General features: G+C 67.7%; 83 protein-coding genes and 1 pseudogene (1 of these 84 running past the window's edge). 48 read left to right on the top strand and 36 right to left on the bottom strand.

Translation table 11 applies throughout. The features are described 5' to 3' along the window. Positions 1-209: 209 nt before the first annotated feature. Both GGR89_RS13245 and gluQRS read right to left on the bottom strand, forming a co-directional pair. A complete protein-coding gene (locus GGR89_RS13245; protein WP_125976609.1) occupies positions 210-437 on the bottom strand; it encodes an HIG1 domain-containing protein in 228 nt (75 codons plus the stop codon). Positions 438-446: 9 nt separating this feature from the next. Next, positions 447-1,289: a tRNA glutamyl-Q(34) synthetase GluQRS gene (gene gluQRS, locus GGR89_RS13240; protein ID WP_125976610.1), complete on the bottom strand. Its 843-nt coding sequence runs from the start codon at positions 1,287-1,289 to the stop codon at positions 447-449. A gap of 100 nt (positions 1,290-1,389) precedes the next feature. Between gluQRS and GGR89_RS13235 the strand changes: the two genes are divergently transcribed. The 3 genes from GGR89_RS13235 to GGR89_RS13225 all read left to right on the top strand — a co-directional run bounded on the left by GGR89_RS13235 (position 1,390) and on the right by GGR89_RS13225 (position 5,183). Then, positions 1,390-1,956, top strand: coding sequence for an HNH endonuclease (locus GGR89_RS13235; protein ID WP_125976611.1), 567 nt, complete (start codon positions 1,390-1,392; stop codon positions 1,954-1,956). A gap of 68 nt (positions 1,957-2,024) precedes the next feature. Further along, positions 2,025-4,247 carry a transglycosylase domain-containing protein gene (locus GGR89_RS13230; RefSeq protein WP_241217981.1) on the top strand — a complete coding sequence of 741 codons (2,223 nt, stop codon included), beginning with the start codon at positions 2,025-2,027 and terminating at the stop codon, positions 4,245-4,247. A gap of 66 nt (positions 4,248-4,313) precedes the next feature. Then, on the top strand, positions 4,314-5,183 hold the full coding sequence (locus GGR89_RS13225; protein WP_125976612.1) for a 3-hydroxyacyl-CoA dehydrogenase NAD-binding domain-containing protein: 870 nt from the start codon (positions 4,314-4,316) through the stop codon (positions 5,181-5,183). Positions 5,184-5,238: 55 nt separating this feature from the next. On the opposite strand, the gene GGR89_RS13220 is transcribed toward GGR89_RS13225, so the two are convergent. Together GGR89_RS13220 and ispG are read right to left on the bottom strand one after the other, a co-directional pair. Next, positions 5,239-6,294 carry an alpha/beta fold hydrolase gene (locus GGR89_RS13220; protein WP_125976613.1) on the bottom strand — a complete coding sequence of 352 codons (1,056 nt, stop codon included), beginning with the start codon at positions 6,292-6,294 and terminating at the stop codon, positions 5,239-5,241. Positions 6,295-6,368: 74 nt separating this feature from the next. Further along, positions 6,369-7,493 (bottom strand): flavodoxin-dependent (E)-4-hydroxy-3-methylbut-2-enyl-diphosphate synthase, encoded by a 1,125-nt coding sequence (ispG, locus tag GGR89_RS13215; RefSeq protein WP_125976614.1) that lies wholly within the window; start codon positions 7,491-7,493, stop codon positions 6,369-6,371. 155 nt (positions 7,494-7,648) lie between these two features. On the opposite strand from ispG, the gene GGR89_RS13210 reads away from it, so the two are divergent. The 5 genes from GGR89_RS13210 to GGR89_RS13190 all read left to right on the top strand — a co-directional run bounded on the left by GGR89_RS13210 (position 7,649) and on the right by GGR89_RS13190 (position 13,006). Further along, positions 7,649-8,596: an isoaspartyl peptidase/L-asparaginase family protein gene (locus GGR89_RS13210; RefSeq protein WP_125976615.1), complete on the top strand. Its 948-nt coding sequence runs from the start codon at positions 7,649-7,651 to the stop codon at positions 8,594-8,596. A 94-nt stretch (positions 8,597-8,690) separates the two neighbouring features. Further along, positions 8,691-10,580, top strand: a complete 1,890-nt coding sequence (locus tag GGR89_RS13205; protein WP_125976616.1) for a M61 family metallopeptidase — start codon at positions 8,691-8,693, stop codon at positions 10,578-10,580. Between the two features lie 35 nt (positions 10,581-10,615). Continuing rightward, positions 10,616-11,155 (top strand): inorganic diphosphatase, encoded by a 540-nt coding sequence (ppa, locus tag GGR89_RS13200; RefSeq protein WP_125976617.1) that lies wholly within the window; start codon positions 10,616-10,618, stop codon positions 11,153-11,155. Between the two features lie 140 nt (positions 11,156-11,295). Continuing rightward, complete coding sequence (locus GGR89_RS13195) at positions 11,296-11,820, top strand: DUF1345 domain-containing protein (RefSeq protein ID WP_125976659.1); 525 nt, start codon at positions 11,296-11,298, stop codon at positions 11,818-11,820. Positions 11,821-11,860: 40 nt separating this feature from the next. After that, the gene (locus GGR89_RS13190) at positions 11,861-13,006 is read left to right on the top strand and encodes a CehA/McbA family metallohydrolase (RefSeq protein WP_167712964.1); all 1,146 of its coding nucleotides are present in this window, start codon (positions 11,861-11,863) and stop codon (positions 13,004-13,006) included. Positions 13,007-13,027: 21 nt separating this feature from the next. On the opposite strand, the gene GGR89_RS13185 is transcribed toward GGR89_RS13190, so the two are convergent. Continuing rightward, positions 13,028-13,771 (bottom strand): FadR/GntR family transcriptional regulator, encoded by a 744-nt coding sequence (locus GGR89_RS13185; RefSeq protein ID WP_125976619.1) that lies wholly within the window; start codon positions 13,769-13,771, stop codon positions 13,028-13,030. A gap of 192 nt (positions 13,772-13,963) precedes the next feature. Between GGR89_RS13185 and GGR89_RS13180 the strand changes: the two genes are divergently transcribed. From GGR89_RS13180 to GGR89_RS13170, 3 genes are read left to right on the top strand one after another with little or no spacing between them, the layout of a single operon-like run. After that, positions 13,964-15,556, top strand: coding sequence for a sodium/sugar symporter (locus GGR89_RS13180; protein WP_125976620.1), 1,593 nt, complete (start codon positions 13,964-13,966; stop codon positions 15,554-15,556). Next, positions 15,547-16,425, top strand: coding sequence for a 2-dehydro-3-deoxygalactonokinase (locus GGR89_RS13175; protein WP_125976621.1), 879 nt, complete (start codon positions 15,547-15,549; stop codon positions 16,423-16,425). Before GGR89_RS13180 ends, GGR89_RS13175 begins: the two co-directional genes overlap by 10 nt. Next, positions 16,422-17,045, top strand: a complete 624-nt coding sequence (locus GGR89_RS13170; RefSeq protein WP_125976622.1) for a 2-dehydro-3-deoxy-6-phosphogalactonate aldolase — start codon at positions 16,422-16,424, stop codon at positions 17,043-17,045. Before GGR89_RS13175 ends, GGR89_RS13170 begins: the two co-directional genes overlap by 4 nt. 62 nt (positions 17,046-17,107) lie before the next feature. Here GGR89_RS13170 and GGR89_RS13165 read toward each other — a convergent pair whose 3' ends face one another. From GGR89_RS13165 to GGR89_RS13150, 4 genes are read right to left on the bottom strand one after another with little or no spacing between them, the layout of a single operon-like run. Further along, positions 17,108-18,160, bottom strand: coding sequence for a ribonucleotide-diphosphate reductase subunit beta (locus tag GGR89_RS13165; RefSeq protein ID WP_125976623.1), 1,053 nt, complete (start codon positions 18,158-18,160; stop codon positions 17,108-17,110). Positions 18,161-18,178: 18 nt separating this feature from the next. After that, positions 18,179-18,451: a hypothetical protein gene (locus GGR89_RS13160; RefSeq protein ID WP_125976624.1), complete on the bottom strand. Its 273-nt coding sequence runs from the start codon at positions 18,449-18,451 to the stop codon at positions 18,179-18,181. Next, a complete protein-coding gene (locus tag GGR89_RS13155) occupies positions 18,448-18,672 on the bottom strand; it encodes a hypothetical protein (protein ID WP_125976625.1) in 225 nt (74 codons plus the stop codon). Before GGR89_RS13155 ends, GGR89_RS13160 begins: the two co-directional genes overlap by 4 nt. Next, positions 18,669-19,004: a hypothetical protein gene (locus tag GGR89_RS13150; RefSeq protein ID WP_125976626.1), complete on the bottom strand. Its 336-nt coding sequence runs from the start codon at positions 19,002-19,004 to the stop codon at positions 18,669-18,671. Before GGR89_RS13150 ends, GGR89_RS13155 begins: the two co-directional genes overlap by 4 nt. A 98-nt stretch (positions 19,005-19,102) precedes the next feature. On the opposite strand from GGR89_RS13150, the gene GGR89_RS13145 reads away from it, so the two are divergent. Continuing rightward, positions 19,103-19,366: a DUF2171 domain-containing protein gene (locus GGR89_RS13145; RefSeq protein ID WP_125976627.1), complete on the top strand. Its 264-nt coding sequence runs from the start codon at positions 19,103-19,105 to the stop codon at positions 19,364-19,366. A 126-nt stretch (positions 19,367-19,492) separates the two neighbouring features. Here the strand turns inward: GGR89_RS13145 and GGR89_RS13140 are convergent, their stop codons facing one another. Further along, a complete protein-coding gene (locus tag GGR89_RS13140) occupies positions 19,493-21,382 on the bottom strand; it encodes a ribonucleoside-diphosphate reductase subunit alpha (protein WP_125976628.1) in 1,890 nt (629 codons plus the stop codon). Positions 21,383-21,817: 435 nt separating this feature from the next. Beyond that, on the bottom strand, positions 21,818-22,699 hold the full coding sequence (locus GGR89_RS13135) for an AraC family transcriptional regulator (RefSeq protein ID WP_125976629.1): 882 nt from the start codon (positions 22,697-22,699) through the stop codon (positions 21,818-21,820). Between the two features lie 162 nt (positions 22,700-22,861). Here GGR89_RS13135 and GGR89_RS13130 point away from each other — a divergent pair, with 162 nt between their 5' ends. After that, positions 22,862-24,409, top strand: coding sequence for an amidase (locus GGR89_RS13130; protein ID WP_125976660.1), 1,548 nt, complete (start codon positions 22,862-22,864; stop codon positions 24,407-24,409). Between the two features lie 65 nt (positions 24,410-24,474). Here the strand turns inward: GGR89_RS13130 and gpmA are convergent, their stop codons facing one another. After that, complete coding sequence (gpmA, locus tag GGR89_RS13125; RefSeq protein WP_125976630.1) at positions 24,475-25,161, bottom strand: 2,3-diphosphoglycerate-dependent phosphoglycerate mutase; 687 nt, start codon at positions 25,159-25,161, stop codon at positions 24,475-24,477. A gap of 76 nt (positions 25,162-25,237) precedes the next feature. On the opposite strand from gpmA, the gene GGR89_RS13120 reads away from it, so the two are divergent. Together GGR89_RS13120 and GGR89_RS13115 are read left to right on the top strand one after the other, a co-directional pair. After that, positions 25,238-25,963 carry a dienelactone hydrolase family protein gene (locus GGR89_RS13120; RefSeq protein WP_125976631.1) on the top strand — a complete coding sequence of 242 codons (726 nt, stop codon included), beginning with the start codon at positions 25,238-25,240 and terminating at the stop codon, positions 25,961-25,963. A 1-nt stretch (position 25,964) separates the two neighbouring features. Beyond that, entirely contained in the window at positions 25,965-27,068 is a 1,104-nt protein-coding gene (locus GGR89_RS13115) for an FUSC family protein (RefSeq protein WP_241213122.1), read from the top strand. A 20-nt stretch (positions 27,069-27,088) separates the two neighbouring features. Here the strand turns inward: GGR89_RS13115 and GGR89_RS13110 are convergent, their stop codons facing one another. From GGR89_RS13110 to ligA, 4 genes are all read right to left on the bottom strand, one after another. Beyond that, positions 27,089-27,892, bottom strand: a complete 804-nt coding sequence (locus tag GGR89_RS13110; protein WP_125976632.1) for a LytR/AlgR family response regulator transcription factor — start codon at positions 27,890-27,892, stop codon at positions 27,089-27,091. After that, positions 27,889-29,028 (bottom strand): sensor histidine kinase, encoded by a 1,140-nt coding sequence (locus tag GGR89_RS13105; protein ID WP_183049293.1) that lies wholly within the window; start codon positions 29,026-29,028, stop codon positions 27,889-27,891. Before GGR89_RS13105 ends, GGR89_RS13110 begins: the two co-directional genes overlap by 4 nt. A 92-nt stretch (positions 29,029-29,120) precedes the next feature. Then, a complete protein-coding gene (locus tag GGR89_RS13100; protein ID WP_125976633.1) occupies positions 29,121-32,378 on the bottom strand; it encodes a TonB-dependent receptor in 3,258 nt (1,085 codons plus the stop codon). Positions 32,379-32,524: 146 nt separating this feature from the next. Beyond that, entirely contained in the window at positions 32,525-34,651 is a 2,127-nt protein-coding gene (gene ligA / locus GGR89_RS13095) for an NAD-dependent DNA ligase LigA (protein WP_126000652.1), read from the bottom strand. 64 nt (positions 34,652-34,715) lie between these two features. On the opposite strand from ligA, the pseudogene GGR89_RS13090 reads away from it, so the two are divergent. The 9 genes and pseudogenes from GGR89_RS13090 (at position 34,716) to GGR89_RS22685 (ending at position 42,336) form a co-directional block, all read left to right on the top strand. Then, positions 34,716-35,878, top strand: a pseudogene (locus GGR89_RS13090) (MBL fold metallo-hydrolase). Positions 35,879-35,929: 51 nt separating this feature from the next. Continuing rightward, entirely contained in the window at positions 35,930-36,385 is a 456-nt protein-coding gene (locus tag GGR89_RS13085) for a hypothetical protein (protein WP_125976635.1), read from the top strand. A 63-nt stretch (positions 36,386-36,448) separates the two neighbouring features. Next, positions 36,449-38,644: an excinuclease ABC subunit UvrB gene (gene uvrB, locus GGR89_RS13080; RefSeq protein ID WP_125976636.1), complete on the top strand. Its 2,196-nt coding sequence runs from the start codon at positions 36,449-36,451 to the stop codon at positions 38,642-38,644. 81 nt (positions 38,645-38,725) lie between these two features. Further along, positions 38,726-38,980, top strand: coding sequence for a type II toxin-antitoxin system HicA family toxin (locus GGR89_RS13075; protein WP_125976637.1), 255 nt, complete (start codon positions 38,726-38,728; stop codon positions 38,978-38,980). After that, positions 38,977-39,210, top strand: coding sequence for a type II toxin-antitoxin system HicB family antitoxin (locus GGR89_RS13070; RefSeq protein WP_125976638.1), 234 nt, complete (start codon positions 38,977-38,979; stop codon positions 39,208-39,210). Before GGR89_RS13075 ends, GGR89_RS13070 begins: the two co-directional genes overlap by 4 nt. Further along, positions 39,188-39,502 carry a HigA family addiction module antitoxin gene (locus GGR89_RS13065; RefSeq protein ID WP_125976639.1) on the top strand — a complete coding sequence of 105 codons (315 nt, stop codon included), beginning with the start codon at positions 39,188-39,190 and terminating at the stop codon, positions 39,500-39,502. Before GGR89_RS13070 ends, GGR89_RS13065 begins: the two co-directional genes overlap by 23 nt. Positions 39,503-39,592: 90 nt before the next feature. Next, positions 39,593-40,117, top strand: coding sequence for a hypothetical protein (locus GGR89_RS13060; RefSeq protein WP_125976640.1), 525 nt, complete (start codon positions 39,593-39,595; stop codon positions 40,115-40,117). A 531-nt stretch (positions 40,118-40,648) separates the two neighbouring features. Continuing rightward, positions 40,649-42,085 carry a putative bifunctional diguanylate cyclase/phosphodiesterase gene (locus tag GGR89_RS13055; protein WP_280740980.1) on the top strand — a complete coding sequence of 479 codons (1,437 nt, stop codon included), beginning with the start codon at positions 40,649-40,651 and terminating at the stop codon, positions 42,083-42,085. After that, the gene (locus GGR89_RS22685) at positions 42,007-42,336 is read left to right on the top strand and encodes an EAL domain-containing protein (protein ID WP_342449846.1); all 330 of its coding nucleotides are present in this window, start codon (positions 42,007-42,009) and stop codon (positions 42,334-42,336) included. Before GGR89_RS13055 ends, GGR89_RS22685 begins: the two co-directional genes overlap by 79 nt. Here GGR89_RS22685 and mutS read toward each other — a convergent pair. Then, a complete protein-coding gene (gene mutS / locus GGR89_RS13050; protein WP_125976663.1) occupies positions 42,333-44,912 on the bottom strand; it encodes a DNA mismatch repair protein MutS in 2,580 nt (859 codons plus the stop codon). The genes GGR89_RS22685 and mutS overlap by 4 nt on opposite strands. Before the next feature lie 111 nt (positions 44,913-45,023). On the opposite strand from mutS, the gene GGR89_RS13045 reads away from it, so the two are divergent. Together GGR89_RS13045 and GGR89_RS13040 are read left to right on the top strand one after the other, a co-directional pair. Further along, positions 45,024-46,559, top strand: a complete 1,536-nt coding sequence (locus GGR89_RS13045; RefSeq protein WP_125976641.1) for a hypothetical protein — start codon at positions 45,024-45,026, stop codon at positions 46,557-46,559. Positions 46,560-46,652: 93 nt separating this feature from the next. After that, on the top strand, positions 46,653-48,908 hold the full coding sequence (locus GGR89_RS13040; RefSeq protein ID WP_125976642.1) for an NADP-dependent malic enzyme: 2,256 nt from the start codon (positions 46,653-46,655) through the stop codon (positions 48,906-48,908). Positions 48,909-48,933: 25 nt separating this feature from the next. On the opposite strand, the gene GGR89_RS13035 is transcribed toward GGR89_RS13040, so the two are convergent. Beyond that, positions 48,934-49,722 (bottom strand): SDR family oxidoreductase, encoded by a 789-nt coding sequence (locus tag GGR89_RS13035; RefSeq protein WP_125976643.1) that lies wholly within the window; start codon positions 49,720-49,722, stop codon positions 48,934-48,936. Positions 49,723-49,847: 125 nt separating this feature from the next. Next, a complete protein-coding gene (locus tag GGR89_RS13030) occupies positions 49,848-50,993 on the bottom strand; it encodes an acyl-CoA dehydrogenase family protein (protein WP_125976644.1) in 1,146 nt (381 codons plus the stop codon). Positions 50,994-51,131: 138 nt separating this feature from the next. Between GGR89_RS13030 and GGR89_RS13025 the strand changes: the two genes are divergently transcribed. Continuing rightward, positions 51,132-52,580 carry an MFS transporter gene (locus GGR89_RS13025; RefSeq protein WP_206434307.1) on the top strand — a complete coding sequence of 483 codons (1,449 nt, stop codon included), beginning with the start codon at positions 51,132-51,134 and terminating at the stop codon, positions 52,578-52,580. Between the two features lie 60 nt (positions 52,581-52,640). Here the strand turns inward: GGR89_RS13025 and GGR89_RS13020 are convergent, their stop codons facing one another. Beyond that, on the bottom strand, positions 52,641-52,796 hold the full coding sequence (locus GGR89_RS13020; RefSeq protein WP_019367690.1) for a hypothetical protein: 156 nt from the start codon (positions 52,794-52,796) through the stop codon (positions 52,641-52,643). A 14-nt stretch (positions 52,797-52,810) separates the two neighbouring features. After that, on the bottom strand, positions 52,811-54,100 hold the full coding sequence (aceA, locus tag GGR89_RS13015) for an isocitrate lyase (protein WP_125976645.1): 1,290 nt from the start codon (positions 54,098-54,100) through the stop codon (positions 52,811-52,813). A gap of 439 nt (positions 54,101-54,539) precedes the next feature. Here aceA and GGR89_RS13010 point away from each other — a divergent pair, with 439 nt between their 5' ends. The 4 genes from GGR89_RS13010 to GGR89_RS12995 all read left to right on the top strand — a co-directional run bounded on the left by GGR89_RS13010 (position 54,540) and on the right by GGR89_RS12995 (position 57,921). Next, positions 54,540-55,922, top strand: coding sequence for a helix-turn-helix domain-containing protein (locus GGR89_RS13010; RefSeq protein ID WP_125976646.1), 1,383 nt, complete (start codon positions 54,540-54,542; stop codon positions 55,920-55,922). A 53-nt stretch (positions 55,923-55,975) separates the two neighbouring features. Next, a complete protein-coding gene (locus tag GGR89_RS13005; RefSeq protein ID WP_125976647.1) occupies positions 55,976-56,494 on the top strand; it encodes a hypothetical protein in 519 nt (172 codons plus the stop codon). Between the two features lie 159 nt (positions 56,495-56,653). Beyond that, positions 56,654-57,400 carry a hypothetical protein gene (locus tag GGR89_RS13000; RefSeq protein ID WP_125976648.1) on the top strand — a complete coding sequence of 249 codons (747 nt, stop codon included), beginning with the start codon at positions 56,654-56,656 and terminating at the stop codon, positions 57,398-57,400. Next, complete coding sequence (locus GGR89_RS12995; RefSeq protein ID WP_206431067.1) at positions 57,397-57,921, top strand: hypothetical protein; 525 nt, start codon at positions 57,397-57,399, stop codon at positions 57,919-57,921. Before GGR89_RS13000 ends, GGR89_RS12995 begins: the two co-directional genes overlap by 4 nt. 12 nt (positions 57,922-57,933) lie before the next feature. Here the strand turns inward: GGR89_RS12995 and GGR89_RS12990 are convergent, their stop codons facing one another. From GGR89_RS12990 to GGR89_RS12980, 3 genes are all read right to left on the bottom strand, one after another. Beyond that, positions 57,934-60,033 carry a S9 family peptidase gene (locus GGR89_RS12990; protein WP_125976649.1) on the bottom strand — a complete coding sequence of 700 codons (2,100 nt, stop codon included), beginning with the start codon at positions 60,031-60,033 and terminating at the stop codon, positions 57,934-57,936. A 185-nt stretch (positions 60,034-60,218) separates the two neighbouring features. Beyond that, positions 60,219-60,518: a hypothetical protein gene (locus GGR89_RS12985; RefSeq protein ID WP_125976650.1), complete on the bottom strand. Its 300-nt coding sequence runs from the start codon at positions 60,516-60,518 to the stop codon at positions 60,219-60,221. Between the two features lie 21 nt (positions 60,519-60,539). Then, positions 60,540-63,374, bottom strand: a complete 2,835-nt coding sequence (locus GGR89_RS12980) for a M16 family metallopeptidase (RefSeq protein ID WP_125976651.1) — start codon at positions 63,372-63,374, stop codon at positions 60,540-60,542. Between GGR89_RS12980 and GGR89_RS12975 the strand changes: the two genes are divergently transcribed. The 10 genes from GGR89_RS12975 (at position 63,364) to GGR89_RS12930 (ending at position 69,926) form a co-directional block, all read left to right on the top strand. Then, positions 63,364-63,555: a hypothetical protein gene (locus GGR89_RS12975; RefSeq protein ID WP_126000660.1), complete on the top strand. Its 192-nt coding sequence runs from the start codon at positions 63,364-63,366 to the stop codon at positions 63,553-63,555. The genes GGR89_RS12980 and GGR89_RS12975 overlap by 11 nt on opposite strands. A gap of 225 nt (positions 63,556-63,780) precedes the next feature. Then, a complete protein-coding gene (locus tag GGR89_RS12970; RefSeq protein ID WP_125976652.1) occupies positions 63,781-64,626 on the top strand; it encodes a sulfotransferase family protein in 846 nt (281 codons plus the stop codon). Between the two features lie 115 nt (positions 64,627-64,741). Then, complete coding sequence (locus GGR89_RS12965; protein ID WP_125976653.1) at positions 64,742-65,389, top strand: queuosine precursor transporter; 648 nt, start codon at positions 64,742-64,744, stop codon at positions 65,387-65,389. Positions 65,390-65,409: 20 nt separating this feature from the next. Continuing rightward, positions 65,410-66,309 carry an acetylglutamate kinase gene (gene argB / locus GGR89_RS12960; RefSeq protein ID WP_093297079.1) on the top strand — a complete coding sequence of 300 codons (900 nt, stop codon included), beginning with the start codon at positions 65,410-65,412 and terminating at the stop codon, positions 66,307-66,309. Between the two features lie 75 nt (positions 66,310-66,384). After that, on the top strand, positions 66,385-66,681 hold the full coding sequence (locus tag GGR89_RS12955) for a YggT family protein (protein WP_206431069.1): 297 nt from the start codon (positions 66,385-66,387) through the stop codon (positions 66,679-66,681). A gap of 3 nt (positions 66,682-66,684) precedes the next feature. After that, the gene (locus GGR89_RS12950) at positions 66,685-66,993 is read left to right on the top strand and encodes a DUF167 domain-containing protein (protein ID WP_125976654.1); all 309 of its coding nucleotides are present in this window, start codon (positions 66,685-66,687) and stop codon (positions 66,991-66,993) included. Continuing rightward, positions 66,983-67,858: a bifunctional methylenetetrahydrofolate dehydrogenase/methenyltetrahydrofolate cyclohydrolase FolD gene (gene folD, locus GGR89_RS12945; protein ID WP_125976655.1), complete on the top strand. Its 876-nt coding sequence runs from the start codon at positions 66,983-66,985 to the stop codon at positions 67,856-67,858. The genes GGR89_RS12950 and folD overlap by 11 nt, the downstream gene beginning before the upstream one ends. Further along, positions 67,855-68,478, top strand: coding sequence for a MarC family protein (locus tag GGR89_RS12940; protein ID WP_125976656.1), 624 nt, complete (start codon positions 67,855-67,857; stop codon positions 68,476-68,478). Before folD ends, GGR89_RS12940 begins: the two co-directional genes overlap by 4 nt. Positions 68,479-68,532: 54 nt before the next feature. Beyond that, on the top strand, positions 68,533-69,648 hold the full coding sequence (locus GGR89_RS12935; RefSeq protein ID WP_126000661.1) for an acyltransferase family protein: 1,116 nt from the start codon (positions 68,533-68,535) through the stop codon (positions 69,646-69,648). A 47-nt stretch (positions 69,649-69,695) separates the two neighbouring features. Continuing rightward, the gene (locus GGR89_RS12930) at positions 69,696-69,926 is read left to right on the top strand and encodes a hypothetical protein (protein WP_125977206.1); all 231 of its coding nucleotides are present in this window, start codon (positions 69,696-69,698) and stop codon (positions 69,924-69,926) included. Between the two features lie 57 nt (positions 69,927-69,983). Here GGR89_RS12930 and GGR89_RS12925 read toward each other — a convergent pair whose 3' ends face one another. Further along, positions 69,984-70,646: an EF-hand domain-containing protein gene (locus tag GGR89_RS12925; protein WP_164542702.1), complete on the bottom strand. Its 663-nt coding sequence runs from the start codon at positions 70,644-70,646 to the stop codon at positions 69,984-69,986. A gap of 108 nt (positions 70,647-70,754) precedes the next feature. On the opposite strand from GGR89_RS12925, the gene ubiA reads away from it, so the two are divergent. The 5 genes from ubiA (at position 70,755) to GGR89_RS12900 (ending at position 76,722) form a co-directional block, all read left to right on the top strand. Further along, complete coding sequence (gene ubiA / locus GGR89_RS12920; protein WP_125977204.1) at positions 70,755-71,687, top strand: 4-hydroxybenzoate octaprenyltransferase; 933 nt, start codon at positions 70,755-70,757, stop codon at positions 71,685-71,687. Positions 71,688-71,718: 31 nt separating this feature from the next. Continuing rightward, positions 71,719-73,065: a TldD/PmbA family protein gene (locus GGR89_RS12915; RefSeq protein ID WP_125977203.1), complete on the top strand. Its 1,347-nt coding sequence runs from the start codon at positions 71,719-71,721 to the stop codon at positions 73,063-73,065. Then, entirely contained in the window at positions 73,058-73,831 is a 774-nt protein-coding gene (locus GGR89_RS12910) for a 3'(2'),5'-bisphosphate nucleotidase CysQ (RefSeq protein ID WP_125977202.1), read from the top strand. The genes GGR89_RS12915 and GGR89_RS12910 overlap by 8 nt, the downstream gene beginning before the upstream one ends. Before the next feature lie 216 nt (positions 73,832-74,047). Further along, positions 74,048-76,348: a glycosyltransferase gene (locus tag GGR89_RS12905; RefSeq protein ID WP_125977201.1), complete on the top strand. Its 2,301-nt coding sequence runs from the start codon at positions 74,048-74,050 to the stop codon at positions 76,346-76,348. 53 nt (positions 76,349-76,401) lie between these two features. After that, complete coding sequence (locus GGR89_RS12900; protein WP_125977200.1) at positions 76,402-76,722, top strand: hypothetical protein; 321 nt, start codon at positions 76,402-76,404, stop codon at positions 76,720-76,722. A 25-nt stretch (positions 76,723-76,747) separates the two neighbouring features. Here GGR89_RS12900 and GGR89_RS12895 read toward each other — a convergent pair whose 3' ends face one another. From GGR89_RS12895 to GGR89_RS12885, 3 genes are all read right to left on the bottom strand, one after another. Beyond that, positions 76,748-77,824 (bottom strand): 5-(carboxyamino)imidazole ribonucleotide synthase, encoded by a 1,077-nt coding sequence (locus tag GGR89_RS12895; RefSeq protein ID WP_125977199.1) that lies wholly within the window; start codon positions 77,822-77,824, stop codon positions 76,748-76,750. Then, positions 77,821-78,306 (bottom strand): 5-(carboxyamino)imidazole ribonucleotide mutase, encoded by a 486-nt coding sequence (gene purE / locus GGR89_RS12890; RefSeq protein ID WP_125977198.1) that lies wholly within the window; start codon positions 78,304-78,306, stop codon positions 77,821-77,823. Before purE ends, GGR89_RS12895 begins: the two co-directional genes overlap by 4 nt. Before the next feature lie 62 nt (positions 78,307-78,368). Further along, a complete protein-coding gene (locus GGR89_RS12885; protein WP_125977197.1) occupies positions 78,369-78,824 on the bottom strand; it encodes a DUF2721 domain-containing protein in 456 nt (151 codons plus the stop codon). Positions 78,825-78,909: 85 nt separating this feature from the next. Here GGR89_RS12885 and GGR89_RS12880 point away from each other — a divergent pair, with 85 nt between their 5' ends. Then, positions 78,910-79,944 carry a GNAT family N-acetyltransferase gene (locus GGR89_RS12880; RefSeq protein ID WP_125977196.1) on the top strand — a complete coding sequence of 345 codons (1,035 nt, stop codon included), beginning with the start codon at positions 78,910-78,912 and terminating at the stop codon, positions 79,942-79,944. On the opposite strand, the gene GGR89_RS12875 is transcribed toward GGR89_RS12880, so the two are convergent. The 8 genes from GGR89_RS12875 to GGR89_RS12840 form a co-directional block, all read right to left on the bottom strand. Next, positions 79,920-80,513, bottom strand: a complete 594-nt coding sequence (locus tag GGR89_RS12875; protein ID WP_125977195.1) for an NUDIX domain-containing protein — start codon at positions 80,511-80,513, stop codon at positions 79,920-79,922. The genes GGR89_RS12880 and GGR89_RS12875 overlap by 25 nt on opposite strands. After that, positions 80,500-81,180, bottom strand: a complete 681-nt coding sequence (gene trmB, locus GGR89_RS12870; protein ID WP_125977194.1) for a tRNA (guanine(46)-N(7))-methyltransferase TrmB — start codon at positions 81,178-81,180, stop codon at positions 80,500-80,502. Before trmB ends, GGR89_RS12875 begins: the two co-directional genes overlap by 14 nt. Positions 81,181-81,229: 49 nt before the next feature. Next, the gene (locus GGR89_RS12865) at positions 81,230-81,970 is read right to left on the bottom strand and encodes an EAL domain-containing protein (RefSeq protein ID WP_125977193.1); all 741 of its coding nucleotides are present in this window, start codon (positions 81,968-81,970) and stop codon (positions 81,230-81,232) included. Positions 81,971-82,127: 157 nt separating this feature from the next. After that, positions 82,128-82,889, bottom strand: a complete 762-nt coding sequence (locus tag GGR89_RS12860; RefSeq protein WP_125977192.1) for an EAL domain-containing protein — start codon at positions 82,887-82,889, stop codon at positions 82,128-82,130. Positions 82,890-82,979: 90 nt separating this feature from the next. Further along, positions 82,980-83,735 (bottom strand): EAL domain-containing protein, encoded by a 756-nt coding sequence (locus tag GGR89_RS12855; RefSeq protein WP_125977191.1) that lies wholly within the window; start codon positions 83,733-83,735, stop codon positions 82,980-82,982. 148 nt (positions 83,736-83,883) lie between these two features. Continuing rightward, on the bottom strand, positions 83,884-85,095 hold the full coding sequence (gene metK, locus GGR89_RS12850; RefSeq protein ID WP_116468399.1) for a methionine adenosyltransferase: 1,212 nt from the start codon (positions 85,093-85,095) through the stop codon (positions 83,884-83,886). A 73-nt stretch (positions 85,096-85,168) separates the two neighbouring features. Beyond that, a complete protein-coding gene (lnt, locus tag GGR89_RS12845; protein WP_125977190.1) occupies positions 85,169-86,728 on the bottom strand; it encodes an apolipoprotein N-acyltransferase in 1,560 nt (519 codons plus the stop codon). Between the two features lie 162 nt (positions 86,729-86,890). Further along, the gene (locus tag GGR89_RS12840; RefSeq protein WP_125977189.1) at positions 86,891-87,670 is read right to left on the bottom strand and encodes an alpha/beta fold hydrolase; all 780 of its coding nucleotides are present in this window, start codon (positions 87,668-87,670) and stop codon (positions 86,891-86,893) included. Between the two features lie 125 nt (positions 87,671-87,795). Between GGR89_RS12840 and GGR89_RS12835 the strand changes: the two genes are divergently transcribed. Next, positions 87,796-87,869, top strand: partial view of a LysR family transcriptional regulator gene (locus GGR89_RS12835; RefSeq protein WP_125977188.1) — the 5' portion only. Its footprint extends 910 nt past the window's final position; only the first 74 of its 984 coding nucleotides appear in the window; its start codon is at positions 87,796-87,798; its stop codon lies off the right edge, out of view.

Genomic DNA, 87,869 nt, shown 5'->3' with positions numbered 1-87,869 from the left:
GCGCTGCTCATCGAGGCCGGACAGATGACAGCATCCGACTACGTGCCAACATACCCCGACTTTACTGCTTGCATCCGAAGGGGCGTCCACAGATGTCATCCCGACGAAAGTCGGGATCCATTCGCCACTCCGCCGGGGCAAGAGCCGTAACGGCCAGGGCAATGGATCCCGGCTTCCGCCGGGATGACGACTATTGGTTCGAGAACCCCTCAGCTCTTGGCGGAGGCGATCAGCAGGATCAGCGCAGCGACGCCGATCGCCACCGCCTGGAACAGGATGCGCTTCTGCATCAGCTTGTTCGATCGCAGCGCGCGCTCGCTGGGGCCGTCGCCTTCCAGGTCCTGCGTGGTGGTGCCGGCCATGGTGACCAGCCCCTTGATGAGGAAGAACAGCGTCGCCAGGACCGCTGCGAGGAACAGGATCGCGAGGAACAACATTCGGCGACCTTACGCCTCGATTTGTCCGAAGCCAATCGGTACTTCCCCTTTGCGCAGTCTGTCGGACAGCGCGCGGCCATCCTCGCCCGCCAGCCGCAGCGATTCCAGCGTCGGCGCGCCGTGCCGCTTGGCGAGCCGCTGACCGTCCGGACCCGCGAGCAGCGCATGGTGGCGGTATTCCGGCGTCGGCAGGTCGAGCAGTGCCTGCAGCAGCCGGTGGACATGGGTCGCGGCGAACAGATCGGCCCCGCGCACGACATGGCTGATGCCCTGCGCCGCATCGTCGACCGTGACGGCGAGGTGATAGCTGGCGGGCGCATCCTTGCGGGCGAGGATCACGTCGCCATGGCTTGCCGGATCGGCGTCGACGGTACCGGCCTCCGCGTCGTGCCAGGTGAGCGCCCCCGTCCGCGCGACTGCCTTCGCCATGTCGAGCCGCCAGCTGTGCGGGCGCGTCAGGTCGGGATCGACGAGGCCGCGGCAGGTGCCGGGATAAAGCGGGCCGTCGGGCCCGTGCGGCGCGGAGAGGCTCGCCGCGATGTCGGCGCGGGTGCAGAAACAGGGATAGAGCAGCCCCATCGCCCGCAGCCGGTCGAGCGCGTCCTGGTACAGCCCCAGCCGCTGCGACTGGAAGGTCGGCGGTTCGTCCCGTATCAGCCCCAGCCAGTCGAGATCGGCGAGGATCGCTGCTACATGTTCGGGCCGCGAGCGCGTGCCGTCGATATCCTCGATGCGCAGGGTGAAACGACCGCCCGCGCCCCGCGCGAAGTCGTGCGCCTGGAGGGCGGAATAGGCATGGCCGAGATGGAGTCGACCGGTGGGGCTGGGCGCAAATCGGGTGTGGATATTCATGAATGTGGCTCTTGACCGCGAGTCGCGGCATATGCTGTCATGCGGGCGTCACGCTTCTGCGCAAGAGGCGAGGCACCGAAATCGAGGGTGAGGTTCTTGCATGTACCATCCCGATCTGATCCGCCATCCGGATGGGTGCCCTGCGCTCGTTCTGAACGCCGATTACACGCCGCTCAGCTATTATCCCCTGAGCGTGTGGCCCTGGCAGACGGCAATCAAGGCGATCTTTCTCGAACGCGTCGACGTGGTCTCCTATTACGAACGCGAGGTACGAAGTCCCAGCGCGGTGCTGAAGCTCCCTTCGGTCATCGCGCTCAAACAATATGTGAAGCCTTCGCAATTTCCCGCCTTCACCCGGTTCAATCTGTTCCTCCGCGACAAGTTCGCCTGCCAATATTGCGGATCGCACCGGGATCTCACCTTCGACCACGTCATTCCCCGCGCCCAGGGCGGCCGCACCACCTGGGAAAATGTCGCCACCGCCTGCGCCCCCTGCAACCTTCGCAAGGGTGGCCGCACCCCCCAGCAGGCCGGCATGCCGCTCTACATCCAGCCGATCCGGCCGACGAGCTGGCAGCTCCAGGAACATGGCCGCCGCTTCCCGCCCAACCATCTCCACGACACCTGGCGCGACTGGCTCTACTGGGACATCGAGCTGGAGGCCTGAGCGACCCTCCCTCCGCAAAATCCCAGTGTGTTATTGCGATAACACAGATAGTCGGCTAAGGCGGATGCATGGCGCGCGAGCCCGGCATTCCCGATAGTCGATTCCCGTTGCGGCGCGATGGCGCCGACGACGATGGTGTACAACCGCAGGGCTGGCGCCCGCAGGGGCGGCGCGACAAGCGCGAGCCGATCTGGCGGCCCGGCATAGGGGCGGGGGAGAGCACCGCGCCGCACGAGCCCTATCGCGGGCGCTATGGCGGCGCAGGCGGCGGCTTCGACGGCGGCGACGACCTGCCGCCCGCCGTGCCGGCCAAGCGCGGCATCCGCTGGGGCCGCTGGATCGTCCGCGGCCTCGCCGTGTGCATCCTGCTGTTCATCGCCGCGGTTGCCTGGCTGGCGATCACCGCGCCCTTGTCCAAGTCGCTGCGTCCGCCCGCGCCGCCCTCGATCACGCTGCTGGCCTCTGACGGCACGCCCATCGCCAGGCGCGGGGCGGTGATCGGCAAGCCCGTCGACGTGTCCAAGCTGCCCGATCATGTCGCCCAGGCCTTCATCGCGATCGAGGACCGGCGCTTCTACAACCACTGGGGCGTCGATCCGCGCGGCATCGCGCGCGCGGCGTTCCACAATGTCAGCTCGGGCGGCGGGTCGCAGGGCGGCAGCACGATCACCCAGCAGCTCGCCAAGAATGCGTTCCTCAACTCCCGCCGCACCTTCGGGCGCAAGGCGCAGGAGGTGCTGATCGCCTTCTGGCTCGAGGCCTGGCTGAGCAAGGACGAGATTCTCTCGCGCTACCTCTCGAATGTCTATTTCGGCGACAACGTCTATGGCCTGCGCGCTGCCGCCCAGCATTATTTCTCGACCAGTCCCGAGCATCTGACGCTGAGCCAGGCGACGCTGCTCGCGGGCCTCGTCAAGGCGCCGAGCCGGCTGGCGCCCACCGGCAATCTTGACGGTGCCCGCGAGCGCCAGCGGCTGGTGATCGGCGCGATGCAGGAAGCCGGGTTCATCACCGCGGCCGAGGCGCGGCGCGTGCGTCCGGCGATGCTGCACGTGCAGGACAGCGATGAGAGATTGCCGAACGGCACCTATTTCGCCGACTGGGTGCTTCCCGAAGCGCGCGACCGCGCCGGCGGGGTCGCCACCGAGCAGACGGTGACGACCACGCTCGACACCCGCCTGCAAAATGCTGCCGAGCGCGTGATCAAGGCCTCGGGCCTCGGCAAGGCGCAGGTCGCGCTGGTGGCGATGCGGCCGGACGGGCGCGTCGTCGCGATGGTCGGCGGGCGCAACTATGCCGCCAGCCCGTTCAACCGCGCGACCCAGGCGCGGCGCCAACCCGGGTCGGCGTTCAAGCTGTTCGTGTACCTCGCCGCGCTGCGTTCGGGCATGACGCCGGACACGATGGTCGACGACACGCCGGTGCAGATCGGCGACTGGAAGCCCTCGAACAGCGACGGCCGCTATGCCGGCCGCATCACGCTGCGCCAGGCGATGGCCAAGTCGAGCAATGTCGTGGCCGCGCGGCTGATCCAGAAGCTCGGCGTCGGCCGGGTCACCCAGGCGGCGCGCGACCTTGGCATCTCTACCCCGCTCGGCAACGACGCCTCGATCGCGCTCGGCACCTCGACCGGCTCGCTGCTAGAGCTGACCGCGGCCTATGCGGCGGTGGCCAACGGCAGCTACCCCGTGCGTCCCCGTGGTCTGGACGAAGAAGAATCGGCCGACGACTGGCTGGCGCGCCGGCTGGGCGGGCCGAGCCGCTTCGACGAACGGCTGCTCGAAGACCTGCGCTCGATGCTCGAAACCGTGGTCCAGTCGGGTACCGGGCGCTCGGCGGCGCTGCCGGTACCCGCGTTCGGCAAGACGGGTACGACCCAGGACGGGCGCGACGCGCTGTTCGTCGGCTGGGCAGGCGACCTCGTCGTCGGGGTGTGGATCGGCAATGACGACAACAGCCCGGTGTCGGGCGCCTCTGGCGGCGGGCTGCCGGCGCATATCTGGCGCGACTTCATGGTCCGCGCGCTGGGTCTGACCCTACCGCCGGTGCCCGTCGAGCCCGACAATGTGATCGACGAGAATGGCATCGTTCTCGACGATGTGCTGAACAGCGCCGGCGTGCAGGTCGACGAGGAGGGCGTCCAGCTCGATCTCGGCCGGGTGCGCGAGCTGGTGCCCGAAGGCGAGGTGCGCGACGCGATCCCGCGCAACCTGCGGATCCCCGCGCCCGGCAGCGACGCCGATCGCCGCCGCCGGGATCCCCCGCGTGAGGATCCCGAGGGCGAGGAGTGATCCCGGCGCTGGCCCTTCCCGGCGCGACTGGCTAGGAGGGCCGCAACAAATTTTCAGGAGACGGGCATGAAGACGGTAGGCGTGATCGGTGCGGGCCAGATGGGTGCGGGGATTGCCCAGGTGTCGGCGCAGGCGGGCTATGCCGTGCTGCTGTCCGATGTCGACCAGGCGCGCGCCGAAGCCGGCAAGGCAGGCATCGGCAAGCAGCTCGCGCGCGCGGTGGAGAAGGAAAAGATCACCGCCGCCGATGCCGAAGCCGCGCTGGGCCGGATCACCCCCATCGGCGATCTCGCCGCGATGGCGCTGTGCGACCTGGTGATCGAGGCGGCGACCGAGCGCGAGGGCGTAAAGCGCCAGATCTTCGAGACCGTCGGCAAGGCGCTGGGAGGCGACGCGATCCTCGCCAGCAACACCTCGTCGATCCCGATCACCCGGCTTGCCCAGGCGGCGCCCGATCCGGCGCGCTTCATGGGCGTGCACTTCTTCAATCCCGTGCCGGTGATGGGCCTGATCGAGCTGATCCGCGGCCTCGCCACCAGCGACGCGACCGTCGCGGCGGTGGAGTCGTTCGGCCAGTCGCTCGGCAAGCGGATCGTCCATGCCAATGATGCGCCCGGCTTCATCGTCAACCGCGTGCTGATGCCGATGCTCAACGAGGCGTGTTTCGCGCTCGGCGAGGGTGTGGCGACGATTCCCGATATCGATGCGGCGTGCCAGCTCGGGCTCAACCACCCGATGGGCCCGTTCACGCTGGCCGATTTCATCGGGCTCGACACCTGCCTGGAGATCACCCGCGTGCTGTTCGAAGGCACCGGCGACCCCAAGTTCCGCCCGGCACCCTTGCTGGTGAAGTACGTGGAAGCCGGCTGGTACGGCCGCAAGACCAAGCGCGGCTTCTACGACTATACCGGTGCGGAGCCCGTGCCGACGCGGTGAGCGCGCCCCGGCGCGGGGCGCATGCCGGCAGGCATGTACCCGCGCCCGGACCGCGTCATGCCAGGACGGCGCGATCGGCCGTGGCCGGCGCCCCGGCGCTCGTCCGCGCCGCGACGTCGCGGATCGCCGCCACGACCTGTTCCGGCACCGCATAGTGAAACAGATGCCCCTGCGCCGGTACGATCCGCAGTTCGGCACCCGATACTTCGCGGGCGAAGCGTTCCGCATGCCGATCGACATGGGCGATACGATCGCCTTCGCCCGCCATGACGATGATCGGCACCGGTAGCGCCTCGTACCGGCGGCTGATCGCGACCGCAGCGGGTACCATCAGCGCAGTGTCTGCGGCGGTCGCGCGGACCTGGGACGGGCGCAGCGTCAGCGCGATCGGAAAGGCGGCGAACTTCTCCGAAATCGGTGCGGGCGAGAAGCTGGCCTTGATCGCCACCGGCCCAAGCAGGCGGCCAGCGAGCGGCGACACGGTGGTCGCCATGACGTCGCCGACCAGGGGGAGGGCCGGCGTGGAAAGCGGCCAGACGTCCGGGCGGGCCGTCCCGTAATAATAGCCGGACAGGAGGATGAGGCCGGATACCGTTTCCGGAGCGTCCAGCGCCAGGGCCAGCGCGACCAGCGTACCCCAGCTATGGCCCACCACCACGGCAGGCCCGACGCCGAGCTGCTTGAGCGCCGCCGCGATCACCTGCGCCTGCGCCGCCGGTGTCCAGATCGTCGTGCGCGGGCGATCGCTATAGCCGAAGCCGGGGCGGTCGAACGCGATCACGCGATTCTGCGCCGCGGCGAGGCCCAGCACGCCGCTCGCTTCGTAATCCTGGAGAGTAACGCCGTTGCCGTGGAGGAGCACCACCGCCGGTCCTTCGCCGCGGTCGACATAATGGAGGCGCATCCCGTCGACGTCGACAAACGATCCGGCGGGCGGCGTCTCCGCTTCTGCCCGCTTCCTGCTTGCACGGTTGTACAGCGCGCTGCCAGCCAACGCCGCGATACCCGCGGCTCCAGCGATCCAGCCGAGGTTGCGGCGCGTACCGGCATCCTCCGGCTGTATCGCATCAGAGAGTGCCGAACGCGGTTTCTTGCTGGATTTCTGTGTCATGCCGACTCAACCATTGTGCAGCGCACAAGTTGCTTGTGCGCTGTCGCTTCGTCAGGCCGGAAGGACGGTCCGGTTTACTCCGCCGCCTGCGCCGGCGCCGCGCTGGCGGCTTCGATCTCGGCGGCCTTGGCTTCGACCAGCTTGACGATGTGATCGAGCATGTCGGCATCCTCGACGGTGTGATCGGTCAGGCCCGACAGATACACCATGTGCTTGCCGTTGCCGCCGCCCGTCAGGCCGATATCGGTCTCGCGCGCCTCGCCGGGGCCGTTGACCACGCAGCCGAGCACCGAAAGCGACAGCGGCGTGCGGATGTGCTGGAGCCGTTCCTCCAGCGCCTGCACGGTGCGGATCACGTCGAAGCCCTGGCGCGCGCAGCTCGGGCAGGAGACGACGCGGACGCCCCGGTTGCGGATGCCGAGCGCCTTGAGGATCTCGAAGCCGACGCGCACTTCCTCCTCGGGCTCGGCCGAAAGACTTACCCGGATGGTATCGCCGATGCCGAACCACAGGAGCGAGCCGATGCCGATCGCCGACTTCACCGTCCCGCCGACGAACCCGCCCGCCTCGGTGATGCCGAGGTGCAGCGGGCAGTCGACCGCATCAGCCAGCTGCTGATAGGCGGCGACGGCGAGGAACACGTCGCTCGCCTTCACCGCGACCTTGAACTGGTGAAAGTCGCGGTCTTGGAGCAGCTTGATGTGATCAAGCGCGGATTCGACCAGCGCTTCGGGGCAGGGCTCGCCATATTTCTCGAGCAGATCCTTCTCGAGGCTGCCTGCGTTGACGCCGATGCGAATCGAAGCGCCATTGGCCTTGGCGGCGTTGACCACCTCGTTCACTCGGTCGGCCGAGCCGATATTGCCCGGGTTGATCCGCAGGCAGGCGGCGCCGGCATCTGCGGCTTCCAGCGCGCGCTTGTAGTGGAAATGGATGTCCGCGACGATCGGCACGCGCGCGGCGCGGACGATCTGCTTGAGCGCGGTGGTGCTTTCGACGTCGGGGCAGGAGACGCGGATGATGTCCGCGCCCGCCTCTTCGCAGCGGCGGATCTGGTCGATCGTCGCCTTCACGTCGGAGGTGGCGGTGTTGGTCATGGTCTGCACCGTCACCGGGGCGTCGCCGCCTACGGGCACGTTGCCCACCATGATCTGACGGCTTTGCCGCCGGATGATATCGCGCCAGGGTCGTACGGACATGGGGGCCATATAGGCGCATCAGCGCGGCGGGGCTAGGGCAGATGGCGTCCCTTGGTTTCCTCCCCGGCCAGGGGAAGGATACAGTTCGCTGCGGCTTGGACGCTTCGCCTGATCTGCTAGGGACGGCCCGAATTATGCATCAGGAGCCCGCCGCCATGTCTACCGCCACCCCCAAGCCCCGCTGGACGCTGATGATCCACGGCGGTGCCGGCAGCATGCGGCGCGGCGAGCTGCCGGTGGCGCAGGAGTCGGGCGCCGAAGCAGGCCTCAACGCCGCGCTCGACGCCGGCGCGGCAGTGCTCGAGGCGGGCGGCTCGGCGGTCGACGCGGTGCAGGCGGCGGTGCAGGTGCTGGAGGACGATCCGCACTTCAATGCCGGGCGCGGATCGGTGTTCACCTGGGAAGGCGGCCACACGCTCGACGCCGCGATCATGGACGGCCGCACCCGTGCGGCGGGCGCGGTCGCGGGATCGACCACCACGCGCCACCCCGTCGCGCTCGCCCGGGCGGTGATGGACAAGAGCCGTCACGTCCTGCTCGCCGGCGAGGGTGCGGACCAGTTCGCCCGCGAGCATCAGCTCGAGCAGGTCGACAACGCTTGGTTCGGCACCGAGGAGCGCCGCCAGCAGCTCAAATCGATGAAGGGGGACAGCGCGGGTGGCGGCTTCGACGTCGACATGAAATACGGCACGGTCGGCGCGGTGGCTATGGACACGCACGGCCATGTCGCCGCCGCCACCTCCACCGGCGGGCTCACCGGCAAGCGCTGGGGCCGGGTCGGCGATTCGCCGCTGATCGGCGCGGGCACCTATGCCGATGATCGCGCCTGCGCGGTTTCCGCCACCGGCTCGGGCGAGTTCTTCATCCGCGAGGGCGTCGCGCACGAGATCTGTGCGCGGATGCGGTTCAAGGGCGAGACCGCCAAGCAGGCGGCCGACGTGGTGATGGCCGACGTGAAGGGGATGGGCGGTGTCGGCGGGGTGATCCTGGTCGCACCCGGCGGCGCGCTCGACTGGAGCTTCACCACGCCCGGCATGTATCGCGGCAAGGTATCGGCAGACGGCGAGCGCATGGTCGCGATCTACGAGGACCGGCGCGACTGACCCCCCTTGCCTCGCGGAAATTCGCGAGCAACAATATTGCCCGATCCGCGCCGTTTCGCGTTCGCGAAGATCCATCAAAAGGGGCCGTCACTTCATGGTTCGTGCACTCTCGCTTGCCAGCCTGTTGCTGGCCACCACCGCGCCTGCGCTCGCGCAGAATTCGATGCCGCAGCCGGTGCCGATCGTCGACACCATCCCGGCGGCGCGCGACGTGGCCTATCCGGGCACGCTCAAGATCGATGTGGACGCGACCGATACGGTGCGCGGCATCTTCCGGGTGCGCGAGACGATCCCGGTCGCCAAGGCGGGCCGCCTGACGCTGCTCTTCCCCGAATGGCTGCCCGGCAAGCACGGGCCGCGCGGCGAGATCGAGAAGCTGGCGGGCCTGCAGATCAAGGCGAACGGCAAGCGGATCCCCTGGACGCGCGACACGGTGGACGTGTTCGCCTTCCATGTCGACGTGCCGGCGGGTGCCAAGACCGTCGAGGCCGAGTTCCAGTTCGTCTCCGCGACCGACGGCAACCAGGGCCGCATCGTGATGACGCCCGAGATGATGAGCGTGCAGTTCAACTCGCTCAGCCTCTATCCGGCGGGCTATTTCACCCGCCGCATTCCGATCCAAGCGACGGTGAAATATCCCGAGGGCTGGACCGCCGCCGGCGCGGTGCCCGCCACGGTGACCGGCTCGACCTATGCCTATGAGACCACCAGCTACGAGATCCTGATGGATTCGCCGGTCATCGCCGGTCGCTATTACCGCAAGTTCCCGCTCAGCGAGCGCGTGACGCTCGACGTGGTGGCGGACAGCGCCGACGAGCTGGAGGCCAAGCCCGAGCAGATCGAGGCGCACAAAAGGCTGGTCGAGCAGGCGGTGAAGACCTTCGGCGCCCAGCATTACGACCACTATCACTTCCTCCTGTCGATCAGCGACAAGATGGGCGGCATCGGCCTCGAGCATCACCGCAGCTCGGAAAACGGCGTGCAGCCCGGCTACTTCACCAAATGGGGCGAGCAGGCGGGTGCGCGCAACCTGCTGCCGCACGAATACACCCATAGCTGGGACGGCAAGTATCGCCGCGGCGCCGAACTGTGGACGCCGGACTTCCGCATGCCGATGCGCGACCAGTCGCTGTGGGTGTATGAGGGCCAGACCCAGTTCTGGGGTTATGTGTTCCAGGCGCGCTCGGGCCTCGTCTCCAAGGAAGAGACGCTCGAAGGCTATGCCAACATCATGGCCAGCCTCGACAACCGCGCCGGCCGCCAGTGGCGACCGCTGATCGACACCACCAACGATCCGATCATCACCGCGCGCGCGCCCAAGGGCTGGACCAGCTGGCAGCGCAGCGAGGATTATTACAACGAGGGCCTGCTGGTGTGGATGGAGGTCGATTCGATCCTCCGCGAGCAGAGCAAGGGCACCAAGTCGATCGACGATTTCGCGCGAATCTTCTTCGGCGGCCGCGACGGCGACTATGGCGAGGTGACCTACAGCTTCGACGACGTGGTCAAGACGCTGGAGGGCATCCAGCCCTATGACTGGCGCAAGTTGCTCACCGCGCGGCTGCACGACGTGTCGGAGCGGGCACCGCTCGCCGGGTTCACCCGCAACGGCTACAAGCTCGTCTATACCGAGGTGCCCAACAAGATGAGCCGTCCGGGCACCGCCGACCTCAGCTATTCGCTGGGTCTCGCGGTCGGCAAGAAGGGCATCGCCGGCGTGATGTGGGACGGTCCGGCGTTCAAGGCCGGCATCACCGTCGCCGACGAAATCGTCGCGGTGAACGGCCGCGCCTACGCGGTCGATGCGCTGATCGAGGCGGTCAAGGCGGCCAAGGGCACCAAGGCGCCGATTCGCCTGACGCTAAAACGGGACGATAGTTACCGAGAGGTTGCCATCGACTATCATGATGGGCTGCGCTATCCGCATCTCGTCAAGACGGTCGAAGGAGAGGCTGGCCTCGACAAGCTGCTGCAAGCCCGCTGAGACGGGCAGAGCCGCCAACCACAGGTTAGAGAAATATGCGCATCGATCTCATTCCCATCGGCGATGATCCGCCGAACAATCTGAACGTCATCATCGAGGTTCCCTCGGGCGGCGAGCCCGTGAAGTATGAGTTCGACAAGGCCAGCGGCGCGCTGTTCGTCGATCGTATCCTGCACACGCCGATGCGCTACCCCGCGAACTACGGTTTCGTGCCGCACACGCTGTCGCCCGACGGCGATCCGCTCGACGCGCTCGTCATCGCCCGCTCGCCCTTCGTGCCGGGCTGCGTGGTGCGCGCGCGCCCGATCGCGGTGCTGAAGCTGGAAGACGAAGCCGGCGGCGACGAGAAGCTGGTCTGCGTGCCGGTCGACAGCACCTTCCCCTATTATTCGGACGTTGGCGAGCGTTCGGATCTGCCCTCGATCGTGCTCCAGCAGATCGAGCATTTCTTCACCCATTATAAGGACCTCGAGTCCGAGAAGTGGGTGCGGATCGGTAGCTGGGGTGATGCCGCCGAAGCGCGTCAGATCGTCCTCGAGGCGATCGAGGCCGCCAAGAAGGCCAAGGCAGCCTGAACCAGCCAATGCGGCGGCGCGGGGCCCGGCCCCGGGGGGTCGGCAATGTCCTCGCGCCGCCGCGTTTCCTCGCCTTCGCCGCGACGACGATCGCGGCGGGGCTGCTGCTGGTGCCGCATTTCGGCATCCGGGCAGGCGCGATGCTCGCCTTCGACATCGGCGCGGCGCTGTTCCTCGCGCTGTGTGTGCCCATGCTCAAGCACCAGTCCGATGCGATGCGGCGCTCGGCCTGCAACAATGATGCGAACCGGCTGGTGCTGCTCGGCGTCACCGGCGCCGTCACCATCGTCATTCTGGTGGCGATCGCCAGCGAGCTGATGGAGCGCAAGGCGCCCCAGCCCGCGCAGCTCGCGCTGATCATCGGCACGCTCGCGCTCAGCTGGACGTTCAGCAACGCCGTCTACGCGCTGCACTACGCGCATCTGTTCTACAGCGAGGCGCCGGGCGGGCGCGACAAGGGCGGGCTGGAGTTTCCCAAGACGCCCGAGCCCAATTACTGGGACTTCCTCTATTTCGCCTTTTGCCTGGGCATGACCTTCCAGACCAGCGACGTCTCGGTCGAGACGCGGCAGCTGCGCCGGGTGGTGACGCTGCACTGCCTAGCAGCCTTCGTGTTCAATCTGGGCGTGGTGGCCTTCACGATCAACGTTCTCGGCGGTAGTTGAGGGGCGGGCGTCCGCCCGAAGCCAGCCTGCCGGAGAAACCATGTTCCGTGTTGCCGCCCTCGCGCTCGCCGCGCTGTTCGTGCCTGCCGCAGCGTCTGCCCAGACCAATGACAAGTTCGTCGTCGCCAGCCTGACCGAGGGTGTGTGGATGAAAGGCGACCTCCACGTCCACTCGACGCACAGCAAGGATTCGACCAACCATCCCGAGGCGCGGATCATCGCCGATGCCGAGCGCGCAGGCTTCGATTTCCTGCTGATCAGCGACCACGACAACCATGTCGACGGAGATGTCGCGCATAACACATGGTCCGATCCCGAATTCCGGTCGGACAAGCTGCTGCTTCTCTACGGCGCGGAGTGGACGACCGTGCGAGGCCACGCCGTGATCCTGTCGGCCAAGCCCTATGACCACAAGGCGCTGTTCGACGTCCGCGACGCCCGGGACGTGCAGGTGCAAAAGGTGAAGGACGGGCTGGGCGTCCATCTCTCGGCCAACCACCCGACCAACAAGGATCATTTCGGCTATTCCTATGACCTGGTCGATTCGATCGAGGTGTGGAACACCGTCCGCCGGGCGCCGAACAAGACCAACCTGATGGTGTGGGACGATATGCTGAACTCCGGCCGCAAGATCGGCGCGCGGGGCGGCAGCGATTCGCACCATGGCACCGTGCCCGGCAGCACCACGCCGAAGGCGATCGAGGCGACCGCCAACAATATCGGCACACCGACGACCTGGGTGTTCGCGCCGGCCCGCACGCGCGAGGCGGTGATCGCCGCAATCGGCCGCGGGCGCGCCTCGATCAGCGCCAATCCCTATGCGCCGCGGGTGGAGCTCACCGCGGACGTAAACGGCGACGGCAAGGCCGACATGCTGATGGGCGACAACGCGAAGGCGCCCGCCGGGCCGGTGCGCTTCACCGCGCGGTTGGCGGGCAAGCGCGAGGACGGCGCCTACCACGTCCGCGTGGTCAAGAATGGCGGCGTGTTCGCGACGCTCGGCATCGGCGCGGACGGCAGTGTCAGCTTCACCGACACCCCCGACGCCAAGGCCCGCAGCTATTACCGCGTCGAGGTGGAGGGGCCGCAGACGCCCTATCCGGGCGTGGACAACTTCACCAACGTCGCCGGGCCGATGGTGGCGATCTCCAACCCGATCTTCTTCAACTTCGATCCGGCGTTCTGACGCGGCCGGCGGGGGCGAAGGCTAGACCGCCGCGTCGGCGCCCTCGACCGTTTCGATCAGCTCCACCACGTCGCCGATCAGCGTGCGCATCGCAATGCGGGCGGCGGTATAGTCCTTGGCGGCAATCGCATCGCGCACCGCGGCATGGTCGGCCACGCTCGCGCTGCGGCCCTTGATCCGGTTGGTGAAGCGGATCGAGGTGCGCAGCGCGGTCGCCACCATGTCGCGGAACTGCGCGTAGAAGGGATTGCCCGAGGCGCGCAGCACCGCGACGTGGAAGGCGATGTCGGCGTCGAGCGTATCGTCGAGCCCGCGCTCGGCGGCTTCCATTCGGGCGAGCCCCGCGGAGATCCGCTGCAGATCCTCCTCCGTGGCGAACTGCGCCGCCAGCGCGGCCGCCTCCGGCTCGATCGCGATGCGCAACTGGCTGAACTGGCGGAGCAGGTCGACCGAGAATTGTCGCTCGAGCAGCCAGCGCAGCACGTCGGTGTCGAACAGGTTCCACGACGAGGCCGGCTGCACCACCGTGCCCTGGCGCGGGCGGGCGCTCAGCAGGCCCTTGGCGGTGAGCATCTTCACCGCCTCGCGCGTCACCGATCGGCTGACGCCGTGCTGCTTGGCCAGCTCGGCCTCGGTGGGGAAGGGTTCCGTCTCGTAGCGGCCGGTGACGATCGCACGGCCCAGCGCGTCGAGCATGCCATAGGTGAGGTTGCGGCCCAGCCCCGAACGGACCGCATCGGCAGGGAGGGAAGGAGAGGTGGACATCCTCGCAATTGCTTTCCTGTTCTTGTCCGTGCGAAGCTGCGCACGTCCGCATTGTTGCACCCATGGTACTCCAGCGGCGTTGCTGGACAACCCCGATAAATAAGATAAATGAATGGTCGAACCCTGCATTGGGGCGGGGAGGGGCAAGACGCGCGGGCCATGCCGTTCGCGCCGGCACCGGCAGGAGTGGGCATGAGTCTATCCAACATCGATCTGGTCGTGGTGATCGTCTATGCGATCGGCATCTTCGGCCTCGCGCAATGGGTGAGCCGCGACAAGGCGGGCGCCACCAAGGATTCGAGCGACTATTTCCTCGCCTCGAAGAACCTGCCCTGGTGGGCGATCGGCGCCTCGCTGATCGCGGCGAACATTTCGGCCGAGCAGATCGTCGGCATGTCGGGATCGGGCTACGCCATCGGCCTCGCCATCGCCTCCTATGAGTGGATGGCGGCGCTGACGCTGCTGATCGTCGGCAAGTTCTTCCTGCCGATCTTCCTGCGCAACGAAATCTACACGATGCCGCAGTTCCTCGAGCAGCGCTTCGGGCCGACCATCCGCACCGTGATGGCGGTATTCTGGCTGATCCTCTACGTGTTCGTGAACCTCACCTCGATCATCTGGCTGGGCTCGATCGCGGTCACCCAGGTGGCGGGCGTCAACCAGGACGTGGCGCTGATCGGGCTCGGCGCCTTCGCGTTGCTCTACCAGCTGCGCGGCGGCCTGAAGGCAGTGGCGCTGACCGACATCGTCCAGGTGACGCTGCTGGTGCTGGGCGGTCTCGTCGTCGCGTACCTGACGCTCAGCAAGATCGGCGGCGACGGCGGCGTGCTCGCCGGCTTCCACGAGTTGACCCGCCGCGCGCCCGATCATTTCGACATGATCCTCTCGCCCGACAATCCGCACTACAAGGATCTGCCCGGCATTGCCGTGCTGGTCGGCGGCATGTGGATCGCCAACCTGAGCTATTGGGGCTTCAACCAGTATATCATCCAGCGCGCACTTGCGGCGAAGAGCCTGGCCGAGGCGCAGCGCGGCGTGGTGTTCGCAGGTTTCCTCAAGCTGCTGATGCCCGTCGTCATCGTGCTGCCCGGCATCGCCGCGGTGGTGCTGGCGCCCAACCTCGCCAAGCCGGACCAGGCATACCCCACGATGATGGCACTGCTGCCGACCGGGCTGCTCGGCCTCGTCTTCGCGGCGCTGATCGCGGCGATCATCGCGTCCACCGCGTCCAAGATCAATTCGATCGCGACGATTTTCACGCTCGACATCTACGCCAAGTTCAAGGGCGTGCAGCGCCGTGCGGAAGGCGGTGCCGACAAGGCCGGGCATGAGCGCCAGCTGGTGCTGGTCGGCCGCATCGCGGCGGGCGTCGCGATCGTACTGGCGATGCTCACCGCGCGCCCGTTGCTCGGCAATCTCGACCAGGCCTTCCAGTATATCCAGGAATTCTCGGGCTTCGTGACCCCGGGCATCACCGTCATCTTCCTGCTCGGCCTGTTCTGGCCGCGCGCGACCGAGGCGGGGGCGCTGGTCGGCGCGGTGGCCTCGGTGGTGCTGTCCTGTGTCCTGTGGTGGCTGCTGCCGGACTTCCCGTTCATGAACCGGATGGGCGTGGTGTTCCTCGCCTCGCTCGCGCTGGCGGTGATCGTCTCGCTGGCGGGCACGCCGACGCACAGCAGCCTGATCACGATGCAGGGCGTTTCCTTCCGCACCACCGCCGGCTTCAACATCGCCGCGGCGGTGATCGTCCTCATCCTCATCGGGCTGTACGCGACATGGTGGTAAGCTTCTCGGGTTCTTTCCTCGCGGTCGACTGGGGCACGACCAATCGCCGCGTCTTCGTGATCGAGAACGGCGCGGTCACCCACACCGAGCGCGACGACAAGGGCGTGACCTCGGTCACCGACTTCGCCGCCGAAGCCGCCGGCATCCGCGCGCGCCACGGCGACCTGCCGCTGCTGATGGCGGGCATGGTCGGCGCCAATATCGGCTGGGCGCCGGCGCCCTATGTCGCGGCACCCGCCGGGATCGCCGAACTGGCCGCTGGGCTGCTCTGGGTGGAGGAGCGCAGCGCGATCGTGCCGGGCGTCTCCACGATGGTCACCGGGCGTCCGGACGTGATGCGCGGCGAGGAAGTCCAACTGCTCGGCGCGGTGCGTGCGGGGCTGGCGCCCGCCGATGCGCTGCTCGTCCAGCCGGGAACGCACTGCAAATGGGTCGAGATGGTGGACGGCCGCATCGCCGACTTCACCACCGCGATGACCGGCGAGTTGTTTGCCACGCTGCGCAAGCACGGCCTGCTGGCGGCACAGCTCGGCGGTGAGGTCCATGTCGGCCCCGCCTTTCATGCGGGCGTGGAGGAGGGGCGCAAGCGCGACCTCGCCGCCTCGCTGTTCGGCATCCGCGCCGCCAAGATGCTGGGCGTGCGCGACGATGCCGATGCGGCGGCCTTCGCCAGCGGGCTGCTGATCGGCAGCGACGTCGCCGCGCGGCTGGAGCATGCCGGGCACGACACCGTCCATATTCTGGCCGACCCGATGCTGGGCGGCCTCTATGCCGCCGCGATTGGCGCGCAGGGCCGCGAGGCGGTCATCGCCAGCAGCCATGACGCGTTCGTCGCGGGAATCCTCGCCATTGCGGAGCAGATTGCATGAACCACGTTGCCGAATTCGACGCCGCCTTCGCCCGTTGCCCGCTGATCGCGATCCTGCGGGGCGTGAAGCCCGACGAGGTCGAGGCGATCGGCGACGAACTCGTCGCGGCCGGCTTCACGCTGATCGAAGTGCCGATGAACTCGCCCGATCCGCTGGACAGCGTGTCGCGCCTCGCCAAGCGCTTCGCGGGTCGCGCGGTGATCGGTGCGGGCACGGTGCTGCGGGTCGAGCAGGTGCAGGCGGTGGCCGAGGCCGGCGGCACGATGATCATCTCGCCCAACGCCAATCTCGACGTGATCCGCGCGAGCGCAGCGGCGGGGCTGGTCTCGCTGCCGGGCATCCTGACGCCGAGCGAGGCCTTCGCAGCACTCGACGCGGGCGCGACCGCGCTCAAGCTGTTCCCGGCCGAGGCGGCGAGCCCGACGGTGCTCAAGGCAATGCGCGCGGTGCTGACCGAAGCGCGGATCCTGCCGGTGGGCGGCGTATCGCCGGACACGATGGCGCCGTGGATCGCCGCGGGGGCGCCCGGCTTCGGCCTGGGTTCGGCGCTCTACAAGGTGGGGATGAGCGCCGAACAGGTCGGCGCCAATGCGCGGGCGTTTATCGCGGCGCTGGGGTAACGGCCGCTTCTTCCTTCTAAACTCCCCTCCCGCAAGCGGGAGGGGAGTTTAGAGTGCCGGGCTTACTCCGCCGCGATTCCCGCCTTGGCGAACATGTCGCCTTCGATCGCGTCTTCGTTGGCGATCGTGCTGGTCTTGGCCTGGCGACGCTTGTCGAAGCTGTCCCACACCTCGTTCCACTGGCCGCGCGTCGCCGCCTTCGAATATTCGGTCGCGCGCGTCTCGAAGAAATTGGCGTGTTCGACGCCGTTGAGCAGCGGAGCGAGCCAGGGCAGGGGGTGCTCGTCGATCATATAGATCGGCTTGAGGCCCAGCTGCCCCAGCCGCCAGTCGGCGATGAAGCGGACATATTTCTTGATGTCCTTGGGCGTCATGCCGTTCACCGGGCCCATCTCGAACACCAGGTCGATGAATGCGTCCTCGATGCGGACGGTCTTCTGGCACATGTCCAGAATGTCGTCGCGCACGCTCGGGGTCATGCAGTTCCGTTCCTTGCAGAAGGTGTGGAACAGCTTGATGATGCCCTCGCAGTGCAGGCTCTCGTCGCGGATCGACCAGGTGACGATCTGGCCCATGCCCTTCATCTTGTTGAAGCGCGGGAAGTTCATCAGCATCGCGAAGCTGGCGAACAGCTGCAGCCCCTCGGTGAAGCCGCCGAACATCGCCAGCGTCTTGGCGATATCCTCATCGCTGTCGACGCCGAAGGTGGCGAGATAGTCGTGCTTGTCCTTCATCTCCTTATACTGGAGGAAGGCGCTGTACTCGGTCTCGGGCATGCCGATCGTGTCGAGCAGGTGGCTGTACGCCGCGATGTGCACCGTCTCCATGTTGGAGAAGGCGGTGAGCATCATCTTGATCTCGGTCGGCTTGAACACGCGGCCATATTTCTCGTGGTAGCAATCCTGCACTTCCACATCGGCCTGGGTGAAGAAGCGGAAGATTTGCGTCAGCAGGTTGCGCTCGTGATCGGTCAGCTTCTGCGCCCAGTCGCGGCAATCCTCGCCCAGCGGCACTTCTTCCGGCAGCCAGTGAACCTGCTGCTGGCGCTTCCAATATTCATAGGCCCAGGGATATTCGAAGGGCTTGTAGGTCTTGCGGGCTTCGAGAAGCGACATCGGGGTACTCCGGCAGGATTAGAATCTGATGGTCTGAATGCCGTCAACAGGGCCGAAAAGACCGAAGCAGAGGGCAGCGAAAAGCAATAGGAATATGGGCGCGGCGATCATCTGAAGCAGGCCTATTCGGCGGATCTGCGCGATGCTCAGTTCAGATCCGCCGACGTTATTGCCGAACAGTTTTTTTCCGGCCCAAGGGTTCTCGGATTTCGTCGCAAAGCGCAGGCCATTCAGGAAAGCGCCGACGCATATCAATGTGGTGATCAACAAAAATAGACGTCCGTCGATCATAGCGTGCTCCTCGTGGCACTCGCAAAGGCCAGCGCGAAGCCGGTGAGGAACAGGCCGAGCGCGACCAGCATCATGCCGCCGATCCGCAGCGCGTAGGTCGCCGGCTCGCTGGCTTTGACGCGCAGCAGCCGCCGCGCCACTGAAGGGCGGAGGAGGACGATCAGTCCTGCCGTGCCCGAGGCGATGCCGAGGCCGGCCTGGAGGGCGAGCGTGCGCGTCATTGGTCGATCACCCGTCCGCGGACGGTCTTCATGCCGTCGCGCACGACGATGCGTTCGCGATAGACGACCTTGCGGCCACCCTGCGCGCCGACGCCGAGGAACACCACGCCGATGAAGAAGCCGAAATCATACCAGCCGCCATTGTTCGGCACCGCATAGACCGCGACGTCGGGCAAGATCAGCGACAGCCCCCACGCCACGGGAAAGATGAAGCCGTGCCACAGCCCGAGCAGGAAGCCCGGCGCCTGCGGTGCCACGGCGCTCGGCACCTGGTGCGCGCAGGCGGCGAGCAGGGCGAGGGCGGCAAGGGCAAAGGCGGCGCGGATCTTCATGCAGCTATCCCTGCGTATGGCAGACGCGCCCGAGGCCCGCGTGCATCGTTTCGCGACCGCGTGCGTTCGGTGCGCGAACCCCAAGCAGGAGAAGACCCATGGCAGATCTGAGCGCAATCCAGGAGCATATGGAAGTCATCGGCGCCGACGGCGTCCATGTCGGGACCGTCGACCATGTCGATGGCGACCGCATCAAGCTGACCAAGAAGGACTCGGCGGCCCAGGTCGAAGGTGCCACCGGCAGCCATGAAGGGCACCATCATTATATCCCCGGCGGCCTGGTCGCCGAAGTCGAGGGCGACAAGGTGCGCCTCTCGGCCAACGCCGACGTCGCGGTCGAGCTGTTCGAAGAAGAGGCGTAATGTCGCGGGCGGTGAGGAGGCATATGCCTTCCTCACCGCTTCCTCTCGTGCCTCAGCACGCGCCTTTGCCTCTCCCGAGACGGGAGAGGAGGGCATGAGGGTGGACCGCCGCTGCATCGCCAGGGTTCACTGGCAGGCCAAGCATTCGTCGTAATCGGTCGACTCGCCCAGATCGAACTTGGGCTTCTCGATCGTGTTGTCGGCCTCGACCCCGCCCGCGAAGCCGGCGCGCTGCACCGACTTGGAGCGCAGATAGTAGAGCGACTTGATGCCCAGCTCCCAGGCGCGGAAGTGGAGCATCAGCAGGTCCCACTTTTCCACGTCCGCCGGGATGAACAGGTTGAGCGACTGCGCCTGGTCGATGAACGGCGCGCGATCGCCCGCCAGCTCCAGGATCCAGCGCTGGTCGATCTCGAAGCTGGTCTTGTACGTGTCCTTCTCTTCCTGGGTAAGGAAGTCGAGGTGCTGGACCGAGCCGCCCTGCTCGAGAATCGAGTTCCACACCGCGTCGGAATTCTTCGACTTCTCCTTGAGCAGCTTCTCCAGATACGGATTGCGCACCGAGAAGGAGCCGCTGAGCGTCTTGTGGGTGTAGATATTGGCCGGGATCGGCTCGATGCAGGCGCTGGTGCCGCCGCAGATGATCGAGATCGACGCGGTCGGCGCGATCGCCATCTTGCAGCTGAACCGCTCCATCACGCCCATGTCGGCCGCGTCCGGGCAGGGGCCGCGTTCGACCGCTAGCGCCATCGAGGCTTCGTTCACCTGCGCGCTGACATGCTTGAAGATGCGGAGATTCCAGCTCTTCGCCATCGCGCCTTCGAACGGAATGCCGCGGGCCTGGAGGAAGCTGTGGAAGCCCATCACGCCGAGGCCGACCGAGCGCTCGCGCGCCGCCGAATAGCGGGCGCGGGCCATCTCGTCGGGCGCGCGCTCGATATAGTCGGTTAGCACATTGTCGAGGAAGCGCATCACGTCCTCGATGAAGCGCTTGTCCTTGTTCCACTCGTCCCAGGTCTCGAGATTGAGCGAGGAGAGGCAGCACACCGCGGTGCGATCATTGCCCAGGTGGTCGCGGCCGGTGGGCAGCGTGATCTCCGAGCACAGGTTCGAAGTCGAGACCTTGAGGCCAAGGTCGCGGTGGTGCTTGGGCATGGTCGAGTTCACGTGATCCGAGAACACGATGTACGGCTCGCCGGTGGCGAGGCGGGTTTCGACCAGCTTCTGGAACAGCGCGCGCGCATCGACGGTCGCGCGGACCGAGCCGTCCTTCGGGCTCTTCAGCTGCCATTCGGCGCCGTCGCGCACCGCTTCCATGAACGCGTCGGGGATCAGCACGCCGTGGTGCAGGTTGAGCGCCTTGCGGTTGAAGTCGCCCGAGGGTTTCCGGATCTCGAGGAACTCCTCGATCTCGGGGTGCGAGATGTCGAGATAGCAGGCGGCCGAGCCGCGGCGCAGCGAGCCCTGCGAGATCGCGAGCGTCAGCGAATCCATCACGCGGACGAAGGGGATGATGCCGCTGGTCTTGCCATTGAGGCCCACCGGTTCGCCGATGCCGCGCACGCTGCCCCAATAGGTCCCGATGCCGCCGCCGCGCGAGGCGAGCCAGACATTTTCGTTCCAGGTCTGGACGATGCCGTCGAGGCTGTCCGGCACCGAGTTGAGGTAGCAGCTGATCGGCAGGCCGCGGCCCGTGCCGCCGTTCGACAGCACCGGGGTCGCCGGCATGAACCACAGCTTGGAGATATAGTCGTACAGTCGCTGCGCGTGCGCCTGGTCGTCGGCATAGGCCGAGGCGACGCGAACGAACAGGTCCTGGTAGCTTTCGCCGGGGAGCAGATAGCGGTCCTTCAGCGTTTCCTTGCCGAAATCGGTGAGCAGCGCGTCGCGCGCATGATCGACCTCGACCGGATAGGGCTGCGGCACGATCGCCTTGCTGTCGAGCGCCTTGCTGGCGGTGGCGGCTTCGATGGTGGCGGTCTCGTTCACGCTGGTCTCACTATCTCTGAATTCCATACCTCGGACCCCTGTCTTCTGCATACGCAACAACCGACTCGGGGCACGGTAGCAATCGTAGCACCAGCCGGATTTGCGCGAGAACAAAAAGTGTCCATCGGCCCGGCAGCCGGCACGAGTCTACCCCAGTCGCATATGGCTATGCGAACGTTGGGTTACCAGTGCTTGGGCTTGCCCCTTGGTGCGACCACTACAGATTGTGCCAATCCGAGTCCGGGCACAAGAGCGGAAATCACCGAGGATTGCAACGGCTCGTCGCTGAAATGACTCGGCTCGTGGCAGGGCTAACGGCCGCTTCATGTCGCGACGCGCGGACTTCCCTGGCCTTTCAAAAAGGCAAGGGAACGAACATGGAACTGCAAATAAATTTTGGGGGATGAATCACCGCCGCCACAACCACTGGTGGTCGCGGCGGCGCACGCTGCACCATGGGGGCTATTTGAGCGGCAGATAGAGTTCGGTCACCGCCTCGTGCTCGGGCACATCGGGGAAGAAGGCGACCCGTCTCGCGAAGAGGGGAAAGTCGCCGGGTTCCTCGCCGCTTTCCGGCAGCCATGCGCGGTAGAGGAACAGCGCGGCGGGCTCGAGATCGTCGGCCTGCCCCGCCACCCGCAGCATCGCGCAGCGGCCGGCCGGGATCAGGCCGGGCTCGATGCCATGCACGGGGTCGGCCACGGGATGCGCGGTGCCGGCGCAGAGGTCGAGGCGATAGTCTTCGGTCGGGGTGGTGCGCGGATCGGTGTGGAAGATGGTGTAGGTGGCGCTCGCCGGCGGCCGGTGGCCGCTGGTCTTGCGCCAGGCGATGAAGCGGCGGATCGTGTCGCCGAGACGGGCGGGGTCGCCGCGGTGGGTCAGGAACGCCACCGGGGTGGCGGGGAAGTCGAGCGTCGTCACGTCGGCACCGGTGAATCGGGTCTGCATCGTCTGGCTCCTTGCTTGGGTGAGCGGCGCGAGCGCCGCGTGCCAGGGGTGCCAGTCCGGCGCCGCGCGGAACTGCGACGGCGCCTGGCCGAAGCGCTGGCGGAAGGCCCGGGCGAACGCCTCGGGCGCTTCATAGCCGGCATCGAGCGCGATGCCGATGATCGGCTCCCCCGGCCGATAGGCGAGGCGATAGGATGCCCGTTTCATCCGCACGAGCTGGACGTAGCGATGCACCGACAGCCCGAACAGCGCGCTGAACTGGCGGTGGAAATGATGCTTCGAAAACGCCGCGACGCCCGCCAGCGTCTCCAGGTCGAGATCCTCCCCGGCATGCGCGTCGACATGGTCGAGCACGCGCAGCATCCGGGCATGGTAGCGGGCGAGCGGCGTCTGCATCTTTTCCTCCGTGGCGACGCCTTCCTATGCGGCAGGGGTGCAGCCTGCCCGACCGATCTTGCCCAATTGTCCATCGGGGCAGGATTGCGCTTGGTCCGGCACAGGCTAGGCTGACCGCGAAGCAGACAAAAGGGGGATGCGATGCGGGCTTGGGGTGTGGCGATGCTGGCGCTGGCGGCGACGAACCCGGCGATCGCGCAGGTCCGGGTGGAAGAGGTGCCGGCCACGAAGATCGCCGCCGATCTCGCCTTGGGCAAGGCCAGCAGCGCGGCGGTGACCGCCGCCTATCTCGCGCGCATCGCGGCGATGGACCCGAAGGGCCCGACGCTGCGCGCGGTGATCGCGGTGAGCCCCGATGCGCTCGCCCAGGCCCGCGCCAGCGATGCGCGGCGCAAGGCGGGGAGGGCGCTTGGCCCGCTGGACGGCGTGCCGGTGCTGATCAAGGACAATATCGAGACGCGCGAACTGCCGACCACCGCCGGCAGCCTCGCGCTCAAGGACAATCGCACTGGCCGCGACGCGCCGGTGGTGGCGCAGCTTCGCGCGGCGGGCGCGGTGATCCTCGGCAAGACCAATCTCAGCGAATGGGCTAATATCCGCTCCGACCATTCGATGAGCGGGTGGAGCGCGGTCGGCGGCCTGGTGCGCAACCCCTATGCGCTCGATCGCACCGCCTGCGGCTCGTCGAGCGGATCGGGCGCAGCGGCGGCGGCGAGCCTCGCGGCGCTGGCGGTGGGTACCGAGACCGATGGCTCGGTGGTCTGCCCCTCGGCGATGAACGGGCTGGTCGGCCTCAAGCCGACGCTGGGGCTGGTGAGCCGCACCCATGTCGTGCCGATCAGCCACAGCCAGGACACGCCGGGGCCGATGGGCCGCAGCGTCGCCGATGTCGCGCTGCTCTTCTCGGCGATGGTCGGCGAGGATCCCGCCGATCCGGCGACCAAGGGCGCCAATGCCTATCGCAAGGACTATGCGGCCGGCTTGGCCGCCGATGCGCTGAAGGGGATGCGGATCGGCTATTGGCGGCCAGACATGGCCGACGATCTCGCCGCCCGCTTCGACAAGGCGCTTGATGCGCTGCGCGCGGCGGGGGCGACGCTGGTTGAGGTGAAGCTGCCCAAGCTCGATGGGCTGGGCGAGGCCGAAGGGCTGGTACTCTATACCGAGCTCAAGGCCGATCTCGCCGCCTATCTGGCGACCACCCCGGCAACGGTGAAGGTCCGGACGCTGGCCGACGCGATCGCCTACAACCAGGCGCATTCGGGCGAGGAGATGGCCTTCTTCGGCCAGGAAACCTTCCTCAAGGCCGAGGCGACCAAGGGCCTCGACGATCCCGACTACAAGGCGGCGCGCGCCAAGTCGCAGCGGCTGGCGGGGCCGGAGGGGATCGATGCGATGCTCAAGGCGGCAGGCGCGGAGGTGCTGGTGACGCCTACCTATGGCACGCCGTGGCTGAGCGATCCGGCGCATGGCGACCAGTTCGTGGGCCCCTCCGCGAGCGAGCTGCCGGCGGTGTCCGGCTATCCGCACCTCACGGTGCCGATGGGGCTGGTGAACGGGCTGCCGGCCGGGCTGTCGTTCATCGGGACGGCCTATGCGGACGGGCTGCTGCTGCGCGCGGGTTATGCCTATGAGCAGGCGAGCAAGGCGCGGGTTGCGCCGCAGTACCGGGCGACGATCCCGGCGGATCTCGGGCCGCGCGGGCGGTGAGCTAAGCCCCTCCTGCTTCTATACTCCCCTCCCGCAAGCGGGAGGGGATTTTAAGTGAGGAGCGATCAGCGCTCGCTCAGATAGTAGCGCTCTACTTCCTTCAGCTCGTCGTCGAGCTGGTACACGATCGGCTGGCCGGTCGGGATCTCCAGGCTGACGATATCCTCGTCGGCGATGCCCGACAGATGCTTCACCAGCGCGCGCAGCGAGTTGCCGTGCGCTGCAATCAGCACGCGCTTGCCGGCCTTTAGCTCCGGCGCGATGCGCTGCTCCCAATAGGGCAGCACGCGCGCGATCGTGTCCTTCAGGCTTTCGGTCTGCGGGATCGGGATGCCGGCATAGCGCGGGTCCCTGGTCAGGTCCCAGGGCGAGTTTGCTTCGGGAAGCGGCGGCGGCACGTCGAAGCTGCGGCGCCAGATCTTGACCTGTTCGTCGCCGTGCTTGGCCGCGGTCTCAGCCTTGTCGAGGCCGGTCAGCCCGCCATAATGCCGCTCGTTTAGGCGCCAGTCCTTTTCCTCGGGCAGCCAGAGGCGGTCCATCGCCTCCAGCGCCAGGTGCAGCGTCTTTATCGCGCGGCTCTGGAAGCTGGTGAAGCAGAGGTCGAAGTCGAGGCCCTTATCCTTCATCAGCGTGCCGGCGGCGGTCGCCTCGCGCACGCCCTGTTCGGTCAGGTCGACGTCCCACCAGCCGGTGAAGCGGTTTTCCAGGTTCCAGGCCGACTGGCCGTGGCGGATCAGGACGAGGGTGGGCATGGGTTGGCTCCTTGTAACTGCGCGCCGCCGTCCTTAGCGAATGAGGCGACAGGGACAAGCGCAGGAGACGACGAGCATGGCATTGGTTCGACAGACGCTGGTCTATCAGGGCCCGGGCGGCCCGTTCGAGGGCGTGGCGGCATGGGACGATGCGGTTTCGGGCCCGCGAGCGGGGGTGCTGGTGCTGCCCAACGTGCTCGGCGCCAAGGACGCCGATGTCGAAAAGGCCGAGGATCTCGCGCAGCTGGGCTATGTCGCGCTGGTCGCCGATGTCTATGGCCAGGGCAAGCGCACCGCGATGAGCGATCCCGCCTATGCCCGCTACATGGACGAACTCAACGCCGATCGCGCGCTGCTGCGCGATCGGCTGGCGGCCTCGCTCGACGCGCTGGCCGGGCTGGCGCCGGTCGATCGGGACCGGTTGGCGGCGATCGGCTTCTGCTTCGGCGGCAAATGCGTGCTCGACATGGCGCGCGCGGGGCTGCCGATCCTGGGCGGCGTCTCGTTCCACGGCGTCTATGACCGGCCGAACCTGCCGGAAGCGGCGCCGATCACCGCCAAGCTGCTGATCTGCCATGGCTGGGACGATCCGCTGTGCCCGCCCGACGCCACGGTGGGGCTGGCGGAGGAACTGACCGCGCGCGGCGCCGACTGGCAGCTCCACGCCTATGGCCATGCCGGCCACGCCTTCACCGATCGGAGCCGCGTCCAGAGCAAGAACCCGGCGATCGCGTTCGAGCCCAAGGCCGATCACCGCAGCTGGCAGGCGATGACCACTTTCCTCGCCGAGCTGTTCGGATGAGATGAACCGCCTGCGCGCCGCCTGGACCACCATGTTGGGGCACATCACGCCCCGCACCATCGACGCCGTCGAGTGCGTCGTCTCGGTGCTGCTGGCGATCCTCGTCGCGCATGCGATCGGCGGCGACAACGTCGCCTGGGCGGCGTTCGCCGGATACATGGTGATGCGCGGCCGCGCCGGCGAAACGGTGGTGCGGGGGCTGTTGCGGATCGTCGGCACCGTCACGGGCGGTGCGCTGGCGCTGGTGCTGGCCCCGCTGGTCGCGAGCGACTGGGTGGGCAGCGCCATCGCGATGCTGGCGGTGGGCACGCTGAGCCTCTACCGCGCGCTCACTGCCCGCCGCGCCTATGCCTGGCTGTTCTTCGGCCTCACCTTTGCGATGGTGCTGCTCGACAAGATCGACGCGCCGGACACCGCGCTCGGCCAGTTCGTCGAGACGCGCATCCTTGAGACGGTGGCGGGCACGCTCGCCTGCATGGCCGTCAGCATCGCCTCGGCGCTGACCGTGCGGCGGCGCTGGCCGGCCGCGCCGACTCCGCCGCCGGTGGTGGCGCTGTGGCATCCCGCGGCCTTCTATCACGCCGTGCAGGCAGGCGTCGCGCTGGCGCTGCTGGTCGGCGTGGCGCGCGCCGTCGCATTGCCTGCGCTGGCGCAGAGCGCGGTGGGCGTGATGGCGGTGATGCTGGTGCCGGTGCACGGGCTCGGCGCGGGCGGGCTGGTGCCGGTGAGCGCGCGGCTGGCGCAGCGCTTCCTCGGCTGCCTCGCCGGTGCGGCGTTATCGGCCTTGTGCCTGTTCCTCGCCCAGGGCCATGCGCCGGTGCTGGTCGCGGGCACGGTCGTCGGCGTGGCGATCGGGCGGGGAATCGAGAACGGGCCGCACAGCTATCGCTATGTCGGCACGCAATTCACCTTGGCGGTGCTGGTGATGCTGGTGCCCGACAATTATGCCGATGGCGACGTGCTGCCGGGTATCGAGCGGCTGGTCGCGGTGCTGATCGGCATGGCGATCCTCGAGCCGGTGCTGCTCGCCGGGCATTGGCTGGCACCGCGCTACGCCTCGGCCGAACCCGCCGATCGGGGGCAGGACGAGCCGGGCGGCGTATAAGGGGCCGCCCGGTCGGTGCCTCAGTGGACGAAGCGCGCCACCACGTCGCGGTAGGAGCGCGACACCTTCACCTGCGCGCCCGAGTTGAGCACCAGGAAGCATTCGCCATTGGTGTGCGGCTTCACCTGACGGACCAGGTCGAGATTGACGATGGTCGAGCGGTGGACGCGCTGGAAGCGGCGCGGATCGAGCCGCTTCTCCAGATCCTTCATCGTCTCGCGCAGGATCAGCGTGTTGTCGCCGGTATAGATGCACATGTAATCGCCGGCGGCGTCGATCCGCTCGATCGTGTCGACGTCGACGCGGAAGATCTGGCCGCGATCCTTGATGTTGATCAGCTTCTCGAAGCGGCTGGAGGCCGGCTCGGTGCCGTCACCGGTGGCGATGTCGTCCACCGCATCCGGCGCCACTTCGGCGAGCACTTCCTTCAGCTTTTCCACTTCCTCCACGCCGCGCTTCTCGGTGAGGCGCTGGCGGACGCGGTCGAGCGTGTCGGCGAGCCGCGAGGGCTCCACCGGCTTCATGAGATAGTCCACTGCCTGCGCCTCGAAGGCGCGGATGGCATGGTCTGAATAGGCGGTGACGAAGACGAACAGCGGCGGCTCGACTTCCATCAGCCCCTGGATCACCGAGAACCCGTCGAACCCCGGCATCTGGATGTCGAGAAAAACGAGGTCTGGCTTGTGCGTCTTGATTGATCGGATGGCTTCGCGGCCATTGGAGCATTTGTCGATGATTTCGACATCCTCATGCTCCTGCAGCCGGAGCTCGAGCCCCTGAATCGCCAGGGATTCGTCGTCAACGAGGATGGTACGGATGGTCATGCGGCCTCTCGGTTCGGTTCCTCTAGCTGGAACGGTATTTCGATCTCAACGCTGAAACCTTCCCCAGGTTTCGTTCGCGTCTCGAAACGATGGTCAGGCCCGAAAGCCTGAACCAGCCGTTCCCGAATATTGGCGAGCCCCACGCCGGTAGAGAGCGTCGGCCGTGGACGCGCTTCGATCAATCCCGGACCCGTATCGGACACGGCGATCTGCACCCTATCGCCGGTGAGCCGAGCCGAAACGATGATGTCGGCGCCGTCCTCCTGTGTGCTGACGGCATATTTGATCGCGTTTTCGACCAGCGGCTGGAGCAGCAGCGACGGCAGCCGGCCCTTGGCGACGCGCGGATCGAGATCGAAATGCATCCGCAGCCGTTCGTCGAAGCGCATCTTCTCGATCTCGAGGTAGAGCTTCAGCGTCTCGATCTCCTGCGCCAGCGTGACGTGCGCGGTCGGCTCGTTGGCTAGCGTGTAGCGCAGGAAGGAGGAAAGGCGCGACAGCATGATGTTCGCCTTTTCGGTCTGCTTGAGCAGCACCAGCGTCGAGATCGAATTGAGCGTGTTGAACAGGAAATGCGGGTTGAGCTGGTAGCGCAGCATCGCCAACTGGGCGCTGGAGGCCTGGTTCTCCAGGATCTGCATCTGGTCGATCTGCTGCTCGACGATCAGGTAGAAATTGATCCCGAAATAGAGCGCCGACCAGCCCGCCAGCACCGTGAAGGTGAGGAAGCTGTAGCCGATCACGCGGGCGACGGTGATCCCGGCCTCGGCTGCGGTGAACGAATAGGTGAAGGCCTCCAGCACCGCATAGATCAGCGTCGCGGCCCCCAGCGTGGCGAGGGTTAGCAGCACTGCCGGGATGCGCGGCAGCCGGCGGTAGAAACCGTAGAGCGCGGAGAGCAGCAGCGTCAGGCAATAGCCGACGATCGCCTCGATGATCGCCTTGATCAGCCCCTCGACCGAAAATCCGTTCGAGATCGAAGATACCGAGCGCAGCAGCAGATAGCCGCTCCAGCCGGTCGCCTGGAGAATCCAGAAGGCCCGGCCCTTGTCTTCGAAGAAGGGACGCGAAAACAGATCGGGCTTGGAAAGGCCCAAGGTCCGGGTGTTGGTCTGCGGAAGCGAAGTCTTTGCCACGCTGCGCCTGTACCATCGGGACGGCGAGGGGGCAAAAAAAATGCCGGGCGCTTGGGGAGCGCCCGGCATTTCGAAAGGGTCGGTCGTGCCGCTTAGAAGGTGAAGCGGGCGCCGACGCGGATGGCGTAGAACGAGCCGTTGAAGTTGACGGCAGAGTCGTTCGGCGCCTGGTAGCTGGAATACTGGTACTTGGCGCAGCCATTGGCCGGGTTGGCCGCCGTGCCGATCGCGGTGCCTGCCGGCACCACCGCGCCCGCGGCGGTGACGCAGTTCACCGTCACGACCGAGGCCGCGTACGGGAAGCCGAACTGGCGCAGGCCGCCCCAGTTCTTGTTCAGCAGGTTCGGCAGGTTGTTGATGTCAGCGAACACCGACAGACGCGAACGGCCCACGAAGGTCGGGATTTCCTGCTCGAGGTGGATGTCGATCTGCGTGAAGGCGCGGTTGCGGGCGATGTTCTTCGGCGCGATCTGGCCGCGATAGTTCTTCAGCGCGCTGTTGTTGATCAGTGCTTCCAGCGCATTCTTGGTCGCGTCGCTGTCGTACTGGACGATCGCGTCGGTTCCCGCCTTCGGCACGTACAGCAGGTTGGTGTTGGTGGTGCCGCCGGTGAGGACGGTGCCGAACACGTCGGTGCGGTTCGCCGCCGAGTCGCGCATCGTGTAGCTGTACGGACGTCCCGCGCGGGTTTCGCCGAACAGCTGGATCACGGTGCGATAGTCGCCGAAGAAGGCGTGATCGAAGCCGATGTTATACTTGTACGCCCACTTGATCTGATCGCTGGAGGTGCCGAGGACCGGGAAGTTCGGATCGGCGAAGAACTGGTTGCGATAGTTCGAGTTGATCGTCGACGACGTGGCGTTGCCGACGTCGCGGACGTCCTGCAGCGTGTAGCTGCCGCCGAACGACAGGCCCCAGTCGAACTTCTTGTCGAAGCGGATCACGCCGATGTGCGAGCGGCCCTTGTGCGCGCTGGTGACCAGGATGTCGTAGTTGTTGTCGGAGAAGCCGAGCAGGCCGTTGTAGCGCGGACGGCCGTCCGGCAGCGTGCCGACCACCACCGAGCGCGCATCGACGAACACCGGCGTGTCGAGCGTGTTCGAGTAGTAATAGTCGGCGCCGAAGTTGAAGCCCCACAGGTTCAGGTCACCCGACAGCGTCGCCTTGAGCGAACGCGGCAGGTGGAAGCCCGGAGCGATCGCGCCGGTGTTGGTGCGCGGCAGCGAGGTGCTGCCCGTCACGTTGGACGCGGCGGCGATCAGCGCAGCCGGGGCCTTGCCGGTGACGTTGTTGAGCGCGATGTCGCAGAGCGAGCCCGCGGTGTTGCAGGACGCGTCGCGCTGAATGGTCAGCGAGTTGGTGGTGATGGTGTTCGAGAAGCTGTTCGACAGATAGATGTCGGGCGAACCGCCGCCGAAGATGCCCGCGCCGCCGCGGAAGCTGTAAGGCTTGGCAGCCGGCTTGTACTCGAAGCTCAGGCGCGGCTCGAACTGGTCGAGACCCTTGTAGGTCTTGAGATTGGAGAAGCCGTAGCGCTGGGTGAAGTAGGGATTCAGCGTCGGTACGTCGCGCATGCCGTACATGGTGTAGCGCATACCCGCAGTGACGCGGAGTGCATCCGTCACCTGCCAGTCATCCTGTGCGCCCAGCGTATAGGCGGTGTAGTGGAAATCCGCTGCGGCGCTGCTGCCGCCGCCGATGATGCCCGCATAGGTCACGCTGTTCGCACGACGCGCCTGGAAGTCGGCAATCGAGTCGAAATACCAGCTGCCCAGGCTGTTCTGCACGAAGTTGTTGAACGTGCGGTTCTGGGTGACGTCGATCAGTGCGCGGATTTCGTGGTTGCCGGTCTGGTAGCGGGTCGCGAACGAGCCGGCCCAGGTGTCGTAGAACAGCTCGTTGGTCTGCCGCGAATTGTCCGGGCCGAAATACACGGTCGGAATGCCGCTACCGCAGGCAGTGGCCGACGATGCAGCGGTGGACACCGCGTCGTCGCACACGCCCAGCTGGCCGTTCGGACGGCCGCCGAACGGCTCCTGGCCGCGGCGGGTCCAGCGGTAGATCAGGCGCGCTTCGGTCGAGAAATTGCTGGTCCAGTCGGAGTTCAGCTGGAGGATGCCGGCGCGGAGCAGCTCGCTCAGCGCATAGGCATTGGTGCTGAGGCCGTAGGTCGTGCTCGAGGTGCTGGTGTTGTTCTGGCTGCCCTGCACGTTGTACGAATTGACGTACGAGAAGGACAGCTTCTGGCCCGTCGTGACGTTCCAGTCGATACGGCCGACGATCTTCTCGTCCTTGCGGTCGTTGATCGACAGCGCGGTGCCCGGTTCGATGCTGTAGCTGTTCTTGGCGATCGCGCTGATGTCGTTGATCGCGGTGGTGAGGAGGGCCGGGTTCGGGTACGACGAGACCTGGGTCGAATAGGGCCGCGGATCGGTGTTGCGCTCACCCGAGACCATGAAGAACAGGCGATCCTTGAGGATCGGGCCGCTCAGCGTGGCGCCATAGGTTTCCGACTTGAACTTCGGGCGGTTGAAGACGGTGTTACCGATCTTCGTGCCACTCAGGCCGTCGGTATTCTGCGAGTAGAAGCCGGTGCCGTGGAACTCGTTGGTGCCCGACTTGAGCACGGTGTCGATCGCACCGCCTTGGAAGCCGCTCTGGCGGAAGTCATAGGGGGCGACCGAGACGGAGACCTGGGCGAGCGCGTCGAAGGGCACCGGGCCGCGGATGTTCGGGCTGGCGTCCTGGTTGAGGCCGAAGGTGTCGCCGACGGTCACGCCGTTGATGGTGAAGCGGTTGAAGCGCGGGTTGACGCCGGCGAACGAAATCGCGCCGCCACGGTCACCGTTGTTCGAGATGTCGGCCGCAGCGAACGGGTCGCGGCGCTGGATGTCGCGGATGTCGCGGTTGACCGAGGCGACCTTGCCGATCTGCACCGCGTCGAGGACGGTCGACGGACCGTTCGAGGTGATGCCGGCGCCCTTGATGGTCGAGGCGGTGACGACGATCTCGCTGCCGGTGTCGGCGCTCAGCTCGATCGGCAGCGCATAGGCCTGCTGGACGAGGGTGTAGATGTCGGTGACGGTCTGGTTGCCGGCCGAGCTCGTCACTTCCACCGTGTAGGGGCCACCCGTGCGGAGACCGGCGACGGTGAAGTTGCCCTGCGCGTCGGTCTTCGCCTGCGAACGCGTGCCCGACGGCACGTGGATGGTGACGATGGTCGCATCGGCAACCGGCGCGCCGTTGGCGGTCACCGTGCCGCGAATCGTCGAGGTCGTTTCCTGCGCGTGTGCTGCAACCGGAATGAGCAGCGCGGCAGCGGCCACGCCTGCAAGATAGTGCGTTCGCATCGAGAGTTCCCTTTTTTAGCCTGTGGCTACCAGTCGTGGCGCTTTGCACGCCATCTGTCTGGTTGCCCCCCTGCTTGGCTTTGATTGCGGAATTGTGACAGTCAATATGTGTGCAACGTTCCACTATGGTGCGTTGCAAAAAGGCATCACTCGGAAGCGCTTACGATTGCCAGCCAATCGCTCTCGCTGATCACCCGGATTCCGAGATCCGCAGCCTTTTTGAGCTTCGATCCGGCGCCCGGCCCGGCGATCACCATGTCCGTCTTCGCGGATACCGATCCCGAAACGCGCGCACCCAGCCGCTCGGCCTGCGCCTTGGCCTCGTCGCGGCTCACCGCTTCCAGCGTGCCGGTGAAGACTAGCGTCTTGCCGGTCACCTCCGAGTCGCGCGATTCGACCACGAAGGGCGGCGGCGACACTTCGCGGAGCAGGTCGGCCCAGACTGCCCGGTTGTGCGGCTCATGGAAGAAGTCCGCCAGCGCATGGCCGACGGCGGCACCGACATTCTCGACGCCGATCCGTTCGGCCATCGCCTTGTCGAGTCGCGTGCGGTGCTTCGCCTCGGTTTCGCCAAGCTGGAGCGGCGTGGCCTCGCGCAGCGCGATCAGCTCGTCGGCCAGCGCCTCCAACGCCGGGAGGGTGACATAGCGCTTGAGCAGGTCGCGCGCGGTGATCGCGCCGATGTGGCGGATACCGAGGCCGAACAGCAGCCGCGCCGCGTCGGGCGCGCGCTTCGCCTCGATCGCGGCGAGCAGGCCGTCGACCGACTTTTCCTGCCAGCCTTCGCGGCCGAGCAGTGCGTCGCGATGCTGCGCCAGGCGGAAGATGTCGGCCGGCTCGGCGATCCAGCCCAGGTCGAGCAGCTCGATCAGCGTCTTCTCGCCCAGCCCGTCGATATCGAGTGCGCCGCGACTGACGAAATGCTTCAAGCGCTCCAGCCGCTGCGCCGGGCAGATCAACCCGCCGGTGCAGCGGACATCGACTTCGCCTTCCTCGGCCACCGCTTCGGACTCGCAGATCGGGCAGTGGGTGGGGAAGTGCCACTCGGCGCGCGGCTCGTCGCGGGTGAGGTTCTCGACGATCTGCGGGATCACGTCGCCGGCCCGCTGGAGCACGACGCGGTCGCCCGGGCGGACGCCCAGGCGCGCGATCTCGTCGGCATTGTGCAGCGTCGCGTTGCTGACGACGACGCCGCCCACCGTCACTGGCTCCAGCCGCGCGACCGGTGTGAGCTTGCCGGTGCGGCCGACCTGGATGTCGATCGCCTGGAGCGTGGTCTGCGCGCGCTCGGCGGGGAATTTGTGCGCAAGGCCCCAGCGCGGGGCACGGCCGACATAGCCGAGCCGTTCCTGCCAATCGAGCCGGTCGACCTTGTAGACCACGCCGTCGATGTCGAACGGCAAATCGGCGCGGCGGGTCTCGATCGCGCGATACTGGGCGAGGGCATCCGCCAGCGCGGGCGCGCGGACGAACAGGTCGGAGACCGGGAAGCCCCAGGCGCGGATGCGGTCGATCGCCTCGTACTGCTTGACGGCGAGCGGTTCGCTCAGCTCGCCCCAGCCCCAGGCGAGGAAGCGCAGCGGTCGCGTCGCGGTGACGGCGGCGTCCTTCTGGCGCAGCGAGCCGGCAGCGGCATTGCGCGGGTTGGCGAACTGCCGGGCTTCCTTGCCGGTCTCCTCGGCTTCGAGCAGCAGCCGCGCGTTGAGCGCCGCGAAATCGGCCTTGGCCATATAGACTTCGCCGCGCACCTCGCAGACCGGCGGTGCGCCTTCGATCCGGTGGGGGATGTCGGCGATGGTGCGGACATTGGGGGTCACGTCCTCGCCGATCCGGCCGTCGCCGCGGGTGAGGGCCTGCACCAGCACCCCGTCCTCGTAGCGCAGCGAGCAGGACAGGCCGTCGATCTTGGGCTCGGCGGTGAGTTCGACGGGCGCATCGTCGGCCAGCTTGAGGAAACGGCGCACGCGGCCGAGAAAGTCGGCCACGTCCTCGTCGGCAAAGCCATTGTCCAGACTGAACATCTGCCGCGCATGTGCCACCTTGGCGAGCGGTCCCGAAGGCGTGGCGCCGATCTGGCGCGAGGGCGAATCGGCGCGCACCAGCTCGGGGAAGGCGGCTTCGATCTCGGCGTTGCGGCGGACCAGCGCATCGAAGTCCGCGTCGCTGATCTCGGGCGCGTCGGCATCGTGATAGCGGCGATTATGGTGCGCGATCTCGGCGGCGAGCTTCTCGAGCTCGGCGGCGGCTTCCTCTTGCGTGCGGGGCAGCGTCATGGCGCCCGCGCTAGGGGATCGGGGCGGTTGATCGCAAGGGGCTTTGCGGCCATCACCCGCGGCCATGCGTATTGCGACCATGGCCAAGGCACTTGTCGGACTCTTGCTCTGGATCGTGGTGGCGCTGTGCCTGTTCCTGACATTGGTACCTCCCTTCCTCGATCGCACTTATTATCGGGGCCCGGAGACCGCGCATTTCGACGGGGCGCGCTTTGCCAACCCCGATGGCGACAGCGCGCCGGTCCCAGCGACGGGCTTCGCGTTTCTCGTGCAGCGCTTCCTGAGCATGACCCAACAGCCGCCCTGGCCTGCCAGCGTGCCGGTCACCCCGGGGCTTCCGCCGGCGCGGGTGGACGGGCAGGCGATGAAGGTCACCTGGATCGGCCATGCCAGCGTGCTGATCCAGAGCCAGGGTCTGAACATCCTCACCGATCCGGTGTGGAGCGACGTGGCGGGGCCGCTTGGCATCGGGCCCAAGCGGGTGGCGGCACCGGGCGTGCGGCTGGCGGACCTGCCCAGGATCGACCTGATCGTCGTCAGCCACAATCATTACGATCATCTGGACCTCGCGACGCTGAAGACGATCTGGCAGCGTGATCGCCCGCTGATCGTCACCGGGCTCGGCAACGACAGCGTGATCGGGCAGGCGGGGGTGCCGGCGCGCGGGCTGGACTGGGGGCAGCGGCTGACCTTGCGGCCCGGCATCGATGTCGTGGTGACCCGCAACCATCACTGGAGCAGCCGCTGGTTCGCCGATCGCAACCGCGCGCTCTGGTCGAGTTTCGTGGTGACGCTGCCCGGCGGCAACCTGTTCTTTGCCGGCGATACCGGCTGGGGTGACGGGAAGTGGCCCGCCGAAGCCGCCGCACTCGGTCCGGTGCGCTTCGCCGCGCTTCCGATCGGCGCGTTCCGTTTCAAGCCGGGCCAGATGGCAGCCGACGCCCATATCGGCCCGCGCGACGCGATCCGGGTATGGGACGGACTCGGTCGCCCTTGGGCGCTGCCGATCCACTGGGGCACCTTCCGGCTTTCCTGGGAAGCCTATCGCACCCGCCGGACCTGCTCGCGGCGATGCTCCGCTGTGGCGGGACCGGTGCCGATCGCTTCGTCGATCATGCTATCGGCCGCAGCTTCGACGTGCCTGCGATCAGCATGCCACCACCGGCGCCGAGCGACCAGGGCATCGCGACGTGCCGTGCCGAGGGGCGCTTCGACCGCTTCCGCTGAGGTTGAGACGCTTCGCAACCGTTCCTAAGAAGGAGCGAGGGGCGGGGACGGATGCACGACGATATTGGCGCGGGGCGCCATCTTGAAACGAGCGGCGGGCAGATCGCGAAGGCGCTGGTCGCCGGAAGCGGCCTGGGTGGGCTGCTGATCCTGATGCTGCTGATCGCGGCGGGGCAGCGTGCGCCGCTGGCGCTGCTGGCAGGCTGGGCGATCGGGACTTTGTTCGCCGGACTGGCGCTCGCCGCGGTGGGCGGGCCGATCTGGTTGCTGCTGCATGCGATCGGGCTGCGCCGAGGGCGCTATGCCGCCGGGGTGACGGGATTGCTCGCGCTCGGCCTGTTCGTCGGCGCGCAGAGCGGCGGCGGCCTGTTCAGCCTGGCGCCGATCGACACGCGCAGCTGGCTGCTGGGGCTGGCGTTCAAGCTCGCCCAAGCGATGGCGGTGGCACTGTTCGCGGGCGGCATCGGCCTTGCGATGTGGCGCATCGCGTACCGGCCAACACCCTGATCGCCCAAGTTCTTGGTCGAAAGGCCGCTTTTCAGACGGCGCCCCGCACCCCATATTCCGGCCATGGCGATCCAGATCCGGACCAACCTTGCCGAGCCCGAAACGGGGCAGGCCTTCATCCCCCACCGCCCGCAGCGCCCGGAAAAGGCGGAGGGCGGCAAGAAGTTCAAGCTCGTCTCCGATTACCAGCCCTCGGGCGATCAGCGCTTCGCGATTCCGGAGCTGGTCGAGCAGGCGCTGGCGGGCGAGCGCGACCAGGTGCTGCTCGGCGTCACCGGGTCTGGCAAAACCTATACGATGGCAAAGGTGATCGAGGAACTGCAGCGCCCCGCGCTGATCCTCGCGCCCAACAAGATCCTCGCCGCGCAGCTCTATGGCGAGTTCAAGAGCTTCTTCCCCGAAAACGCGGTCGAATATTTCGTCAGCTATTACGATTACTACCAGCCCGAGGCCTATGTGCCGCGCTCGGACACCTATATCGAGAAGGAGAGCTCGATCAACGAGGCGATCGACCGGATGCGCCACGCCGCGACCCGATCGCTGCTCGAGCGGGACGACGTGATCATCGTCGCCTCGGTCTCGTGCCTCTATGGTATCGGCTCGGTCGAGACCTATTCGGCGATGATCTTCGACCTGAAGAAGGGCCAGGTGGTCGACCAGCGCGAGATCATCCGCAAGCTGGTGGCCCTCCAGTACAAGCGCAACGACGCCGCCTTCGGGCGCGGCGCCTTCCGCGTGCGTGGCGACAACCTCGAGCTGTTCCCCTCGCACTATGAGGATACCGCCTGGCGGATCAGCTTCTTCGGCGACGAGATCGAGGAGATCGTCGAGTTCGATCCGCTGACCGGCAAGAAGGTGGCGAGCCTCGACTATGTCCGCGTCTATGCCAACAGCCACTACGTCACGCCGGGGCCGACGCTGAAGCAGGCGATGGAGGCGATCCGCCACGAGCTGACCGAGCGGCTCAAGGAACTGGAAGCCGAGGGCAAGCTGCTGGAGCTGCAGCGGCTGGAGCAGCGCACCAATTTCGACCTGGAGATGATTGCGGCCACCGGCTCCTGCGCGGGCATCGAGAATTACAGCCGCTTCCTCACCGGCCGCCTGCCCGGCGAACCGCCGCCCACCTTGTTCGAATATCTGCCCGAAAACGCACTGCTCTTCGTCGACGAGAGCCACCAGACGATCGGCCAGATCAACGGCATGTCGCGCGGCGACCACAAGCGCAAATTGACGCTCGCCGAATACGGCTTCCGGCTGCCGAGCGCGATCGACAACCGGCCGCTGCGCTTCAACGAATGGGACGCGATGCGGCCGCAGACCACCTATGTCTCGGCCACCCCCGGCGACTGGGAGATGGAGCGCACCGGCGGCGTGTTCGTCGAGCAGGTGATCCGCCCGACCGGGCTGATCGATCCGCCGGTGGAGATCCGCCCGGTCGAGGAACAGGTGCAGGACCTGATCCAGGAGTGCAAGGCGACCGCGGCCAAGGGCTATCGCACGCTCGTCACCACGCTCACCAAGCGCATGGCCGAGGACCTGACCGAGTACATGCATGAGGCGGGCGTGAAGGTCCGCTACATGCACTCGGACACCGAGACGCTGGAGCGCATCGAACTGATCCGCGACCTGCGCATGGGCGTGTACGACGTGCTGATCGGCATCAACCTGCTGCGCGAGGGGCTCGACATCCCCGAATGCGGGCTGGTCGCGATCCTCGATGCCGACAAGGAAGGCTTTCTGCGTTCCGAGACCTCGCTGATCCAAACGATCGGCCGCGCCGCGCGCAACGTCGAGGGGCGGGTGATCCTTTATGCCGATCGCATGACCGGCAGCATGGAACGCGCGCTCGCCGAAACCGGCCGCCGCCGCGAGAAGCAGATGGCGTACAATCTCGAACACGGGATCACGCCGGAGACGGTCAAGAAGAATATCGGCGACATCATCGCCCATGTCGCCTCGAAGGACGGGGTGACGGTGGAGATCGATGCCGACCGCCCGCACATGGTCGGCCACAATCTGCGCGGCTATATCGAAGAACTCGAAAAGAAGATGCGCGACGCGGCGGCGAACCTGGAGTTCGAGGAAGCCGGCCGCCTGCGCGACGAGATCCGCGCGCTGGAAGCGGAGGAACTTGGACTCCCCGAGGGCGAGCGCAAGGCGCCGGTGATGGGGCGGAGCAACGAAGGCAAGCCGGGTACGCGCAAGACGCGGTTCGGCAAGCAGACCAAGACCAAGTTCGGCGGGCCGCGGCGGGGGTAGGGTAGCGAACGGTTTGGCTCTCGCTTTTCGCGCGTGTTCAGCATTATTGAGTGACTCGCCTATTTGACGAGTGAGCGAGCCATGGTCCGCATTTCTAAGCTTTATGCGCAGTTACTCAGCGATCCGCGTGCCGCGCTCGCATTCCGGGACTTCGAGCGCCTGCTGGAGGCGTTCGGCTTCATTCTGGATCGCACCAAGGGCAGCCATCGCCAATATGTCCACCCGGCGGTGCCGTTCGTTTTGACCGTTCAACCCGATGGCAAGGACGCCAAGCGCTATCAGGTGCGCCAGTTTCTTGCTATGGTGGCTGAGTTCGGGCTGAGTATGGAAGAATGAGCGCGCCGCATTATCACATCAATCTTCTATGGTCGGACGAGGATGGGTGCTGGATCGCCGATGTTCCGGACCTGCGTTATTGCACGACGCATGGCGACACGCCCGAACTTGCGCTTGCCAATGTTCGGGAAGCGATCGACGGGTGGATTGAGGCAGCGCGGGCAAACGGGTTGCCGATACCGGAACCGCGCTATCGACCTGCAATCTATGCGGCCCGCTTTGCCGCCTGACTATGGCCGGCTGGACAATGTCCACCCGGGGGACGTCCTGCGTGAGGCGTTTCTCGTCGGCGCCGACCTCCCACTGGTAGAGCTGGCAGCCGGTACCGGTCTCGATCCGGTGAAGCTGGCTGCGGTTGTCGCGGGGGACGCGCCTGTCGATGCCAACGCCGATCTGCGCCTGACGCGCTATCTCCGCATGTCAGAGGGCTTTTTCCTCGGTCTGCAGATGGACTTCGATCTCGAAGAAGCCAGACGCGCCATGAACGGCGCGCTCGATCGGATCGTCCCTCGCGCCGCCTGACGCCCCACGCATCGCCGCCAGCTTGCGTTCCGTCGTGATCGCTGCAGCCGCAGGTTGAGCCGCCCCCCGCACGCGTCCATAAGCCCGGCCATGCGTTTGCTTTCCCTGTTCGCCGGCGTCGGCCTCATCGCGCTCGCCGGCTGCGTGCCCGCTCCCTCCACGCCGCCACCCGCATCTGCGCCCCGGCCGCTGCCTGTGCCTGCACCCGCGCCGCCGCCGCCCGCTCCGACGCGCGGGGCGGACTGGCGTGACTGGCCGCTCACGCCCGGCGACTGGCGCTATCGGGCCGGCAGCGCTACCTACGGCGTCGCTGGTGGCGCGCCGCTCGCCACCCTGCGCTGCGATCTGGCGGCGCGCCGCGTGACGCTGTCGCGTACCGGCAAAGCGCCGACGACGCTTACGCTGCGCACCACCAGCGCCGTGCGGGCCATCCCCGCCACGCCCGACATCGGCGCATCCGGCATGATCGCCATGACCTTTGCGGCGAACGACGGCTTTCTCGACGCGCTTGGCTTCAGCCGCGGGCGGTTCGTGATCGAGGGGGGCGGCCTGCCGGTGCTGGTGATTCCGGCCTGGCCGGAGATCCTGCGGGTGGTGGAGGATTGCCGCAAATAGGCGATGCGGCACATCGCTTCGGCCCAGACGTCCAGAATCGCACCGATAAAAATCTTTTACAAGACTTGTTCTGCGACTCACGGTCATCCTACATGTCAAGTGTGTCGAGAGGCACAGGCTCTTCAACAAGCGAAAGGAGGTGATCCGATGTCTCATGGTTCAGCAGTGAGGTCGGTTCAGTTCGTTCGGGAGACGCGCCGCTGATCCTGCCGCGTGGATGGAAGCCCTCCATCCATAGTGCCGCCGGGAGGTATCCTCCTCCAGCCAACGGTGGCAGTTGCAGGTAATGCGGTCCGCATGGTCTCCCGGGCTGGAGCTCTCCGGCCGCTGACCATGTCGGGGGTCGCCGGGTACCTTGGAGAAGGGCCCGGCGGCCTCTTTCATTTTGGGCCCACCGCGAAAGGGCGCCCAGCCAGGGCCCTTAGTTATCGGAAAATTACGCTTCCGATATGGATTTACCCCAACTAGGCAGCGCCCGAGTCGACAGGGCAGAGCCGCACGCTCCAGGGATTATTGGCAGCGGAGCGCCCGATGCAGCAGGCAGAGCAGGGAGACGCGGACACGGCGCTCGGCGCCTGTATGCGGATGATGCTGGAGGCGTTGCCCTCGCCGGTGCTGCTGATCGACCAGGACGATCGCATCGTCGAAGTGAACCAGGCATATTGCGATCTGGTCGGCAAAGACCGGGCGCATTGGCTGTCGACGCCGATTGAGGCCTGTCTCTCGCCCAAACTGATCACCCGCTTCGTCGCCGAACATGCCCAGGTCTTCGCCACCGGCAAGGACCTCGAGACCGAAGAGCTGCTCGTCGGCCATGACGGAACGGTACGGAACCTGGTCACCCGCCGCCGCCGGATCATCGTTGGCGACACGCCGCTGGTGCTGACGATCCTTACCGACATCACGCCGTTGCGCGCCGCGGAATCGCGTATTCGTCACCTTGCCTATCACGACACGTTGACCGGCCTGCCCAACCGCGCCGCGCTCAACGAGCAACTGACCGGTGCGCTGGCGACGTGTCCACCGTCGGGGCCTGCGCTGGTGCTGATCGACCTCTACCAGTTCAAGGACATCAACGACGCTTTCGGGGATGGCGTCGGCGATGCCCTGCTCCGAGCTTTCGCCTACCGGCTCGCGGGCGCTGCCCGCGGGTCGGACCGTGTGGCGCGGACCGGTGGCGACAGTTTCGCGGTGCTGCTTGAGGATTGCGGCGACGCCGCCGCTGCCGAGGCGGCATGCAGGCGGGTGCTCGCGCTGATCGACGCGCCGCTCGTCGGGCCTTCGGGGGCCGTCACGCTCGGCGTCTCGGTCGGTTGCGCCTGGGCGGAACCCGGCCTGTCCCCCGCAGAACTGCATCGCCGCGCCGAATTCGCGCTCTACGAGGCGAAGCGCCAGCCGGCCAACGCCTTTCGCCTCTACGATGCCGCGCTGGCGGCCGAAGTGCAGGCGCGCCGGACGTTGGAAGCGGATCTGCGCACTGCGCTTGCTGTGGGTGACCAGCTCGACCTCCATTACCAGCCGGTGATCGATGCCGGCGGCCACCGCGTCGTCGGGGTCGAGGCGCTGGTGCGCTGGCACCATCCGCAGCAAGGCACGATCCCGCCGCTGCGCTTCATTCCCGTTGCCGAGGCGAGCGGGCTGATCGTGCCGCTCGGCGAATGGGTGCTCGATCGCGCGGCTGCGATGATGGTACGCTTCCCGTCGCTTTCGCTGGCAGTGAACCTGTCGCCAATCCAGCTGCGCAGTCCGGACATCGACTCCCGCATCCTCGCCATCCTTGCGCGGCACGGGATGGATCCCCGGCAATTGCAGCTCGAAGTCACCGAAAGCACGATGCTGCCATGGATGCCAGCGTCGAACTGGTTTTGGGCCGGTTGCGCAAGGCGGGCGTGCAACTGGTGCTCGACGATTTCGGCACGGGCTATTCGAGCCTCTCGCACCTCCACAAGCTGGCGGCGGATCGCGTGAAGATCGACCAGAGCTTCGTCCGCGACCTCGCCCGTTCGAAGGATGCGCGGGCGATCATCCAGGCGGTGCTGGGGATCGGCCAGTCGCTCGGCATCGGCGTGACCGCGGAAGGCGTGGAAGACGAATTGCAGCAAGGCTTCCTGCGTTCGTATGGGTGCCACGAATATCAGGGCTATCTGTTCTCGCGACCGCTGCCGGCTGATGCAGCGGCGGCCTTCCTAGAAGCGCACACGGAACGCGCGGCCGCCTAGGCCTCCGCCGCCAACCCCTTCAGCTTGTACAGCACGTCCAGCGCCTCGCGCGGGCTGAGGGAGTCGATGTCGAGCGCGTCGAGTTCGTGGCGCAGCGCGTCTACCTTCTCGTCCTCGGCGTGCGCGACGGCGGCGAACAGCGGCAGATCGTCGAGGCCGGCGGCCAGCCCGCCGGTCTTGGCGCGGCCGGCCTCGAGCTTGTCGAGCACCGCCTTGGCGCGCTTGACAGTGGCGGGCGACATGCCCGCGAGCCGCGCGACGGCGATGCCGTAGCTGCGATCCGCCGGGCCGTCCGCCAGCTCGTGGAGCAGCACCAGTTCGCCCTTCCATTCGCGGGCGCGGACATGGTGAAGAGTGAGCGCGTCGCAGCGCTCGGCCAGCCGGGTCAGCTCGTGATAATGGGTGGCGAACAGGCAGCGGCAGCGATTTTCCTCGTGGATCGCCTCCACCACCGCCCAGGCGATCGCGAGCCCGTCATAAGTCGAGGTGCCGCGGCCCACCTCGTCGAGGATCACGAAGCTGCGCGGGGTCGCCTGTGCCAGGATCGCGGCGGTCTCGACCATCTCGACCATGAAGGTTGAGCGGCCGCGGGCGAGATTGTCCGAGGCGCCGACGCGGCTGAACAGCCGGTCGACCAGTCCCAGCGTTGCGCGGGTGGCGGGGACGTAGCTGCCGGCCTGGGCGAGCACCGCGATCAGTGCGTTCTGGCGCAGGAAGGTCGACTTGCCGCCCATGTTGGGGCCGGTGACCAGCCATAGGCGCGAATCCTCGGAAAGCCTGCAGTCGTTGGCGACGAAGCGGCCGCCGGCGCGCGACACGGCGGCCTCGACCACTGGGTGGCGACCGCCTTCGATCTCGAAGCAGCTATGCTCGACCAAGTCGGGGCGCGCCCAGCCGCCTTCGGCCGCGCGCTCGGCGAGACCGGCTGCCACGTCGATCCGGGCGAGCGCGTCGGCGGTCGCAGCGATCGGCTCGCGGCGGGCGAGCGCCTGGCCGGTCAGGTCCTCGAGATGCGCGGCCTCTGCGGCGAGCGCGTGCGCGCCGGCCTGGGTTACCTTCACCGCCACGTCGTGCAGCTCGGGCGCGTTGAAGCGGACGACGCCGGCCAGCGTCTGGCGATGGGTGAAGCCGCTATCGGGTTTCATCAGCGCGTCGGCCGAGCGCGCGGGGACTTCGATATGATAGCCGAGCACGCCGTTGTGGCGGATTTTGAGCGCGGTGATGCCGGTGCGGCTGCGATACTCGGCCTCCAGCAGGGCGATGGCGCGGCGGCCGCCGGCGCCGGCGTCGCGCAGGTCGTCGAGCGCGGCGTCATAGCCCTCGGCGATATAGCCGCCATGCGCGGCATCGACCGGCGGCTCGGGGACGAGCGCGCGACTGAGCAGGTCGATCAGCGCGCCATGGCCGCGCAGCTGGGGCGCAAGCTCGCGGAGCAGGGCGGGAGCGTCGGCCAGTCGGTCGAGCTTTTCGCCCAGCCGCCAGGCGCCGTCGAGCCCGTCGCGAAGCTGGCCGAGGTCGCGGGGCGAACCGCGGCCGGCGGCAAGGCGGCCGAGCGCACGGCCAATATCGGGCAGCGCACGCAGCGTCGCGCGGATATTCTCGCGCAGGCCGGCATCGTCGTGGAACAGCGTGACCAGATCCAGCCGCGCGTCGATCGCATCACGGTCCATCAGCGGCGCGGCGATATCGGCACCGAGCAGGCGGGCGCCGGCGCCGGTCACCGTGCGGTCGACCGCGTCGAGCAGGCTGCCCTTTCGCGCGCCCGCAGCGCTGACGGTGAGTTCGAGGCTCTCGCGCGTCGCTGCGTCGATCGCCATCGCCGCCTCGGCGCGGCTGACGCGCGGCGGGCGCAGGAAGGGGAGCGAGCCCTTGGCGGTATGCTCGAGATAGGCGACCAGCCCGCCCGCCGCCGCCAGCCCGGCGCGGGAGAACTGCCCGAAGCCATCGAGCGTCGCCACGCCGAACAGCCGCTTCAGCCGCGCCTCGCCGCCAGCGCTGTCGAAGTCGAGTTTGGGGCGGAGTGCCGTCGCCAGTTCGGCAAAGTCGGTCGTGTCGCAGGCGATCGTCTCGGCGGGATCGAGCCGAGCGAGTTCGGCACCCAGCCGCGCGGCATCGGTCTCGATCAGCTCGAACCGGCCGGTGGAGATGTCGGCGCAGGCGATCGCGACCCCGCCGCCCGCTTCGCCCACGGCCACGCACCAGTTGGCGGTGCGGCTGTCGAGCAGCGCCTCCTCGGTCAGCGTGCCTGCCGTCACCACACGGACGATCGCGCGCGAGACCAGCGCCTTTGAGCCCGCGCGCTTCTTGGCTTCCTCGGGGGTCTCGGTCTGGTTGGCGATGGCGACGCGGTGGCCGGCCTTGATCAGCCGGGCGAGATAGGCCTCCATCGCGTGCACCGGCACGCCGCACATCGGGATCTTGTCGCCCTCATGCTCGCCGCGCGAGGTGAGCGCGATGTCGAGCACCGAACTCGCCGTCTTCGCATCCTCGAAGAACAGCTCGAAGAAATCGCCCATCCGGTAGAAGAGCAGGCAATCCCCCGCCTCTTCCTTGAGCGCGAGATACTGGGCCATCATCGGGGTAGGGGCGGCAGAGGACATCGACCCTCGCTACCGGAAGCATGGGGGGCGGCACAAGTCGCGGCCATGGGGTGACGCTGGTGGAAACTGGGGATAAGGCACGGGCCCATGACCTTCTTTTCCGCGCAGACGGGCAAGGCAGCGGTGCTGCGCTGGCACTGGATCCTGCTGCTGTCGATGCTGTCGATCCTCCCCTTCCTGTTCGTGCGCGTGCCGCCGCTGGTCGACGTGCCGGGCCATATCGGGCGGTTTGCGGTGCAGCTGGCGCCGGCGGAGAACATTCTCCATCGCTATTTCGTCTTCGCCTGGCGGCCGACCCTCAACCTCGGCGCCGATCTTATCGTCCAGGCGCTGCATCCGCTGCTGGGGCCGGTGGCGGCGATGTGGCTGGTCTGCGCGGCGGTGCCGGCGCTGACCGTGCTGGGGCTGCTGGCGGTCACCCGGCGAATGAACCCGGGCGGTGCGGCGGCGCTGCCCTTCGCGCTGCTGTTCGTCTACAACGATTCCTTCCTGTGGGGCTTCGTCAACTATGCGCTGAGCGCGGCCTTGTCGCTGTGCGGCTGGGCGCTGTGGATGGCGCTCGAGCGGCGCAAATCCCTCCGGGCGCTGGTCTTCGCGCTGTTCGCCCCGGTGCTGTTCCTGGGGCATGGTGAGGGCGGCGCGTTGCTGCTGCTGTGGGTCGCGGCCTGGGAGGCCGAGCAGATCGGGCGCTGGTGGCAGCCGCGCGGCCTCGCTGCGCTCACCGCCAGGCTCTGGCCCTTCCTGTTCGTAGCGGTGCCGGTGGTTCTCTCCGCCGGCGGGGAGAAGGGCGGCAAGACCGTCTGGGACTTCTCCGGCAAGATCGACGCGCTGTTCAACATGCTGCGCGACCAGAACATGGTGTTCGACCTGGCGAGCCTGGGCGCAGCCTTTGCGGTGCTCGTCTATGGCCGGCTGCGCGGCGCGCGGCTAGCGTGCGGGGGGCGGCTGGCGGTCTGGGCGAGCTTCGCACTGTTCCTGGCGGCGCCCTACCAGCTTTCGGGCACCGCCAATGTCGATGCACGACTGATCGCGCATGCCATGATGCTGGCGCTGGCGTTGCAGGACTGGAGCGGCGTGCCGCGCCGCCCGCGCGCCTGGGTCGCTGCCGCGGGAGTCGCGCTGCTGGTGCTGCGCTTCGGCGTCACCACCGTGAGCTTCATCGGCTATGGCCAGCGCTACCACCGCGAGTTGCAGGCGCTCGACCATGTCGCGCGCGGCAGCCGGGTGCTGAACTTCACCCTCGCCGATTGCGGCGTGCGCGCGTGGCGCAACCCGCGGATCACCCACCTGGCCAATCTCGCCACGCTGGAGCGCGATGCGTGGGTCAACGCGCATTGGGCCGTGAAGTCGGTCCACCTGCTGGAATCGCGCTATGCGCCGCTGGGCTTCGTGACCGATCCCTCACAGCTCGTCTCGCCACCCGATTGCGTCGGCACCACCGGGGCGGGCCGCCAACGCCACGGCATCGCTCAACTCGTGCCGACGCTGCCGCTCGACCAGGTCGACTATCTCTGGCTTATCGACGTGCAGCTTCCGGCGGGCGTTCGTGACCCGCGGCTCGTGCCGATCTGGCGCTCCGGCGACAGCGCGCTGTACGCAATTCATCATATTAAAGCGACGTAGGGGAAAGCACGGAAAACGCCTTCTGCGGTTTGCAATCGCTGCTGTTGGCTGCTTTAGGAGCGCAAACAGTCAACGAAGTTAGGAGCCGAGCGGATGGCCGAAGAGAGCAACGTCCAGTTTTCCGATCGGGAGGCGCTGCGCTATCACGCCGAAGGCCGTCCCGGTAAGATCGAGATCGTCGCCTCCAAGCCGATGGCGACCCAGCGGGATCTGGCGCTCGCCTATTCCCCCGGCGTCGCCGTGCCGGTGCTGGCGATCGCCGAAAATCCTGCCACCGCCTATGATTATACGGCGAAGGGCAATCTTGTTGCCGTGATCTCCAATGGTACCGCTATCCTGGGCCTCGGCAATCTCGGCGCGCTGGCTTCCAAGCCGGTGATGGAAGGCAAGGCAGTGCTGTTCAAGCGCTTCGCCGATGTCGACTCGATCGATCTCGAACTGAAGACCGAGGACGTCGAGCGCTTCATCGACGCGGTCGAGCTGATGGAGCCGAGCTTCGGCGGCATCAACCTGGAGGACATCAAGTCTCCCGAATGCTTCGTGATCGAGCAGACGCTGCGCGAGCGCATGAACATTCCGGTGTTCCATGACGACCAGCACGGCACCGCGATCATCGCCGCCGCCGGCCTGATCAATGCGCTGTACCTGACCGGTCGCGACATCAAGACGACAAAGATCGTCGTCAACGGTGCCGGCGCCGCCGCGATCGCCTGCACCGAGCTGATCAAGGCGATGGGCCTGCCCAACGACAATCTGCTGATGTGCGACCGCACCGGCGTGATCTACCAGGGCCGCGAAGGCGTGAATCAGTGGCAGTCCGCGCACGCCGCCAAGACCGATCGCCGCACGCTTGCCGAGGCGCTGGAAGGCGCCGACGTGTTCCTCGGCCTCTCGGCCGCCAATGCGCTGCCGGCTGAGCTGCTCGCGAAGATGGCACCCAAGCCGATCATCTTCGCGATGGCCAACCCGGACCCCGAGATCACCCCGCCCGAGGCCAAGCGCGTGCGTCCGGACGTGATCATCGCCACCGGCCGTTCGGACTATCCGAACCAGGTCAACAACGTGCTCTGCTTCCCGTTCATCTTCCGCGGCGCGCTCGACGTGCGCGCGACAGGCATCAACGATGCGATGAAGGTCGCCGCCGCTCGCGCGCTGGCCGAACTCGCTCGCCAGCAAGTGCCCGAGGAAGTGGCGAGCGCCTATGGCACCTCGCACAGCTTCGGCCCCGACTATATCATCCCGACGCCGTTCGACCCGCGCCTGATCGAGATCATCCCGTCGGCAGTGGCGCAGGCGGCGATGGATTCGGGCGTGGCGACGCGGCCGATCATCGACATGACGGCCTATCGCCAGCAGCTGCGCGCGCGGATGAACCCGACCACGTCGGTGCTCAGCATGGCCTATGAGGGCGCCCGCGCCCAGCCGAAGCGGGTCATCTTTGCCGAGGGTGAGGAAGAAGTGGTGCTGCGCGCCGCGATCGCCTTCCAGGAAGGCGGCTATGGTACGCCCGTACTCGTCGGCCGAGAATCGGTGCACGAGCAGCTGCGTGCGCTCGGCGCCAACCCGGACCATTTCGAACTGCACAACAGCGTCAATTCGCCGCTGGTGGAGGAAATGGTGGAGACGCTGTACAAGCGCCTCCAGCGCCGCGGCTATCTGCGTCGCGATTGCGAGCGGATGGTCAATCGTGATCGCAACATCTTCGGCTCGCTGCTGCTCCGCCTGGGCCATGCCGATGCGATGATCACCGGCGTCACCCGCACCTATGCCGAGACGATGCGCCAGGTCCGCCGCGTGATCGATCCGGTCGACGGCCGCACGCCCTTCGGCATCCATGTGCTGGTCGGCCAGTCGCACACTGTGTTCATCGCCGACACCACGGTGAGCGAGCGCCCGAGCGCCGAGGAACTGGCCGACATCGCCGAGCGCACCGTCCAGGTCGCCAAGCGGATGGGCCATGAGCCGCGCGTCGCGCTGCTCAGCTACTCGACCTTCGGCAATCCGGAGGGCAAGTGGATCGACAATATCCGCGATGCGGTGAAGGTGCTCGACGCGCGCGGCGTGCAGTTCGAATACGAAGGCGACATGGCGCCGGACGTGGCACTCAACCCCAAGCTGCTCGCCAACTATCCGTTCGCGCGCCTCTCCGGTCCGGCCAACATCCTGATCATGCCGGGCCTGCAATCGGCCAATATCTCGGCCAAGCTGCTGCGCGAACTGGGCGGCGACTCCACCATCGGTCCGATGCTGATCGGCATGGAGAAGTCGGTGCAGATCGCGCCGATGACCTCCACCGCTAGCGAGCTGGTGACGCTGGCGGTGCTGGCAGCGGGCGATATCGCCCGCTGAGCTTCAGGCGGGGAGCATCGGCGGGTCAGCCGTCGATGCTCGCGCCAAGCGCCGCGTTGACGAGCCCGCCGTCCACCGTGACGGTTTCGCCCACCAGATAATCGCCCGCCCGGCTGGCGAGGTAGATCGCAGCGCCCGCCATGTCCTCGGACACGCCGATGCGCTTGGCGGGGATGGCCTGCGCGACGGTGCCGCCATGGTCGCGCGCGGCCTTGTTCATGTCGCTCGGAAAGGCGCCGGGGGCGATCGAGGTGACGTGGATCTGGTCGCGCACCAGCCGTGCCGCCATGCGCCGGGTGAGGTGGATCAGCGCGGCCTTCGAGGCCTGGTAGCTGTAGGTCTCCCACGCGTTCAGGCGTTGGCCGTCGATCGAGGTGATGTTGATCACCTTGGCCGGTCGCTCCGCGCTGCCGGCTGCCTTGAGCAGGTCGTGCAGCGCCTGGGTGAGGAAAAAGGGGGACTTCACGTTGAGGTCCATCACCTTGTCCCAGCCCTTTTCCGGGAAGCTCTCGAACGGCTCGCCCCAGGCGGCGCCGGCATTGTTGACGAGGATGTCGAGGCGCGGCTCGCGTGCGGCTAGATCGGCGGCGAGGGCGCGGCAGCCTTCGACGGTGGAGACGTCATGGGGCAGGGGGATAGCGTTCGGGCCCAGCGCGGCGGCGGTCGCTTCGCAGGCATCGGCCCGCCGCGACGACACATAGACCTTGGCGCCCGAGGCGACGAATCCCTCGGCGATCATCCGCCCGATCCCGCGCGAGCCCCCGGTGACCAGTGCCACCCGGCCATCGAGGCGAAACAGCGAAGCTACGTCCATGCCAAACTCCCTCTCCCCTCCGGGGAGAGGGCCGGGGAGAGGGGCAGTCCCTCCAATCCGGCCCTGTTGCTCGTGTGTCCGACTGCCCCTCTCCCAACCCTCTCCCCGGTGGGGAGAGGGTTTGCTCATCCACCCCGCTTCAGCGTCTCGCGGGCGATGATCAGCTGCTGGATCTGGCTGGTGCCCTCGTAGATCCGGAACAGCCGCACGTCGCGGTACAGCCGCTCGATCCCGTAATCGGCGATATAGCCGGCGCCACCGAAGATCTGCACGGCGCGATCGGCGACGCGGCCGACCATCTCGCTGGCGAAGTACTTGGCCGCCGCGGCCTCCATCGTCGTGTTCGCCCTCGCATCCTTCGACGCCGCCGTCTCCAGCACCAGCGCGCGCGCGGCGAGCGTTTCGGTCTTGGAATCCGCCAGCATCGCCTGGATCAGCTGGTGCTCGGCGATCGGCTTGCCGAACTGCTTGCGCTCGCTGGCATAGGCGACGCAGTCGGCGATCAGCCGCTCTGCGACGCCAACGCACACCGCGGCGATGTGCAGCCGTCCGCGATCGAGCACCTGCATCGCGATCCGGAAGCCTTCGCCCTCCGCGCCAAGCCGATTCTCGACGGGCACCGGCACATCCTCGAAGATCACATCGGCGACGCGCGCGCCCTTCTGGCCCATCTTCTTCTCGGGCTCGCCGATCGACACGCCGGGCAGGTCGCGCGGCACCAGGAAGGCGGAGACACCGCGTCCGCCCGCTTCCTCGCCGGTGCGCGCCATTACGGTGAACAGCTGCGCCTTGTCGGCATTGGTGATGTAGCGCTTGGTGCCGCTCAGCCGGTACACGTCGCCGTCGCGCACCGCGCGGGTCTTCACCGCGCCAGAGTCCGAGCCGACGTCCGGCTCGGTCAGCGCGAAGCTGGTGATGATCTCGCCGCGGGCGATCCTCGGCAGCCAGTGCGCCTTCTGTTCCGGCGTGCCGGCGATCACCAGTCCCTGGCTGCCGATGCCGACATTGGTGCCGAAGGCCGAGCGGAAGGCCGGCGTGGTGCGTCCCAACTCGATCGCCACTCGAGCTTCCTCGGCCATGGTCAGCCCAAGGCCGCCATGTTCCTCGGCGATCGAAAGCCCGAACAGGCCGAGCGCCTTCATCTCCTCGACGATCGCGTCCGGGATCGCATCCGCCGCCTCCACCTCGGCCTCGAGCGGGCGCAGCCGCTCGGCGACGAAGCGGCGGACCGTGTCGATCAGCGCGTCGAACAGCTCGGGTTCGAGGGCCATGGCCATCCTCTCAGTTCTAATTTCCGGCAGGTATAGCATCGTAATGGTGCCCTGCAAGCCATACCCGATCTTCCAAAGTGTTTCGTTTGCGGCAGGTGCGCGGCGTCTGTATCGGGGTGGCTGATGGAGAATGGATTGATGGCCGGTCGCACCGCCGAAACCCCGCCCGTACCGCCGAGCCGGCGCGTGGCGACGCCGACGATGCTTGCCTATGGCTTCGGTGCCGCGGCGTACGGCGTGAAGGACTTCTGCTTCGTCACCTTCCTGCTGCTGTTCTACAATCAGGTGGTGGGGCTGCCTGCCGCGCAGGTCGGCTTCGTGATCATGTGCGCACTGCTGTTCGACGCGTTCGTCGATCCGGCGATCGGCATGCTTTCGGACCGGACGCGGAGCCGCTGGGGCCGCCGCCATCCCTGGATGTATGCCGCCTGGCTGCCGATCGCGGTCGGCTGGCTGTTCCTGTGGAATCCGCCGGCATGGAGCCAGAGCGCGCTGCTCGGCTGGCTGTTCGTCACCGCTGTGGTGGTGCGAACGGCGGTCTCCGCCTTCGAGGTGCCGTCGCAGGCGCTGAGCCCCGAGCTCTCGTCCGATTACGAGGAGCGTACTCGGATCATGGCCTATCGCTTCCTGTTCGGCTGGGGCGGGGGCATGGCGATGCTGATGCTCTCCTATGGCTGGTTCCTCGCCGAACGGGCGGGCCAGCCGCACGGCCAGTTCGACCGCGCCGGTTATCCGGGCTTCGCCATCGGCGGGGCGGCGCTGATGGTGGTGGCGATCCTCGGCTCGGCGCTGGGCACGCACCGCGAGATCAAGAACTTGCCGCCGGTGGAGATCGAACCCCAGCCGCTGCGCCAGAGCATCGCCGAGCTGTTCGCCACGCTGCGCAACCCGGCCTTCCTGGTACTGATGACCGCGGCGCTCAGCTATTTCGTCGCGCAGGGCATCAGCTTCTCGATGTCCAACTATCTCTATGCCCATGTCTGGCGCTTCGGGAACCTCGCCTTCCAGCTGCTCGGCGCGACGCTGTTTCTGGGCGTCGTCTTCGCCTTCCTTCTGGCGCCGAGACTGGCCCGCCGGATGGGCAAGCCCCGGGCGGCGACGATGGCGATGGTGTTCGCCGTTCTGCTGCTCGTGGCACCCTATGTCCTCCGCCTCGTCGGCCTGTTCCCGGCGCCGGGAGACCCGCTGCTGCTGCCGGTGCTGTTCGCCATCTTCACCGTCAATGCGACCTTCGCGGTCTCCTCGACCATGCTCGGTGCCTCGATGCTGGCCGACGTGGTCGAGCATAGCGAAGTCGAGACCGGCCGGCGTTCGGAAGGGGTGTTCTTCGCCGGCTTCTTCTTCGTCCAGAAATGCTCGAGCGGGCTCGGCATCTTCCTCACCGGGCTGATCCTCAGCTTCTCGGGCTTCCCCGACGGCGCCAAGCCGGGGACGGTGCCGGAGGGCGTGATCGACCGGTTCACGCTGATCTTCTGCGCCGTCTACCTGCTGCTCGGCGCCATCGCGGCGTTCTTCTACCGGCGCTTCCCCTTCGGCAAGGCCGAGCATGCCGCCCGGCTGGCGCAGCTCGGCGCGCGGGCCGACTGAGCGCGGAAATGCCCGCCGGCTTGAGCTCCGGCGGGCATCCTTTCCTCCCCAGGAAAGACGTCAGGCCACGCGGCCCAAACGGTGGTAGAGGTTCGAGAACTTCACCGATTCCGGCTTGTCCTTCACCGCCTGCAGATGGGCCCCGACGGCCTCGCGGAGCAGGCGGAAATCCTCGGTGGAAAAGACGGCGCGGCTGCGCTGCGGTTCGTTCGACATGGCAATACTCTCCTTTACGCTGCTTCGCTGGTGAATTGGGCGGCTTCGGTGCTCTCGGCGAGCGCGGTGGTGGAGCTGGCGCCCCCCGCCACGGTCTGGGCGATCGCGTCGAAATAGCCGGTGCCGACCTCGCGCTGGTGGCGCGTCGCGGTATAGCCCTCGGCCTCCGCCGCGAACTCGGCCTGCTGCAGCTCCGAATAGGCCGCCATGCCGCGGTCCCGATAGCCGCGCGCCAGCTCGTACATGCCGTAGTTGAGGCTGTGGAAGCCGGCGAGGGTGACGAACTGGAACTTGTACCCCATCGCGCCGATCTCGCGCTGGAAGCGGGCGATATCGTCCTTGTCGAGATTCTTCTCCCAGTTGAAGCTGGGCGAGCAGTTATAGGCCAGCATCTTGTTCGGATGCTGCTTCTTGATCGCCTCGGCGAAGCGGCGGGCGTCGTCGAGATTGGGCTTCGAGGTTTCCCACCACAGCAGGTCGGCATGGGACGCAAAGGCCAGCCCGCGCTGGATGCAATGGTCGACCCCCGTTCCCTCCTTCAGGCGGAAGAACCCCTCGGGTGTCCGCTCGCCGGTGAGGAACTCGTGGTCGCGTTCGTCCACGTCCGAGGTGATCAGCTTCGCCGATTCCGCATCGGTGCGGGCGCAGATCACCGTGGGGACGCCGCACACATCCGCCGCCAGCCGCGCCGCATCGAGGTTGCGGATGTGGGCCTGGGTGGGGATCAACACCTTGCCGCCCAAGTGGCCGCACTTCTTCTCGCTGGCGAGCTGGTCCTCATAATGCACGCCCGCCGCACCCGCCGCGATATACGCCTTCATGATCTCGAAGCAGTTGAGCGGCCCGCCGAACCCGGCTTCGGCATCGGCGACGATCGGCGCGAACCAGTCGCGCGTCGCGCCGCCTTCCAGATGCTCGATCTGGTCGGCGCGCTGGAGCGTCGCGTTGATCCGCCGCGCCAGCTCCGGCCCGGCATTGGCCGGGTAGAGCGACTGATCGGGGTACATCTGCCCGGCGGTATTGGCATCCGCCGCGACCTGCCAGCCCGACAGATAGATCGCCTTCAATCCGGCGCGGACCATCTGCATCGCCTGGTTGCCGGAGAGTGCGCCCAGCGCATGGACATAGTCCTCGGTGCGCAGCAGTTCCCACAGCTTGAGCGCGCCGCGGCGGGCCAGCGTATGCTCCACCGGCAGCGAGCCGCGCAGCTTGGCGACATCGGCGGCGGTGTAGGGGCGCTGGATGCCGTCGAATCGCCCGGCGGGGGCGGGGACGAGATCCTCGAAACCAAGCGACTGGGGCATTGTGAATTCCTTGACTGACTGGCTGAACCTTGTGTGCATAAGTTGGCAAAGTTTGCGCAGGTGGGGAATTCAACGTCGGGTTCGTGCAGGGTGTGGGTGTGTGGCGGGTTGCGGGGCCTCCTTGTTGTGGTGTAAAGTATTTACATATGGGCTGTGGCCCTTTGATGAGAACGTATCAAGAACTAGGGGTGTAGGAAAGTCGCAGTGAGAAGGCGCCGACCTTCCAGCTGTCATCCCGGCGGAAGCCGGGATCCATTGTCGCTCCGGCGCGGCAGGAGGGGTGACGGACAGGCGAATGGATCCCGGCTTTCGCCGGGATGACGGTGGCGGGGCGGGTGGAGGTTGGACCGGAACCACCGCGCCCGCGGCGCGGCCCCTCCACCATGCTGCGCATGGTCCCCCTCCCCGTACCGGGGAGGAATTTCAGGGAAGGAACACGATGGCCGAACGCAAACTCTTCGCCGGGCACGCCATCCGCCGGCTGCGCTTCCAGCTCGCCGTCACCCAGGCGGCGATGGCGGAGGCGCTGGAGATTTCGCCCAGCTATCTCAACCTGGTCGAGCGCAACCAGCGGCCGATCTCCGCCGCGCTGATGCTCAAGCTGGCCGAGACCTATGACTTCGATCCCCGCCGCCTCGCCGCGGCCGAGCCCGGCGGCGGGGCCGAGGCGCTGCGGCGGCGGCTGGCCGACCCGCTGTTCGCCGACCTTGCCATCGATCGCCACCAGCTCGAGGAATGGCTGGCCGGCGCGCCCGACGGGGCCGAGGCCTTTGCCCGCGCCTATGACCGGATGGGCGGCGGCAGCGCCATGCTCGCCCCCGGCGCCGCGCAGGATCCCGGCCCCCAGGTCCGCCGCGCGATCGAGCGCTGGCGCAACCATTTCGCCGATCTCGACGCCGCCGGCGAGGCGCTGGCCGACGAACTGCGCATGGCCGGCGATCCCTATGGCGCGATGGCCGAGCGGCTGCGGGTGAAACACCAGCTCGCCGTGCGCATCCTGCCCGCCGAGGTGATGGTCGATACGCTCAAGCGGCTCGACCTCCATGCGCGGCAGTTGCAGCTTTCCGAGGCGCTCGATCCCAGCGCGCGCGCCTTTGCGCTGGCCGAGCAGCTGGCGGTGGAGGCGCGCGACGAGATCGAGGCGCTGGTCCGCGGCGCCGAACTCGACCGGGTGGCCGCACGGCTGTTCCGCCGGCACCTCACCGCCTATTTCGCCGCCGCGGTGATGATGCCCTATGCCCGCTTCCTGCGCGCGTGCGAGGCCAGCGGCTATGACCTGGAGCTGCTCCAGCGGCGCTTCGGCGCGAGCGCGTCCCAGGTCGCGCACCGGCTGACGACGCTGCAGCGGGTGGGTGCGCGGGGGCTGAGCTTCTTCCTGATGCGGTTCGATCGCGCGGGGCAGGTCTCCAAGCGCTATGCCGGCGCCAGCGGATCGGCGCTGGTCGAGGCGGCGGTGCCGTGCCCCTTGTGGAACGCCTATGACGCCTTTGCGCGGACCGACGAGACGGCGGTGCAGCTGGTCGAGCTGGAGGACGGCGCGCGCGCCTTCACCATCGCGCGCTGCGTGCATCCGCATGGGGGTGCGCCCGGCGGCGTGCGCCCGCGCTTCGTGATCGCGCTGGGCCTGCCGGCGGCGGAGGCGGGGACGCTGGCGGCGGCGCGCGGCGTGGACCTGGCGGGGCGGGCGGCGCCGATCGGGCTGGGGTGCCGGGCGTGTACGCGGCTGGCATGTCCGCAGCGCTCGGCGGCGCCTGCGGGCCGGGCGGTGGCGGGGAGCGAGCGGGAGCGCGGGGTTACGGCGTTTGGGTTTGCGGGGGATTGAGGGCTTGAGGTGCCCGATTGCGCGGATATTCTGCGTACACGGGGGAGACGCGCATGGGGAAGATCGCTAGCTTCGTGCTTGTCGTGGTTTGCGGCCTGATCGTGCCCGGCGGCTTTCATGTCGGACCGCTCGACCGGCTGCCGCCGGAAGCGTATCTCGATCCGGTCGATCAGGAGATTGCCAGAACCGGTGTGGGGAAGCCCGGCCGGCCGTTTCCGTGCGCACGCGAGGTGAAGTTTGGCGACACCGCCGTGGTCGAGAGTGGACCGACCGATAGGTGCGTTCGCATGGAGCAATCCCGTTTATGGCGCGGGCTGTGGCGCAACGAATTTGAAGGGCAGCGCTTCTGCCCAAAGCCTGTCGCTGACTGTTCGGATGCGGCGCCTGGCGAGCGGATTTGGTTCACGCAAGGCGCGTTCATGGGTGAGGAGGGGGCCGTGTACGAGGTGACCTTCGTCGGACGGCGTACCCAGTATCGTGGCACCTATGGTCATCTTGGCATGTCCGATCATGAGGTGATCGTCGACCGCCCCCTGTCGATCCGGTTGGTGGAGGCGCCGCCGAGCCCGTAGCGCCCCTGGAGGCGGGCATGTGAGGCTGGGCCAGTTGACCCCAACGTGGGTTTGGGAGGCTCTACTCAGAACACCGTAACCACTTTCGCTGTAGAGAATTGGTGATTACGTTGCAGGCGTCGCGATGGGCGGCGGTTCGGCAGCAGAAGGGAGGCGGCCGTGGAACCGGTAGAATATGTCTTCCGCATTGATGCGTTCACGCCGGAAACCATGCCCATGGCCCGGCTTGCAGAATATCTGAGCGCACTTGCGAAGCTGCTCGGGCATGCCGAGCATACGCACTTCGTTCGCCTCGACGCGGGCAGCGCCAAGCTGGTGCATCAGGTCGATGCTGTCGATGCGCCGAAAGTTGAAACGCGTTTGAACGGCGTGCGCGTCGGCAACGCGCCCAAGGATGCACTTCAGGCGCAGAAGGCCCTGGAAGAATTGCTGGTGAACGACAACGCCGTGGCGACCCTCACGCGATCCGTCGACGGCGAAATCGTAGTGCCTTTCGTCGGGCGTGATCGGCCGAAGCAGATCACCTTGCCGGCCTTTCGGGAAAGCACGACCTTGCAGGGGCAGATCGTGCGGATCGGCGGCAAGGACGAAACCGCCCACGCGGCTTTGCAGGATGGTGAAACCTATCACGCCCACATTCACATGAAGCGGGCCTTGGCACGGCAGTTGGCGCCTTACCTCTATGGTCCTCCCGTCCGACTATATGGCAACGGCAAGTTCGAGCGGCAGGCAAACGGCGTGTGGGCCATGCTCGACTTCCGTGTGGATCGTTTCGAGGTGCTGGACGATCGGCCGCTCGGCGAAGCCCTTGCGGCGATCCGGAGTGTTGCCGGTAACGGGTTGATGGAGCCCGATGCGTATGGCGAGGTTACTCGCTTGCGACACGAAGGGCATGACGACCAGTGATCGTGGTGGTGGACAGCTCGGCGTTGACGTTGCTCGTCAATCCCGATGCCCGTCCCCCTGACGATCCCGCTACCGGCGCACCGCTGACCCATGCGCGCGAGCGGATCGAGCATCTGATCGACAGTCTGGCCGACAACAGCACGATTATCGTGCCCACGCCCGTTCTCGCCGAAGTGCTGGTGCGCGCCGGGCCTGCGCTCCAGGCAGTCGTCGAGCAGATGGAGCGCTTCCCCCGCTTTCAGATCCGGCCGTTCGACAAGCTTGCCGCCGTCGAGACCGCGATGATGACGATCGACGCTGTTCGGGCCGGCGACAAGAAGGGCGGCTCGGCGGAGCCTTGGCAGAAAGTGAAGATCGACCGGCAGATCATCGCCATCGCCCGCACGAACAATGCGGAGCGCATCTACTCCGACGACCAGGGGCTCGCGACTTTTGCGCGGGCCCAAGGCATCGAGGTGGTGAGCAGCTGGGAGCTCCCGCTGCCGGTGATCCAGACCGAGCTTTTCGACCGCGAGGCGTGAAGCGGTGGAGGGTTACCCCTCCACCCCCAACTGCCAAAGCACGAACGCCATCTCGTCGGCATATTCGCGCAAACTCTCCCAGCGCCCGGACTTGCCGCCATGGCCGGCGCCCATATTGGTCTTGAGCAGCAGGATGTTGTCGTCGGTCTTGGTCGCGCGCAGGCGGGCGGCCCATTTGGCGGGCTCCCAATAGGTCACGCGCGGGTCGTTGAGGCCGCCCGAGATCAGCATCGGCGGATAGGCCTGTGCCTTCACATTGTCGTACGGGCTGTAGCTGCGGATCAGCTCGAACGCCGCCTTGTCCTCGATCGGGTTGCCCCATTCGGGCCACTCGCCGGGGGTGAGCGGCAGGCTCTCGTCGAGCATGGTGTTGAGCACGTCGACGAACGGCACGTCGGCGATCACCGCGCCCCACAGCGCGGGATCGGAATTGACCACCGCGCCCATCAGCTCGCCGCCCGCCGATCGGCCGGCGATGGCGATCCGGCCCGGCGCGGTATAGCCGAGCGCGATCAGCCCCTTCGCCACGTCGACGAAATCGTGGAAGGTATTGGTGCGCTTCTCCAGCTTGCCTTCGTGATACCAGTGCTGGCCGAGATCGTCGCCGCCGCGGATATGGGCGATGGCGAAGGCCATGCCGCGATCGAGAAACGACATGCGGCTGGTCGAGAAGCCCGGCGGGATGGCGTGGCCATAGGCGCCGTACGCATAGAGATAGAGCTTGCCGGTGCCGTCGCGCGGGAAGTCCTGCGGGTAGACGATCGAGACGGGGACGGCGGTGCCGTCGCGCGCGGTGATGGTCAGGCGCTCGGTGCGATATTTGCTGCCGTCATAGCCGCTGGGGATTTCCTGGACCTTCAGCGTCTCCAGCGCGCCGGTGGCGACGTCGTAATCCTGGACGGTGCCGGGGGTGACCATCGATTCATAGCCGAGGCGCAGCTTGGTGACGGCGTACTCCGGGTTGTCGCCCAGGCCCGCGACATAGCTCGCCTCGGGGAACTGCAGGCGCGTCGGGGGCACGCTCGCGTCGTAGCGGTGCAGCTCGATCTGATCGAGCCCGTCCTCGCGGCCCTCGACCACGAAGAAATCGGCGAAGCAGGCCACCCCGGTCATGTAGAAATGGCGCGAAGGGGCGATGCGCTCGGTCCATTCGGACGGAGCCGCGATCGGCGCGGTGACGAGGCGCCAGTTGGTGTCGGTGTCGTTGGTGTGGATGAACAGCGTGTCGCCGTGGGTGTCGACGTCGTATTCACGGCCGGTCTTGCGCGGGGCGACGAGGATCGCCTGCCCCAGCGGATCGTGCGCGGGGAGGAGGCGGATCTCGCTGGTCTCATGGTCGCTGGTGGTGAGCAGGATCCACTTGCGGTCGCTGCTCGTCTCGACGCCGACCGAGAAGCCGAGTTCCTCCTCGTGATAGACCACCACGTCCTCCGCCGGATCGGTGCCGAGGCGGTGGAGCTTGATCGTGCGGGTGCGCCAATGCTCGTCGGTGAGGCCGTAGAGCAGCGCGTCGCCGCCGGACGTGAAGACGAGATTGCCGATCGACCCTTCGATCGCGACATCGCCCCAGCGGCCGGCGGCGCCGGGGATGGCTTCTTCCGTCGCGGTGCCGGTGCCCAGGTCCTTGAAGCGGATGGTATAGCGTTCGGAGCCGTTGTCGTCGGTCGAATAGGCCATCAGCGTGCCGTCCTCGCTGATGCTGACCGCGCCGACGCGGAAATATTCCTTGCCCGCGGCGAGCGCGGGTTCGTCGAGGATCAGCTCGTCGGGGCCGCCGGCGACGGGCTTGCGCCACCAGCGCGGATATTCGCCGCCGGTCTCGTAATCGGTCCAGTAGAGCCAGTCGCCGTCCTTCTGGGGGACGGTGGATTCGTCTTCCTTGATGCGGCCGCGCATCTCCTGGAACAGCGTCTCGGAAAGCGCCTTGTGGGGCGCCATGATCGCTTCGAAATAGGCGTTCTCGGCCTCGAGATAGGCGAGCACGTCCTTGTCGGTGACGTCGGGGTAGCCGGGGTCGCGCAGCCAGGCCCAGGGGTCTTCGATCGTGATGCCGTGGTGGGTGACGCTGTGCGGGCGGGTCGCGGCGACGGGCGGCGTGGGGTTTTCGCTCATGGCGACGTTGTAGGAAGTCGTGGGGCGGGGGCAAGTCCCCTGCACCCCTCTCCCCTCCGGGGAGAGGGAGGGGCCCGCCGCCGCTGGGCGGTGGGAGGGAGAGGGGCGGTGGCGCGGCGGCTTGCGCAGCCGCTCAGCCCCTCCAAGCTTCGCTATCCTCCCCCTCAAGGAGGAGGAGGGTGCCGTTACGCCCGCGTGCCCGTGATCGGGAAGCTGCCGAACGCGCCCGCGGTGACGGTGCCGTCGAGGCTGTCGCCGTTGACGGTCGCCTCGCAGGTGAGCGTCATCGGCATCGGCACCGAGATGTCGAGCGACCAGCTGAGCGTGTCGCCATTGACCTTGCCGTCCTTGATCTCGGTCTGGCCCATCGCGCCGTTGAAGCTGCCGGTGAAGCTGTCGCCGTTGCTGGTAACGCTCAGCGTCGCCTGCTGGTCGCCCAGCGGCGACTTGGTCACGGTGTTCCAGTTGCCATCCACATTCGCCATTTGGATCTCTCCTTCGCGTGATTACTTGGTTGCCGACGGGGCCTTCCCCGCCAGAGAACTCGCGCTGATCACCTCGACAGGCAGGCCGAGGCTGTCAAGCTGCGGACGGACCTTGGCGGCGTCGCCCACCACCACCCAAACGAAGCGATCGACGTCGAGTGCCCCGCGTGCCGCAGCGTCAAGCTGGGCGGCGGTGAGCGCACGATATTTTTGCGCGATGCTGTCGTAATAATCGTCCGGACGGTGGCGGATGTCGTTCTGCTGCATCGCGCCGAGCACCGCATTGGCGGTTTCGAATCGTCCGGCCAGCTCGCGGGTGCTGCCGGTGATCTCGCGGGCGAGCTCGGCGGGGGTGACGCCGCTGGTGGTCAGGAAGGCGCGGACATCGTCGCGGATCGCCTTGATCGAATCGCCCGTGCGATCAGCCTGGACCGGCGCGTTCACCGCATAGGGCACGGCATGCTCGAGCCAGTTGAACCCGCCGCCGGCGCCGTATGACCAGTGCCGCGCCTCGCGCAGGTCCATGTTGATCCGCGAGAGGAAGCCGCCGCCCAGCACCTGGTTGGCGGTGATCGCGACGAGCAGGTCGCTGGCCGGATCGAGCGGGGTCATCTGCCCGGCGACGATCAGCGACTGGGGCGAATTGGGCCGGTCGACCAGCACGATACGCGGGCTCGCCTGTTGCGGCTTGGCGGTGAACGCCTTGACGCCGCCCGCGCCTTCGCCCTGCCAGTCGCCGAAGCGCGCGTCGAGCGCCGCCTTAACCTGCGCCAGCGGCAGGTCGCTGACCACGAACACCTTGGCCTTGTCCGGCCGGATCCAGGCACGGTGGAAGGCGACCAGCTCGTCGCGCGACAGCTTGGCGACCACGGCGGGGTCGCCCGAGCCGTTGGCGAGCTTGGCGTACGGGTTGGCCGGGCCATAGAGCAGCCCCGGCAGCGCGCGGTTGGCGAGCCCGCTCGGGCTGCTCAGCTCGAACTGGATCGCGGTGAGCGTGGTGGCGCGCAGCCGCTCCACTTCCGCCGGCGCGAAGGCCGGGTGGCGGACGATGTCGGCGAACAGCTCGACGCCGCCGCCCAGATTGGCGCTCGGCACGCCGAGGCTGAGATAGGTGCGGTCGGCCGAGCTGCCGCCGCCGATCTCCGCGCCCAGCCGCTCCTTGGCCTCGGCGATCGCGATCGAATTGCGGCTGGTCGTGCCCTCGTCCATCAGCGACAAGGTGAGGTTCTGGGTGCCGGGCTTGCCGTCCGGATCGGCGGTGGCGCCAGTATCGAAGCTCAGCACCATGCGCGTCACCGGCACCGCGGTCTGCTGGGCGTAGATCAGCTCGATCCCGTTCGCCAGGCGGGTGCGGGTGACGGTGGGGAAGCGGATGTCGCGGATCGCGCCGACATCGGGCATCGCGCCGCGATCGCCCTTGGGGATCGCTTCCTCGGCGGCGGGCTTGGCCGGCGCGACCGCCGCGGCCTCCTGATAGGCCTCGCGCTCGCCGGGTTCGACGATGATCGTGAAGGCGGGGCGGGTGAGCCACTTGGCGGCGGCGGCGCGGGCCTTGGCCGGCGTCATCTTCGCCACTTCCTCCAGCCGCTTGCGGAAAAAGCCGGGATCGTTCGAGTAGAGCGCGCCCTCGGCCAGCGCCGCCGCCTGGGCGCGGGTGGATTGCAGGCCCTTGATCGTATCGCTGACGCTGGTGGTGGCGACGCGCTGCACCTCGTCTGCGGTCGGGCCCTTGGAGATCAGCTCGGCGAGGATCGCGTCGATCCGCTTTTCGACCTTCGCCGGGTCGACGCCGGGCTGCAGCGTCGCGCCGATGGTGAAGGTGCCCGCCTGCGAGAAGGTCTCGGCATAGGCATAGGCGCTCACCGCAAGCTTCTCCTCGCGGACCAGCGCATTGGCGAGCCGGGAACTGGCGAGGCCGCCCAGCACCTGGCCGAACACGTCGAGCGCGGCGGCATCGGGATCGTTGAGGCCGGGGATCGCCCAGTTGCGGGTGACCTGGATCGCGGGAACGCGATCCTTGAGCACCACCGTCTTGGCCGCGGGCAGGGTGGGGATGCTGACCTTGGGCAGTTCGCTCTTCGGCCCGCGCGGGATCTTGCCGAAGTACTTTTCGACCAGCGGCCGCGCCTCGGCCGCGTCGATGTCGCCGGCGAGCGCGAGCACCGCGTTGTTCGGGCCATAATGGTCGCGGAACCAGCCCTTCACGTCGGCGACGCTCGCACGGTCGAGATCGGCCATCGATCCGATCACCGAATGGCCATAGGGGCCGTTGCCGAAGAGGCCCTCGACCAGCGTGTAGTCGACCAGGCCATAGGGCTGGTTGTCGCCCTGGCGCTTCTCGTTCTGGACGACGCCGCGCTGCTCGTCGAGCACGCCCTGGGTGATCGCCGGGGTGAGCCAGCCCATCCGGTCGCTTTCGAGGAACAGCGCGCGTTCGAGCGCGGGCCTGGGCACCGTCTCGAAATAATTGGTGCGGTCGTAATAGGTGGTGCCGTTGAGATCGGTGGCGCCGACCTGCTTGAGCGGCTCGAAGAAATCGCCCGGCGCGTTCTGCGAGCCGTTGAACATCAGATGCTCGAACAGATGCGCGAAGCCCGTCTTGCCCGCAGGCTCGTGCTTCGAGCCGACATCATACCAGACCGAGAGCGCGACGACGGGCGCCTTGCGATCGGTATGGACGATCACGCGCAGGCCGTTGGCGAGGGTGAATTGTTCATAGGGGAGCTTCACCTGATCGACGAGCGTGGAAAGCGGTGCGGGTGCGGTAGCGGCGGGCGCCTGCTGGGCGACGGCGGGCAGGGCAGGCGCGGCGAGCGCGATCAGGGCAGTGGTGCAGAGCAGGCGCATGGACGGCATCGAAGCGGAATCCCCCGGGGATGGTTGCGCGGACAGCATAGCCGGGGCGTCAGGCGCGGCAAGCGGCGTGGTGGGTACCGGATCGGACGGCAACCCGGCGGGCGCAGCGGCCGGTTTCGGACAGGCTCAAGCGCTTTCGGCGGCGACCGGCTTCCCGATCCGCGTCCGGCCGACCAAGTGAAATGGTGAACGATTTTCGTGATGATCTGATTGGGATTGCAGATCTTCCCCTAAAGCGTAAGCTACGCGGAAATACATACTGTATCGGCAGCATTAATGATATTATATGTTGCGCAGGCGTAACCTTTTGTCGTGAAGAGGGTATTTCTAGGAAATTTATCGCAGAGAAGGTTTTCCTGATCGAGCGTGCAAAGGCATTGATGGTCTGTGTTGCGTTAGGAGATGGATGTTGAAGTCGCGCATATTGAGCGACCGGTACGAACAGCTCGAAACCGTTGATGTCGCCTCCTCGTCCGGCGAGGACTCGGCTTCGGTGGCGCCCGTTGCGCGGCCTGTCGACACCCCGGCCAAGTATAGGCCCTATCTGGTGGATTGGCGGTTCCTGCCCGAGCATGTTCTGCTTGCCAAGGACACGGTGCGACATGGCATCGTAGGTCTGGGCGCCGCAATGGCGGCCGCGCGCTTGACACGCCCGGTGTGGCGCCGTGCGTTCCGGAACGCGATGGTGCCGCCCGTCCTCGCCGCGGGCCGCCTGTTCATCCACATTCCCAAGACCGGCGGGACGTCGATCTGCGCCAATCTCTACGGGCGCAACCTTCCGCACGCGACGGCAAGCTTCTGGCGGGAGATGTATGGCGCCGAAATCGCGGCCGTTCCCAGCTTCGCCGTGCTGCGCGAGCCGCTCGATCGGCTTCAATCTGCGTACCGGTTCATCAAATATGGCGGCACCGACGTGATCGCCGTCAGTCGCTATGACATGTTCCGGTTGCGCGGTACCGACACGTTCGATCAGTTCGTCGAGCGCCTTCACCTTAACCCCAAGCTGCTGACGACGATTACCACCCTGCAATCCCAGGCAGATTTCGTGTGTGACGCCGACGGCAACCCCATGGTCGATCGTCTCTTCCGGATGGAGAAGGGACGCATGCCGGACGATCTGAATCGGTGGCTCGGGATCGAGGTGCTGCCCGAACTCAATCGCTCGAGCGTCGAGCCTATCCAAATGTCGAACGTCACGGTCGGTCGCGTCGAACAGCTCTACGCCAGCGACTTCGCGCTCTTTCACGGCTGACGACGGCGCGCGCCGTCAAGCGGGGCGATCGCGGGGCGTGATCCAGAAACCGGTGAGACACCTCCGCCCCTCACGCCATCTTCCACCCGGCGGGCTTTGGCGCTAGCACCCGGCGATGGATACCCAGAAGCTCGCCATTCCCCGTTCGCTGTTCGTCTACGCCATCCTCTATGGCGGCATGGTCTGCATGGCGGGCGTGCTCGGGGTGAAGCAGGTGGCGCTCGGGCCGCTGGCGGTGGAGGCGGGGATCTTCGCCTTTCTGCTGCTCGTCGTGCTGTCGAGCGCCGTTGCCGAACTGCACGGCCAGGCGATCGCCACCGGGCTGGTGCGGCTGGGCTTCGTGCCGCTGCTGATGTCCGCCGCGCTGATCCAGCTGGTGCTGATCCTGCCGGCCGATGCGGGCATGTACCCGCCCGCGGTCGCCGCCTTCCCGATCGTGGTGGGGCAGGGGATGCGGATGATGCTCGCCGGGTTCATCTCCTACGGCACGTCGCAGACGCTCAACGTGTTCATCTTCAACAAGCTGCGCGGGCGGGACGGGCCGGGCGGCCTCGTCTGGTTCCGCGGCATGGTGGCGAGCGTGGTGTCGCAGATCGTCGATACCGTGCTGTTCATCAGCATCTCCTTCCTCGGCACGCGGCCGATCCTGGAGCTGATGGGCGGGCAGATGCTCACCAAGGTGGTGCTGTCGATCGTGCTCGTGCCGTTCCTGATCACCGGCGCCGTCGCGCTCGGTCGCGCTCTCGATGGACGTAGGGCCTGAGCGGCTCTAAAGGGCCGCGCATGACCGACCACGCACCCCATCCGGCGCTGCTCGCCAAGGCCGAGACCCTCACCGAGGCGCTGCCCTATCTGCAGCGCTATGCCGGCGCCACCTTCGTCGTGAAATATGGCGGCCACGCCATGGGCGATCCCGAGCTCGCGCGCGACTTCGCCGAAGACGTGGTGTTACTGAAGGCAGTGGGGATCAACCCGATCGTCGTCCATGGCGGCGGCCCGCAGATCGGGCGCATGCTCAAGCGGCTCGGCGTCGAATCGACCTTTGTCGGGGGCCTGCGCGTCACCGACAAGGCGACCGCCGAGATCGCCGAGATGGTCCTGGCCGGATCGATCAACAAGGAGATCGTCGCCTGGATCGCGGCGGCCGGCGGCAAGGCCGTGGGCATTTCGGGCAAGGATGCGGGCCTCGTCCGCGCCGAAAAGGTGCAGCGCACCGAGGCCGATCCGCTGCAGGGCATCGAACGGCATGTCGACTTAGGCTTTGTCGGCGAGCCGGTGGCGGTGGACATCTCCATCCTCCAGTCGCTCGCGGCCTCGGGCTTCATCCCGGTGGTCTCGCCGATCGCGCTGGGTGCGGACGGGCACACCTACAACATCAACGCCGATACCATGGCGGGGGCGATCGCGGGCGCGTGTGGCGCCAAGCGCTTCTTCCTGCTCACCGACGTGCCGGGCGTGCTGAGCAAGACCGGCGACCTGCTCACCGATCTCGATGCGGCGCGGGTGCAGGCGCTGAAGGACGACGGCACGATCTCGGGGGGCATGATCCCCAAGGTGGAGACCTGCGTGAACGCCGTCGCGGCGGGCGTCGACGCGGCGGTGATCCTCGACGGGCGCATCCCGCACGGCATGCTGCTGGAGATCTTCACGCGCCAAGGCGTCGGCACGCTCGTCCACGCCTGATTGTCCGGCGCGGATTTCATCCTATATCGCACCTGAAACGGTGTCGCGGAGAGTGAATTGACCCAGATTGGCCTGATGCTGCTGCAGATCGTGCAGGTGGTGCTCAACATCGTCTGGTGGATCATCGTGATCCAGGCGGTCCTGTCGTGGCTGATCGCGTTCAACGTCATCAACACGCACAGCGATTTCGTGCGTGCGGTGTGGACCGCGCTGCAGCGGATGACCGAGCCGCTCTACCGTCCGATCCGGCGCATCCTGCCCGATTTCGGCGCGCTCGACATCTCGCCGCTGGTCGTGCTGCTGATCCTCTACATCCTCCAGAACATCGTGATCCCGCGGATCGCGATCATGGTCGCCGGCGCCGCGCTCTGAGCCGTGCCGGCCTGGCGGCCTAGCGCCACAGGACTCGAGATCGCCGTGCGGGTGACGCCCCGGGCGTCGCGCGACGTGCTCGCAGCCGGGACGCAAGAGCATTTCGCCGCGCGACTCGCCGCGCCGCCGGTGGAGGGCGCCGCCAATGCCGCGCTGGTGCCGCTGGTCGCCAAGACGTTCGGGGTTCCCAAGCGCGACGTGACGCTGATCGCGGGCGAGACGTCGCGGCTCAAGCGACTTTCGATCGCCGGAGACGCTACGGCGCTGGAACAGATCGCCCGCAGCCTCTATGGCGAGGGGCATGACGGCTGAGATCATCGACGGCAAGGCATTTGCCGCGGGCTTGCGCGCCCGCATCGCGACCCTGGTTCCTGCATTCGAAGCGGCGGCGGGGCGCGTGCCCGGCCTTGCCGTGGTGCTGGTGGGCGAAGACCCGGCGTCCGCCGTCTATGTCCGCTCCAAGGGCAAGCAGACGCGCGAGGCCGGGATGGCGAGCTTCGAGCACAAGCTGCCCGCGGATACTACCCAAGCGGACCTGCTCGCGCTGGTCGACCAGCTCAATGCCGATGCGAGCGTGGACGGCATCCTCGTCCAGCTGCCGCTGCCCAAGCATATCGACGAGCAGGAAGTGCTGCTGCGCATCTCGCCCGAGAAGGATGTCGATGGCTTCCACCCGGTCAATGCCGGTCGCCTCGCGACGGGCCTGGAGGGCTTCGTGCCCTGCACCCCGCTCGGCTGCCTGATGCTGCTCGAGGACAAGCTGGGCAGCCTGTCCGGCCTCGACGCGGTGGTGATCGGCCGCTCGAACATCGTCGGCAAGCCGATGGCGGCGCTGCTCACCAAGGCGAGCGCGACGGTGACCCTCGTCCATTCGCGCACCCGCAACCTGCCGCATTATCTCCGCCATGCCGACATCGTCGTGGCGGCGGTGGGCATCCCCCACTTCGTCAAGGGCGAGTGGCTCAAGCCCGGCGCGACGGTGATCGACGTCGGCATCAACCGCACCGAGGATGGCCTGGTCGGCGATGTCGACTTCGACGGCGCGGCGAGCGTCGCGGGCGCGATCACCCCGGTGCCGGGCGGCGTCGGCCCGATGACGATCGCCTGCCTGCTGCGCAACACGTTGGTCGCCGCGCACCGCAATGCGGGGGTAACGCTCGAGGCAGACGCAATTTGATCGAGCTGTTCGTCTCGTCCTTCGTCACCTTCTTCGTCATCATCGACCCGCCCGGCTGCGCGCCGATCTTCGCGGGGCTGACGGCGGGGACCAATGCCGTGCATCGCCGCGCGATGGCGGTGCGCGCGGTGATGGTCGCCGCGATCATCCTGCTCGGCTTCGCGCTGTTCGGCGAGGCGCTGCTGCATGCGTTGGGGATCAGCCTCAACGCCTTCCGCATCGCCGGCGGCATCATGCTGTTCCTGATCGCGCTGGAAATGGTGTTCGAGAAGCGCACCGAACGCCGTGAGGACCGCGCCGAGAAGGTGAAGGCCGAGGATCCGGTCGACATCTCGATCTTCCCGATGGCGATGCCGATGATCGCCGGACCGGGCTCGATCGCTTCGGTGATGCTGCTGATGGCGCAGAGCAAGGGGATCGAGCAGTCCGCGGTGGTGCTCTCGGCGATGCTGGCGGTGCTGCTGCTGTGCGTGCTGGCGCTGCTGGCGGCGGGGCCGATCATGCGGATCGTCGGCGCCAAGATCGAGGCGGTGGTGTCGCGGCTGCTCGGCGTGCTGCTCGCGGCGCTGGCGGTGCAATTCGTGATCGACGGCATCCGGGCGGCGCTGGCGGCGGGGTAGGCCTACACCCGTAGCTCGGTTGGCGAGCGCAACGATTCGCTTCATATTGTGGGGATGGCATCGCCCCACCCCACTCCGACGCAGCGCAACGCCGGCATCGATCTGGTGCGGGTGCTGATGACGATGCTCGTCATCCTGCACCACACCGCAATCGTCTATGGCGGGTCGGGGGGATGGTTCTGGCGGCAGGAGCCCAACGCGTCGAACCCGCTGCTGGTGATGTTCAACGCGGTCAACCAGTCCTATTTCATGGGCCTGTTCTTCCTGCTGGCGGGCTATTACACGCCCGCCTCGTTCGGCCGGAAGGGCGCCGGCCGCTATCTGGCGGACCGCGGGATCCGGCTCGGGCTGCCGCTGCTGGCGTTCTTCTTCGTCCTGTTCCCGCTCACCGTCGCGATCGCCGACGCCGTGAGTGGCGAGGATCTGCTGCGGCGGTGGGGGCGGGGGATCATGGGCGGGACGCATGGCCCGGGCCCGCTCTGGTTCGCGCTGGCGCTGCTGATCTTCGCCCATGCCTATGCGCTGTTGCGCTGGGCGGGCGCGTTTCCGGCGAGCGGGCGAGCGGCGGCAGCACTGCCGCGGCCGGGGACGCTGTTGCTGGCGATGCTCGGGATCGGTCTGGTGGCCTTCGCGGTGCGGCTGGTCATCCCGGTCGGGCACGAGGTGCTGTGGCTGCAGCTCGGCTATTTTCCGGGCTATATCCTGTTGTTTCTCGCCGGCATCGCTGCTGCGCCGAACCGGCTTCTGGAGCGGATCGGCATGCGTGCGGCCCTGCCCTGGCTTGCCGTCGCGGTTCTCGCCATCGTGACGCTGCCCGTCGTGATCGCCCTGCACGGCGCCGCCGGTGGCTTCGAAGGTGGGTGGAATTGGAACGCGCTCTACTATGCGCTGTGGGAGCCGTTCGTCGCGACCGGCGTGATCCTGACGCTGTTCGCCTGGGCCGCGGCGCCGGCCCGGCGCTCGGGCCCGGTGGCGCGGTGGTTCGCGGCAAATGCGTTCGGCGCATTCATCGTGCATCCGCCGGTCGTCGGCGCGCTCAGCCGATGGGCGGCGACGATCCCCGCTGCGCCTTGGATCAAGTTCATCGGGGTCTCCGCAGCAGCTTGTATCTGTGCATTCGCGCTTGCCAGCGCGTTGCGAGCGATCCCGGGGGTGCGGCGCGTTCTGTGACGATCCTCGGGTAGGATCGGGGGAGCAGCGCGCGCACCTTAGGGCTTGTGCAGCGCGCATCTCCGCCGCGCCTTTCGAAGTGCTGCACGACCCTGCGCCTGCCTCTCCTGAAGCGCGACCAGCTCTCCGACCAGCAAAAGCCGCGCTATGACGACATGCAGCGTGGCATTTCCTCCAACTTCGACGCCTTCGTCGCGGTGGACGCGGGCGGCAGCCTGATGGGGCCGTGGAACCCGTGGCTGCCGAGCCCCGGATCGGCGGCGCGATCGGCGCGCTGACCAAGGCGATGTCGATGGAGGGACGCTGCCTGAGCCGTGCTTCCGCCGGCGTTTGGCTCAGCCGCCCATGCTGCCGCCCATCGATCCGCCCATATGGCCACCGCGGTGACCGCCGCCGCCACGCCCGCCGCGGCGCTTCATCGATCCGGTGCGCAGCTCGGGCAGCTCGGCCTTGGTGATCTTGCCGTCATGGTTGGTGTCGAGCAGGTCGAAGCGGCGCTTGGCGGCGCTCATGAACTCGATCGGGCTGACGCCGCCGTTGAGGCTGGTGTCCGCGGCGGTCACCGGCTCGGGGCTGCCGAGATAGTTGAAGCGGGCGAGGCCGCTCAGCACGCGGGTGGAGCCGATATCGGCCGCCTTCACCTCGCCATTGTCGCCCATCGTCGGGCCGCCGGTCTCGAAGCCGCCGCCGCGCGCCTCGGGGGCGAGGACGGTCTCGTAACGCTCGATATCGGCGGGGTCGATCTCGCCGTCGCCCTTGCGGTCGAGGACCTTGAACCAGCGCATCGCATCCTCGCGGAACTCGTCGAGCGTCAGCGCGCCGTCATGATCGGCGTCGGCGCCGTCGAACCAGGCGTCCTGCGGCGCCTTGCCGTCGGGGGTGCCGCGGAACGGCTCGCCCATCGGGCTGACGAACAGCCCACGCGGGCGTGGCGCGTCCTGCGCCTGCGCGACTCCCGACACCAGCAGCAAGCAACCCGCGACCAGCAATCCCCGCATTCTTTCCCTCCCGGTGAAATCCATCCGTCCCGCTATGCCCGGATTGTCGCGAAATTATGCCCGAAAAATTTCTGGGGGAGGGCGGCGGATTGTGGCAGCAGGCGGCGCATGACCGGCGCCACCCCCATCACCCCCGATACCGAACATCGCGGCTTCATCGGCCTGCTGCCCAGCGGCTGGCGGCCCTATGCGCTGCTCGCCCGGCTGGACCGGCCGATCGGCTGGTGGCTGCTGTTCCTGCCCTGCGCCTGGGGGGCGCTGCTGTCCGGGCTGCCTGAGGGCGGCTGGTGGCGGATCGGGGCAATGCTGCTCGGCGCGATCGCGATGCGCGGCGCGGGCTGCGTCTACAACGACATCGTCGATCGCGACCTCGACGCGCAGGTGGAGCGCACCCGCAGCCGCCCGCTGCCGAGCGGTGCCGTCTCGCTGCGCGCGGCCTGGACCTGGCTCACCGTTTTGCTGGCGATCGGCCTGGCCGTGTGGCTGGCGATGCCCACCCCCGCCAAGCTCTGGTCGCTGGCGACGCTGCCGGTGGTCGCCGCCTATCCGTTCATGAAGCGCATCACCTGGTGGCCGCAGGCGTTCCTCGGCATCGTGTTCGGATCGGGCGCGGTGGTGGGGTTCGTCGCGGGCGATCCGGTCGCGGCCTTCGCCAGCCGGCAGGGGGCGCAGTGGTGGCTCTATGCCGGCACGATCCTGTGGGTGATCGGCTATGACACGATCTACGCGCTGCAGGACGTGGAGGACGATGCGATCGTCGGCGTGCGTTCCTCGGCGCGGCGGATGGGCGCGCAGGTGCGGGGCGGCGTGGGGCTGCTCTATATCGGCGCGGTGGCGCTGTGGGCGGCGGCCTTGTGGACGGTGCGGCCCGATCCGCTGGCGCTGCTCGCGCTGCTGCCGGTGGCGGTGCATTTCGTCTGGCAGCTCGCCACGCTCAAGCCCGCCGACGGGGCCAATGCGCTGCGCCGTTTCCGCGCCAATCGCGATGCCGGGTTCCTGATGCTCGCCGCCTGCGCGGTCGTGGGGATGTCCGGACTTTGATTTTGTGCCCCCGCGCCCCTAAGTCGCGGGGATGCTGAACAACGATCAGGCCCTGGAGCGCGCCGCCGATGCGGTGGCACGTGCCCGCCGTGCCGGTGCCGATGCCGCCGACGCCGTCTTCTCCGCCGACCGCTCGCTTTCCGTCTCCGTCCGGATGGGGGCGCTGGAGGATGTCGAACGCTCCGAGGCCGAGGAGCTCGACCTGCGCGTCTTCGTCGGCAAGCGCTCGGCGAGCGTTTCGACCAGCGACCTGAGCAGCGACGCGATCGCCGCCCTGGTCGAGCGCGTCGTCGCGATGGCGCGCGAGGCGCCCGAGGACCAATGGGCGGGCCTCGCCCCCGAGGACCGGCTGATGCACGGCCTGCCGCCGCATCTCGACCTCGACGACGGCGCCGAGGTGGAACCCGCCGCGCTCAAGGCGCGCGCGCTCGCCGCCGAGGAAGCCGCGCGCGGCGTAGAGGGCGTCACCAACAGCGAGGGTGCAGGCGCGGGCGCGAGCCGGGTGCAGCTCGCGCTCGTCACCAGCCACGGCTTCCACGGTGCCTATGCGCAGTCGAGCCACGGCATTTCCGCCAGCGTGCTCGCCGGCAGCGACGGCGCGATGGAGCGCGACCATGCGCACCACTCGGCCCGCCATGCGGCGATGCTCGACTCGCCCGAGGCGATCGGGCGGCTGGCCGGCGAGCGCGCGGTGGCGCGGCTGAACCCGCGCAAGATCGCCAGCGGCGCGATGCCGGTGGTGTTCGATCGTCGCGTCTCCTCGGGGCTGCTCGGCCATCTCATGGGGGCGATCTCGGGCGCCGCCATCACCCGCAAGACCAGCTTCCTGCTCGATGCACTGGGCACCCAGATCTTCGCCCCCGGCGTGACGATCTGGGACGATCCGCACCGCCCGCGCGGGATGCGCTCGCGTGCCTTCGACGGCGAGGGGCTGCCGGTCAGTCGGATGCAGATCGTCCGCGAGGGGCTGCTCGAGACCTGGCTGCTGGAGAGCGCCGCTGCCCGCCAGCTCGGGCTCGAGCCGACCGGCCATGCCACGCGCGGCGGCGGCGGCGCGCCCGGCGTGTCGCCGAGCAATCTCTATATGGAAGCGGGCCATGTGCCCGCCGAGACGCTGATCGGCGAAATCGAGCATGGCCTCTATGTGTTCGAGCTGATCGGCCAGGGCGTCAACGGCGTGACCGGCGATTACAGCCGCGGCGCGGCGGGCTTCCTGATCGAGAAGGGCGAGCTCACCGTCCCCGTTTCCGAAGTGACGATCGCGAGCAACCTCAAGGACATGTTCCTGGCGCTGACGCCTGCCAACGACCTCGAGTTCCGCTATGGCATCAACGCGCCGACGGTCCGCATCGACGGGATGACGATCGCCGGTGCCTGAGCTGGCCGCCGAGGTCGCGGCGATCGCCGCCGAGGCGGGCCGGCACGCGATGGCGCGCTGGCAGAGCGATTTCGCGCGCTGGGAGAAGGGGCCGGGCAACCCGGTTTGCGCCGTCGATCTGGAGGTCGATGCGCTGCTCCGCGAACGGCTCGGGGCACTGCTGCCCGAGGCCGGCTGGCTCTCGGAGGAGACGGTGGACAATGCCGACCGGCTTGCCTTGTCGCGGCTCTGGGTGGTCGACCCGATCGACGGCACCCGCGATTATCTGCGCGGGCGGCCCGGCTGGGCGGTCTCGATCGCGCTGGTGGAGAACGGCCAGCCGGTGATCGGCGTGCTCGACGCACCGGCGCGCGGCGAGGTGTGGACGGCGCGGGCCGGAGCGGGGGCATGGCGCAACGGCATGGCCTTGCGGGCCGCCGAACGCGCGGAGCTCCCCGGCGCGCGGGTGCCGGCGGACCAGCTCCCCAGGGTCGACCGCGACCTGGTAGCGGTGCCCAAGCCCAATTCGATCGCGCTGCGCATCGCGATGGTCGCGGCGGGCGAGGCCGACCTCGTCGCGACGCTGCGCTGGGGGCATGAATGGGACATCGCCGCCGCGGTGCTGCTCGCCCGCGAGGCGGGTGCGGCGGTCACCGATGCACTGGGCCAGGCGCTGGGCTTCAACACCCCCGCGGGCGAGGCGTACGGCGTGCTGGCGACGACGCAGGGCATCCACGCCGCCGCAGTCGCGCGGCTGGCGGACCGGGTGGATCCGGGAAAGCGCTGAGGCGCCGCAGTCGCGGTCCGAGCGGCGCGCGGTTAGTGACTATGCTGAATCAAGTCTTCATCCGGGCCGACCCTGGCGGTGCCCCGCGTCTATAAGACCTACAGCTACTCCATGCTTCCGGACGTGCGCGGCCACGGCCTCCGCGCGCCCGTGCCGCTGGGAATTGGGGACGGACACGCTGCGCGCGCGACGGCCATCGGATCGAAGGACTGCTGCATGATACCCAAGATTCTGCATTTCATCTGGGTGGGGGACGAAACCAAGCGGCCGGACAATTGCATCGACACCTGGCGCACCCGCAATCCCGGCTGGGAGATCAGGATCTGGGGCAATGAGTCGCTGCAGCAGCGCGGCTGGATCAACGGCCGCCACATGAGCGAGATGTCCGAGCGCGAGCTGAACGGCGTCGCCGACATGATGCGGTGGGAAATCGTGTACGAGCATGGCGGCTTCGTCGTCGATGCCGACAGCGTGTGCGTACGCCCGCTCGACGACCATCTGCTCGACTGCGAGGCCTTCGCCTGCTGGGAAAACGAAATGACGCGGCCCGGGCTGATCGCCGCGGGCTATTTCGCCGCGCAGCCGAAGAACCCGTTCGTCGCGCAGATCATCGGCGACATCTATCAGGAGCCGACGGTGGTCGACCGGATGGCGTGGGAAAGCGTCGGCCCGAAGCGTCTCACCGACTCTTATCGCGAATATCGCTATCACGGCTTGCGCATCTACCCGAGCCACTATTTCATCCCCGAGCATTTCTCCGGCGTGAAATATGAGGGCCCCGGGCCGGTCTATGCCGAGCAGCTATGGGGCAGCACGCTGGACATCTATGACCAGCTGCACCAGCAGGTGGTGACCGGGCAAGCCCCGGAGCCGGCCCCGGTCGCAGCCCCGGTCGACCGCAAGCCGGTCCCGGCAGCCGCGGTGCGCCCGAACCCCGTTCCCGCTCTGGGCGGCGCGCCGAACGCGCCCACTGTCTTCCACCGGATCTGGTTCGGCACGCGGCCGATTCCGGACTCCTACGAAGCCTATTGGCAAGCCTGGCAGCGCCAGTTCCCCGACTGCGCATTCCGCACCTGGACCGACCGCGATCTCGACGAGCTGACGCTGTCGCGGCCGGCGCTCGATCGTTTCGCCAGCCATGTCTCGCGCGCCGATCTCGCGCGCTACGAGATCCTCTACACGCATGGCGGCATCTATCTCGATTGCGACATCATGCCCTATGCGCATTTCGAGCCGGCGGCGCTGTGCCGCGAACTCACCGTCTGCAACGAGACCGATGCCACCGAATATTGCTCGATCGGCTTCATCGGCGCGCCGGCGGGGCATCCGATCTTCCGCGACCTGATCGACCATATCCTCGCCGCCGAGCCCGATGAATCGCGCCCGAACGTCACGACCGGCCCCTGGCTGTTCGGCAGCTATCTGGCGAAGCACGCGCATCGGCGGCTGCCGCCGGCAAGCTTCTACCCCTATCTGTACGATGCCCCCTTGTCCTCGATCCGCCGCAAGGACCTCGGCGAGACGCTGGGCATCCATGTGTGGGGCGGTGCCTGGCTGCCGCCCGAGCAGAAGAAGGGCAAGGCGCTCGACCTGCTCGCCAGGGGCGACCTGGTGGACGCGGCCGGCATCCTGGAAGGCTTCGACGACGAATGGGCCGCGAATCTCCAGGTCGTGCTCAAGGTCATGGCCGATTCGCGCGCCATGGCCGCCGAGGCGGCGCAGTTTCTCGGCGGCAGCCTGACGGTGGCGCCGGCGGACCGCCCGGCCTTCGCATTCGACAAGATCGTCCACTGGCTGCTCGACCAGGACCGCGATCGCATGGTGTGGCAGATCGGCGCGGCGGACGGCGTCCTCGTCGATCCGCTGCGCTCGGCGATGGTCAATTACGATCCGCCCGCGCTGCTGCTCGAGCCCAACCCGTACATGTTCGGCATGCTCGAACGCGGCTATGCCAACAACCGCAACGCCGTGCTGCTGCAGCAGGCCTATAGCGCCGACGGAAAGCCGCTGGTGCTCAACGCGATCAACCCGGACAAGGCGGCAGCGGCGGGCCTGCCGCGCTGGGTGCTCGGCATTTCGTCCGTCTATGACGACAAGAATGCGATCGGCGGCCTCACCATCGATGCGGAGACGACGCGCCGCATCCAGAGCTGCATCGAACGCGTCACCGTGCCGGTGACCGGCTTCGACGCGCTGGCCGCGCAGGTGGAAGGCCGCATGCCGGAGATCCTGGTGATCGACGCCGAAGGCATGGACAAGGCGATCATCGACGACGTGCTCGACCATGGCTGCCGTCCGGCGGTGATTCACTTCGAGATCCAGTGCATGGATCCCGCCGAGAGCAGTGCGCTGACCGAGCGGCTCGGCACCGACTATGCGCTGTTCACCTTCGGCAACGACGTGACCGCCTATCGCACCGACGTCTTCCTGGACTATGCGAAGTGGATCTACATCCACAACGGCCTGCCGACGATCTTCGCCTCGGCGCTGCCGATCGTGGCGGGGCTGGTGCAGTAGCGCGACGGACCTGCGCCCGTGCGTCGGCGCGGTTCCCGTGCTAGGGGCTTCCGATGTCGAAATCCCTGAGCACCAGCGGTGCCATCGATCTGGATGGCGTGACCTATGATTGGCGTCTGCAGCGCGAGCCCCATCTGTCCGACGACGAGGGCTGGAAGGGGATGACCATCGCGGTCGCCCAGCGCGATGCCAAGCGCGAGGCGTGGATGGAGTTCCCGGCGCCCAAGCGGTTGCTCAAGGGACTGCCGCGCGGCCGTCTCCAGCTGGACGATGCGACGATCACGCGTTGCGTTCGCTCCGCGCTGTCGGCCGGCTGGGATCCCCTGTCGCGGGGCAAGCCCGAGGTGTTCGTCGTGGACTCGGAGGGCAACTGAGCCGTCGCGCGCGGGTGACGGGGGGCTAGCCCCGCTTCACCCGCGTGACATGCCCCATCTTGCGCCCCGGCCGGGCCTGGCCCTTGCCATAGAGGTGAAGGTGCGTGCCCGGCTCGGCGAGCAGCTCGGGCCAGCGGTTCGCCTCGTCGCCGATCAGGTTTTCCATTTCCACATGCGTGCCCGTAAGCGCGGTCGAGCCGAGCGGGAGGCCGCAGATCGCGCGAACATGGTTCTCGAACTGCGAGGTCTCGGCACCCTCGATCGTCCAGTGGCCGCTATTGTGGACGCGCGGCGCCATCTCGTTGAACACCGGGCCGTCCTCCGTGGCGAAGAACTCGCAGGTCAGCACGCCGATATGGCCCAGCGCCTCGGCGACGCGGCCGGAGAGCGCTGCCGCCTCGGTCCAGTGGCGGGCGATCTCGGCGGGGGCGGGCAGGGTGGAGCGGGCGAGGATGCCGTCCTTGTGCTCGTTCCAGGGCGGCGGATAGCTGGCGAGCGTGCCGTCGAGCCCGCGCACGGTGATGATCGAGAATTCGTGGCTGAAGGTGACGAAGCCTTCGAGGATCGCCGGCCGCTCGCCGATCGCCGCCCAGGCCGCCTCGGCCTCGGAGGCGTCGTGCAGGCGCACCTGGCCCTTGCCGTCATAGCCGAGCCGCAGCGTCTTCAGGATCGACGGCGCGCCGATCCTGGCGATCGCGGCGTGCAGCTCGTCGCGGGTGGTGACCAGCGCCCAAGGCGCGGTGCGGCCGCCGAGCTCGGCGACGAACGCCTTTTCGTTGGCGCGGTCCTGCGCGATCTCCAGGCTCCGGGCGCCGGGGCGGACGGGCACCTTGCTCGCCAAGTGCGCGACGGGGGCGAGCGCGACATTCTCGAACTCGTAGGTGATCACGTCGGCGTGGGACGCCAGTTCGTCGAGCACGATATGGCTGTGATAATCGGCGCGGGTGAAGCTGGAGGCGGTCTGCGCGGCGATGCTTTCCTCGTCGGGGGCGAGGACGTGCGTGCGGTAGCCGAGCTGGGCGGCCGCAACCGCGATCATCCGGCCGAGCTGACCGCCGCCGAGGATGCCGATGGTCGAGCCGGGGGGAAGCGCGCCGCTCATGCCGGTTCCTCCGCGACGCTGTCGGTCTGCGCGGTGCGCCAGGCGATCAGCTTCTCGGTGAGCGCTTCGTCCGAGGTGGCGAGGATCGCGGCACCGAGCAAGGCGGCGTTCTTGGCGCCGGCCTTGCCGATCGCCAGCGTGCCGACGGGAATGCCGCCGGGCATCTGGACGATCGAATAGAGGCTATCGAGCCCCTTCATCGTCTTGGATTCCACCGGCACGCCGAGCACCGGCAAATGCGTCATCGCTGCCGCCATGCCGGGCAGGTGCGCCGCGCCGCCGGCGCCGGCGATGATCACCTTGAGGCCGCGGTCGGCCGCGCCGGTGGCATAGTCATAGAGCCGCTGCGGGGTACGATGCGCGGAGACGACCTTGGTCTCGTGCGGCACGCCCAGTTCGGTGAGAATGTCGGCCGCGTGGCGCATCGTCTCCCAATCGGAGGTGCTGCCCATGATGATGCCGATAAGAGGTGCGTCCGCCATTGCCTGCCCGACCGTGGAATGGAAGCGGGGTGTTAGTCAGGCAGGGGCTTCAGGGCAATGGTCTAGGAATCAAGTTCGAGCAGTTCCTCGCGGACATGGATCGCCTTGAGCGACATCCGCACCTCGACGAGGAAATAGAGCAGCCCCGCGATCAGCAGCAGCATCGAAATGATGAAGGCGACGGCTACCCAGATGCCGACATGCAGGTTCGCCAGGCGCGAGACGAACATCAGCGCGACGACCAGGCAGATGGCGAGCGCGCTGGCGGTGCACAGGAAGATCGCGTTGTTGATCACCGAGATGCGGCGATCGATGATGCGGAGTTCCCAGACATGGCGGTCATGCTCGGGGCCGCTGGAGCGCGGGTGCAGCTCCTCGATTACCCGCGCGCGATCGACGATGCGGGCGAGCCGGCCGACCATGGTGTTCAGGAACGCGCCGATGCCGGCGAGCAGGAACACCGGCGCGATCGCGGCCTGGATCGTATCCGAGACGGTGGAGAGATAGGGACCTTCCATGCATGCTCCTTATGCAAGGGGTGGTGCGTGCGGCGCAAGCAGGGGCTGCACCGGATGGTAACGGGTGAGGGGGTAGAGTGGATGCATGGCTCCCGTCGTCCGCTTCGAAGCCGGCCTTGCCGATGCGCTGGACGACGCCGCCATGCGTGCGGCCGAGGGGCACCGCTTCCTCCGCCGCGCCTGGTACGCCGCGGCGCTGCAGGCCTATGGCGGGACGGCGCGAACGCTGGGGGTGGAGGAGGCGGGCGTGCCGGTGGCGGCGCTGCCCTTGGTCGCCAAGGGGCCGGGCTGGCTGGGGCTGGCGGAGATTCCCGGCTGCTACTGGCCGTTCCGCAGCTTCCCCGTGGTGGAAGGCGCAAGCGCGGCGGCGGCGGATGCGCTGCTCGGCGCGCTGGCGCGACGCGTGCGGGCGCTGCGGATCGGGCCGGTCTATGACTGCGATCTGGCGCTCGACTGGCTCAAGGCGCGTGCGCTTGCGGCCGGCTGGACGCTGCTCGACCGGCACGTGGCGGACAGCTTCCTGCTCGATATCGCATCAGAAGACTGGCCGCGCGGATCGACGCTTCGCAAGAACCGGCATCTGGAGAAGCATCTGGCAAGCACGGGCACGCTCGCTTGGGAATGGGGCCCGCCCGATGTCGACACGCTCGCCGAGATCGAACGGCACAGCTGGATCGCCGAGCGCACCGACGGGCGCGACGCCAAGTTCACCGCCGAGGGGCATGGCGCCTTCTGGAAGGCGGCGCTGCACGATCCGGTGCTGGCGGACATGCTCTCCGCCGCGATGCTGCGGATCGACGGGCGGCCGATGGCCTTCTCGTTCGATCTCGTCACCGGCGCGCGCTGCTATGCCATCGCCAACAGCTATGATCCGGCGGTGGCGAAGCATTCGCCGGGCAAGCTGCTCCAGTATCGCAACCTGCTGCGCGCCCGCGAGCGCGGGGTGAGGCTGGTCGATTGGGGCGCGGGCGACAGCGGCTACAAGCAGACCATGGGCGCCACCGCCGGCCCGGCGATCCGCGACTGGATCTTCGTGCGGCCGGGGCTGGAGGCGCTTGCCGCGCGGCTGCTGCGCGGGGCCTGGCGCCGCAGCGGTCAGGCGGCGGGCGGCCAGGCCTGAGCGTCGAGGCGCTCACGCAGGGCAAGAACCAAAATCGCGGTCTTCATGTCCGCCAGCGCCGCCATGCCCTTCTCCCAAAGATCATCGAGCCGCATTTCGATCACCTCGATATCCTCATGGTCGTGGGCAAGCCCGCCGCCCGCGCTGGTGCGATCGGCAAGGCTGTAGGGCGCGAGATAGAGACTCAGCCGCTCGGTCGAGACCGCCGGCATCGCGAAGAAATGGCCGACCAGGTCGATCGCGCCGAGGGCGACGCCGCATTCTTCCATCGCCTCGCGGCGGGCGGTGGTGTCGGCGTCCTCGCCCGGATCAATCCGCCCGGCGAGCGCCTCGTAGACCGACTCGTGCTCGCTCCGGAAGATCAGCGGCGGGCGCGACTGGCGGACCAGCAGCACGGTGCCGCGGGTCGCATCATAGGGGAGCACCGCGACGGCATCGCCATGGTCCTCGATCTGGCGGGTGATGACGCTGCCGTCGGGGGTGCGCAGCGTCGCCAGCAGCAGCCGGCCCCACCCCTGATAGACCGTCTCGACGCGTTCGATGCGGTGGCCGGGCTCAGACCCGGACATAGCGGAAATACCAGACCTCGTGCCCCTGGCGGCGCGCCTTGCGCTCGTAGCGGGTCTCGGGCCAGTCGGCGGGGCGGGTGAGGAAGTCCTGCGCGGTCTGCGCCTGCCAGACGAAGTCCTTGCGCTGGCCCAGCACCATCATCGCCCAGCGGCAATAGGTGGGATCGTCGGTGCCGAGGCGGAATTCGCTGCCGGGCTTGAGCTTGGCCGCGATCAGGTCGAGCGGGCCGTGGTTGACCATGCGGCGCTTGGCGTGGCGCGCCTTGGGCCAGGGATCGGGGTGGAGCAGGTAGACGCGCGACAGGCTCGCGTCGGGCAGCCGCTCCATCACCTCGAGCGCGTCGCCCATGTGCAGGCGAACATTGGCGAGTTCGCCGTCGCGGATATGGTTGAGCGCGCCGACCACGCCGTTGAGGAAGGGCTCGCAGCCGATGAAGCCGTGATCGGGGCGCATCGTCGCCTGGCCGGCGAGATGCTCGCCGCCGCCGAAGCCGATCTCGAATTCGAGCGGGCGATCGTCGCCGAACAGGGTCCGCGCATCGAGCGGGCCGGCATCGGGCACGCTCACCTTGGGCAGCAGTTCCTCGACGAGCGCGGACTGGCCCTGGCGGAGCTTGTGGCCCTGGCGGCGGCCGTAAAGACGGCGAAGAGTGATGGGATCGGCCATGGGGCGCAGCGCATAGTCGCGCCGCCGCGTGCTGGCAAATCCGGGGCGTTCAGGCGGCGAGGCGGGTCGCGGCGATCGGCGCACCCCAGCGGCGGACCGGGCGGGTATAGCGGCGGACGTGCGGCGCGCTGTTCGGTGTGCCCTGGAAGTGGCGGAGCCCGGCGGCGGCGGCGGCGCGCTGCCCGGCTTCCGCGGTGGGAACCGGTGCGATCACGGTGACGCCCATGCCGCCGGCGAGGCGCAGCACGCCTTCGACCAGGCGCGCGCGCGCCGGGGCGGCCTCGAGATGGTGGACCAGCGCCGGGGCGAGGCGGATCAGCCGCGGCGAGCAATGGGCGAGCAGGCCCAGCGCCAGCGGGCCGGCGGCGAAGTCGCTCAGGCCGATCATCATGCCGCGATCGGTGCAGGCGTGGATCATCGCGGCGGCGGCATCGCGATCGGTCGATTCGTCGGCGCTGATCTCGACGACGATCTGGTCGAGTGGGAAGCGGTGGCGCAGCGCGGCGCGGAACAGGTGGCCGAGCAGGCGATCCGGCGCACCGGCGCGGACCTGGACCGGCACTGCCAGCAGCGTGCCGGCATCGGCCAGCCCGGCCGCGGCAGCGGCGGCGAGCGCGCGATCGAGGCGGATGCCTTCCAGTTCGGCCCGGTCCTCACGCAGCAGGATCGCATCGACGGTGTGGAAGGCCTGGGCGCGTGCCTGGATGCCGGCATGCCAGGCGAAGGGTTCGGTGCTGCCTTGCGCCGTGATCGGCTGCAGGTCGATCCGAAGATCCATCGTGGTTGCCATGGGGTGTGCTCCTCAACGCGATTCTTGTGAACCTGAATGTTGGGTACCCAATTCGACCCGACCCTCCCATTCCGTGCGTCGCCGCAGCGGATTCAACCGGTTGGGGAATCTACGGTGCTTGCTTTCGGCAGTTGCAAACGATTCCCCGATTCGGGCCTCATGCCGCCGCGTTGAGCCGCAATGCAGGGGCGGGCAACGCGCCCACCTGGGCCGGTGCGATCAGGTCGCCCTGCATCAGCGTCACCTCCAGCGACCGCAGCCGATCATGCTCGGCGCGAGTCGAGACGCCTTCGGCGATCAGCCGGATGCGGCTCTTCTTCGCGATCTCCGCGACGCGCTCGACGACGATTCGCTTGGCCCAGCTGCTGCACAGGCTGTGCACCAGTTCGGGGGCGAGCTTGAGCGTATCGGGGGTGAAGGCGGAGAGCAGGTCGAGCCCCATGTCGCCCGCGCCGAAATCGTCGAAGGCGATGAGGAAGCCGAGCTTGCGATAGGCCTTCATCAGCCCGAGCATCTTGTCGCTTTCGAGATCGTCGCGGTCGCTGAACTCGAACACCAGCTCGCGCGCCGGGAAGCCGAGGCGGCGGACGATGCGCAGCATGCGATCGGCATCGGCGACCGGATCGGTGATGTAGCGCGGCATCACCTTGATCGCGAGGCGGGTATGGCGCTCGGTGATGCCGAGCGCCATCGCCTGTTCGATCGCCGCGACGCGGCAGCGCAGGTCGAAGGTGGGACGCTTGTCCTCGGCCAGCGTCTCGACGAACGCGGCAGGGCTTTCGCCGTCCGGGCCGCGGAACGTCGCCTCATAGGCCGTGACGATCAGGGTGGAGGTGTTGACGACCGGCTGGAACGCCATCGCGAACCAGTCCCGGCGAAGCGCTTCCTGAAGCGGAGCGGGGGCGATTTGGTCGAGCATGGGGCATCTCCAAGCTGGATCCCCTTGGCTCGAATGGTAGGCGGAAGTGATTACCCGAGCGTTGATGGTGACGCTCGGGCTAACACCATATCAGGCGGCTGCAGCCGGGCGTTCGATCCGGGTGGGCGGGAGCATGCCGGGCATCGGCGGCGCGACCAGATCGCCCTGGAGGTGGAAGATGCCGAAGCTGCGCAGCCGGCGTAGCACGCCCTCGTGCGACACGCCGTCGGCGATCACGCGGATGCCCTGTTCGCGCAGGCGCGGCGCCAGCTCCTCCAGCATCAGCCGGCGCGACCAGCTGGCGTCGATGCCGTTGACCAGATCGGGATCGAGCCGCACCATCGCCGGGCGGTAGCGCACGCAGGGGCTGAAGCCGATCGGGTCGTGCCCGAGACCGAGGAAGGCGGTGAGCGCGCCCGCGCGGGCATGGCCGTCGACCAGGTCGGCGAGCTGCTGGCCGGGCACGTCGGCAAAGCCGTGGATGCCGAAGATCATCCGCTCGGGGATCAGGCCGGTGCGCTGCCCGGCCAGGGTGGCGGCGGTCAGCGCGGCGCCCGCCGGGGCGGCGTTGGGCGCATGGATCGGGATCAGCAGGCGGGCGGTGGTGGTGCCGAGACCCATCTCCATCGCCCTGGTGACCGCGCCGGCGGCGACGCGGCGGTCGAGCTCGGCATGGCGGTCGGCGGGGATCCGGGCGAGGATGTCGTCGCCTTCCTCGCCGTCGGGGCCGCGTAGCACCGCCTCATAGGCGAAAACGCGGGCGGTGATGACATCATGTACCGGTCGAAATGCGAGATGCAGGCCTGGTGCCGACGCGGCCTGCCAGTCCTCCGTGTCGAGAACCATTGCTACTCCCTCCGTTGCCCGTGTTAACCATGACGGGCCCACAAGGCCTTATAGGTCGCAGGCGAAACAAGGGGATGGGAGGGCATGAAAAAGCCCCGCGCGGCGGGTGCCGGCGGGGCTCTTTTCATCTTCGGATCAGAAAGCCCGATCAGGCGGCGAGTGCGGCCTTCAGGTCCTCGACCAGGTCGGTGCGCTCCCAGGGGAAGAAATCGCCCTCCGGCTTGCGGCCGAAGTGACCATAGGCAGCGGTCGGCTGGTAGATCGGCTTGTTGAGGCCCAGGTGGGTGCGGATGCCGCGCGGGGTGAGGCCGCCCAGCTTCTCGATGCCCTGGATCGCCTGCTCGATCTTGTCGTCGCCGACGGTGCCGGTGCCGTGGGTGTCGACATAGAGCGACAGCGGCTTGGACACGCCGATGGCGTAGGCGAGCTGGATCGTGCAGCGCTTGGCGAGGCCGGCCGCGACGATGTTCTTCGCCAGATAGCGGGTGATGTACGCCGCCGAACGGTCGACCTTGGTCGGGTCTTTGCCGCTGAATGCGCCGCCGCCGTGCGGCGAAGCGCCGCCATAGGTGTCGACGATGATCTTGCGGCCGGTCAGGCCGGCGTCACCGTCCGGGCCGCCGATTTCGAACGAGCCGGTCGGGTTGATGTGATACTCGGTCGCGTCCGAGAGCAGCTCGGCCGGAAGCAGGTCGGCAACGACCTTCTTCACATAGGCGTGGAGCTCGGCTTCCTTCTCGCCCTGGTCATAGCCCGGGGCGTGCTGGGTCGAGACGACGATGGCGGTCGCGGCGACCGGCTTGCCGTTCTCGAAGCGCAGCGTGACCTGGCTCTTGGCGTCCGGCTCGAGGAACGGCGCTGCGCCCGAGTGGCGGTCGGCGGCCATGCGCTCGAGGATCTTGTGGCTGTAGTCGAGCGTCGCCGGCATTAGGTCCGGGGTCTCGTCGCAGGCGAAACCGAACATGATGCCCTGGTCGCCGGCGCCTTCGTCCTTGTTGCCGCTCGCGTCCACGCCCTGCGCGATGTGCGCCGACTGGCCGTGCAGGTTGTTCTCGAAGCGGAAGGTCTGCCAGTGGAAGCCCGACTGCTCATAGCCGATGCGCTTCACCGTCTCGCGGACGGTCTTCTCGATCTCTTCCTGCGCGCCCGGGGCCCAGGCACCGTTCTCGTAGACGCCCTTGCAGCGGATCTCGCCGGCCAGGACGACCAGCTGGGTGGTGGTCAGCGTCTCGCAGGCGATGCGGGCTTCGGGATCCTTCGACAGGAACAGGTCGACGATCGAGTCGGAAATCTGGTCGGCGACCTTGTCGGGATGGCCCTCGGAAACGGACTCGGACGTGAAGAGATAGTTGGAACGCATGTAAATTCCTCAGGTTGGGAAGGATCGCCGGGCCGTTGCCATGCCCATATAAAGCTTTCCTTATATGTGCTCCCTAGCGGGCGAAGCGCCGATATGCAATCGCGAACAACCCCGTAAGCGCCGCGACCAGCAGCACCATCCAGTTGCCGGTCCGCGAGAACAGCGTCGGCGGCAGCGGGCGGGGGAGCGGCAGGCGGATCGCGCCCGCCTGGTTCGGTGGGATCGTGCCGAGCAACCGGCCATGGCCATCGATCAGCGCCGAGATGCCGGTGGGGGTGGAGCGAAGGATCGGCAGGCCTTCCTCGATCGCGCGCAGCCGGGCCTGTGCCAGATGCTGCGGCGGGCCCCAGCTGCCGAACCAGGCGTCGTTGGAGGGATTGAACAGGAAGTCGGGGCGATGCGCCTCGTCCACGATCTGTCCCGAGAAGATGATCTCGTAGCAGATCTGGATGCCGGCATTGCCGAAGCCGGGCACGGCAATCGCGCGTGGGCCGGGGCCGGGCAGGAAGTCGACATCACCCATCACCAGCCGGGCGAGGCCGAGCGGGGCGAGCAGGGTGCGCATCGGCAGATATTCGCCATAGGGCACCAGATGCGCCTTGTCGTAGCGGCCGCCGAGCATGCCGTCGGGCCCCAGCGCCCAGACCGAGTTGCCCGCGCCCTGCAGCTGGTTGTCGCGGCCGAACTCGAGCGCGTTGCCGCCGATCAGCGCTTGGTCCCAGGGACCGAGCACCGCGCCGATGCGGGCGCGGACCAGGCGCGGGTCCTGGCGGTACCATTGCACCGGATAGCCGTCCTCGACGAAGTAATCGACCATGCCTTCCGGCCAGACGAAGAGGCGCGGCAGCGCGCCGGGCTTGCCGCTGAGCGCGATCATCCGGTTGAGCAGATACTCGGCATAGTCGGGGCGGCCGACCGCGTCCTGGCCGATATTCGGCTGGACGATCACCACCTCCTTGCCGCTGGCGGTGCTGATGCAGCGGATCCGGTCGCAGCGATCCGACCAGGCGAGGTTCAGTGCGAGCAGCGCCACGGCGGCGACGAGCAGAGGGCGGTACTGGCGCTGGAAGGCGAGGTAGAGGCTGCCGGCGACCGCGACCGTCACGCCCGACAGCGCGTAGGTGCCGATCAGCGTCGCGAGGTTGCGCACCCCCGGCACCGGCACCCAGACCACGGCCAGCGGGTTCCACGGATAGCCGGTGAACGCCACCCCGCGCAGCCATTCGGTGACGGTCCAGGCGGCAGCGCCGGCGAGGACATAGCCGAGGTCCGGCTCGACCCAGCCCGAGCGGGGCTTCACCTTGCGCGCGAACGCCCAGGCCGCGCCCATCGCCAGCGCCGGATATACGGCGAGGTACAGCGCCAGCAGCACGACGGCGGCATAGCCGAGCGCGGGCGGCATCTTGTCCTGGAAATCGAAGGCGTGCTGGATCCAGTTGTCGCCCAGCGTGAAGTGGCCGAGCCCGAACAGCCAGCCGCGGAGCAGCGCGCTGCGCAGCGTGGGCGCGGCATGGACCAGCGCGAACAGCCCGGCGAAGCAGAGCAGCGCAAGCGGCCACCAGCCCAGCGGCGCGAAACCGGTGGCGGAGGCGATGCCGAGAAGGAGCGAGGCGAGCAGCGGACGGCGAAACATCGCCGGCGGGCCTACACGAAGCTTGGGGCCAGGGGGAGAGGCGTTGCGCGGCGCGGCTGGAACGCCGTGCCGCGCGGCGGCAGGACGCCGCCGGGCGCGTGTGATGCGGATGGGCGAGCTGGAACTCACGGCTTTCCCGTCCGGCGGCCCGCATCCCGGTGTTCAAACCAGCGGCGCGGCAAAGTCCGTGATGTGTCGGGCGACGACAGCCGGTGCCTCCAGCGGCGACAGGTGACCGGTGTCCGGCAGGATGTAGAACGAGGCGTGCGGAATGCGCGGCAGCAGTTCGGCCGTCAGCGCCGCAGGGGTGTCGATGCGATCGCGCTCGCCGGCGAGGACCAGCGTCGGCACGTCGATCCGTCCCACCATGGCCGTGATGTCCTCCAGGCTCGTCGCACTGGGCCAGGCCTTCTTCGCCTGCGGCGCGGCGCGGAGGCTGTCCGCGATCACCTGCGCGCGGTCGCGCGGATCCAGCGGGTTGCCGGCGAGCACCCGATCGATCGTTTCTGCCACAGCGCTCTCCGAATCATAGGCGCCGGCCATCATCTCGCGGGCGAGATCGGGCAGCGCGATCGGCGTCGGCGGTGCCGGCGCGACCAGGACGAGGCCGAGCAACCCGTGCGGGCGCTGCGCGGCGATCCACTGCGCCACTTTCCCACCCATCGAGTGCCCGACGAGCACATAGCGTTCCAGGCCCAGCGCATCGATCACGCCCAGCGCGTCGGCCGCGAGATCCGCCAGCGCATAGCCGCTCGGCGGCGCATCGGAATCTCCCCACCCGCGATGGTCTGTCGCGATCGTGCGAAAGCGCGCCGCAAGCCGCGCCGTGACGTGCCGCCATGTCCGTGCCGAACCACCCCAATAGTGGAGGAAGACCAGCGCCGGCGCGCCACTCCCCTGGTCCTCGACGTTGATCCGGATGCCGTTGGACGCGACCTTCATGCTTGTGCCTTCCCGATGTTGCGGCGGCTGTCTGCCGTCGGGCGGGATGTAGGACGCGTGGGACTGGTATATAATCGGCGGATTGTTATCATCATCTGATAACCATTGGATATAATTGCCGTCGCATGGATCGCTTCACCAGCATGGCCGTCTTCGTCGCCGCGGCCGACGACGGCAGTCTGATCGCCGCCGCGCGGCG

Source organism: Sphingomonas trueperi (genome assembly GCF_011927635.1).
In the GTDB taxonomy this organism is placed as follows: domain Bacteria; phylum Pseudomonadota; class Alphaproteobacteria; order Sphingomonadales; family Sphingomonadaceae; genus Sphingomonas; species Sphingomonas trueperi.
Note: the sequence above shows the minus strand (reverse complement) of the source record. Positions and strands in the feature narration are given on the sequence as shown.

Bases quoted from the DNA above. Each gene is read 5' to 3' on its own strand.
- GGR89_RS13245 (WP_125976609.1), bottom strand. From the start codon at position 437: ATGTTGTTCCTCGCGATCCTGTTCCTCGCAGCGGTCCTGGCGACGCTG.
- gluQRS (WP_125976610.1), bottom strand. From the start codon at position 1,289: ATGAATATCCACACCCGATTTGCGCCCAGCCCCACCGGTCGACTCCAT.
- GGR89_RS13235 (WP_125976611.1), top strand. From the start codon at position 1,390: ATGTACCATCCCGATCTGATCCGCCATCCGGATGGGTGCCCTGCGCTC.
- GGR89_RS13230 (WP_241217981.1), top strand. From the start codon at position 2,025: ATGGCGCGCGAGCCCGGCATTCCCGATAGTCGATTCCCGTTGCGGCGC.
- GGR89_RS13225 (WP_125976612.1), top strand. From the start codon at position 4,314: ATGAAGACGGTAGGCGTGATCGGTGCGGGCCAGATGGGTGCGGGGATT.
- GGR89_RS13220 (WP_125976613.1), bottom strand. From the start codon at position 6,294: ATGACACAGAAATCCAGCAAGAAACCGCGTTCGGCACTCTCTGATGCG.
- ispG (WP_125976614.1), bottom strand. From the start codon at position 7,493: ATGTCCGTACGACCCTGGCGCGATATCATCCGGCGGCAAAGCCGTCAG.
- GGR89_RS13210 (WP_125976615.1), top strand. From the start codon at position 7,649: ATGTCTACCGCCACCCCCAAGCCCCGCTGGACGCTGATGATCCACGGC.
- GGR89_RS13205 (WP_125976616.1), top strand. From the start codon at position 8,691: ATGGTTCGTGCACTCTCGCTTGCCAGCCTGTTGCTGGCCACCACCGCG.
- ppa (WP_125976617.1), top strand. From the start codon at position 10,616: ATGCGCATCGATCTCATTCCCATCGGCGATGATCCGCCGAACAATCTG.
- GGR89_RS13195 (WP_125976659.1), top strand. From the start codon at position 11,296: ATGCTCGCCTTCGACATCGGCGCGGCGCTGTTCCTCGCGCTGTGTGTG.
- GGR89_RS13190 (WP_167712964.1), top strand. From the start codon at position 11,861: ATGTTCCGTGTTGCCGCCCTCGCGCTCGCCGCGCTGTTCGTGCCTGCC.
- GGR89_RS13185 (WP_125976619.1), bottom strand. From the start codon at position 13,771: ATGTCCACCTCTCCTTCCCTCCCTGCCGATGCGGTCCGTTCGGGGCTG.
- GGR89_RS13180 (WP_125976620.1), top strand. From the start codon at position 13,964: ATGAGTCTATCCAACATCGATCTGGTCGTGGTGATCGTCTATGCGATC.
- GGR89_RS13175 (WP_125976621.1), top strand. From the start codon at position 15,547: ATGGTGGTAAGCTTCTCGGGTTCTTTCCTCGCGGTCGACTGGGGCACG.
- GGR89_RS13170 (WP_125976622.1), top strand. From the start codon at position 16,422: ATGAACCACGTTGCCGAATTCGACGCCGCCTTCGCCCGTTGCCCGCTG.
- GGR89_RS13165 (WP_125976623.1), bottom strand. From the start codon at position 18,160: ATGTCGCTTCTCGAAGCCCGCAAGACCTACAAGCCCTTCGAATATCCC.
- GGR89_RS13160 (WP_125976624.1), bottom strand. From the start codon at position 18,451: ATGATCGACGGACGTCTATTTTTGTTGATCACCACATTGATATGCGTC.
- GGR89_RS13155 (WP_125976625.1), bottom strand. From the start codon at position 18,672: ATGACGCGCACGCTCGCCCTCCAGGCCGGCCTCGGCATCGCCTCGGGC.
- GGR89_RS13150 (WP_125976626.1), bottom strand. From the start codon at position 19,004: ATGAAGATCCGCGCCGCCTTTGCCCTTGCCGCCCTCGCCCTGCTCGCC.
- GGR89_RS13145 (WP_125976627.1), top strand. From the start codon at position 19,103: ATGGCAGATCTGAGCGCAATCCAGGAGCATATGGAAGTCATCGGCGCC.
- GGR89_RS13140 (WP_125976628.1), bottom strand. From the start codon at position 21,382: ATGGAATTCAGAGATAGTGAGACCAGCGTGAACGAGACCGCCACCATC.
- GGR89_RS13135 (WP_125976629.1), bottom strand. From the start codon at position 22,699: ATGCAGACGCCGCTCGCCCGCTACCATGCCCGGATGCTGCGCGTGCTC.
- GGR89_RS13130 (WP_125976660.1), top strand. From the start codon at position 22,862: ATGCTGGCGCTGGCGGCGACGAACCCGGCGATCGCGCAGGTCCGGGTG.
- gpmA (WP_125976630.1), bottom strand. From the start codon at position 25,161: ATGCCCACCCTCGTCCTGATCCGCCACGGCCAGTCGGCCTGGAACCTG.
- GGR89_RS13120 (WP_125976631.1), top strand. From the start codon at position 25,238: ATGGCATTGGTTCGACAGACGCTGGTCTATCAGGGCCCGGGCGGCCCG.
- GGR89_RS13115 (WP_241213122.1), top strand. From the start codon at position 25,965: ATGAACCGCCTGCGCGCCGCCTGGACCACCATGTTGGGGCACATCACG.
- GGR89_RS13110 (WP_125976632.1), bottom strand. From the start codon at position 27,892: ATGACCATCCGTACCATCCTCGTTGACGACGAATCCCTGGCGATTCAG.
- GGR89_RS13100 (WP_125976633.1), bottom strand. From the start codon at position 32,378: ATGCGAACGCACTATCTTGCAGGCGTGGCCGCTGCCGCGCTGCTCATT.
- ligA (WP_126000652.1), bottom strand. From the start codon at position 34,651: ATGACGCTGCCCCGCACGCAAGAGGAAGCCGCCGCCGAGCTCGAGAAG.
- GGR89_RS13085 (WP_125976635.1), top strand. From the start codon at position 35,930: ATGCACGACGATATTGGCGCGGGGCGCCATCTTGAAACGAGCGGCGGG.
- uvrB (WP_125976636.1), top strand. From the start codon at position 36,449: ATGGCGATCCAGATCCGGACCAACCTTGCCGAGCCCGAAACGGGGCAG.
- GGR89_RS13075 (WP_125976637.1), top strand. From the start codon at position 38,726: ATGGTCCGCATTTCTAAGCTTTATGCGCAGTTACTCAGCGATCCGCGT.
- GGR89_RS13070 (WP_125976638.1), top strand. From the start codon at position 38,977: ATGAGCGCGCCGCATTATCACATCAATCTTCTATGGTCGGACGAGGAT.
- GGR89_RS13065 (WP_125976639.1), top strand. From the start codon at position 39,188: ATGCGGCCCGCTTTGCCGCCTGACTATGGCCGGCTGGACAATGTCCAC.
- GGR89_RS13060 (WP_125976640.1), top strand. From the start codon at position 39,593: ATGCGTTTGCTTTCCCTGTTCGCCGGCGTCGGCCTCATCGCGCTCGCC.
- GGR89_RS13055 (WP_280740980.1), top strand. From the start codon at position 40,649: ATGCAGCAGGCAGAGCAGGGAGACGCGGACACGGCGCTCGGCGCCTGT.
- mutS (WP_125976663.1), bottom strand. From the start codon at position 44,912: ATGATGGCCCAGTATCTCGCGCTCAAGGAAGAGGCGGGGGATTGCCTG.
- GGR89_RS13045 (WP_125976641.1), top strand. From the start codon at position 45,024: ATGACCTTCTTTTCCGCGCAGACGGGCAAGGCAGCGGTGCTGCGCTGG.
- GGR89_RS13040 (WP_125976642.1), top strand. From the start codon at position 46,653: ATGGCCGAAGAGAGCAACGTCCAGTTTTCCGATCGGGAGGCGCTGCGC.
- GGR89_RS13035 (WP_125976643.1), bottom strand. From the start codon at position 49,722: ATGGACGTAGCTTCGCTGTTTCGCCTCGATGGCCGGGTGGCACTGGTC.
- GGR89_RS13030 (WP_125976644.1), bottom strand. From the start codon at position 50,993: ATGGCCCTCGAACCCGAGCTGTTCGACGCGCTGATCGACACGGTCCGC.
- GGR89_RS13025 (WP_206434307.1), top strand. From the start codon at position 51,132: ATGGCCGGTCGCACCGCCGAAACCCCGCCCGTACCGCCGAGCCGGCGC.
- GGR89_RS13020 (WP_019367690.1), bottom strand. From the start codon at position 52,796: ATGTCGAACGAACCGCAGCGCAGCCGCGCCGTCTTTTCCACCGAGGAT.
- aceA (WP_125976645.1), bottom strand. From the start codon at position 54,100: ATGCCCCAGTCGCTTGGTTTCGAGGATCTCGTCCCCGCCCCCGCCGGG.
- GGR89_RS13010 (WP_125976646.1), top strand. From the start codon at position 54,540: ATGGCCGAACGCAAACTCTTCGCCGGGCACGCCATCCGCCGGCTGCGC.
- GGR89_RS13005 (WP_125976647.1), top strand. From the start codon at position 55,976: ATGGGGAAGATCGCTAGCTTCGTGCTTGTCGTGGTTTGCGGCCTGATC.
- GGR89_RS12990 (WP_125976649.1), bottom strand. From the start codon at position 60,033: ATGAGCGAAAACCCCACGCCGCCCGTCGCCGCGACCCGCCCGCACAGC.
- GGR89_RS12985 (WP_125976650.1), bottom strand. From the start codon at position 60,518: ATGGCGAATGTGGATGGCAACTGGAACACCGTGACCAAGTCGCCGCTG.
- GGR89_RS12975 (WP_126000660.1), top strand. From the start codon at position 63,364: ATGGACGGCATCGAAGCGGAATCCCCCGGGGATGGTTGCGCGGACAGC.
- GGR89_RS12980 (WP_125976651.1), bottom strand. From the start codon at position 63,374: ATGCCGTCCATGCGCCTGCTCTGCACCACTGCCCTGATCGCGCTCGCC.
- GGR89_RS12970 (WP_125976652.1), top strand. From the start codon at position 63,781: ATGTTGAAGTCGCGCATATTGAGCGACCGGTACGAACAGCTCGAAACC.
- GGR89_RS12965 (WP_125976653.1), top strand. From the start codon at position 64,742: ATGGATACCCAGAAGCTCGCCATTCCCCGTTCGCTGTTCGTCTACGCC.
- argB (WP_093297079.1), top strand. From the start codon at position 65,410: ATGACCGACCACGCACCCCATCCGGCGCTGCTCGCCAAGGCCGAGACC.
- GGR89_RS12955 (WP_206431069.1), top strand. From the start codon at position 66,385: ATGCTGCTGCAGATCGTGCAGGTGGTGCTCAACATCGTCTGGTGGATC.
- folD (WP_125976655.1), top strand. From the start codon at position 66,983: ATGACGGCTGAGATCATCGACGGCAAGGCATTTGCCGCGGGCTTGCGC.
- GGR89_RS12935 (WP_126000661.1), top strand. From the start codon at position 68,533: ATGGCATCGCCCCACCCCACTCCGACGCAGCGCAACGCCGGCATCGAT.
- GGR89_RS12925 (WP_164542702.1), bottom strand. From the start codon at position 70,646: ATGCGGGGATTGCTGGTCGCGGGTTGCTTGCTGCTGGTGTCGGGAGTC.
- ubiA (WP_125977204.1), top strand. From the start codon at position 70,755: ATGACCGGCGCCACCCCCATCACCCCCGATACCGAACATCGCGGCTTC.
- GGR89_RS12915 (WP_125977203.1), top strand. From the start codon at position 71,719: ATGCTGAACAACGATCAGGCCCTGGAGCGCGCCGCCGATGCGGTGGCA.
- GGR89_RS12905 (WP_125977201.1), top strand. From the start codon at position 74,048: ATGATACCCAAGATTCTGCATTTCATCTGGGTGGGGGACGAAACCAAG.
- GGR89_RS12900 (WP_125977200.1), top strand. From the start codon at position 76,402: ATGTCGAAATCCCTGAGCACCAGCGGTGCCATCGATCTGGATGGCGTG.
- GGR89_RS12895 (WP_125977199.1), bottom strand. From the start codon at position 77,824: ATGAGCGGCGCGCTTCCCCCCGGCTCGACCATCGGCATCCTCGGCGGC.
- purE (WP_125977198.1), bottom strand. From the start codon at position 78,306: ATGGCGGACGCACCTCTTATCGGCATCATCATGGGCAGCACCTCCGAT.
- GGR89_RS12885 (WP_125977197.1), bottom strand. From the start codon at position 78,824: ATGGAAGGTCCCTATCTCTCCACCGTCTCGGATACGATCCAGGCCGCG.
- GGR89_RS12880 (WP_125977196.1), top strand. From the start codon at position 78,910: ATGGCTCCCGTCGTCCGCTTCGAAGCCGGCCTTGCCGATGCGCTGGAC.
- GGR89_RS12875 (WP_125977195.1), bottom strand. From the start codon at position 80,513: ATGTCCGGGTCTGAGCCCGGCCACCGCATCGAACGCGTCGAGACGGTC.
- trmB (WP_125977194.1), bottom strand. From the start codon at position 81,180: ATGGCCGATCCCATCACTCTTCGCCGTCTTTACGGCCGCCGCCAGGGC.
- GGR89_RS12865 (WP_125977193.1), bottom strand. From the start codon at position 81,970: ATGGCAACCACGATGGATCTTCGGATCGACCTGCAGCCGATCACGGCG.
- GGR89_RS12860 (WP_125977192.1), bottom strand. From the start codon at position 82,889: ATGCTCGACCAAATCGCCCCCGCTCCGCTTCAGGAAGCGCTTCGCCGG.
- GGR89_RS12855 (WP_125977191.1), bottom strand. From the start codon at position 83,735: ATGGTTCTCGACACGGAGGACTGGCAGGCCGCGTCGGCACCAGGCCTG.
- metK (WP_116468399.1), bottom strand. From the start codon at position 85,095: ATGCGTTCCAACTATCTCTTCACGTCCGAGTCCGTTTCCGAGGGCCAT.
- lnt (WP_125977190.1), bottom strand. From the start codon at position 86,728: ATGTTTCGCCGTCCGCTGCTCGCCTCGCTCCTTCTCGGCATCGCCTCC.
- GGR89_RS12840 (WP_125977189.1), bottom strand. From the start codon at position 87,670: ATGAAGGTCGCGTCCAACGGCATCCGGATCAACGTCGAGGACCAGGGG.